The organism is Erwinia magellanica (assembly GCF_039023495.1).
Classification (GTDB): domain Bacteria; phylum Pseudomonadota; class Gammaproteobacteria; order Enterobacterales; family Enterobacteriaceae; genus Erwinia.
The window spans coordinates 1,377,376-1,492,718 of sequence record NZ_JBCHVC010000001.1 but is presented as its reverse complement, the minus strand read 5'-3'; the positions used below and the strand labels follow the sequence as shown (position 1 = coordinate 1,492,718).

Annotated in this window: 107 protein-coding genes and 3 pseudogenes (2 of these 110 only partly in view); 56 read left to right on the top strand and 54 right to left on the bottom strand. The window is 53.0% G+C overall.

The window, feature by feature from the left end:
• From AAH450_RS06815 to umuD, 5 genes are all read right to left on the bottom strand, one after another.
• On the bottom strand, positions 1-203 hold the 5' end (the start) of the coding sequence (locus AAH450_RS06815) for a hypothetical protein (protein ID WP_342909498.1). 349 nt of this gene lie to the left of the window's left edge; 203 of the gene's 552 nt are visible here — the first part of the coding sequence; the start codon lies at positions 201-203; its stop codon lies beyond the left edge, outside the window.
• A 46-nt stretch (positions 204-249) separates the two neighbouring features.
• Complete coding sequence (locus AAH450_RS06810) at positions 250-4,017, bottom strand: FAD-dependent oxidoreductase (RefSeq protein WP_342909497.1); 3,768 nt, start codon at positions 4,015-4,017, stop codon at positions 250-252.
• Positions 4,018-4,720: 703 nt separating this feature from the next.
• Positions 4,721-5,857 (bottom strand): MFS transporter, encoded by a 1,137-nt coding sequence (locus tag AAH450_RS06805; RefSeq protein ID WP_342909496.1) that lies wholly within the window; start codon positions 5,855-5,857, stop codon positions 4,721-4,723.
• On the bottom strand, positions 5,854-6,396 hold the full coding sequence (locus tag AAH450_RS06800; protein ID WP_342909495.1) for a TetR/AcrR family transcriptional regulator: 543 nt from the start codon (positions 6,394-6,396) through the stop codon (positions 5,854-5,856). Before AAH450_RS06800 ends, AAH450_RS06805 begins: the two co-directional genes overlap by 4 nt.
• Before the next feature lie 99 nt (positions 6,397-6,495).
• Positions 6,496-6,915, bottom strand: coding sequence for a translesion error-prone DNA polymerase V autoproteolytic subunit (gene umuD, locus AAH450_RS06795; protein WP_342909494.1), 420 nt, complete (start codon positions 6,913-6,915; stop codon positions 6,496-6,498).
• Positions 6,916-7,222: 307 nt separating this feature from the next.
• Here umuD and AAH450_RS06790 point away from each other — a divergent pair, with 307 nt between their 5' ends.
• The 19 genes from AAH450_RS06790 (at position 7,223) to flhE (ending at position 29,709) form a co-directional block, all read left to right on the top strand.
• Entirely contained in the window at positions 7,223-8,404 is a 1,182-nt protein-coding gene (locus AAH450_RS06790) for an HD-GYP domain-containing protein (protein WP_342909493.1), read from the top strand.
• Positions 8,405-8,815: 411 nt separating this feature from the next.
• The gene (gene otsB, locus AAH450_RS06785) at positions 8,816-9,625 is read left to right on the top strand and encodes a trehalose-phosphatase (protein ID WP_342909492.1); all 810 of its coding nucleotides are present in this window, start codon (positions 8,816-8,818) and stop codon (positions 9,623-9,625) included.
• Complete coding sequence (otsA, locus tag AAH450_RS06780; RefSeq protein WP_342909491.1) at positions 9,600-11,030, top strand: alpha,alpha-trehalose-phosphate synthase; 1,431 nt, start codon at positions 9,600-9,602, stop codon at positions 11,028-11,030. Before otsB ends, otsA begins: the two co-directional genes overlap by 26 nt.
• 1,027 nt (positions 11,031-12,057) lie before the next feature.
• Entirely contained in the window at positions 12,058-12,411 is a 354-nt protein-coding gene (gene flhD, locus AAH450_RS06775; protein ID WP_318790443.1) for a flagellar transcriptional regulator FlhD, read from the top strand.
• Positions 12,411-12,989 carry a flagellar transcriptional regulator FlhC gene (gene flhC, locus AAH450_RS06770; RefSeq protein ID WP_306206050.1) on the top strand — a complete coding sequence of 193 codons (579 nt, stop codon included), beginning with the start codon at positions 12,411-12,413 and terminating at the stop codon, positions 12,987-12,989. Before flhD ends, flhC begins: the two co-directional genes overlap by 1 nt.
• Positions 12,990-13,122: 133 nt before the next feature.
• Positions 13,123-14,010, top strand: coding sequence for a flagellar motor stator protein MotA (gene motA, locus AAH450_RS06765; protein WP_306206048.1), 888 nt, complete (start codon positions 13,123-13,125; stop codon positions 14,008-14,010).
• Positions 14,007-15,044, top strand: a complete 1,038-nt coding sequence (gene motB / locus AAH450_RS06760) for a flagellar motor protein MotB (protein WP_342909490.1) — start codon at positions 14,007-14,009, stop codon at positions 15,042-15,044. The genes motA and motB overlap by 4 nt, the downstream gene beginning before the upstream one ends.
• Positions 15,045-15,048: 4 nt before the next feature.
• The gene (gene cheA / locus AAH450_RS06755; protein WP_342909489.1) at positions 15,049-17,031 is read left to right on the top strand and encodes a chemotaxis protein CheA; all 1,983 of its coding nucleotides are present in this window, start codon (positions 15,049-15,051) and stop codon (positions 17,029-17,031) included.
• A 24-nt stretch (positions 17,032-17,055) separates the two neighbouring features.
• Positions 17,056-17,553, top strand: coding sequence for a chemotaxis protein CheW (gene cheW, locus AAH450_RS06750; RefSeq protein ID WP_342909488.1), 498 nt, complete (start codon positions 17,056-17,058; stop codon positions 17,551-17,553).
• 244 nt (positions 17,554-17,797) lie between these two features.
• Positions 17,798-19,468 (top strand): methyl-accepting chemotaxis protein, encoded by a 1,671-nt coding sequence (locus tag AAH450_RS06745; RefSeq protein WP_342909487.1) that lies wholly within the window; start codon positions 17,798-17,800, stop codon positions 19,466-19,468.
• A 112-nt stretch (positions 19,469-19,580) separates the two neighbouring features.
• Entirely contained in the window at positions 19,581-21,260 is a 1,680-nt protein-coding gene (locus tag AAH450_RS06740) for a methyl-accepting chemotaxis protein (protein ID WP_342909486.1), read from the top strand.
• A 47-nt stretch (positions 21,261-21,307) separates the two neighbouring features.
• Positions 21,308-22,897 (top strand): methyl-accepting chemotaxis protein, encoded by a 1,590-nt coding sequence (locus AAH450_RS06735; RefSeq protein WP_342909485.1) that lies wholly within the window; start codon positions 21,308-21,310, stop codon positions 22,895-22,897.
• Positions 22,898-22,941: 44 nt separating this feature from the next.
• Positions 22,942-23,814, top strand: coding sequence for a protein-glutamate O-methyltransferase CheR (cheR, locus tag AAH450_RS06730; RefSeq protein ID WP_342909484.1), 873 nt, complete (start codon positions 22,942-22,944; stop codon positions 23,812-23,814).
• Entirely contained in the window at positions 23,814-24,863 is a 1,050-nt protein-coding gene (locus AAH450_RS06725) for a protein-glutamate methylesterase/protein-glutamine glutaminase (RefSeq protein ID WP_342909483.1), read from the top strand. Before cheR ends, AAH450_RS06725 begins: the two co-directional genes overlap by 1 nt.
• A 42-nt stretch (positions 24,864-24,905) precedes the next feature.
• Positions 24,906-25,295: a chemotaxis response regulator CheY gene (cheY, locus tag AAH450_RS06720; RefSeq protein WP_306206030.1), complete on the top strand. Its 390-nt coding sequence runs from the start codon at positions 24,906-24,908 to the stop codon at positions 25,293-25,295.
• Positions 25,296-25,304: 9 nt separating this feature from the next.
• Complete coding sequence (gene cheZ / locus AAH450_RS06715) at positions 25,305-25,949, top strand: protein phosphatase CheZ (RefSeq protein ID WP_342909482.1); 645 nt, start codon at positions 25,305-25,307, stop codon at positions 25,947-25,949.
• 150 nt (positions 25,950-26,099) lie between these two features.
• Complete coding sequence (gene flhB, locus AAH450_RS06710) at positions 26,100-27,242, top strand: flagellar biosynthesis protein FlhB (protein ID WP_342909481.1); 1,143 nt, start codon at positions 26,100-26,102, stop codon at positions 27,240-27,242.
• Positions 27,242-29,320 (top strand): flagellar biosynthesis protein FlhA, encoded by a 2,079-nt coding sequence (flhA, locus tag AAH450_RS06705; protein WP_342909480.1) that lies wholly within the window; start codon positions 27,242-27,244, stop codon positions 29,318-29,320. Before flhB ends, flhA begins: the two co-directional genes overlap by 1 nt.
• Entirely contained in the window at positions 29,320-29,709 is a 390-nt protein-coding gene (flhE, locus tag AAH450_RS06700) for a flagellar protein FlhE (RefSeq protein ID WP_342909479.1), read from the top strand. The genes flhA and flhE overlap by 1 nt, the downstream gene beginning before the upstream one ends.
• Before the next feature lie 69 nt (positions 29,710-29,778).
• Here flhE and argS read toward each other — a convergent pair whose 3' ends face one another.
• Positions 29,779-31,509, bottom strand: a complete 1,731-nt coding sequence (gene argS, locus AAH450_RS06695) for an arginine--tRNA ligase (protein ID WP_342909478.1) — start codon at positions 31,507-31,509, stop codon at positions 29,779-29,781.
• A 199-nt stretch (positions 31,510-31,708) separates the two neighbouring features.
• Complete coding sequence (locus AAH450_RS06690; RefSeq protein ID WP_342909477.1) at positions 31,709-31,843, bottom strand: hypothetical protein; 135 nt, start codon at positions 31,841-31,843, stop codon at positions 31,709-31,711.
• 310 nt (positions 31,844-32,153) lie between these two features.
• Between AAH450_RS06690 and AAH450_RS06685 the strand changes: the two genes are divergently transcribed.
• Positions 32,154-32,714: a VOC family protein gene (locus AAH450_RS06685; protein WP_342909589.1), complete on the top strand. Its 561-nt coding sequence runs from the start codon at positions 32,154-32,156 to the stop codon at positions 32,712-32,714.
• Here AAH450_RS06685 and AAH450_RS06680 read toward each other — a convergent pair.
• On the bottom strand, positions 32,709-33,869 hold the full coding sequence (locus tag AAH450_RS06680; protein ID WP_342909476.1) for a MalY/PatB family protein: 1,161 nt from the start codon (positions 33,867-33,869) through the stop codon (positions 32,709-32,711). The two genes, AAH450_RS06685 and AAH450_RS06680, sit on opposite strands and share 6 nt — an antisense overlap.
• 100 nt (positions 33,870-33,969) lie before the next feature.
• On the opposite strand from AAH450_RS06680, the gene cutC reads away from it, so the two are divergent.
• Entirely contained in the window at positions 33,970-34,725 is a 756-nt protein-coding gene (gene cutC / locus AAH450_RS06675) for a copper homeostasis protein CutC (protein ID WP_342909475.1), read from the top strand.
• A 204-nt stretch (positions 34,726-34,929) separates the two neighbouring features.
• Here cutC and AAH450_RS06670 read toward each other — a convergent pair whose 3' ends face one another.
• From AAH450_RS06670 to AAH450_RS06630, 9 genes and pseudogenes are all read right to left on the bottom strand, one after another.
• Positions 34,930-35,199 carry a pyocin activator PrtN family protein gene (locus AAH450_RS06670; RefSeq protein ID WP_342909474.1) on the bottom strand — a complete coding sequence of 90 codons (270 nt, stop codon included), beginning with the start codon at positions 35,197-35,199 and terminating at the stop codon, positions 34,930-34,932.
• Between the two features lie 42 nt (positions 35,200-35,241).
• A complete protein-coding gene (locus AAH450_RS06665) occupies positions 35,242-35,592 on the bottom strand; it encodes a hypothetical protein (protein ID WP_342909473.1) in 351 nt (116 codons plus the stop codon).
• On the bottom strand, positions 35,585-35,884 hold the full coding sequence (locus AAH450_RS06660) for an antitoxin PHD (RefSeq protein WP_342909472.1): 300 nt from the start codon (positions 35,882-35,884) through the stop codon (positions 35,585-35,587). Before AAH450_RS06660 ends, AAH450_RS06665 begins: the two co-directional genes overlap by 8 nt.
• Positions 35,884-36,105 (bottom strand): hypothetical protein, encoded by a 222-nt coding sequence (locus AAH450_RS06655; RefSeq protein ID WP_342909471.1) that lies wholly within the window; start codon positions 36,103-36,105, stop codon positions 35,884-35,886. Before AAH450_RS06655 ends, AAH450_RS06660 begins: the two co-directional genes overlap by 1 nt.
• The gene (locus AAH450_RS06650; protein ID WP_342909592.1) at positions 36,098-36,538 is read right to left on the bottom strand and encodes a hypothetical protein; all 441 of its coding nucleotides are present in this window, start codon (positions 36,536-36,538) and stop codon (positions 36,098-36,100) included. Before AAH450_RS06650 ends, AAH450_RS06655 begins: the two co-directional genes overlap by 8 nt.
• A complete protein-coding gene (locus tag AAH450_RS06645; protein WP_342909470.1) occupies positions 36,531-36,908 on the bottom strand; it encodes a hypothetical protein in 378 nt (125 codons plus the stop codon). The genes AAH450_RS06650 and AAH450_RS06645 overlap by 8 nt, the downstream gene beginning before the upstream one ends.
• Positions 36,909-36,975: 67 nt before the next feature.
• A complete protein-coding gene (locus AAH450_RS06640; RefSeq protein WP_342909469.1) occupies positions 36,976-37,239 on the bottom strand; it encodes a DUF7446 family protein in 264 nt (87 codons plus the stop codon).
• Entirely contained in the window at positions 37,236-37,652 is a 417-nt protein-coding gene (locus AAH450_RS06635; RefSeq protein WP_342909468.1) for a hypothetical protein, read from the bottom strand. The genes AAH450_RS06640 and AAH450_RS06635 overlap by 4 nt, the downstream gene beginning before the upstream one ends.
• Positions 37,653-37,676: 24 nt before the next feature.
• Positions 37,677-38,851, bottom strand: a pseudogene (locus AAH450_RS06630) (IS3 family transposase).
• Positions 38,852-38,898: 47 nt separating this feature from the next.
• On the opposite strand from AAH450_RS06630, the gene AAH450_RS21110 reads away from it, so the two are divergent.
• On the top strand, positions 38,899-39,099 hold the full coding sequence (locus AAH450_RS21110; protein WP_463322700.1) for a gp53-like domain-containing protein: 201 nt from the start codon (positions 38,899-38,901) through the stop codon (positions 39,097-39,099).
• Position 39,100: 1 nt separating this feature from the next.
• Positions 39,101-39,520: a tail fiber assembly protein gene (locus tag AAH450_RS06625; protein ID WP_342909467.1), complete on the top strand. Its 420-nt coding sequence runs from the start codon at positions 39,101-39,103 to the stop codon at positions 39,518-39,520.
• A 576-nt stretch (positions 39,521-40,096) separates the two neighbouring features.
• On the opposite strand, the gene AAH450_RS21105 is transcribed toward AAH450_RS06625, so the two are convergent.
• A complete protein-coding gene (locus AAH450_RS21105) occupies positions 40,097-40,426 on the bottom strand; it encodes an acyltransferase family protein (protein WP_463322713.1) in 330 nt (109 codons plus the stop codon).
• Positions 40,427-41,083: 657 nt separating this feature from the next.
• Here AAH450_RS21105 and AAH450_RS06620 point away from each other — a divergent pair.
• The gene (locus tag AAH450_RS06620; protein ID WP_342909466.1) at positions 41,084-43,645 is read left to right on the top strand and encodes a hypothetical protein; all 2,562 of its coding nucleotides are present in this window, start codon (positions 41,084-41,086) and stop codon (positions 43,643-43,645) included.
• Positions 43,646-44,048: 403 nt separating this feature from the next.
• Here the strand turns inward: AAH450_RS06620 and AAH450_RS06615 are convergent.
• Positions 44,049-45,149: pseudogene (locus AAH450_RS06615) on the bottom strand (tyrosine-type recombinase/integrase).
• Between the two features lie 261 nt (positions 45,150-45,410).
• Between AAH450_RS06615 and AAH450_RS06610 the strand changes: the two are divergent.
• Positions 45,411-46,244, top strand: coding sequence for a hypothetical protein (locus AAH450_RS06610; protein ID WP_342909465.1), 834 nt, complete (start codon positions 45,411-45,413; stop codon positions 46,242-46,244).
• A gap of 145 nt (positions 46,245-46,389) precedes the next feature.
• On the opposite strand, the gene AAH450_RS06605 is transcribed toward AAH450_RS06610, so the two are convergent.
• The gene (locus AAH450_RS06605; protein ID WP_342909464.1) at positions 46,390-47,487 is read right to left on the bottom strand and encodes a glycerol dehydrogenase; all 1,098 of its coding nucleotides are present in this window, start codon (positions 47,485-47,487) and stop codon (positions 46,390-46,392) included.
• A 189-nt stretch (positions 47,488-47,676) separates the two neighbouring features.
• Between AAH450_RS06605 and AAH450_RS06600 the strand changes: the two genes are divergently transcribed.
• Positions 47,677-48,300, top strand: coding sequence for a LysE family translocator (locus AAH450_RS06600; protein WP_342909463.1), 624 nt, complete (start codon positions 47,677-47,679; stop codon positions 48,298-48,300).
• Between the two features lie 222 nt (positions 48,301-48,522).
• Here AAH450_RS06600 and AAH450_RS06595 read toward each other — a convergent pair whose 3' ends face one another.
• The 6 genes from AAH450_RS06595 to AAH450_RS06570 all read right to left on the bottom strand — a co-directional run bounded on the left by AAH450_RS06595 (position 48,523) and on the right by AAH450_RS06570 (position 53,153).
• Positions 48,523-48,705, bottom strand: coding sequence for a hypothetical protein (locus tag AAH450_RS06595; protein WP_342909462.1), 183 nt, complete (start codon positions 48,703-48,705; stop codon positions 48,523-48,525).
• Positions 48,706-49,357: 652 nt separating this feature from the next.
• Entirely contained in the window at positions 49,358-50,326 is a 969-nt protein-coding gene (gene cmoB, locus AAH450_RS06590; RefSeq protein ID WP_342909588.1) for a tRNA 5-methoxyuridine(34)/uridine 5-oxyacetic acid(34) synthase CmoB, read from the bottom strand.
• Positions 50,323-51,063: a carboxy-S-adenosyl-L-methionine synthase CmoA gene (gene cmoA / locus AAH450_RS06585; RefSeq protein WP_342909461.1), complete on the bottom strand. Its 741-nt coding sequence runs from the start codon at positions 51,061-51,063 to the stop codon at positions 50,323-50,325. Before cmoA ends, cmoB begins: the two co-directional genes overlap by 4 nt.
• A 114-nt stretch (positions 51,064-51,177) precedes the next feature.
• The gene (locus AAH450_RS06580) at positions 51,178-51,573 is read right to left on the bottom strand and encodes an MAPEG family protein (RefSeq protein ID WP_342909460.1); all 396 of its coding nucleotides are present in this window, start codon (positions 51,571-51,573) and stop codon (positions 51,178-51,180) included.
• Positions 51,574-51,677: 104 nt separating this feature from the next.
• Entirely contained in the window at positions 51,678-52,499 is an 822-nt protein-coding gene (locus AAH450_RS06575) for a DUF72 domain-containing protein (RefSeq protein ID WP_342909459.1), read from the bottom strand.
• Between the two features lie 90 nt (positions 52,500-52,589).
• Positions 52,590-53,153 (bottom strand): hydrolase, encoded by a 564-nt coding sequence (locus AAH450_RS06570; protein WP_342909458.1) that lies wholly within the window; start codon positions 53,151-53,153, stop codon positions 52,590-52,592.
• Between the two features lie 257 nt (positions 53,154-53,410).
• On the opposite strand from AAH450_RS06570, the gene aspS reads away from it, so the two are divergent.
• The 6 genes from aspS (at position 53,411) to ruvB (ending at position 58,666) form a co-directional block, all read left to right on the top strand.
• Entirely contained in the window at positions 53,411-55,201 is a 1,791-nt protein-coding gene (gene aspS, locus AAH450_RS06565; protein ID WP_342909457.1) for an aspartate--tRNA ligase, read from the top strand.
• Positions 55,201-55,635 (top strand): dihydroneopterin triphosphate diphosphatase, encoded by a 435-nt coding sequence (gene nudB, locus AAH450_RS06560; RefSeq protein ID WP_342909456.1) that lies wholly within the window; start codon positions 55,201-55,203, stop codon positions 55,633-55,635. The genes aspS and nudB overlap by 1 nt, the downstream gene beginning before the upstream one ends.
• A gap of 22 nt (positions 55,636-55,657) precedes the next feature.
• Entirely contained in the window at positions 55,658-56,401 is a 744-nt protein-coding gene (locus AAH450_RS06555; protein WP_342909455.1) for a YebC/PmpR family DNA-binding transcriptional regulator, read from the top strand.
• Positions 56,402-56,441: 40 nt separating this feature from the next.
• Entirely contained in the window at positions 56,442-56,966 is a 525-nt protein-coding gene (gene ruvC / locus AAH450_RS06550; protein WP_342909454.1) for a crossover junction endodeoxyribonuclease RuvC, read from the top strand.
• 70 nt (positions 56,967-57,036) lie between these two features.
• A complete protein-coding gene (gene ruvA / locus AAH450_RS06545; protein WP_342909453.1) occupies positions 57,037-57,654 on the top strand; it encodes a Holliday junction branch migration protein RuvA in 618 nt (205 codons plus the stop codon).
• Between the two features lie 7 nt (positions 57,655-57,661).
• Positions 57,662-58,666: a Holliday junction branch migration DNA helicase RuvB gene (ruvB, locus tag AAH450_RS06540; RefSeq protein ID WP_306205866.1), complete on the top strand. Its 1,005-nt coding sequence runs from the start codon at positions 57,662-57,664 to the stop codon at positions 58,664-58,666.
• A 715-nt stretch (positions 58,667-59,381) separates the two neighbouring features.
• Here ruvB and znuB read toward each other — a convergent pair.
• Complete coding sequence (znuB, locus tag AAH450_RS06535; protein ID WP_318790414.1) at positions 59,382-60,167, bottom strand: zinc ABC transporter permease subunit ZnuB; 786 nt, start codon at positions 60,165-60,167, stop codon at positions 59,382-59,384.
• Complete coding sequence (znuC, locus tag AAH450_RS06530; protein WP_342909452.1) at positions 60,164-60,919, bottom strand: zinc ABC transporter ATP-binding protein ZnuC; 756 nt, start codon at positions 60,917-60,919, stop codon at positions 60,164-60,166. The genes znuB and znuC overlap by 4 nt, the downstream gene beginning before the upstream one ends.
• A gap of 77 nt (positions 60,920-60,996) precedes the next feature.
• Here znuC and znuA point away from each other — a divergent pair, with 77 nt between their 5' ends.
• From znuA to lpxM, 3 genes are all read left to right on the top strand, one after another.
• Positions 60,997-61,944, top strand: coding sequence for a zinc ABC transporter substrate-binding protein ZnuA (gene znuA, locus AAH450_RS06525; protein WP_342909451.1), 948 nt, complete (start codon positions 60,997-60,999; stop codon positions 61,942-61,944).
• Between the two features lie 13 nt (positions 61,945-61,957).
• Positions 61,958-63,286 (top strand): murein DD-endopeptidase MepM, encoded by a 1,329-nt coding sequence (gene mepM / locus AAH450_RS06520; RefSeq protein WP_342909450.1) that lies wholly within the window; start codon positions 61,958-61,960, stop codon positions 63,284-63,286.
• A gap of 132 nt (positions 63,287-63,418) precedes the next feature.
• Positions 63,419-64,390 (top strand): lauroyl-Kdo(2)-lipid IV(A) myristoyltransferase, encoded by a 972-nt coding sequence (gene lpxM, locus AAH450_RS06515; protein WP_342909449.1) that lies wholly within the window; start codon positions 63,419-63,421, stop codon positions 64,388-64,390.
• Between the two features lie 44 nt (positions 64,391-64,434).
• Here the strand turns inward: lpxM and AAH450_RS06510 are convergent, their stop codons facing one another.
• From AAH450_RS06510 to AAH450_RS06485, 6 genes are all read right to left on the bottom strand, one after another.
• A complete protein-coding gene (locus tag AAH450_RS06510) occupies positions 64,435-65,670 on the bottom strand; it encodes an MFS transporter (RefSeq protein ID WP_342909448.1) in 1,236 nt (411 codons plus the stop codon).
• 133 nt (positions 65,671-65,803) lie between these two features.
• On the bottom strand, positions 65,804-68,155 hold the full coding sequence (locus AAH450_RS06505; protein ID WP_342909447.1) for a GNAT family N-acetyltransferase: 2,352 nt from the start codon (positions 68,153-68,155) through the stop codon (positions 65,804-65,806).
• Between the two features lies 1 nt (position 68,156).
• A complete protein-coding gene (locus tag AAH450_RS06500) occupies positions 68,157-69,446 on the bottom strand; it encodes a lysine N(6)-hydroxylase/L-ornithine N(5)-oxygenase family protein (protein WP_342909446.1) in 1,290 nt (429 codons plus the stop codon).
• Positions 69,447-69,452: 6 nt separating this feature from the next.
• Entirely contained in the window at positions 69,453-70,997 is a 1,545-nt protein-coding gene (locus tag AAH450_RS06495) for a pyridoxal phosphate-dependent decarboxylase family protein (protein WP_342909445.1), read from the bottom strand.
• Positions 70,998-71,415: 418 nt separating this feature from the next.
• Complete coding sequence (gene pyk, locus AAH450_RS06490) at positions 71,416-72,858, bottom strand: pyruvate kinase (protein ID WP_342909444.1); 1,443 nt, start codon at positions 72,856-72,858, stop codon at positions 71,416-71,418.
• 93 nt (positions 72,859-72,951) lie between these two features.
• Entirely contained in the window at positions 72,952-73,833 is an 882-nt protein-coding gene (locus tag AAH450_RS06485; protein WP_342909443.1) for a MurR/RpiR family transcriptional regulator, read from the bottom strand.
• A 374-nt stretch (positions 73,834-74,207) separates the two neighbouring features.
• Between AAH450_RS06485 and zwf the strand changes: the two genes are divergently transcribed.
• Both zwf and AAH450_RS06475 read left to right on the top strand, forming a co-directional pair.
• Positions 74,208-75,683 (top strand): glucose-6-phosphate dehydrogenase, encoded by a 1,476-nt coding sequence (zwf, locus tag AAH450_RS06480; RefSeq protein ID WP_342909442.1) that lies wholly within the window; start codon positions 74,208-74,210, stop codon positions 75,681-75,683.
• A gap of 220 nt (positions 75,684-75,903) precedes the next feature.
• Positions 75,904-76,542, top strand: a complete 639-nt coding sequence (locus AAH450_RS06475; RefSeq protein WP_342909441.1) for a bifunctional 4-hydroxy-2-oxoglutarate aldolase/2-dehydro-3-deoxy-phosphogluconate aldolase — start codon at positions 75,904-75,906, stop codon at positions 76,540-76,542.
• 256 nt (positions 76,543-76,798) lie between these two features.
• Here the strand turns inward: AAH450_RS06475 and purT are convergent, their stop codons facing one another.
• On the bottom strand, positions 76,799-77,977 hold the full coding sequence (gene purT / locus AAH450_RS06470; protein WP_342909440.1) for a formate-dependent phosphoribosylglycinamide formyltransferase: 1,179 nt from the start codon (positions 77,975-77,977) through the stop codon (positions 76,799-76,801).
• A gap of 139 nt (positions 77,978-78,116) precedes the next feature.
• Here purT and AAH450_RS06465 point away from each other — a divergent pair, with 139 nt between their 5' ends.
• Positions 78,117-78,515 carry a YebG family protein gene (locus tag AAH450_RS06465; RefSeq protein WP_342909439.1) on the top strand — a complete coding sequence of 133 codons (399 nt, stop codon included), beginning with the start codon at positions 78,117-78,119 and terminating at the stop codon, positions 78,513-78,515.
• Positions 78,516-78,672: 157 nt separating this feature from the next.
• On the opposite strand, the gene AAH450_RS06460 is transcribed toward AAH450_RS06465, so the two are convergent.
• Positions 78,673-79,500, bottom strand: a complete 828-nt coding sequence (locus AAH450_RS06460) for a sugar phosphate isomerase/epimerase family protein (RefSeq protein ID WP_342909438.1) — start codon at positions 79,498-79,500, stop codon at positions 78,673-78,675.
• 229 nt (positions 79,501-79,729) lie between these two features.
• On the opposite strand from AAH450_RS06460, the gene AAH450_RS06455 reads away from it, so the two are divergent.
• Positions 79,730-80,377: a tellurite resistance TerB family protein gene (locus AAH450_RS06455; RefSeq protein ID WP_342909437.1), complete on the top strand. Its 648-nt coding sequence runs from the start codon at positions 79,730-79,732 to the stop codon at positions 80,375-80,377.
• A 147-nt stretch (positions 80,378-80,524) separates the two neighbouring features.
• Positions 80,525-82,591: a S9 family peptidase gene (locus AAH450_RS06450; RefSeq protein WP_342909436.1), complete on the top strand. Its 2,067-nt coding sequence runs from the start codon at positions 80,525-80,527 to the stop codon at positions 82,589-82,591.
• Position 82,592: 1 nt separating this feature from the next.
• Here AAH450_RS06450 and exoX read toward each other — a convergent pair whose 3' ends face one another.
• The 3 genes from exoX to AAH450_RS06435 all read right to left on the bottom strand — a co-directional run bounded on the left by exoX (position 82,593) and on the right by AAH450_RS06435 (position 84,332).
• Positions 82,593-83,255 carry an exodeoxyribonuclease X gene (gene exoX / locus AAH450_RS06445; RefSeq protein ID WP_342909435.1) on the bottom strand — a complete coding sequence of 221 codons (663 nt, stop codon included), beginning with the start codon at positions 83,253-83,255 and terminating at the stop codon, positions 82,593-82,595.
• A gap of 12 nt (positions 83,256-83,267) precedes the next feature.
• Positions 83,268-84,026 carry a carbon-nitrogen hydrolase family protein gene (locus tag AAH450_RS06440; protein ID WP_342909434.1) on the bottom strand — a complete coding sequence of 253 codons (759 nt, stop codon included), beginning with the start codon at positions 84,024-84,026 and terminating at the stop codon, positions 83,268-83,270.
• A gap of 75 nt (positions 84,027-84,101) precedes the next feature.
• Positions 84,102-84,332: a DNA polymerase III subunit theta gene (locus AAH450_RS06435; RefSeq protein WP_342909433.1), complete on the bottom strand. Its 231-nt coding sequence runs from the start codon at positions 84,330-84,332 to the stop codon at positions 84,102-84,104.
• Between the two features lie 164 nt (positions 84,333-84,496).
• Between AAH450_RS06435 and yobA the strand changes: the two genes are divergently transcribed.
• Genes yobA through AAH450_RS06420 form a run of 3 tightly spaced genes read left to right on the top strand, consistent with a single transcriptional unit; the run spans position 84,497 to position 86,134 of the window.
• Positions 84,497-84,856 (top strand): CopC domain-containing protein YobA, encoded by a 360-nt coding sequence (yobA, locus tag AAH450_RS06430; RefSeq protein WP_342909432.1) that lies wholly within the window; start codon positions 84,497-84,499, stop codon positions 84,854-84,856.
• A gap of 1 nt (position 84,857) precedes the next feature.
• Positions 84,858-85,736 (top strand): copper homeostasis membrane protein CopD, encoded by an 879-nt coding sequence (gene copD, locus AAH450_RS06425; RefSeq protein ID WP_342909431.1) that lies wholly within the window; start codon positions 84,858-84,860, stop codon positions 85,734-85,736.
• Positions 85,737-85,795: 59 nt separating this feature from the next.
• Positions 85,796-86,134 carry a YebY family protein gene (locus AAH450_RS06420; protein WP_342909430.1) on the top strand — a complete coding sequence of 113 codons (339 nt, stop codon included), beginning with the start codon at positions 85,796-85,798 and terminating at the stop codon, positions 86,132-86,134.
• A gap of 603 nt (positions 86,135-86,737) precedes the next feature.
• Here the strand turns inward: AAH450_RS06420 and AAH450_RS06415 are convergent.
• Genes AAH450_RS06415 through AAH450_RS06405 form a run of 3 tightly spaced genes read right to left on the bottom strand, consistent with a single transcriptional unit; the run spans position 86,738 to position 88,031 of the window.
• Positions 86,738-87,172, bottom strand: a complete 435-nt coding sequence (locus AAH450_RS06415; RefSeq protein WP_342909429.1) for a hypothetical protein — start codon at positions 87,170-87,172, stop codon at positions 86,738-86,740.
• Positions 87,169-87,537, bottom strand: a complete 369-nt coding sequence (locus AAH450_RS06410; protein ID WP_342909428.1) for a tlde1 domain-containing protein — start codon at positions 87,535-87,537, stop codon at positions 87,169-87,171. Before AAH450_RS06410 ends, AAH450_RS06415 begins: the two co-directional genes overlap by 4 nt.
• Before the next feature lie 14 nt (positions 87,538-87,551).
• A complete protein-coding gene (locus tag AAH450_RS06405; RefSeq protein ID WP_342909427.1) occupies positions 87,552-88,031 on the bottom strand; it encodes an Hcp family type VI secretion system effector in 480 nt (159 codons plus the stop codon).
• Between the two features lie 807 nt (positions 88,032-88,838).
• Between AAH450_RS06405 and AAH450_RS06400 the strand changes: the two genes are divergently transcribed.
• Both AAH450_RS06400 and AAH450_RS06395 read left to right on the top strand, forming a co-directional pair.
• Entirely contained in the window at positions 88,839-89,138 is a 300-nt protein-coding gene (locus AAH450_RS06400; RefSeq protein WP_342909426.1) for a hypothetical protein, read from the top strand.
• Positions 89,139-89,400: 262 nt separating this feature from the next.
• On the top strand, positions 89,401-90,048 hold the full coding sequence (locus tag AAH450_RS06395) for a metallophosphoesterase (protein ID WP_342909425.1): 648 nt from the start codon (positions 89,401-89,403) through the stop codon (positions 90,046-90,048).
• A gap of 6 nt (positions 90,049-90,054) precedes the next feature.
• Here the strand turns inward: AAH450_RS06395 and rsmF are convergent, their stop codons facing one another.
• From rsmF to yebS, 3 genes are all read right to left on the bottom strand, one after another.
• Positions 90,055-91,494: a 16S rRNA (cytosine(1407)-C(5))-methyltransferase RsmF gene (rsmF, locus tag AAH450_RS06390; protein WP_342909424.1), complete on the bottom strand. Its 1,440-nt coding sequence runs from the start codon at positions 91,492-91,494 to the stop codon at positions 90,055-90,057.
• Positions 91,495-91,582: 88 nt separating this feature from the next.
• Positions 91,583-94,219, bottom strand: coding sequence for a PqiB family protein (locus AAH450_RS06385; protein WP_342909423.1), 2,637 nt, complete (start codon positions 94,217-94,219; stop codon positions 91,583-91,585).
• On the bottom strand, positions 94,188-95,432 hold the full coding sequence (yebS, locus tag AAH450_RS06380; protein ID WP_342909422.1) for a membrane integrity lipid transport subunit YebS: 1,245 nt from the start codon (positions 95,430-95,432) through the stop codon (positions 94,188-94,190). The genes AAH450_RS06385 and yebS overlap by 32 nt, the downstream gene beginning before the upstream one ends.
• A gap of 220 nt (positions 95,433-95,652) precedes the next feature.
• Between yebS and AAH450_RS06375 the strand changes: the two genes are divergently transcribed.
• From AAH450_RS06375 to htpX, 4 genes are all read left to right on the top strand, one after another.
• Positions 95,653-96,153, top strand: a complete 501-nt coding sequence (locus AAH450_RS06375) for a GAF domain-containing protein (RefSeq protein WP_342909421.1) — start codon at positions 95,653-95,655, stop codon at positions 96,151-96,153.
• Between the two features lie 96 nt (positions 96,154-96,249).
• Positions 96,250-96,930, top strand: coding sequence for an RNA chaperone ProQ (gene proQ, locus AAH450_RS06370; protein ID WP_318790383.1), 681 nt, complete (start codon positions 96,250-96,252; stop codon positions 96,928-96,930).
• Between the two features lie 19 nt (positions 96,931-96,949).
• Complete coding sequence (gene prc, locus AAH450_RS06365) at positions 96,950-98,989, top strand: carboxy terminal-processing peptidase (RefSeq protein ID WP_342909420.1); 2,040 nt, start codon at positions 96,950-96,952, stop codon at positions 98,987-98,989.
• 233 nt (positions 98,990-99,222) lie between these two features.
• Positions 99,223-100,104 carry a protease HtpX gene (htpX, locus tag AAH450_RS06360; RefSeq protein WP_342909419.1) on the top strand — a complete coding sequence of 294 codons (882 nt, stop codon included), beginning with the start codon at positions 99,223-99,225 and terminating at the stop codon, positions 100,102-100,104.
• 58 nt (positions 100,105-100,162) lie between these two features.
• Here the strand turns inward: htpX and AAH450_RS06355 are convergent, their stop codons facing one another.
• Positions 100,163-101,539 carry an MFS transporter gene (locus AAH450_RS06355; RefSeq protein ID WP_342909418.1) on the bottom strand — a complete coding sequence of 459 codons (1,377 nt, stop codon included), beginning with the start codon at positions 101,537-101,539 and terminating at the stop codon, positions 100,163-100,165.
• 195 nt (positions 101,540-101,734) lie between these two features.
• On the opposite strand from AAH450_RS06355, the gene kdgR reads away from it, so the two are divergent.
• Positions 101,735-102,526: a DNA-binding transcriptional regulator KdgR gene (gene kdgR, locus AAH450_RS06350; RefSeq protein WP_342909417.1), complete on the top strand. Its 792-nt coding sequence runs from the start codon at positions 101,735-101,737 to the stop codon at positions 102,524-102,526.
• A gap of 32 nt (positions 102,527-102,558) precedes the next feature.
• Here the strand turns inward: kdgR and AAH450_RS06345 are convergent, their stop codons facing one another.
• Positions 102,559-102,795 (bottom strand): YobH family protein, encoded by a 237-nt coding sequence (locus AAH450_RS06345; protein ID WP_342909416.1) that lies wholly within the window; start codon positions 102,793-102,795, stop codon positions 102,559-102,561.
• A 240-nt stretch (positions 102,796-103,035) separates the two neighbouring features.
• On the opposite strand from AAH450_RS06345, the gene AAH450_RS06340 reads away from it, so the two are divergent.
• The 5 genes and pseudogenes from AAH450_RS06340 to rlmA all read left to right on the top strand — a co-directional run bounded on the left by AAH450_RS06340 (position 103,036) and on the right by rlmA (position 106,249).
• Positions 103,036-103,308 (top strand): YebO family protein, encoded by a 273-nt coding sequence (locus AAH450_RS06340; protein ID WP_342909415.1) that lies wholly within the window; start codon positions 103,036-103,038, stop codon positions 103,306-103,308.
• A gap of 24 nt (positions 103,309-103,332) precedes the next feature.
• The gene (locus tag AAH450_RS06335; protein ID WP_342909414.1) at positions 103,333-104,343 is read left to right on the top strand and encodes an MBL fold metallo-hydrolase; all 1,011 of its coding nucleotides are present in this window, start codon (positions 103,333-103,335) and stop codon (positions 104,341-104,343) included.
• Between the two features lie 522 nt (positions 104,344-104,865).
• A pseudogene (locus AAH450_RS06330) lies at positions 104,866-104,937 on the top strand (DUF2627 domain-containing protein); the annotation flags it as partial.
• Positions 104,938-105,022: 85 nt separating this feature from the next.
• Entirely contained in the window at positions 105,023-105,232 is a 210-nt protein-coding gene (cspE, locus tag AAH450_RS06325; protein WP_001062678.1) for a transcription antiterminator/RNA stability regulator CspE, read from the top strand.
• 171 nt (positions 105,233-105,403) lie between these two features.
• On the top strand, positions 105,404-106,249 hold the full coding sequence (gene rlmA / locus AAH450_RS06320; RefSeq protein ID WP_342909413.1) for a 23S rRNA (guanine(745)-N(1))-methyltransferase: 846 nt from the start codon (positions 105,404-105,406) through the stop codon (positions 106,247-106,249).
• On the opposite strand, the gene AAH450_RS06315 is transcribed toward rlmA, so the two are convergent.
• The 4 genes from AAH450_RS06315 to manX all read right to left on the bottom strand — a co-directional run bounded on the left by AAH450_RS06315 (position 106,230) and on the right by manX (position 109,492).
• Positions 106,230-106,688 (bottom strand): DUF986 family protein, encoded by a 459-nt coding sequence (locus AAH450_RS06315; protein WP_342909412.1) that lies wholly within the window; start codon positions 106,686-106,688, stop codon positions 106,230-106,232. The genes rlmA and AAH450_RS06315 overlap by 20 nt on opposite strands.
• 87 nt (positions 106,689-106,775) lie before the next feature.
• Positions 106,776-107,633: a PTS mannose transporter subunit IID gene (locus AAH450_RS06310; RefSeq protein WP_342909411.1), complete on the bottom strand. Its 858-nt coding sequence runs from the start codon at positions 107,631-107,633 to the stop codon at positions 106,776-106,778.
• 16 nt (positions 107,634-107,649) lie between these two features.
• On the bottom strand, positions 107,650-108,450 hold the full coding sequence (locus tag AAH450_RS06305; protein WP_318790372.1) for a PTS mannose/fructose/sorbose transporter subunit IIC: 801 nt from the start codon (positions 108,448-108,450) through the stop codon (positions 107,650-107,652).
• Between the two features lie 67 nt (positions 108,451-108,517).
• Positions 108,518-109,492: a PTS mannose transporter subunit IIAB gene (gene manX, locus AAH450_RS06300; RefSeq protein WP_342909410.1), complete on the bottom strand. Its 975-nt coding sequence runs from the start codon at positions 109,490-109,492 to the stop codon at positions 108,518-108,520.
• 528 nt (positions 109,493-110,020) lie between these two features.
• On the opposite strand from manX, the gene AAH450_RS06295 reads away from it, so the two are divergent.
• Positions 110,021-111,580, top strand: coding sequence for a TerC family protein (locus AAH450_RS06295; RefSeq protein ID WP_342909409.1), 1,560 nt, complete (start codon positions 110,021-110,023; stop codon positions 111,578-111,580).
• Between the two features lie 35 nt (positions 111,581-111,615).
• On the opposite strand, the gene AAH450_RS06290 is transcribed toward AAH450_RS06295, so the two are convergent.
• The 3 genes from AAH450_RS06290 to AAH450_RS06280 all read right to left on the bottom strand — a co-directional run.
• Positions 111,616-113,178 (bottom strand): EAL domain-containing protein, encoded by a 1,563-nt coding sequence (locus AAH450_RS06290; protein ID WP_342909408.1) that lies wholly within the window; start codon positions 113,176-113,178, stop codon positions 111,616-111,618.
• A gap of 255 nt (positions 113,179-113,433) precedes the next feature.
• Positions 113,434-114,798 carry an L-serine ammonia-lyase gene (sdaA, locus tag AAH450_RS06285; protein ID WP_342909407.1) on the bottom strand — a complete coding sequence of 455 codons (1,365 nt, stop codon included), beginning with the start codon at positions 114,796-114,798 and terminating at the stop codon, positions 113,434-113,436.
• A 330-nt stretch (positions 114,799-115,128) separates the two neighbouring features.
• Positions 115,129-115,343, bottom strand: partial view of a CoA pyrophosphatase gene (locus tag AAH450_RS06280; RefSeq protein ID WP_342909406.1) — the 3' end only. The gene runs 373 nt beyond the window's last position; the window shows 215 of its 588 coding nt (coding positions 374-588); the start codon falls outside the window, past its right edge; the stop codon is at positions 115,129-115,131.

Sequence of the window (115,343 nt, the reverse complement as noted above, 5' to 3'; positions counted from 1 at the left end):
GCCAGATCCTCTGTCCCCAGCCAGGCCCACAATACCGGTAAAGGTGCCGCATTCACGCAAATTGCTGTCGCCAGCTCTCCTGCCTCACCAATCCGGCAAAACTCAATGGGTAGGGCAGGGCCATCCATCTGCCATTCCCCTTTTACCGGTAACTGTTCCTGTTTCCAGATAAGCGATCCCCACCCCAGGCAAGCAATCTTCATGTTTTCCCTTTCTCTACATCACTAAATGGCGGATAAAACATCCAGTTTAGTAGGGCGTTCCTGTTTTTGTCGATGCGGAGAGCAGCGCTTCTGCCGCTTTTTTACCGGCCAGAAAAGCATGATCGGAATTGTAATATTCCCATTCGCTGTATCGTCCGGAAAGGGTGATACCGTACTGGCTGAGCCATTGTCGAATTTTCGTTACGTTTGCCTGACGCTGATGGTCGTAAATCACATAGGCGCAGGGAATATCGGTCTGGGAGGCGGTAAGCACCTCATCATCCGCGGTAAAAAGCCCCACCCGGATGCAATCCTCAATGCAGCGCTGGTTCAGCGCCTCCCCGGTTAAAGGCAACGGAGAATCTTCGGTATAGGTCATCTCGCAAGTAAGCCCAAACCCATTTTCCGGATTGCAAAATGGGCTGGCATTGCCCTGCATAAAGACGCGGTGGAAGAGCGTATCCCCCGGATAGTAAACCCAGTGCTTATCAGTAATATTCGCCCGTCCGATCCCCAGGTTCACGCAGCGTACGGAAGTGAACTTAAGTCCTGCCGCCGCCTCCCTGATCTCCTGTGGCGCAGATGTTCCCATCATCCTGATTAATTCCGGTAAAGGTAAAGTGCTGATTAACGACTCATACTGGTAGCGCTGCCCGTCGGAGAGGATCACTCTGCGTTGTGCCGGATGGATGCGTACAATTTCCGCGCCTGTTTTCAGCGTCCCTTTTAATAGCGGCAGGAAACCTGACATCAAAGCCTGGAAACCGCCCTGGAGAGGATAGGCGAAGCGGGCATTCGGCCCCACCGGCTTGGCAGAAGGTTCCAGCGCACCCTCAATAATCTGCGCCAGGTCGGGCAAGGGCACACGTCCTCCCAGCCAGGAGGTTTCCATTTCATTAAGCGGCACTTTCCAGATCTTTTTGTTGTAGGGAATGGCGAAATGTTTGGCGATGCCGGCGCCCCAGGTACGATAAATAAACGACTCGAAATCAGGGCACTCTTTATCTTCAGGCGTAAGTGTGCAGTCGCCCGCTGCTGAAACAGTGCCATCGGCACAACAATCTTTATCTGCCAGGTCACGAACCGCTTTCAGATCCGTTCTTCCGTAACGAGCCTCAATGGCTCCCAGCAGGCACTCTTTAATCACTGAAGCTGGCAAGCCATGTAACGCGCCCTGGAAAGGGTAACGGGTATAGACGCCATCGATCCAGACCCAGGCTTCACGGTTTTGCCAGTGCAGATTTTCACCTAATAAAAGGGTGTACATCTCCAGCACATAGGGATCGGCAGAAAACATAATATGGCCAGCGTAATCAAAGACAAATCCCCGATCGTTTACCGATCGGCACCAGCCTCCCACGGCATCGTTGCGCTCAAGGATTACCGCCTCTTCGCCAAGATGATAAGCGGCGCTAAGGCCGGTAGGACCCGCACCCAGAATCAGATACTTTGCGGAGAGCGGGCGCTCTTCATGGGCTGAAAAGAGATTAACAACCGAATTATCCTCAGCAGCGAGGTAATTTGCCTGCTTATGCTGTAGGCGTTTTCTTGCCGCTTCATCAATCAGATCTTTCATTTGTGCGGCGGTTTTTAACCAGGAACTTCTGCCGACAATATCCCGCATTCTCTGCCGCATGCTGCGGATCTCTTTCCCCGTCATCATTAAAGCCTGCTCACAGCCAGAGATAAAACTGGCGGTATCAGTAGCGATAAAAATAAGATCGCCATAGAGCATATCCACATCTTTTATCGCCGTGCTGACGACCGGCAGTTCCGCAGCCATATATTCCAGCACTTTTGTCGGGCTGATAAATTGAGTGGACTCATTAAGGGCAAAGGGCATCAGACAGACATCCCAGTCCGCCAGAAACTGGGGCAGTGCCTGATAAGGCTGCTGGCCGAAATAGTGAATATTGCTGGCTTGCGGCAGGGAAGAGGGATCTATTTTGACCACCGGGCCGACATAAATAAATTCCCACTCAGGATGCGCCGTCGCTAAAGCGGCTATCAGCGTGAGATCCAGACGTTCATCTATAACGCCGTAATAGCCCAGTCGGGGATGGCGCATCTCCTGTTGCAGAGGATGGCCATTCCCTCTGTCCAGCGCCTGCTCGAAATGAATGGCATCCACGCTGCTGGGAAAACAGTGAATATTGCTATGCAGCGATTTTTTGGCTGCAAAAAGGCTTGGCCCGCCGGTAAAAACAATATCGGCACGGCTGAAAAGCTCTTTTTCCCGACTCAGTAAATCGAGTGGAGCATCTTTAAAAGCGGAGAGCTGATCCATGCAGTCGAAGACAATTAAACCCGGTTCCACCGCTTCCATCAGCGGCAACGCCAGCGGCGTATAAAACCAGACGTATGGGGCCTCTTCATCCGCACAATATTCGCCGATCAGGGGGCGCATCTCCGCTATCTGCTCGTCGCTGAAACCGGGCGAAGAGAGCGCTGTGTGAGGGCGTGCCACGGTAATATTGGGTGCAGGCTGGGAAAGGTGTAGCCCGGACGGCCCCTGTTCATACACAGGCTCTTCAACATACAGAATGCGAAAGTGGGGGGCCAGCAAGGTTAAAAGATGCTGTGGACGCTGATAAACAAAATCCCAACGCAGGTGGCTGAACACTATCATTAAAGGGGGCGTCATTTTTCTCTCCTCACTTTTTCGGCTTATGCGGTAATGATGTTCCTGAAAATGCTGAAGAAAATTTCTGGCATTAAGAATGGCATCTGCATAAGGTTGATTTAAGGTTCTTGTAAACAGGCCGGTAGTAAAAGGGGCGACATCCCATATGCCGCTGTGATGCCAGATATCGCTGTTTTCCCAGTCATGGCGGTCAATCGCCGGATAGAGGCATATTCCCAGTAACTCTGTTCCCTGTAGCAGAGCGTGCGCGACTTCGGCGGTAATATGATTCAGCCAGGCACCTCTGCCGCTGCCGGGGTGACTGGTTTCTGCCAGCAGGATCGGGCGCTGATAGCGTTGGTAAAGTGCGCCGAGCAGGCGATGCAGCGGTTCGCGGCGGGGATCGCCCAGATGCCACCAGAGGCGGCGATGCGTGGGGAGTTCCCACTGGTTATTGTGATAATAGTTGGCGCCGATAAGGTCCAGATACCGGGGCGCGCCGCCTAATTCAGGTTCAAGACGCCCGCACAACATATCCCATGCCTGGTACTGAGCATCGCTTTCGGAACGGGCCAATTCCTGTAGCGCGTCGTCGGGAGCCACGATATGAATAACAGGGTCGCAGTGCAGGATGCGGGCGCGCGGGTCCGCGAGCCAGATAGCATCGCAGGCGGCGATGGCAGCCCTGACCAGTAAGCGCTTAATAACCATCCCTTCAGGCAGCGATTCAGCCTCAGAGAAGGGGAAAAAGCCTACCGAGAGCGCCCAACTGGTAAAAGAGATCTCGTTTATCGGAGAATAGATGGGGGCATCGTCATAAAACGGGGCCAGAAAACGGGCCAACGCACCTGAAAACTCAGCAAAGCGCTGAATAAAAACCGCCTCAGAAACCAGCGCTTCCGCCGGAAAACCATAATGGCAGATCGACCAGGTTATCTGGATGCCAGCTTTTCTGGCCGCCCTTATACAGCGCTCAACGGCAGAAAAATCATAACCTGAACGGGTAACACACTGTCGCCAGCCAGCGCTCTCCCGCACGGTGGTAATGCCTAACTCAGCCAGTGAAAAATAATCTTCCTCTACTTTACTCTGGTGCCCATTGGTAAAAGTCATCGATAAGGGTATTCCCTGCCGCGTTATATGATCTGCTCCCTCAAAGCCCGCCTGCCAAAAGGATGAAAATGGTGTCATATTTTATTCCAGCTAAAAATAAACTTGCCCACGAAAATCCCGGTCAGGACCTTTTTTATTTTAAGTCCTTTACGCTTTAAAATGAGGCGCAGAGTCCTCATGTTCAGGAGGGGATTTTTAATAACGTCAGGAAATCGATTCTTTGAGTATTAGTCTGAGGTTTGAAAATTACAAATGCAGCAGCAGAAATAAGTTAAATTTTCAGAACTTAATAAATCGGCTGGTTATTAATATTATTGTTTACAACAGGATAGGAGCGGGGTGGTAGCGGGGTTTATTCTGACGCTTTAAAGCGTGACCCTGGACACGGTTTAAAATTATCTCCAGCAAAATCAGGCGGCGTAATAGCTTTTTTTATTATAAATCAAAGGTAAGCTTTAAATATCTCTGAAGAGCACGCATTACATTAAAATAGTTAATGCATTCGACTTTTTGTCGTCCCATTTATAATTAAATAGCAGCCTTATCAGTTAACTTTAACAAGTGAGAGTGCGTTATTTTATGGCCCTGGAATGGCGGAATAATGCCTGACTTAAACAGCTAAAAATAAGTTTGTTTACAGCTCAACAGGGTAAAGTGCGTAACCCGTAACCCGTAACCCGTAACCCGTAACCCGTAACCCGTAACCCGTAACCCGTAACCCGTAACCCGTAACCCGTAACCCGTAACCCGAAAGCGACAACCCTGCTGACAGAGACATCTGCTATTTTCTTTGCGTAGCAGGACGTAAGAACATCATTGACAGGGAAAGCATGGAAAAGATCACCAGCGCGACAGTAGCGCTGCTTTGCGCAGAGATCAGGCCAAACAGCGTGGCGCCAACAACCTGACCCGCGGCCAGCATAAAAAAGACCACGCTGGCACCGGTCGCCGGGGCCTTCTCCAGGGCGGAGACGCCACAAACCAGCAGGACGCCAGTCAGGGTGATATAGCCCAAGCCACAGAGAGCAACCGCAGGAAAAAACCACCCTGACAGCTGGTGGCTGAACGCCAGCAAAAGCAGGGGAGCAGCCATACAGAGCTGAGAAGCACGGTAAACCTGGTGCAGACCAATGGAAGAGGCAACCGGGCCGGTCAGCACGCCCAGGATCCCCGCTGCACCGCTAACCAGCCAGAGCAGATTTGCGGTACGGGCATCGACGCCAACGTGATGACGCAGGATCTCGGGGCCAAAACTCCACCAGGCGGCGCTGGCCATTCCACTTACAAAGGCAATAATCATCAGGCGTACCAGCGCCCGGCAAAAAAGGGTTTCCCGCCAGCTTCCCTTCTCTTCACCCAGACTCACGCTTTCACGCGGCAGCCAGCGCAGGGCGGGAATGGCACAGAACGCCGCCAGCAGGGCAAAAATCCAGCAGGCCATGCGCCAGCCACCCGGCACAAAAAAGAGTACCGGCACGGAGAGAATGATGCCGGCGCTGGTTCCGGCATTAATCAGGGTATTCATCCCCGGCTGCTGTTTTTCGCTAACCACCCGACTTACCGCGTCGGCAAGGGAAGGCGAGGCGAGGCCGGGGCTTAAACCGGCAATAAAAATTCCGGCAGCAAGCCCTGCGGGAGCGGACGAGAGTGCCAGCACAATCAGACCGACTGCGGCAAACCCTGCGGCTGCGACCGCCATCAGACGGGGGCCTGCGCGCCTGGCCAGAAGCGGTGAAAAGAGGATGGTCAGGCAATAAGCAATAAAGCTACAGGCAGAAAGCAGGCCTGCTACCCGTGGCGTGAAGGGAATATCGCGTACCACATCCGGCATCATCAGCCCCCAGGAGAAGCGGGCCATACCGTAGCTGACGGCAATCAGCGAAAAGCCGGTAATGCCAAGCGTCAGGACGCTTTTCATCGCTTCACCTCTGGCCTTGCAATCAACCGACTGGCCGCGTCTCCGGCATGGCGGGCGGCGTCTGTGCCTACCACCAGCGCAGTGGTAACAGCCCCTTCAAACAGCATCCAGAGCGCATCAGAAAGCGCATCGTTTTCCTCTCCCTGCGCGTGGCTGACGCAGGCCGCGATGTACTTTCTTAGCGTGTAGCGATAGTCGAGGGCGAGCGCTGCCAGGATAAGATCCTCTTCAGCATACTCGCCCCAGGCTTTCATAAAGAAGCATCCCAGCGCGCCCTGTTCCTGCATCCATTTACCCAGCACGATAAACAGCTGGCTTACTGCCTCCGGATGCGTGGGGTGAAAGAGATCGGCAAAGAATCTTTCACTTCTTGCCGTCATAACCGCACTGGTGAGCACCTCCCGTGAGGGAAAATAGCGGTACAGCGTCCTGGTGGAGACCCCCGCTTCGCGGCAGATCCGGTCCGTGCTGGTGGCATGGAAGCCGTTGAGATAGAACAACCGCTCGGCGGCCTCGAGGATATCTTGTTTTTTATTCATCCTTAAAAAGTAAACCGATCGTTTTACTTTTGCAACCTGCACCGGTAAAAAGCGGCTCAGCTCCTGCCTGCCGCATTTCCTTATGGCAGCCCTGGCCCGCTACCGCGCTGCATAAATAATGTAAGTAATCACGCCAAAGATGTTCAGGCCCTGTTCATCATCAATATCGATAGAGGGATAGCTGGGGTTCATGGAGAGCAGCCTGACGCAGGGGGTAAGCTGTAGCTGTTTCAGGGTAAATTCGCCATCAATGGCCGCAATCACCCGGTCGCCATGCTGCGGCTTCAGCGAGCTGTCCACCACCAGCAGATCGCCGTCGTGAATATTGCCCTCGATCATCGAATTCCCGGCAGCGCGAAGAAAGTAAGTGGCGCTGGGATGAGTGACCAGCAGCTCATTCAAATCAATTCTGGACTCAACATAGTCTGCTGCCGGGCTGGGAAAGCCACAGGCCACGCGCTCGACATACAAGGGCAGCGTCAGGGAAAGCGGGGCCTCAGCCAGCTGATAGATATTCATTATTATTACTCAATGTTACTGTGTATATGTACAGTATTATCAATTACGCCACCTGATCAAGTGCTTAGTAAGGAGAAATTTCTACTCTTCTGTTCCCTGAGAAAATTTAGCGATTGCTGGCAGCCGTTTTCAGCCCTTCTGCCAGGAGAACAGCAGCCAGAACTTTTAGTGGCAGGCTACAAAGTGAACAGCAGGTTAATTTGTAAAATTCCAGTAAAAAGTGCCTTCGGTGACTGCATCTACTGAAGGTTTTATCGGCAAAGCCGATACCAGTGCTGAAGGGAGGAACAGGAGGAACAGACAGAGGATGATAAAGCGAATTCAGGTACAGCAACTGCGGCTCGGAATGTATGTGCATAAGCTGGAGGTTTTCTGGCTGAAGCACCCGTTGGTGCATAACGATATGCTACTCACCACCGATATGCAGATTCAGATCATTGCAGAAAACGACATCAAAGAGGTCTGGATAGATCTCGCTAAAGGGCGCGGCCCTGATAAAGCTGAAGCCGGGGACGGATCGGATCAGCACATTGCTTCGTGTACTCGGGGCGGTATGTATGAAGAGATCGGCCAGGCGCAGGCGATCTGCCTGAATGCCAAAGGGCAGGTGATGGGGATGTTCAGCGATGCCCGGCTCGGAAGAACCATAGACACGGGCAGCACGTTACCGCTGGTGGATGAGATTGGCGGATCGATCAGTCGCCATCCGGCCGCGCTACTGAGCGTGGTGCGGCTTAAAACCCATGATGACTATACCTATCTGCATTCAGTGGCGGTCTGCGCATTGATGGTTTCGCTGGCGCGCCAGCTGGAGCTGAATGAAGAACAGGTGCGGCGGGCGGGCATGGCCGGGCTGTTGCATGATGTCGGTAAAGCGGGCATCCCTCTGGAGATCCTCAACAAGCCGGGTAAGCTGACCGATACAGAATTCGCCCTTATGAAGCAACATCCGGTCATCGGTGAAGCCTTGCTGCGTAAAAGTGGCGGGGGAGAGGATTTGCTGGATGTGGCGTTACATCATCATGAGAAGGTAAACGGCTGCGGTTACCCGCACGGACTGAAGGGCAACGAAATTTCGCTGCTGGCCCGGATGGCTGCCGTTTGCGATGTTTATGATGCTGTTACCTCAAACCGGCCCTACAAGTCCGGCTGGAACCCCGCCAGCGCCATGCATCAGATGGCGAGCTGGGAAGGGCATTTCGATCGGAAAGTGTTTTATGCCTTTGTGAAGGCGGTAGGTATCTATCCGGTAGGGTCAGTTGTTCGCCTGGCTTCCGGGCGCATTGCGGTGGTGGCAGAACCCGGTGACGCTTCCCTGCTACAGCCGAAAGTCTGCGCGTTCTATTCGCTGGTCACTAACCAGACCATCTCGCCAGAAAAGGTCGATCTTTCGGATCGATTTTGTTGGGACAGCATTACCGGCCCGGAAGAGTCCAATTACTGGCAGGGAATGGATCTTAATGCACTCTGGATGGCACCGGTTGCCTGATCTGCGGCTAAACTGCGCATTGCCTTATCGTCCGGTGGCCAGCAAGGTCTTCTATCGTTAACCCCTCTCTGCACATTCTCTTTACCTCACTTCACTTCACTTCACCTTATCCCGTTATCAGCGTTATCTGACCTTGCCCAGCTCTACTTTTCCCGATCCATACAGAGAAACATTTCGCCTTTATCCTATGTATTTTTCTCCAGTGATTTGCCAGTCTGTGTAACCAGAATCAGGCTGGTCGCCCCGTTTCGCCTGGCAAAGTCGGGATCAGTCACTATACTGAATACTGATAATGTTGCGTTTTCCTCGTGCGTTGGGGTCATACAGATTTTTCTGTCCCAGCCCGTTTATCAGGCGGATTCACTGCCTGCTTAACGTAGCGCCGTAACATACTCAATCAGGAGGAATACTTTGAACACCCAGAATGAGTCCGGTCCCCGGTTAGCCGTGGGCGGACAGTATGCTTTCTTCTTTGATGTTGACGGGACACTGGCTGCAATCCAGTCCCGACCAGATGAAGTGTTTATCCCGGAACAGGTTATTGCGCATCTCGCCCGGCTCGCCCGGATATCAGGGGGCGCGCTGGCACTGGTCTCAGGCCGTCCGATTGCAGAACTGGATGTGCTCGCTTCTCCTCTCCATCTTCCTCTGGCAGGCGTCCACGGCGCTGAACGCCGGGATGCTCAAAACCGCGTTGATCGTCTCTCCCTGCCGGATGAGGTTGCCAGCTCGCTCTCACTGCTGCTGAGCGATGCAATAGCAAAGATGCCCGATACCCAACTTGAAGCCAAAGGCATGGCCTTCGCGCTGCATTATCGCCGCGCGGAGCACTATCAGCAGGAGATCCTCGCCCTGGCCGAAGCAATGTGCGAGCGTTTCCCTATGATGACGCTGCAACCAGGCAAATGCGTGGTGGAGCTGAAGCCGAAAGGCGTAAATAAAGGCGCTGCTATTAAAGATTTTATGCAGCAGCCTCCTTTTGCTGGCAGAACGCCCGTCTTTATTGGCGATGATCTGACAGATGAAGCCGGTTTTACCGTGATTAATGCCCTGGACGGCATCACCATTAAAGTGGGCGAGGGTCCGACAGAAGCAACTTCGCGGCTGGCGGACGTTAACGCCGTTTATCACTGGCTGGAACAAACACTATTACAATTAGATGAAGACGATACAACGTCGGTAAGGAGTCAAGGTTATGAGTCGCTTAGTAGTCGTATCTAACCGCATCGCTGTACCCGATGGGTCAAAAGCCAGCGCTGGCGGTCTGACCGTGGGAATTATGGATGCCCTGAAAACCACCGGTGGGCTGTGGTTTGGCTGGAACGGCGAAATCAATGAAATCGGTGAAGATGACGAGGAGATGAGCCTGTTTGAACAGGATAACGTCACCTACGCCTCGTTTGGGTTGAATCAGAATGATTACGACCTCTATTACCTGCAATTTTCTAACGCTGTGATCTGGCCCGCCTTCCACTACCGTCTGGATTTAGTTAATTTCCAGCGTGAAGCGTGGGAAGGGTATTGCAACGTCAACACCATGCTGGCAAAACGCCTGCTGCCTTTCCTGAAGCCAGACGACATTCTCTGGATCCACGATTATCACCTGCTGCCTTTTGCTGCTGCGCTGCGTAAGTTGGGGGTAACCAACCGGATTGGCTTCTTCCTGCATATTCCTTTCCCAACGCCGGAAATTTTCAACGCGCTGCCGCCGCATAATGAGCTGCTGGAGATGCTGTGCGATTACGATCTGCTGGGCTTCCAGACGGAAAGTGACCGTACCGCGTTCCTGGAGTGTCTGTCACTGATGACGCAGTTGCAGACCACTGGCAAGCAGCATCGCGCCTTTGGCAACACTTTTGCCACCGAGGTTTATCCTATCGGGATTGAGCCGGACAGCATTAAAGAGATGGCTGAAGGGCCGCTGCCACCGAAAATGGCCGCGATGAAAAGAGATTTGGGTGATGCCAAAAATATCATCGCCTGTGAACGTCTCGACTACTCCAAAGGGTTGCCTGAACGTTTCCTGGCCTATGAAGCGCTGCTGGAAAATTACCCGGAACACCGCGGTAAGGTTCGTTATTCACAGATTGCCCCTACCTCGCGCGGTGATGTGCAGGCCTATCAGGACATTCGTCATCAGCTTGAAACGGAAGCAGGGCGCATTAATGGTAAGTACGGCACGCTGGGATGGACACCGCTCTACTACCTTAACCAGCACTTTGACCGTCGCCTGCTGATGAAAATATTCCGTCTGACGGATATTGGTCTGGTGACGCCGTTGCGTGACGGGATGAACCTGGTGGCGAAAGAATATGTCGCCGCACAGGATCCGGAGGATCCGGGTGTTCTGGTTCTCTCTCGCTTTGCCGGTGCCGCCAATGAGCTGACCTCGGCGCTGATTGTAAACCCTTACGATCGTGACGAAGTGGCTGCTGCCCTGAATCAGGCGGCTACAATGCCCCTGAATGAGCGTATCTCCCGCTACAACGATATGATGGCGGTATTACGCAGAAACGATATTACGCACTGGCGTAAAAGTTATCTTAAGGATTTAGAGGCAGTGGCGCCCCGCAACCCGGAGCATGGAGAGGCCAGTAAGGTCGCTGCATTTCCACGCCTGGCATAAATAGCCAGCCGCAGCAGGGGAGGATGCTCTTTTTCTGGCACAGGTTGTGCCAGGTACAATAAAGGGGGAATTCTCTGCTGCTAGCATAAGTTGTGCCAGACTTGATAAGGGCGATCTCAGATCGCCCTTTTTTTTATGCAAAAAACCGCTAAAAATCGAGACACCTGTCTTAAATTTGTCATAAAAAGTGCCATTAATAAGAAAAATAACGAAAAAAGGGGAGGGAAGCTAAAGAATGAGCGAAAACTGCCGATACTACTGTGAAAAGTAAAATTCCTTCTAAAACATTCACATCCCTTATGTTACTCCCCGTTACATCCCTTTTCACAGCCTGAACACAAGCCTGGCAAGGCTTACGGAACGTTATCGCTTCCTGTTAAAAACCTGTGTCAGGTCACAATTCAATCATCATATACAGAACTGACAGTCACCTGATGTGACTATTCTGTATGCATGACTAATGCTCCTTAACCAGCATAAAATTCTTTTTATTTTTGTAAAGTCAGAAATTTGAACTGATATTGATCTGAATCACATCGCCGTTCCCTTTAATACTCGTAAACGGAATCATTTTCATTTGGAAACGGAGCGTCAGAGAGGAAATTTAACAAAAAAGGGGAGAATTGATTAGTTAGTGAACTAACCAACAGCAATGCTGAAGGGTTATTTTAGTTAAATTACCCCAAAAGTGTGACCTGCGTCACACTTTATCTAAAATTTCGGTTGGCTCTCGTTGTATGTCGAAATCAGAGGGGATAGAGTTGCCTTGTTTTCAGAATAGTCCTAAAAGGCAGCAGGAAAAATCCTAAATCCAGGACAGGGAATGAGAGTGAAGACCAGGAGCAGTACTGGCAAAATGAGTTAATGATAACTTTCTGTACGGCAGCAATTAAAGCAGCTGGCAGCTTCGCAAAACGTTTGGCTTGTGCCACAAAATTATTTGCCATTTTAGCATTACCCAGCAGTAACAAAGGTAGCGGCGCAATCCGCAAACGTTTAAGTAGCGTCAGTCAGGATGGAAAGAAAAATGGGTACATCAGAATTACTCAAACATATTTACGACATCAACTTGTCTTATTTATTGCTTGCGCAACGCCTTATTAATCAGGAAAAAGCCTCTGCAATGTTTCGTCTGGGCATTGATGAGCCAATGGCTGATGCTCTTTCGCAGCTGACGCTGCCAGAAATGGTAAAACTGGCTGAAACGAATCAGTTAGTGTGCCAGTTCCGTTTTAATGACCATAATACGATTACTCGCTTAACTAAAGAGTCTCGCGTGGATGATTTACAACAAATCCATACCGGCATTCTGTTATCCAGCCGTTTATTACGCAACGTGTCGGGGAAAGCGGACGAATTGCCGAAAAAGAGGGCGAGTTAATGAGTGAGAAAAGTATTGTTCAGGAAGCGCGTGATATTCAGCTGGCGATGGAATTAATTTCGTTGGGCGCGCGTCTGCAAATGTTAGAAAGCGAAACGCAATTAAGCCGTGGCCGCTTAATTAAGCTTTATAAAGAACTGCGCGGCAGTCCGCCCCCGAAAGGTATGCTGCCTTTCTCGACTGACTGGTTTATGACCTGGGAGCAGAACATCCACTCTACGATGTTCTGTAACGCCTGGCAGTTTTTACTCAAAAGCGGGTTGAGCAAGGGTGTGGATGCCGTCATCAAGGCGTACCGACTCTATCTCGAGCAATGCCCGCAACAGGACGAAGGCCCGCTGTTGGCGCTGACTCGCGCCTGGACCTTAGTCCGGTTTGTTGAGAGCGGAATGCTTGAATTGTCCGACTGCAAATGCTGCGGCGGCAGCTTTATTAATCATGCACATCAGCCAGTCGGCAGCTTTGTCTGTAGCCTGTGCCAGCCGCCATCTCGTGCGGTAAAAAGACGTAAACTTATCGTAGAATCTGCCGATAACATTTCACAACTGCTGGATGAACAGGTTAAACAAGCCGTTTAATAGTGTTCACCACGTGGAATGAATCCAGCAGCGGTTAATAACCGCTGCTTTTTTTTTGCCCACGCCCGGTGAAACAGCCTGACTCCCTCTGGTTCATTTTTAACCCACACGTCACCAGACGTAAGGATCGCTTGTGTTAATTATTTTAGGGTATGTCCTGGTTCTCGGGTCGGTGTTGGGGGGCTATGCAATGGTAGGGGGGCACATGGGTGCGCTCTATCAACCTTCAGAACTTTTGATTATCGGCGGTGCGGGCATCGGTGCCTTTATTGTTGGAAATAATGGCAAGGCGATTAAAGCCACCGTGAAATCCCTGCCGTTATTAATGCGCGGCGCAAAATATAACAAAGCCGTCTACATGGATTTGATGGCCTTACTCTATCGCCTGATGGCCAAATCCCGTCAGCAGGGGATGCTTTCGCTGGAAGGGGATATTGAAAGTCCGCAGGAAAGTGAAATTTTTGCTAATTACCCGCGCATTCTTGCCGATAAAAGATTAGTGGACTTCATTACCGACTATTTGCGACTGATGGTCAGCGGCAATATGAATGCCTTTGAGATTGAAGCGCTGATGGATGAAGAGATTGAAACCTACGAACACGAATGCGAAGTTCCGGCGACGGCACTGCAAACGGTAGGCGATTCACTGCCAGCCTTCGGGATCGTGGCGGCGGTAATGGGGGTGGTGCATACGCTGGCTGCCGCCGACCGTCCCGCTGCTGAGCTGGGGGCGTCAGTGGCCCATGCGATGGTGGGAACCTTCCTGGGGATTTTACTGGCCTATGGATTTATCTCTCCCCTGGCTGGCGTGTTGCGGCAGAAGTGTGCTGAAACCACCAAGATGATGCAGTGCATAAAAGTGACGTTGCTCTCAAGCCTGAATGGGTATGCGCCGCAAATTGCCGTTGAGTTTGGCCGTAAAACGCTCTACTCAACCGACAGGCCGTCGTTTACCGAGCTGGAGGAGCACGTCCGTAACGCGAAATCACCCGCGAAACAGACTTCGGATCAAGACGCATGAAGCATAACAATCACCCCATTATTGTGGTTAAGAAAAAGAAGCACAAAGGCCATGAGGGTGGGCACGGGTCATGGAAGATTGCTTATGCCGACTTCATGACCGCACTGATGGCGTTCTTTATGGTGATGTGGCTGATTTCCATCTCCTCGCCCTCAGAGCGAGAGAGCATAGCGGAATATTTTCAAACGCCGTTGAAGGTTGCCATCACCGGCGGGACACGCAGCAGTGAAAGCGTCAGCGTAATCCCTGGCGGCGGAGAAGATCCGACGCAGAAAAAGGGAGAAGTACAGAAGGTCATGGATATGGATGCGCAGAAACGCAAGCTGGATGACATTCGTCTGAACCGTCTGCGTGAAAAGCTTGACCAGCTGATAGAAGCGGATCCAAGACTAAAAGCGCTGCGTCCCCATTTGATCATCAATATGGTGGAACAGGGCCTGCGGATCCAGATTATCGACAGCCAGAACCGGCCAATGTTTAAAACCGGCAGCGCCGAAGTGGAGACGTACATGCGCGATATTTTACGGGGAATCGCGCCGATCCTTAATGATATTCCGAACAAAATCAGCCTGGCCGGCCACACCGATGACTTTCAGTATGCTAAGGGTGACCGTGGGTACAGTAACTGGGAACTGTCAGCCGATCGTGCTAACGCCTCGCGGCGTGAGCTGGTGATTGGCGGGCTGGATAGCGGCAAGATGCTGCGCGTGGTCGGCATGGCCGATACCATGAGATTAAAAAACCGCGGCGCGAATGATGCTGTAAACCGTCGAATCAGTCTGCTGGTGTTGAACCATGACACCGAAGTGGAGATTCAAAAAGAAAACGCGGAAAGTGACGCGACGCAAATCGGCAACGATCCTGGCGCGCTTAAAGAAATCGTTGCCCCGGCCATACCGTCCGGAGCAACAAAAAACCCTGACCCTCAACCTTCAGAGGCTGGGCCAGCAGGTGAAAAAGCGACGTCGGGAGCAGTAGCCCCGGTTAAGCCAACACCAGCGGTTCAGACCGATCGCGACTCACAGCAGAGGTGATACCGTGAGCATGGATATCAGCGATTTTTATCAAACGTTTTTCGATGAAGCCGACGAACTGTTGGCCGACATGGAACAACACCTGTTGGGGTTAGACCCGCAGGAACCCGACTCGGAACAGCTTAACGCTATCTTCCGTGCGGCCCACTCAATTAAAGGCGGAGCGGGGACCTTTGGTTTTACTGTATTACAGGAAACCACGCACATTCTGGAAAACATTCTCGACGGTGCTCGTCGCGGCGAAATGCAGCTGAGCACCGATATCATCAACCTGTTTTTGGAAACTAAAGATATTATGCAGGAACAGTTGGATGCCTATAAAACCGCCACGGAACCCAATGCCGAGACGTTTGAATACATCTGTCAGATGCTGCGTCAGCTGGCCCTGGAAGCCAAGGGTGAAGTGATTGAGCCGCCAAAAGTCCTGGCGACTGCGGCAGCTCCGGCAGCAGCCGCCGGTCTGAGACTGGCGCTGGTCGATCTCAAGCCGAACGAAATCCCGCTGATGCTGGAAGAGTTAGGTAATCTGGGCACGGTTTCTGATGTGGTTAAGGGTGAAACCTCCGTTGAACTCACCCTGGACTCCTCTGTAGGTCAGGATGACATCGTGGCTGTGCTTTGCTTTGTGATTGAAGAGTCGCAGATCAAATTCCCCGCCGCCGGTGCCACTGCGCCGGTAGCAGAAGTGGTGGTCGAAGAGCTGGTTGAAGAACCCGCTGCGCCGTTGGCGACAGTCAGCGACATCACGCCTGCGGTGAAACGCGAAGCGCCGAAAAAAGCGGCCTCGCCGAAAGTCAGCGAATCGACCAGCATCCGCGTTGCGGTGGAAAAAGTGGATCAGCTGATTAACCTGGTAGGTGAACTGGTGATCACCCAGTCTATGCTGGCGCAGCGTTCAGGCGAGCTGGATCCGGTGGCGCATGGCGACCTGCTGAACAGCATGGGGCAGTTAGAGCGTAACGCCCGTGACTTGCAGGAATCGGTGATGTCCATCCGTATGATGCCGATGGAATATGTCTTCAGCCGCTTCCCGCGTCTGGTTCGCGACCTGGCGAGCAAGCTCGGCAAAGAGGTGGAGCTGACCCTGCTGGGGAGTTCTACCGAACTGGATAAGAGCCTGATCGAACGCATTATTGACCCGTTAACCCATCTGGTGCGTAACAGCCTGGATCACGGTATCGAGTCACCGGAGAAACGTCTGGCTGCGGGCAAAGACGCGGTAGGTAACCTGACGCTCTCCGCCGAGCACCAGGGTGGCAACATCTGCATTGAAGTGGTGGATGATGGCGCGGGCCTGAACCGTGAACGTATTCTCGCCAAAGCGCTCTCTTCCGGCCTGCCGGTCAGCGAGTCGATGAGCGATGAAGAAGTTGGCATGCTGATCTTCGCCCCTGGCTTCTCAACGGCGGAGCAGGTGACCGACGTCTCTGGCCGCGGTGTGGGCATGGACGTGGTGAAGCGAAATATTCAGGAGATGGGCGGCCATGTCGAGATCTCCTCTAAGCAGGGCAAAGGCACCACCATCCGTATCCTGCTGCCGCTGACGCTCGCCATCCTCGACGGCATGTCCGTACGTGTGGCGAACGAAGTCTTTATCCTGCCGCTGAACGCGGTGATGGAGTCGCTGCAACCGCTGGCTGATGACCTGCATCCGCTGGCCGGAGGCGAGCGTGTGCTGGAAGTGCGTGGCGAATACCTGCCGCTGGTGGAGCTGTGGAACGTGTTCGACGTGCAGGGTGCAAAAACTGAAGCGACTCAGGGCATCGTGGTGATCCTGCAAAGCGCCGGAAAGCGCTATGCGATGCTGGTAGATCAGCTGATTGGTCAGCACCAGGTCGTGGTAAAAAATCTGGAAAGCAACTATCGCAAAGTGCCGGGTATCTCTGCGGCCACCATCCTGGGCGATGGCAGCGTGGCGCTGATTGTCGATGTTTCGGCACTACAGTCTCTCAACCGTGAAAAGCGTGTGGCGGGAGCCGCGGCCTGACTTTAACCGATTAAGGGTAGAACTATGACTGGAATGGCAACTGTCACTAAACTTGCTGGCGAAACCGTAGGCCAGGAGTTCCTGGTGTTTACGCTGGGAGACGAAGAGTATGGTATTGATATTTTGAAGGTGCAGGAGATCCGCGGTTACGACCAGGTGACCCGTATTGCCAACACCCCTTCATTTATCAAAGGTGTGACTAACCTGCGCGGCGTTATCGTGCCTATCATCGACCTGCGCCTTAAGTTTGCGCAGCCGGATGTGGAATATAACGAAAACACCGTGGTGATCGTACTCAATCTGGTACAGCGCGTGGTGGGTATTGTGGTGGATGGCGTCTCTGACGTGCTCTCCCTGACTACCGATCAAATTCGTCCTTCTCCGGAATTTGCGGTCACCATGTCTACCGAATACCTGACCGGCCTTGGCGCACTGGGCGACCGTATGCTGATCCTGGTGGATATCGAGAAGCTGCTGAACAGCGAAGAGATGGCCCTGGTGGACATACTGCGCAGCGCCTGATAGCCGGGCATGACGCTAACAGAGGGCTGTACGTAACGCGTACAGCCCTTTTTTTCAGGTGCAGACAGAGAAAATACCGCGCCTGAGGCAGCTTTAATTAACTACAAAAGTCTAAAGTAATGTTTGCTCTTTGATTTAAATAGCAAAATATATCTCTTACAGAACCCCTCTTCACCACATAAAGTTTCAATATCCCGCGCCGATAAATCTGATGTTGTTCCATTTAATACATCAAGGGTTCCCTATGTTTACACGCATCAAAGTGGTCACCAGCCTGCTGTTAGTGTTGCTGATCTTCGGCTCTATGCAGCTGATCTCCGGCGGTCTGTTTATTCGCGCACTGACCAGCGATAAAGAAAGCTTTTCCATTGCACAGAACTCCAGTGACAACGTAGCGGCGTTTACCGACGCGTGGATTGCGCTGAACCAGACCCGTATCGCCCTGAACCGCGGCATGCTGCGCCTGCAAAGTGAAACGGCCAACAGCATCAACAGCGCCTCTCTGACTGCTATCAGCGATCAGGGGAAAAGTTTACTGGCGGATGCGGATAAAAGTTATACCAAATATAAAAGTACCCCCAACACTAAAGGGCTGGATCCGCAGGTGATTTCCAATCTGGAAAGCAACTACGATCTCTACTCAAAAGCGCTGTCGCAGATGCTGGATCTGATGAGCAGCAAACAGCTTCCTGAGATGTTCAAACTGAACATCGAGCAGAAGCAGAACGAGATGCAGGCGGCCTATACTGCCTGGCGTAACGCGCAAAGCGTGATCACCGTGCAGGGCGTGGCGGCTAACGAAGCAGCCTACACCAACATGCTGTGGGTGATTGGCACGGTGATGGTGCTGATAGTCGCGCTGATTGCGCTCTGCTGGGTAGGGTTGCGCAAGGTGCTGATCACCCCGCTGCAAACCAGCATTACGCATATCAGTCATATCGCAGGCGGCGACCTGACCCATACGATTGAAGTTACAGGCCGTAATGAGATGGCCCAGCTGGCAGCCAGCCTGCTGGAGATGCAGCAGGCGCTGGTGCGTACCGTCAGCGACGTGCGTGACGGTTCCGATGCGATTTATACCGGTGCCAGCGAAATTGCCGCAGGAAATAACGATCTCTCTGCCCGTACTGAACAGCAGGCCGCTTCGCTGGAAGAGACGGCTGCCAGCATGGAGCAGCTGACTGCCACCGTGAAACAGAATGCGGAAAACGCCCGTCAGGCGTCCCAGCTGGCGCTCAGCGCCTCTGAAACGGCGATGAAAGGCGGCAAAGTGGTGGACGGCGTGGTGAAAACCATGAGCGATATTGCCGGAAGTTCCAAGAAAATTGCTGATATTACCAGCGTGATCGACGGCATTGCTTTCCAGACCAACATCCTGGCACTGAACGCGGCAGTAGAAGCTGCCCGTGCCGGTGAGCAGGGACGTGGCTTTGCGGTGGTGGCAGGCGAAGTGCGTAACCTTGCCCAGCGCAGTGCCCAGGCCGCGAAAGAGATTAAAAGCCTGATCGAAGACTCGGTAACCCGCGTAGACAGCGGTACCGCCCTGGTAGGCACGGCAGGTGAAACGATGTCGGATATCGTTAATGCGGTCACCCGCGTCACGGACATCATGGGCGAAATCGCCTCTGCGTCAGATGAGCAGAGCAAAGGCATTGATCAGGTTGGCACCGCCGTCACCGAGATGGATCGCGTGACGCAGCAGAACGCCTCGCTGGTTGAAGAGTCCGCTACTGCCGCTGCCGCGCTGGAAGACCAGGCCAGCCGTCTGACCCAGGCCGTGGCGGTATTCCGCGTACGCAAAGAGCAGGGCATCAAGCCAGCGCAGCGTGCATCCTCTCTCAGCCGTCCGGCTCAGCCCGTGGCGCGTAAAGCCGCTGCGCCTGTTGCCTCCGAAGGCAACTGGGAAACCTTTTAATTTCTGAAATCCTGTAAGAGGTCTGTCCGCTGAGCAATCGGCGGACAACTGCATAAAGTTCCCCTCCATCGTGCCGATAACAGTGCCAATTGTTGTTCATTCAGAGGTAATCATGTTCAAGCGTATAAAGGTTGTTACGGGCCTCGTCAGCGTGCTGGTGCTGTTTGCACTGCTGCAACTGGGTACGGGCGGGTTGTTTTTCAGTACGGTCAAAAATGACAAAGACAATTTTGCTTTCAGCCAGCAGTTGCGCACCTTGCAGCAGGCGATGGGCACATCCTGGGTTTCACTGGTGCAGGCACGCAATACGGTGAACCGTGCGGGGATACGTTATTTGCAGGATGCAAACCAGACGGGTGCGGGCGCCACAGTGGCAGAACTGATGACGCAGGCGAAGGAAGATCTCGAGACGGCTGATAAATCGCTGGCAGTGTTCAATGCTAATTTGTCAGAAAAGGGCAAATCAGCAGAAAACGTCAAAACGCTGCTGGCAAATTATCAACAGCTGCATGATGCATTAGGTGAGCTGATAGTGGCGATGCAGGCGGGGCGCTTTGCCGAATTTGTCGCCCAGCCGACACAGAGTTATCAGGACCAGTTCGAAAAAACCTATAACGAGTGGCTGGAGACCAATAACCAGCTTACGGCCAATGGCGTTAAAGCAAACGAAACAGCATATCAGCAGACGCTGTGGCTGCTGCTGGCCGTGCTGCTAATCACCCTGACGGTTATTACGCTCGCCTGGAGCGGCATCTACAAAATTCTGCTGAGTCCGTTAAAAAGCAATATCGATCATATCCGTCATATCGCCAGCGGCGATCTGACGCAGTCTATTGAATCGCATGGCCGCAACGAGATGACGCAGCTTGCCGACAGCCTGCGTGATATGCAGCAGGCGCTGGTGCGCACGGTAAGCGATGTGCGTGATGGTTCTGACGCGATCTACACCGGCGCCAGTGAAATCTCCGCAGGAAATAACGATCTCTCATCCCGTACCGAACAGCAGGCTGCCTCGCTGGAGCAGACGGCGGCCAGCATGGAGCAGCTCACCGCTACCGTGAAGCAGAACGCCGAAAACGCCCGTCAGGCTTCACAGCTGGCGCTGAGCGCCTCTGAGACAGCGCAAAAAGGGGGCAAGGTGGTGGATGGCGTGGTGAAAACCATGAATGAGATAGCCGGAAGTTCCAAAAAGATCGCCGATATTACCAGCGTGATCGACGGTATTGCCTTCCAGACCAATATCCTGGCACTGAACGCCGCTGTTGAAGCCGCCCGTGCGGGTGAGCAGGGACGTGGCTTTGCGGTGGTGGCAGGCGAAGTGCGTAACCTTGCCCAGCGCAGTGCCCAGGCAGCGAAAGAAATTAAAGGACTGATTGAGGATTCCGTAGCCCGCGTGGATACCGGTTCTGTGCTGGTAGAGAGCGCCGGTGAGACCATGGCGGATATCGTCAGTGCGGTCACCCGCGTCACGGACATCATGGGCGAAATCGCCTCTGCGTCTGATGAGCAGAGCAAAGGTATTGACCAGGTCGGTACTGCGGTGACAGAGATGGACCGGGTAACGCAGCAGAACGCCTCGCTGGTGGAAGAGTCCGCTACCGCCGCAGCCGCGCTGGAACAGCAGGCCAGCCGACTCACTCAGGCGGTCGCGGTGTTCAGAATTCGTAAAGAAAATGTCATCCAGGCCGTTAATAGCAGTAAGGCAAATAAAAACCCACTTTTGAAGCCGGCAGCAGCCTTACCGAAAGCGCTTGCCGCGACGACTTCAAATGATAATTGGGAAACGTTCTGACGCACTTGCTCGCCGCTCAGATTGGGCGGCAACACCCGGAGGTTTTGATGGTTAGTCGTATTCGTATCTCTACCGCAATCTTCTTTTTGCTGGGGCTGTTTTGTCTGATGCAAATTGTGGGCAGCGGGCTGTCGTTTAACTCGTTTCGCCTGGATGCCCGCAATTTAAGTGAAGTGGAAGCCAGCAGTAACCAGCGTGAAGCGCTGGGAGAAACCTGGGCTGCCCTGCTGAGCGCGCGCGTTACGCTGAGCCGTGCGGGAACCCGTGCAGCGCTGAGCTTACCGCGCGATCAGGTCACAAGTTTGATGAGTAAGGCTCAGGAAGATCTGAATACTGCCGATAAAGCTTTTAAGCAATTTGATGCCATCCCGGTAATCACCCCGGAAGAGATCGAATTGAAGAAAGCGATGACTGCTGTTTATAACGATTACGCTCACGAACTTTCGCAACTGATCGCTTATTTGCAGAACTATCAGCTACAGGATTTCCTGGATTCGCCAACGCAGGGCGTTCAGAACAAGTTTCAGGTGCAGTACAACAGCTGGATGAAGCATATCGATGTTCTGCGTGAACATGCCAACCAGGCGGGTAAAGGTTTTTATAACCAGTCAAAAGTGATCTTTTTCGTGGCGGTGCTGCTCTCGCTGCTGGTCACGCTCGTAGGGGTCTGGTGGGTTCGTAAGGCGGTGGTTGCGCCTCTCTCCAGGATGCGCGGTCATTTTGAACGCATCGCCTCTGGTAACCTGGGCGGCACCATTGATACCCAGGGACGCAACGAACTGAGCCAGTTATTTATGAGCTTACAGGCGATGCAGCACTCGCTGGCAGAAACGGTAAGCAGCGTGCGGGAAGGGACGAATGCGATGCAAACCGGCATCCGTGAGATCGCTTCTGGCAACAACGATTTGTCTTCCCGTACCGAGCAGCAGGCGGCGTCACTGGCAGAAACAGCAGCCAGCATGGAGCAGCTGACGGCGACGGTAACCGGTAACGCCGAAAACGCCCGTCAGGCTTCTCAGCTGGCGAAAGAGGCTTCCACTACCGCACACAAAGGCGGCACGCTGACCAGCAAAGTGGTGACCACCATGAGCGAGATTGCCAGCAGCTCGAAGAAAATTGGCGATATCACCGGCGTGATTGATGGCATTGCATTTCAGACCAATATCCTGGCGCTGAATGCGGCGGTGGAAGCGGCCCGCGCGGGTGAGCAGGGCAGAGGCTTTGCCGTGGTCGCAGGCGAAGTTCGCAACCTGGCGCAGCGCAGTGCGCAGGCGGCAAAAGAGATTAAAGCGCTGATTGAAGCCTCGGTTAGTCGCGTTGATCAGGGTGCAGAGCTGGTGGCTTCGGCAGGCGAAACGATGGAAGAGATAGTGCAGTCCGTCACCCGCGTTAACGACATTATGGGTGAGATTGCTTCGGCATCGGACGAGCAGCGCAGGGGCATTGAGCAGGTCGCTCAGGCGGTCAGCCAGATGGACCAGGTGACACAACAGAACGCCGCGCTGGTAGAGGAAGCGGCAGCAGCCACAGAAGCCCTTGAAGCACAAGCCGAACACCTGTCGAACGCAGTGACGAGATTTTCACTGGACGCGGGGGACGCGCTCACAGGTCATCAGATCGGCATACAGGGAATATAGCTGTGTTTTAACCCCTTAATCAGCACTTTGCAGGGTAGCCTTACATGAAAAAATCGACGTTGTTAGCACCGCAGGAGAATGCCACGCTGCTGTCCCAGATGGTTCAGCGCCTGCCGTTATCCGATACGCACTTTAAGCGTATCAGTCAGTTGATCTACCAGCGCGCTGGCATCGTTCTCGCCGATCATAAGCGAGAAATGGTTTATAACCGCCTGGTTCGTCGGTTGCGGATGTTAGGCATAGACGATTTTGGTCGTTACCTTGCGCTGCTGGAGAGCGATTCCAACAGCCCGGAGTGGCAGGCTTTTATTAACTCGCTGACCACCAACCTGACGGCATTTTTCCGCGAGGCGCACCACTTCCCGATTCTGGCAGAACATGCCAAACGGCGCAGCGGCAGCTTTAACGTCTGGTGTGCGGCGGCGTCTACTGGCGAGGAGCCTTATTCCATCGCCATGACGCTGAGCGAGACGCTGGGAGCAGGGCCGGGCAAGTTTCAGGTACATGCCAGCGACATTGATACGCAGGTGCTGGAGAAGGCGCTGGCGGGCGTTTATCGCCAGGAAGAGCTACGCACGCTCTCGCCTCAGCAGCTGCAAAAGTTCTTTTTCCGTGGCACCGGCCCGCATTCAGGCATGGTCAGAGTCCGGCCTGAGCTGGCGAACAGCATTACTTTTGCGCAGCTCAATTTGCTGGGCAATGAGTGGGCGCTGCCGGGGCAGTTTGACGCCATATTTTGTCGTAATGTCATGATCTATTTTGATAAAGAGACGCAGGAAAAGATTTTAAGGCGCTTTGTCCCCATGCTGAAACCCGGCGGGATCCTGTTTGCCGGACATTCAGAGAACTTCAGCCAGATCAGTAAAGAATTTTATCTGCGCGGTCAGACAGTCTACGGACTGACTAAGGAAAGATAATGGGAAAAATCAGAGTGTTATGCGTAGATGATTCTGCGTTGATGCGTCAGTTGATGACAGAAATCATAAACAGCCATGCGGATATGGAGATGGTGGCTTCGGCACCAGACCCGCTGGTGGCAAGGGATTTGATCAAAGAGTTTAATCCGGACGTGCTGACGCTGGATGTGGAAATGCCGCGTATGGACGGACTCGATTTCCTGGAAAAGCTGATGCGCCTGCGGCCTATGCCGGTGGTGATGGTCTCTTCCCTGACCGGTAAAGGTTCTGAAGTCACGCTTCGTGCGCTGGAGTTAGGGGCGGTGGATTTTGTCACTAAACCTTCGCTGGGCATCCGTGAAGGGATGCTGGCTTACAGCCAGATGATAGCGGACAAAGTTCGCGCCGCCTCCCGAGCCAAACTGCATCTGCGCGGGCCACAGGGCACGCCGGTGATGCTGAAAGCGGGGCCGCTGCTGAGCAGTGAAAAGCTGATAGCGATAGGCGCCTCGACGGGGGGGACGGAAGCGATCAGACATGTGCTGCAACCCTTGCCCGCCACCAGCCCGGCACTGCTGATTACCCAGCACATGCCGCCAGGTTTTACCCGCTCTTTTGCCGAGCGGCTGAACAAGCTCTGCCAGATCACGGTGAAAGAGGCAGAAGATGGCGAGCGTATTCTGCCGGGCCACGCCTACATTGCGCCGGGTGCCATGCATCTGGAGCTGGCAAGAAGCGGTGCCAACTATCAGGTCAAGCTGAATGAAGGGCCGCCGGTCAACCGCCATAAACCGTCGGTGGACGTACTGTTTAAATCAGTGGCTCAGCACGCAGGACGAAACGCCGTTGGCGTCATTCTCACGGGCATGGGCAACGACGGTGCCGCCGGTCTGCTGGCCATGAACAAAGCGGGCGCCTGGACGATTGCCCAGAATGAAGCAAGTTGTGTCGTATTTGGCATGCCTCGAGAGGCAATTGCCCTCGGGGGAGCCAGTGAAGTGGTGGATCTTCACCAAATCAGTCAGCACATGCTGACCAAAATTAGCGCCGGACAGGCATTACGTATTTAACGCAGCGCCCGTCCAGCGGGCTACAAAATAACGGGAGTGAGTATGGTTGATAAAAATATGCGTTTTCTGGTGGTCGACGATTTCAATACGATGCGTCGTATTGTTCGTAATCTCCTGAAAGAGCTTGGCTTCAATAACGTTGATGAAGCGGAAGATGGTGTGGATGCCCTGAACAAACTGCGAGCTGGCGGCTTTGATTTTGTGGTATCCGACTGGAATATGCCCAACATGGATGGTCTGGAACTGCTGAAGACCATTCGTGCTGATGCGGCGATGAGCAAGTTACCGGTGCTGATGGTCACGGCGGAAGCCAAGAAAGAGAACATTATTGCGGCTGCTCAGGCTGGTGCCAGCGGCTATGTCGTTAAACCTTTTACTGCAGCGACCCTTGAAGAGAAGTTAGGCAAGATCTTCGAAAAGCTGGGTATGTAAGGAGCCGAGATGAGCACACTTCCGACACCAAATGTTGATGCGGCTTCCGCCAACGACATAATCTCCCGAATTGGTTCGCTGACGCGGATGCTGCGCGACAGCCTGCGTGAATTGGGACTGGATCAAGCTATTGCTGACGCGGCGGAAGCGATTCCTGATGCCCGCGACCGCCTGGATTACGTAGTGCAAATGACCGCTCAGGCGGCAGAACGTGCGCTTAACTGCGTGGAGGCTTCACAGCCACGTCAGACGCTGATGGAAGATGGCGCGAAAGCGCTGAAAGGTCGTTGGGATGCGTGGTTTGAAAACCCTGTTGAACTGGCAGATGCCCGCTCACTGGTTTCGGATACCCGTGGTTATCTGGACTCCGTGCCTGAACACACCGCTTTCACCAACGCGCAGCTGATGGAAATCATGATGGCGCAGGATTTCCAGGACCTGACCGGTCAGGTTATCAAGCGCATGATGGATGTGATCCAGGAGATTGAGCGCCAGCTGTTAATGGTGCTGCTGGATAACATTCCAGACCAGGCTTCCCGTCCGAAGAAGGATGTGGACAGTTTGCTGAATGGTCCCCAGATCAACGGTACTGCGCCTGGCGTGGTAGCGAATCAGGATCAGGTGGACGATCTGCTGGACAGCCTCGGGTTTTAAGCTTGTCTGTGACAGGAGCTGGCGCCCGCCAGCTCCTGCTATTTTTACTATCCCGCAAATAACCCCCTTTTTACGCGTTTACTCGCGGCATCATCCCTGCGCCAATTTGGCATGCTGGCACCTGAAATTCCCTATTGAGGAAAGGCTGCCGTGGCCGGAGACAGTGAAGAGGAAAAGACCGAATCCGCAACCCCCCACCGAATAGAAAAAGCACGAGAAGAGGGACAGATACCGCGTTCGCGCGAGCTGACTTCCGTGCTGATGCTGGTGGCGGGGCTGTCTATTTTGTGGATGACCGGGGCCTCTATGGCGCGAAAAATCGGTGCGCTGCTGGCCGACGGGCTTAAATTCAATCACTCCGTGGTCAGCGATACCAGCCAGATGTTCCATCTGATGGGAAACCTTGTGACTCAGGGCGTGTTTGCGCTGATCCCAATGATGGGCGGTCTGGTACTGGTCGCTATCGCCGCGCCGATGCTGCTGGGCGGCCTCGTTTTCAGCAAGGCGCTTAAGTTCGATCTGGGAAAAATGAACCCGATAAAAGGGTTAGGGCGGCTCTTTTCCGCGCAGTCTGCCGCTGAATTACTGAAGTCCATATTGAAAGCGCTGCTGGTAGGCTGCGTGACCTGGCTTTATATCAGCAGCCACTGGCCGGATATGCTGCGGCTGATCAGCGAAAACCCCTACAGCGCACTGGGAAACGCGCTGAATATGATTGCGATGTGCAGCATCCTGATCGTTCTGGGGCTGTCGCCGATGGTGGGCTTCGACGTGTTCTGGCAGCTCTACAGCTACTTCAAGGGGCTGCGCATGACCCGTCAGGATATCCGCGATGAGTACAAGCAGCAGGAAGGTGACCCGCATGTTAAAGGGCGCATAAGGCAGCAAATGCGTGCCGCAGCCCGCAGACGCATGATGGCCGATGTGCCGAAAGCGGATGTTATCGTCACCAACCCGACGCACTACTCTGTCGCCTTACAGTATGACGAACGCAAGATGAGCGCCCCGAAAGTCGTAGCGAAAGGGGCAGGGGAAATTGCCCTGCGCATTCGTGAATTAGGTAAAGAGCACCGTATTCCTGTTTTAGAAGCACCGCCGCTGGCGCGTGCGTTGTACCGACACAGTGAGATTGGCCAGCATATTCCGGGAACGTTATATGCGGCCGTAGCAGAAGTGTTAGCCTGGGTATGGCAACTCCGTCGCTGGAAGCTGGAGGGTGGCCTGGCCCCGAAAAAACCTGACAATTTACCGGTGCCGGAAGCGCTGGACTTTGCCACAAGAGAAGATGACTGATGGCGAATCTGGCCGCTTTATTACGGTTACCGAATGTTAAAGATACCCAATGGCAGGTAATGGCCGGGCCGGTATTGATTCTGATGATCCTCTCGATGATGGTGCTGCCGCTGCCGCCTTTCATCCTGGATCTGCTGTTCACCTTTAATATCGCGCTGTCGATCATGGTGCTTCTGGTGGCGATGTTCACGCAGAAGACGCTGGAGTTCGCTGCCTTCCCGACCATTCTTCTCTTTTCAACGCTGTTGCGCCTGGCGCTGAACGTTGCTTCCACCCGTATCATTCTGATGGAAGGCCATACCGGAGCGTCTGCCGCAGGTCAGGTTGTTGAAGCCTTTGGTCACTTCCTGGTGGGCGGTAACTTCGCCATCGGTATCGTGGTGTTTATCATCCTCGTTATCATCAACTTCATGGTTATCACCAAAGGTGCGGGGCGTATCGCCGAAGTGGGCGCGCGCTTTGTGCTGGACGGAATGCCCGGTAAGCAGATGGCTATCGATGCCGACCTGAATGCCGGTTTGATTGGGGAAGATGAAGCTAAGCAGCGCCGCTCTGATGTGACGCAGGAAGCAGACTTCTACGGATCGATGGACGGTGCGAGTAAGTTTGTCCGTGGGGATGCCATCGCCGGGATCATGATCATGGTGATCAACGTGGTGGGCGGGCTGCTGGTCGGCGTCATCCAGCACGGGATGGATGTGGGGCACGCTGCCGAAAGCTATACGCTGCTGACCATTGGTGATGGTCTGGTGGCGCAGATCCCTGCTCTGGTTATCTCAACCGCTGCCGGTGTGATCGTGACCCGCGTGGGCACCGATCAGGACGTGGGCGAGCAGATGGTCACCCAGCTGTTCAAAAATCCGCGCGTGATGATGCTGAGTGCTGGCGTACTGGGCCTGCTGGGCCTGGTGCCGGGCATGCCAAACCTGGTATTCCTGATGTTTACCGCGGCGCTGCTTGGTCTTGCCTGGTATCTTCGCGGCAAGGAAAGTAAGCCTAAAGCTGAACCCAAAATACAGCCGAAACAGATTGAAACCGCCTCCAACACCGAAGCCTCCTGGACCGACGTCCAGCTGGAAGATTCGCTGGGAATGGAAGTGGGTTACCGCCTGATCCCGATGGTTGACCATCAGCAGGATGGTGAACTGTTGGGACGTATCCGCAGCATCCGTAAAAAATTCGCTCAGGAGATGGGCTTCCTGCCGCCGGTTGTGCATATTCGCGACAATATGGATCTGCCGCCTGCACGTTACCGCATTCTGATGAAAGGGGTGGAAATAGGCAGCGGGGATGCCTATCCTGGTCGCTGGATGGCGATAAACCCCGGCACCGCAGCAGGCAGCCTGCCGGGTGAAGCAACAGTAGATCCCGCTTTTGGCCTTGCGGCCACCTGGATTGACAGTGCGCTGAAAGAGCAGGCGCAGATCCAGGGCTTTACCGTGGTGGAAGCAAGTACCGTGGTGGCAACCCATATGAACCATCTGATTGGTCAGTATGCCAGCGAGCTGTTTGGCCGCCAGGAAGCGCAGCAGCTGCTTGACCGCGTCACGCAGGAGATGCCGAAGCTGACGGAAGATTTAATTCCCGGCGTTATCACCCTGACCACGCTGCATAAAGTGTTGCAGAACCTGCTGGCTGAACGCGTCTCTATTCGTGATATGCGCACCATTATCGAGACGCTGGCGGAACACGCTGCCGTGCAGAGCGATCCGCACGAGCTGACCTCCGTGGTGCGCGTCGCGCTGGGCCGTGCTATTACGCAACAGTGGTTCCCTGGAAATGGCGAGGTGCAGGTTATTGGATTAGATACCACGCTGGAACGTCTGCTGTTGCAGGCATTGCAGGGCGGTGGTGGACTGGAGCCAGGGCTGGCTGACCGTCTGATGGCGCAGGCGCAGGGCGCGCTGGATCATCAGGAGTCGCTGGGCGCACCGCCAGTGCTGCTGGTTAACCATCCGCTGCGTGCCCTGCTGGCCCGCTTCCTGCGCCGCAACATGCCGCAGATGATGGTGATCTCCAATCTGGAGCTGACCGATAATCGTCAGATCCGCATGACCTCTACCATTGGGGGCCACTGATGAAACAACTGCTGTGCCTGCTGGCGTTTCTGCCGGGACTCGCCTGCGCCAGCGGCGCCTGGCAGGCCAGTTCTCCTGGGCCAGGGTTGCAGAACCGTGGCATGCAGGCTTCATCGCCGGCGTTGACGGCCAGAGAACCCGTTAGCGGAGCGATTACCGAGGTCTCCTGGCGCTATGTGCTGACCGGGCCTGCACCCTCCGGCCTGGTGGTTCATCTCTGTGCGGAAAAGCGCTGCGTTCCGCTTGACGGTGCCAGTGGGACAACGCGTGGGTTAAGTAACCTGACAGCTTATCAGGGGCTTTACTTTGTTTATGGTGTTCAGGGTAAGGGCAGGCTGCACAGGGATTTGCGGGTGCTGAGTAATCAGGTCATGGTCAATTACCATTAGATGCCGGGCCGCTCTGAAACGCAAAAAGGGGACGAATCGCTTCGTCCCCTTTTTTGATCTGCAAAAAAATTACATTCTCTCTACAGTCTCGATTCCCAGCGTATCCAGCCCCTGCTTCAGGGTTCTGGCGGTTAACAGCGCCAGTTTCAGCCGGCTCTGCTTTGTCGCTTCGTCACTGGCCGTCAGGATTGGGCAGTGCTCATAGAAGCCAGAGAAGAGACCGGCCAGCTCATAGAGGTAAGCGCACATCACATGAGGCGTACCGTCACGGGCGACCTGAGTGATCGTCTCTTCAAACTGCAACAGCCGAACCGCTAATGCCGCTTCACGATCTTCAGTGATCTGCACCTTGCCCGTAACCCCGGACTCATCAATCCCCGCTTTACGGAACACCGACAGCACACGGGTATAAGCATACTGCATATATGGCGCGGTATTCCCTTCAAAGGCCAGCATGTTGTCCCAGTCGAAGATGTAATCTGTGGTGCGACTCTTGGACAGGTCAGCATATTTAACCGCGCCGATGCCGACGGTGTTAGCCAGCGCTTTCAGCTCGTCTGCTGGCATATCCGGGTTTTTCTCTGCCACCAGCTTAGTGGCGCGCTCTACCGCTTCATCCAGCAGATCGGAGAGCTTGATGGTACCGCCCGCGCGGGTTTTAAACGGCTTGCCATCTTTTCCAAGCATCATGCCAAACGCATGGTGCTCCAGCGGCACGGACTCCGGCACATAGCCAGCTTTACGCACGATAGTCCAGGCCTGCATCAGATGCTGGTGCTGGCGCGAATCGATGTAATAGAGCACGCGGTCGGCATGCAGCGTCTCGTAACGGTATTTGGCACAGGCAATATCCGTTGTGGTGTAGAGATAACCGCCATCCTTTTTACGGATGATGACGCCCATCGGGTCGCCATCTTTGTTTTTATACTCGTCAAGAAACACCACCGTGGCGCCTTCACTCTCTACCGCCAGACCTTTGGCTTTCAGGTCTTCGACAATGCCCGGCAGCATGGCGTTGTAAAGACTTTCGCCCATCACATCTTTGCGGGTCAGCGTGACGTTCATGCGGTCATAAATCAGCTGATTCTGCGTCATGGTGATATCCACCAGCTTCTTCCACATGGCACGGCAATATTCATCGCCTCCCTGGAGCTTCACCACATAGCCACGCGCCCGCTCGGCAAACTCCGGGTCTTCGTCATAGGTGCGCTTTGCTTCGCGGTAGAAGTTTTCCAGGTCGGAGAGCGCAATCTCTTCGTGATGCTCATTCTGCTGCTTCTCCAGGAAGGCGATCAGCATACCGAACTGGGTGCCCCAGTCGCCCACGTGGTTGGCGCGAATAATATTGTGGCCGAGGAATTCCAGCGTGCGCACGGCGGCATCACCGATGATGGTGGAGCGCACATGACCCACATGCATCTCTTTCGCCACATTGGGTGCAGAGTAATCAATGACGATGGTTTGCGGCGTGACGGGCGCAACACCCAGACGAGGCGCGGCCGCTACCTGGTCAACCTGAGCAGAGAGCCAGGCTTTATCCAGAAACAGGTTAATGAAACCAGGACCGGCGATCTCGACTTTGCTGGCTATGCCGGTCAACGCCAGGTGCTTCAGAACCTCTTCTGCCAGTTGTCGGGGTGCCATACCGAGCTGTTTGGCTACGGCCATGATGCCGTTCGCCTGGTAATCACCAAACTGGATCCTGGCAGACTGCCGCACCTGCGGTTCACAATCGGCCGGAGCGCCGGCCGCGATCATCGCCTGACTGACTTTTTCTGAGAGAAGCGCCTGAATATTCACAAGTTACCTTATATGCTAAAAAAGCCTGCTTTTATGCAGACCGTCACCCTGAGCGAGGCCAGCCAACAAGGTTCTGTTGTACACTGGTACCGCTAAAAAAGAAGGGGAAAAGTATACTGCATTTCAGGCAGAGTTATCCAGGAACCTGAGAACGTCTGGCGAGGGCGGCGGGAAACGGCTCTGTTTCCCGCCAGAGTCTTTAACGGCGACGGGCTGCACGATGGGGGCGATGGGGACTAGCAACGGTGGTTTTATCGTTAATTACCTTCCAGTGGCGGACCAGCGCAAACCCCATCATTGCAATCAGCACTGCAACTAAAATTAACATAAGCATTTTGCTTTTCCTTGATGTGAGGGTCAGAACAAATCTATAAGGATGCAGAATAACCTACAACGGGTTGTAGAGGATTTAAGAATAGTCGCATTGTATAAATTTAACTAAATTAAAACAGAAGCTTAAATGGCACTTTCTAAATATTAGCCTGGCTCTGAACCAGCTTAAACTGGAAATTTGATTTAAATATCGTCTCAAAAGAGCAGGTTCTTAATGAATTGTGGCGTAATCATCAATTACGCTGGCCCGGTAATCAGGGGTGGCAGAAAATGAATGTTAAGAAAAACTACAGTAAGGTAAGCAAATGACGCTGTTTGCAGGCAAAAATGCAGAAGAATTAAACGATCTGGCTAATGATTTACCCCGTTTTTTACACGCTCTTGACAATTTAGCGGATCGACTGGGGCTGGTGCTGGCGCAGCTGGAGGTCGATCATATTGCGGTGCGTTGTCATCAGAACAGCACGGCAGAGCGCTGGAAAACGGGCTTTTTGCAGCATGGCGTCCTGTTTTCTGAAAAAGAGATCAATGGCCGTCCTGTGTGCCTTTTTGAACTGGAGTCGCCGTTAAGCGTGGGGCCGTGGGAGATAAGCGTAGTTGAACTGCCCTGGCCAGGTAACCGCCTCTATCGCCACGAAGGTTGGGAACATGTAGAAGTGGTTTTACGGGGAGATGTGGAGCAATTAGGCAGCCGGGCACTGGCGCTTTGCTCAGACAGCGGGCTGACTCAGCAGGGGATCTCCATTAAAAGCAGCGCCCCAAAGGGCGCAGGAGAGCGGTTGCCTAATCCTACCCTGGCGATTACCGACGGCACCGTGACCATCAAGTTCCATCCCTGGAGCCTGAAAGAGATTGTCGAAAGCGAATCATAGGGTGTTCTGACGAGGGAGCGCTCTTATAGCGTTCTCCATCCGCTTTAATGCTTCCTCCACCAGCGCGCGTGGACAACCAAAATTGAAGCGGACAAACCCGTCATCGCCAAAGTCACGCCCTGGCGAGAAACCCAGTCCATGCTGTTCAAAGAACTGCGCGGGGCTGGCGACCTTAAGCTGGCTGGCATCAATCCACGCGAGATAGGTGGCCTCTGGCGCAACCAGCGACAGGCCGGGCATTGCATTGACGCGGCGGGTGATAAGGTCACGGTTTTCACGGAGGTAAGCCAGTTTTTCCTCCAGCCACGGCTGACCGTCCCGCCAGGCTGCCGTGGCGGCAACAAAGGCAAGAATATCAACGTCAGGAACGATCCCCCGGCGCTGTTGGGTAAAGCGTTTGCGCAGTTCAGGATTGGGAATAATCGCCAGAGAAGCGCCCAGCCCGGCAATATTGAACGCCTTAGAAGGTGACATCAGAGTCACTGAGCGCTGCGCGGCGTCCTCGCTCAGGCTGGCAAAAGGAATATGTCTGACGCCAGGCTCCAGCAGCAGATCGCAGTGGATCTCATCGGAACAGACGATCAAATTATGCCGTTTAGCAAAGCGCAGCTGTGCTTCAAGCTCATCCCGACGATAGACCGTTCCACCCGGATTGTGCGGGTTACACAGCATCAACAGCTTTTCGTTTCCACTCATTTGTGGCCCGAGCGCCGCGAGATCCATCACCCAGCGATTTTCCTCTAATCGCATCTGCGCATTCAGCTGCGTGCGTTTAGCAAGGGCGGACGCGGAACGGAAAGGGGGATAAATGGGTGTAGGGGCAAGGGTACCCTGATGCGATTCAGTAAAAGCGCGCACGGCCAGGTTGAGTCCGCTGACGATGCCGGGTAAAAATACCAGCCACTCAGGTTGCACCGCCCACTGATACCGTTCAGCAAGACGGGCAATAATCACTTCCATTAATTCTGTCGGGGGTTTTCCGTAGCCAAAAACCCCATGCTCCACACGCTGCTTAAGTGCATCAATAACACAGTCCGGTGAACGAAAATCCGTGTCAGCTACCCAGAGCGGCAGGATGTCCTGATCACCATATTTTTGCCATTTCAGGCTATCGCTGTGACGGCGATCGATCCGTTCATTAAAATTGCATGCCATGTTAGTGATTCCCGTTACTATTAATCTCAGGTTCCGGAGTCAGACTAAACATCCGGAAAGATTTACACAACCAGCCAGCAGTCATTAACAGGAGGATGGGATGCTAAAACTGGAAGTATGCTGCTATGGAGTCGATTGTGCACTGGCTGCCGAAAAAGCAGGCGCGGATCGGGTAGAGTTATGTGCTGCCCCTGCCGAAGGCGGGTTAACCCCCTCAGCTGGTAGCCTGAAACAGGCCAGGGCGGAACTCACCTTGCCCGTTCATCCTATTGTTCGCCCACGCGGTGGCGACTTTTGCTTCACGAACAGTGAATTTAATGAGATAAAATCAGATATCGCCCTGATCCGTGAACTCGGTTTTCCCGGCGTGGTGGTGGGCATACTCGATGTGGATGGTCATATTGATCTGCCGAGAATGAAGCAGATCATGCCACTGTGTGAAGGTATGGCGGTAACCTTTCACCGCGCTTTCGATCTTTGCCACAGTCCATTAATGGCGCTGCAACAGCTGACCGACCTGGGTGTGGCGAGGATCCTCACTTCTGGTCAGCAGCAAAGTGCGGAAAGCGGATTAGCGCTGCTTAAGGAACTAAACCGGATGACCCGGGGTCCTATCATTATGGCTGGGGCCGGCGTGCGCCTCAGCAATTTGCAGAAGTTTATTGATGCTGGTTTAAGTGAAGTTCACAGCTCAGCCAGTCAGCGGGTTGCCTCACCCATGCGTTACCGCAAAGCCGGTGTCTCTATGAGTTCCGTAGCAGAAACCGACGAGTTCAGCCGCACCTGCGTGGATACCGATATGGTTGAAGCGATGAAGGTGGCGCTGTCGCTCAGTTCGCCGGTGAGAGTCGCCTGACGCCGATTTTGCCGCGCAGCACGCCAGTAAAAGACGTGATGTTTGCAAGTACCAGGCCCCATCATTTTGGTGGGGCTTTTTTTCGTCATTTCAGTAACTTAAATTCTAGTGGGGTGTTCTAGGGGTGCAATGATAGTGAAATATGCGCGGAAATGACAGCGAAAAAACGAGAATATAAAGGGGCTTATTAAGCCCCATGCGGATTCACTTTTGCAGGGACTGGTGAAGTTCAATTCCCTCGGTCCTTTGTTGATCGATGTAATCAGCCAGGTCTTTGATGTGAACCATCCTGGGTGCCTTCTGAGTACTTCCTGCACGGAAGGTCACAACAGGCAGTTTGCAGGTTGCTGCTCTTCTTTCAGCATGCTCTGGCTTCATGCGAAAATACTTTTCGCTGACCTGCGAAAGTGGGATCACCGCAGTGTTGTATTCTGCCATCAGTAAAAACATCGTGTTCATAATCTCATCTCCCATCTTTATTACCCGCTGCAACGGGAATAAAACTACCGTGACATGTCACGCCTGTAATTTCAGGTCATGCCAACCAAAAGTTTGCCAACATTCCGAATTTCCGATAGAGAGGAAGTAACAACCATTCGGATCGCCAGGCAGTTTGTCTTTGCACTTTTCACAATGCCTTTGCTTCAGGGCGTTTATGGCCTGCTGCAGTTCTGCATTGTCTTTGCGAATGAGCATAGAGATGTACTCGTTCAGTTCATAAGGCTCGCGGAACGGGCGACGTGCGGCGCAGTTCTGCGCCAGCATCTCCAGTTCCTGCTTATCAAGCTGCAACTCAAGCTTGCCAAGTCCGGCGCCAGCCTGCCGCGCACGCTGCGCGGCTTTACGTTCTGCGGGGGATTTAGGCATCGCTTTTGACCTCTCTACAAACAGGGCATGAGTTGTCAGTCATTGAATACGGGAAGCTGCTATCCAACTCATCACACCACTGAAGATGTTCGTAACACCAGAATGGCTCCCAAGGCATCCGGTAGTACTTCATCTGGCACGTGATGAGGTAAGGCACCGGCAATGGCGGCAGTTCCTCAGGGAGAAGTTTGTCTGTCAGCTCGCGTTCTGCACGTGAAAGCAGGCTCTTAAGCACCTCATTGTCCTTCTCTAGCAGGTCAACTTTGCTCTGCAACTCAGCTTTAGTTGGCATCACTCCCCTCCCTTACGCGCTGGCTGGCCTGCCGCTTCAAACTCTGCATCAACGATATAATCGTGAGCCTCGCGGGCCAGCATGCCCATTGAGTGGATGGTGTCCTGTGCCTGTGCAAGCGTCAGATTCTGCTTGTTGCTGAGGTTGACGATAGCCAGTACCTGATTGCGGACGACTTTCAGCAATGGCGGTTCAATGAGCAGTTGGGTTACGTTAGACATCATCACCTCCCGGCGCTGGGGCTGCTGCCATGCGGCGGATGATGTTTTTCACCTCTTCAATGCGGCAGTCATCATCAGAATCAATCGTGTCGATCCGGTCAAGCATCACCAATGCTGCATTAGCGTCACCACTTGCAGTCCATCCATCCGGCGCGTTGGGTGCTGGTGGGTTGGATACGTCATGGGTTTTAACGCCAAACAATTCAGCCAACGCCTTATAGTTCAGTTCCGCATGATATCGGCCTTTGCATTTAACCAGCTTTTGCGCAGCATCATAAACTGGCATCACCTCCAACAGTGCGCGGACCATCTTGCCTATTTCACCCACTGTCACCCCCTCTAGAATTGGGTCGGCATCGCATGGTTCGGCGCTCAAGGCGTATACAATTTCCTGCAACCGTTCCCGGCTGAGGGTTGTGATTGGGTTAGTCATCGCTATCGTCCTCCACGGTGAAGCCCTGTGCCAGTTTGCGAAACGCGGCCCATATCTTGGCTGCATCTGCCGTGCAATCCACGAACCCGCCGCACTCGTCATACAGAACCTTGTAAAATGCTGCGGGTATCTCCTTTGGCAGCGCTGCGGGCTGAGGGGCGGTGTAAACGATGCGACATTCTTCCCCGCGTTCTTTCGCCTCATGGTAAAGATATGCTTTGCAGTCATACCATTTACTGTCATCAATTAACTGGTAAATAGGCTCGCCAGCTGCGGCGTTGTGCCGGGCCATTTCTCTTGATTCGATTCTCAGGCGGTGAAGCTCCAGTAAAAGGCAAAGCAATTCAGGGTCGCCATCCTCTCCAACCATCTCATACCATTGGATTAATTCTGCAAGCCCGCCATCAGGCTGCGCTCTTTCAGCTTATCCAGGTCGCTCATGGCTTCACCTTAGATGCGCGGTCGGCATCGAATTGTTCTTTTGTCATAGACACACAGGAAAGGCGGTAGTAACCATCACCAACCTGCACTGACATTTCCGCGCCTTTAGCCATCCCATGCATCATGTGGTGCGTGAAGGCAGACACTACTTCCGTAGTAGCGGGGCATTTATCAAGCGCTGACCCTGCTTTACTGGTCCTCGCCAGATATATTTCGCCGGTAAGTGCAGAGACAAAAACTGTGTGATTGTGAATGCTCATGGCTGCTCCCCCGCGCGGATTGCTTTTGAAAGCCATTGCAGCGTCATAATTTGAACGCCGATATTTGAGAATTTTTTGGATAAGTGACTCTCTGCAATATCAACGCCCTGCGCACGAATCTCGCGGATAGCTGCGTCAGTGGCTGGGGTTTTCAGGTCAACCAGTAGGCGAACGCTTTCTTCGTTTTCCGGGTCAACTGATTCCATCCAGCCGATAGTTTGATCAATAGCTTTTCGCATGTTTGAATTCTCAGCCGCCTGTTTATGCACCTGCTCTTGCAGCGCGTCACGCTCGACATAAACGGCCTTCACAGCTTCAGCATCTTCACGAAAGCGCAGATCAACGATGCCCTGGCTCAGTCCTTTTCCGTCCCTTTCGTAGAACATCCAGAATTGTGCGTACTCGTCCAGCACGCGCCCGCATTCGCTATGTAGTGGTCAACAAAAATTGGCCACGGTTTTAGAGTTTTTCCAGAACAATCGCTCTGATTCATTTGGCGTCAAACCACCATTATATTGATGAGGTCTGAGCTGGCTGTAATATCCCGTTATGTAATTCGTTATCGCTGTCCTGGCTTCGCTAAAATTAGCGTATCCATTATCCGGCACCCACTCCGTTTTCAGACTTCTAAAAAAACGTTCCATTGGGCTGTTATCCCAGTAACTCCCTCTGCGACTCAGGCTTTACTTTATCTGATACCGCCACAGTAACTGACTGAAATTCCTGCTGGTATAGTGGCTGCCTTGATCCGAGTGATACAGTAAATTAGCGGGCTTTCCTCGCGTTTCCCAGGCCATGGACAGCGCTTTACCTGTCAGTGCAGAGTCCGGTAAAAAAGACATCGCCCAGCCAACAGGTTTACGGGAAAACAGATCAAGCACAACGGCTAAATAAGCCCAGCGTTTACCCGCCCAGATATACGTCACATCACCGCACCAGACCTGATTAGGCTCTGTTACTGCAAACTGGCGTTCCAGATAATTGGGGATTTCAACGTGTTCCTTAGATGCCTTCTTATATCGATGACCAGGCTGCTGACAGCTGATGAGATTAAGTTCTTTCATTAGCTTTGTTGCCCGCCAGCGGCTCAGTTTTACGCCTTTGGTGGTGACCATCGCGGCAATATTACGTGCACCTGCGGAGCCATTACTTTCGCGATAGCTTTCACGAACAAGACTGAGTAATGCCACGCGTGTGGCATCGGGCTTCTTTGGCTGCCGCCAGTATTTATAGCTGCTGCGATGAACCTCAAACACATTGCACACAACGGCAACGGGAAACCGCGCTCTGAGTTTCTCAACTAATGAGAACTGTTCAGGGAGTCTGACATCAAGAGCGCGGTAGCCTTTTTTAATATATCTCTTTCCATTTCAACGCGTTGAATTCTCTTCTTCAGTTCGCGTATTTCAATCTGCTCAGGTGTCATGGGTGAAGCTATGGGTGATTTCCCCGCTCGTTCTTCTTTCAACTGCCGAACCCACTTATCCATCGTTGATTTGCCGACATTCATTGCCGTGGCAGCGGCGGCAACGGTGTAATGCTGATCGAGTACAAGCTGGGCAACTTCGAGGCGAAACTCGGGGCTAAAATTGCGTCTGTTACGTCCGGTCATAATGTCACCTGTTTTGACTATGAGGTGATGATATCACCTCTATTCAGGTGGCCAAATTCAGTGTGCCACTACATATCAATTTCCCTAATGCGGTTCTTGGCGCGGTATGCTCGCTTGGAAACGTAACGTCTTACGATACAACCAAGCAAGGTTTTGTTTCATCTTTAACTACTACATCCGGTTTTACTATTGGCACCGGCTACACTGCATCCAACTCAACTGTAACAATTTTTGCGGTAGGATATTAATATGAACTATGTTTATAGCCCTTCAACGGATGGAATGTACCCGTTAAGCATGAAAGATGATTACATAGCTGCTAGCTCATGGCCGGAAGATGGGGTAGAGATCACCGAGGGTATATATAAAACTTTTAACGCCAATCCGCCTGAAGGTAAAAAACGTGCGTGGGTTGAAGGGAAACTGTTTTGGGTCGGCCTCCCACCCAAATCCAATGAAGAAATCAATACTGAGTCAGAAGCCACTAAGAGCACCCTTATAGCTGATGCATCCCAGAAGATTGTCATATGGCAAACTAAATTACTGATGGGGCGCAAGCTGACTGATACGGAGACAAATCAGTTAAATGCCTGGATGGACTATATTGACAAACTTACTGCTGTCGACACCGGAACCGGTAAGGAAATCGACTGGCCTACGCTGCCATAAGATGCAGAGAAAGCCCGCCAGGGCTTTCTCATAAAAGGATATTCAATGTATTTGAATGTGAAAGATGTCAGCAACGTAACCAATAAACAGTAACTGGATACTATTAATAACACAACAGATCCAGTTACAGGAGCGCCATGAAGGAAATTAGTTACTATATCGTTGAATATATATTATCGCCAAGTGAAATAAATAAATGCCTTAGCTTACTTCACCCGCATATACCAAACCCTTAAGCTTCAAAATTCCCGGCTTGCATAAGGTAATACTAATGAAAAGCAGGGTTGTTGTAACCGCTCTAAATACCCCATACTTGTCTATTTCGTGTGAAAATAAACTTAAAATAATTAAAATTGCCAGTAAATAAAAAACAGGTCTCATCCAAAGAGATAGCTTATGTGAATTATATCTCTCCAAAAATGCAGCTAAACCGCCGGAAAGAAAAAATATCCATATATTAAAATTATCAGAAGCACTTAGTGACACGTAAAGGATCGCGGTTAAGCTTATAAAAATTAATGAGGATTTCTTAGTTGATATAAATGCGGCAATCATAGGAATTGCAATATAGAATTTTCACTCGTAAGGCAGGGTCCACAGAATTGGTGTTATATAACCCGAATTATAGCTACCTATGCTAAATGTTGTACCCATAAAACCAAATGTCAGGAGCTTTGCAGCTGAGGTGATAGCCTGAGAGTTAACAGAGTTAATCCCGCTTACGAGCATTCCTATAACAAAAACGCAAATGCAAAAAGAAAAATAAAGAGGCGCGAGTCTTCTTATTCTAGATAAGTAGAAAGACTGCCAGTCTATTGCTAAGCCATCTTTTAATATTTTCTTAAAAAACAGAAATCCAGTAATGCAAAAAAATAATTGCACTCCTAAAGCCCCAAAGTTTCCTATATAAAAATAATCCGCCTTGGTATTTCATCGTTTATGAAACCAATATCTCGGAATCTCCAGGAGTGGCTACAAACCACCAAAATAGCAGCCACCCCTCTCAACCCATCAATATAATCATATCGATTATTTTTTTTGATAAGTGAGGCAGAATGTTTGCTTTATGCAAGATGCTGGAATATAGGCAAATTGAACAAAAAATCATTGGAGATATTAGATAAGAGAAATCCATTGTGTTTATCAAAATCCTGTCGTATTGATGACTGAATCTTAACATTAAGTAAGCTAAAGACAAGTAAACTGTGTGATACAAAAAAGCCCCGGAGACGGGGCAGGCTTCGGACACCGCACCTCTTCAGGCGTTTATGCATGAGGCTTTAGTTTAGTAGTTGAGACATACCTGCAGAATTCCCGCCTGTACCAAAATCCAGTTGCCAGAAACGCGCTGGAAAACTACTGTATATAAAAACAGTAATATTGATGGTGGCTCATGGGTGGCAAGGACAGTAACTACAGCGTCGTGTATCGCGCCTCGGCTCTTAACCCCGGGCCATCTGATTTTTCACTTATAAATTCAAGGGTTATTGTAATAAGATACTGAAGGTTAATTTGCCAGCTCTACCCCGCCTCAATCGTATTCCCCCATACTGGAGAAGAACAATGATGGATTCCCCGAAGTCGGTTAGCGAAATCCGCGAAACGACAGAACAACTGCTTGATGAATCGGACCGCTCGCTAAAGGTTCGCCCGGGCGAGAAGCTGCGCTCATATATACCTGCGCTCGATGCTCGTGCGGGCAAGCTCCTGGGCTTCAATAGCGAAGGTGATCCGATAGCCATATCTCTTTCGTCGGGCGGCAGCCAGGCTGACATTGACATGATTAAAGAGTTAGAAGGCCAGGCTGTTGCTGCCCGTGCAGCCCTGAGCGTTCCCACCGTGGACGCGGCGGCGGCACAGGACAACGTGGACGCACTGGAGTACAGCGTGAACCTGTTTGAGGATCTGCGTACCCTCAAGCCGCGCTTTGAAGGCGAACGTGTCTTCCTTCGTGCCCACACCGCGCCTGCGCTGTCCGTCCTGCAGCCTGCCGGTACGGGCTGGTTCATTGGACACAACACCAGTCAGGCTGATGATGGCGGCTTCGTCGCGTCGAATGGGGGCAACTGGCACTGGGTGCGTGAAAAGCCTATCGCAGCCCTCGACATCGGCGATTTCGGCGGCGTGGCGGACGGTATCACCGACACCCAGCCCGCTTTCAAGCGGTTGGCCGACTTTCTCTTCAGTAATTACGCTCGCCTGCGGACTGGCGGCACGCAAAACGGCAGTACCGTCAGTGGCGGATACTCTCCTTACCTGGCTATCCGGTACGGCTCGGGCACCTACTATCAGTCGCCAGGGGAATATGTAGCTTACGGCACTAAGGTAGCTAGTGGGGCTGCCGATGCCCCGTTCAACCCGTCAGGCTGGTACGCTGCTGCGGGCTTGCGTGTCGAGGGTGTCGCCGCTGGATCTGGCCGCCTCATCGCGACCCGGATCATTTCCGATAAGACCGATGCCCCGGTCTTCCTTATCAACCACCGCCGTATTGCGTTCAAAAATATCCTCTGGGACGGTCAGCAGACGACTCAAGTTGACCAGTATAATGCGACCAGTAATCCAACTGGTACGAACCTGCTGATCGGCGCGACGCAGGGTGTATTCAACGAAACGGCCAGCAACAAGCAGCCATTCGTTACTAACCAGTGCCCCGGTGGCTGCTACGCGTACATCGCTAACGTCCAGGCGAACAATACGGGTTCCCACACCTTCTATCTGTTGGATACCCTCGATTCCATCGTTGAGCAGGTGTACAGCTCGAAAACCGCTGGCCCGGTAATTCAGACGGGCTGGTCTGGTCAGACCGCGGGTGTGTGGGATCACTCTACTTCACTGGAAATCCGCAACTGTAACTTCGGCACGCCGGTAGCCCCTGCGATCTGGGCGCCACGCTGCGGCCAGTCCATCATGCGCAACTGCTGGTTCGAACATGGCAACTGCCCGTTCGACATCAACAACGGTCAGTGGGACCTGTCGATGATCTGCGTTGAGGATTGCAGGAAGAACCCGTCGATCTACAACAGCAAGGTATCTTGCATCACGCTGTCCGTACCGACCGGTAACGACTTAAATATCGCTGCGCCTGGGACTGCTGACTGGCCGAGCTACCTGACTAATCCGGATGGCTCTGCCATCACCTCGTGGGCCAACGGCTACGATCAGGGCCGCTGGTTGCTGCAGAACTATGGCGCGTACTTCGACTGCCCGGTAGTTTCCCAGTGGGACCGCGGCATAATCCGTGGCACCAACAACACGGACGCGACCTTGTGGGTGAATGTTGGCTCGTTCCGCAACCCTACCAACGGTGGATCGTGGCGCATCCGCGTCGTGGGTGGCTCTTACTACAATACGTCAGCGTCGCAGAATATGCTTAGCGACCGACTGGAAGGGCAGGCAGTTATTAGTCTCGGCCGCGGCACGGGCAGCACGCCAAAGGCATCGTACTTTAACGAAGGTGGCGGACCGCTGGCAGCAGCACCGCAGTACCAGAGTCAGCAGTTCAACGACATTATCCCCGCGCTGTGGGTACCGATTCGGGGACGTTGCGGCGAGTACACGATCTATGTCGAAGGTACGGGGCTGACCCGTCGTGAAGCTGGCATCCCAGCTCAGTTCACGCCGAATGGAACGACGCAGACCGCGGCACCAGGCCTGAATGTTATCGCTGGCCGTTTCAGCTTCAATACAGGCAAAGCGGGCTTTGGTGCGAACGAAGACGTTGTGGAGATCACCAGCCGCAAGGCGACAGTGAGCGCGCAGCCGGTTGATACCACTGCGCCAGTCCAGTACATGCGCGTGTCGGTGAATGGTCAGGAACTGGCATTGCAGCTCTTCGCCTACATTCCGCAGGTCACCACACCGCTGCCAGCGACAACAGCTGTGGCTTTGGGTAACACGCTGACCCTTTCGCCGGTTGTTACGGATGCCGTGTCCTACCAGTGGCAGAAGTCGGCTGACGGCACCACGTGGACCAGTATCAATGGTGCAACCAGCATGAGCTTCACGAAAGCCAGCGTAACGGCGAACGATGCGGGGCAGTACCGTCTGGCCTATCGCCAGAATAACGGTGCGGGCGGCAATGGCACGACGCTGTTCAGCACGCCAACCGCTGTATCCATCACCTAACTTTCGGCCTACTCATTCCACCGTCAGTAGAATATTATACTAACGGTGGAATGCCTTCAGCGCCCTATACATAATAAGCAGATTCTTATAATAGCCAGATAGGGAAGCACTCATACCAGTTTCAAGTACCACCGTCACCGGCTCTGCAGTGCAGCAACCTGATGGTGGGCAAGTCTGGATGCCGGTGTCGTTATATTAGGTGCTTTTGCAAGAGCTGTATTTTTTGTGATTTCGTTGACAGAACTTAAACTTCCGGCGCTTGTCGTAAAGCAGTTGGACGAACATTTTTCACGCCTGAAAATACTGGTTACATGCACAGTAAAATTCCAGGGAAGACATTTAATGTAAACTTGAAACGAGCCAATGACGCGAAGATCCACGCTTAGTTTATCATTACAATGATTCAACTATTCGCCGCATCATCTTGCTTCGCTTTAAAGGCGCCAAACTTGTCGTGGAGCGAGCGAGGGAAAAGCTCTGTATACACCTTCCACAATAATTTCAGCGATCGATGCCCGCTTACCTGAGCCACATCTTCTATAGCAAATCCTGCTTCAAAAAGCCGACTGACTCCTTCCCTGCGTAAGTCATGATATCGAAGATCAACAATGTTAAGCCTGTCCCGCTCCAGGCGGTATGCTTGTGAAATAGTTTTGCTCTTATAGGGGGAATATTAAATCCCCTGTGCGGGGCTGGCGCTGAACGATATGCCAGGCTTCACCCAGCAGAGCCACAGTCATGTGGTTACCGATTTTTTTCCGAGGGTCTTTTCTCTCACGCACCGTCACCGCTCTTTGTTTTTCATCCAAATCTTCCCACCTAAGCCGGGTAACTTCGCCAACCCGCATACAAGTAAGAATTGAGAACATAAATATCTGTGAAAAAGGGATCGAGAGGTAAGAAGACCTTTCTTTGGCTTTTAGCGCATCAATCAACCGAGCACATTCCTCCCTTGTTGGCCTCCAGCTCCTGATCCCGCCGGGCGCTATCATTCCAGATTTCGCCATGATGTACCTGGCATTCATAAAATTTTGTATATCGACATCGATATCAAACAAGGTTTTTGCTGATTTAAGGACAGCCCCAATAAATGAGATATCTTGCCATCGCGTTGAAGGTCCTGCCCCAGAAGCAGCACGGTATTCACAATGGTCAATGAATGACTTTTGTGTAAGCTGGGATACTGTCAATTCACTAATTTCACTACGACGAATCAACCGAAGAGAATCTTTCTTTGAGCGACCAAATCTGATGTGTGGATGGTCTATGTACTTATCTATAAGATGACCAATCGTAATGATTTTTTCAGGCGTGGCCGCTGATGGGATGCCGTTGCTATCGAGTTCTGCAACTCGCTGCACCCCCACGCTTTAGCCAGACCCATTTTTTTAAAGGTTTTGTTCTGCCGGTAGGCATATCCACCATTGGCTCTCACCGCGACGGTGCACCGGTATCGGTGATCTCCAGTAGACGTTGTCCTTTTTTCTATAGTGTAGAAAGCCATTTATATAGAGTCCTTCCAAGGGGTGCTGTGAGGGGTGCTGGTGAATAAAAAAATATAAAAGAACACTTCATAAATGACAATAATTACCTGTAAAAATAAACAGTATTTTTATGTATATCATTGAATATATTGGGTTGTTATTATGAGTTTTGATTAGGGGTTCCATCATTTTGGTGGGGCTTTTTTTCATCTTATTCTGCCGCAAGGCAGCGATTCCTCGTACACTTACCTTAATTCCTTTTCTCTTTGACGAGATTGTTCATGAAAATCATCATGCTGGCTGTGGGGAGTTTTGCTTTTTGGGCGCTACAATCGGGCCATGCTGGCGCGGCGGAATGCCCGGCACAGGCTCAGCAGATTAATGACAGCAACAGCCTGGTGCTGCTGGGCGGCACGGCAAAGGGAAAAATCAAACAGGTGGTGGTGGGGGAGTTTGGCAAAGATGTAAACCAGCAGAAGCGCATTCTTGGGCAGTTTGATCGTTGCGGTGCGCTGCTGAGGGCCGACATCAGCTATGACAAAAACGAAGGCAATATGATGCTGCGGATGGTGCAGAGCGTCGCCCGCGTGACCACGGGCTGGCAGGCAGTGTATGACATGTCGGTGTTTGTGATCAAAGAAGGAAAGCCTGTTGAAGTGAACCGTAAGCAGGGAACTATTGATTATCTCATCAATAAAAAGGGCATCATCACCACTTCAACCGACGCTTTTTTGCTGAAGGGCGAAAAAGGCTTTACCGAAACCACCAACAGTTTTGATTCCCGCCTGCGGCTGGTGAAAAGCGTGGCGCGCGGATCGGATGTGCAGGCTAACGGCGAATATCGCTATCAGTGGAACAGTAAGGATCAGCTGCTGACTTCCAGCTCTGCTAACAGCAAAATGAGCTGGACTTATGATAAGCAGAATCGCGAGCAGCGTTTACTGACTGTTACCCATACCGACAACAGTGACCTGACCTCGGTTGATGAATGCCAGCTGTGGGACGATCAGGGCAACTGCACCTTAAGCTACTCAAAGGAGACGGAAGTTTTCAGCAAAGGTGAGATCACTCGCCATATCAGCGCCGCCTACAAGTTTGAGTACTGGGAGCGTTAACAGGCGCTAACCGTTTTAAGCAGGGGTGAAATGACGTTACCGTATCTCATCAGCTGAGAACAAGGGCGAACGGGGCTGACGCACTGAAAGTAAAAAGGGGCAGCCGGATCTTCCGGCTGCCCCCAGTTTTAAGACATCAGCTAAATCATTTCACCGTCTGGCTGAAGGCATCCACCGCCAGAATGGCGCTGGCGATATCCTCCGCGCTGAGGTTAGGGTTCAGGTTTTTCAACGTATCTCCTTCGCTGTTTGCCAGCGCACCCACTTTGACCAGGTTTTCCCAGCTTTCATTTTCCAGATGCAGCTCTTGTAAGGTGGTCGGCATCTTGATGGAGCGGTAAAAACGAATATAGCGGGCGATCTCATCATCGGGGCGCTGCTCCAGAACCATCTGAGTCAGTGTACCGTAGGCGACTTTCTCGCCGTGTGTCAGATGGTGAATATCGCCATCAATCGCTGTGAAGCCGTTATGAATGGCGTGCGCAGCGGCCAGCCCGGCATTTTCAAATCCCAGCCCTGATAACAGCGTGTTCGCTTCCACCACCGCTTCAACGGCTGGCGTGACAAGTTTTTTCTCAACAGCCTGATAAGCGCTGAAGCTGTAAGTAAGCAGCGTTTTTTCGCAGGCTTCAGCAATTGCCATTCCGGCTATGGTCGGGTCGCCATTGACCATCGATTTACTGTGCGAGCGTTTCACCGCCTGCGCTTCCACAAAGGTTGCCAGGCCATCGGCAATGCCGGAAGCGAACAGACGTACCGGTGCGCGGGCGCAAACCTGAGTATCTACCAGCACCAGATCGGGGTTTTTGCTGTAGAAGCGATAGGTTTCAAAGACGCCGGTATCGGAATAGATCACCGAAAGTGCGCTACAAGGCGCATCGGTCGAGGCGATGGTAGGCACAATCACTACCGGCTGTTTCAGCTCGTCGGCGACAGCTTTAACGGTATCCAGCGTTTTACCGCCACCCAGGCCAATCACCAGACTGGCGCCGCCCTCTCTGGCTAAACCGGCGAGACGGGTAATTTCGTTGCTGGAAGCTTCACCGTTAAACTGCTGGTAATGGAACGCAATATTTTTCTGCTTCAGCGAGGCTTCAACATCTTTGCCAATCAGCCCCCAGACAATTTCATCAGCCACAACAAAGGCGTTGTTACCCAGTTCTGCCACATACTCGCCCAGCTGGGCCATCACACCTGCACCCTGGACATATTTACGTGGTGACGAGAAGACAAACTTACTCATGTGGGACTCCTTTCAGTTAAATGAAACAGATGTCGTACTGCATTAAGAGTGGACCCTAAAACCAGAAAACGTTTGTTTAAATAAGGGATTTTGTAAAAAAGGCTCCAGTATTCAGATCGCAGGGTGAAGCACGGATTGAATATCTTCACAATGTCGTTAGAATGTAAATTTCATGTTACGGAGTCACCTGTGACCACTTCATTAATCACTTTTCTTTGCGCCATCATCGTGTTAACACTCACTCCGGGATTCGATACAGCGTTAATTCTGCGTACTTCCGCCGCGCATGGTTGGAAAAAAGCGTTAATGACTGAAATGGGTATTAATACGGGTTGCCTTGCATGGGGGGCCGCGGTAGGGCTGGGGCTGGGCGCACTGCTACTGGCTTCTGAAGTGGCTTATAACATTATCAAACTGGCAGGGGCAGCTTATCTGCTGTGGCTGGGCATTGGATTGTTGATTAAACCTCGTAGTCACTTTGAGGATAAGGTCAATGTTGCTCTGGAGAGAACCACCTATGCCCGCATGTTTACGCGGGGATTCATGGGTAATTTATTGAATCCAAAAGTGGGCGTGTTTTACGTTTCTTTCCTGCCGCAGTTTATTCCTGCGGGCAGTTCGGTTGCTCTGTGGAGCGTGGGACTGGCGTTTATTCACGTAATCGTAGGAACGCTGTGGAGCGGCATATTAATCGTCTCCACCCGCTATTTTGCCGAACAGCTACGCCGTCCAGCGGTGATGAAAGTCATGGATCGTTTGACTGGCTGCGTATTTATCGGCTTCGCAGCAAAGCTGGCGTTTTCACGCCGCTAAAATAAGTTCAAAGGTAGTGAGTGGTATAGGGATTTTGCAGCCTGGTCAGGGAGAGCCAGGCTTCAATACTGAACATAAGGAAAGGGCAAGTTGCCTGAGGGTGCAGTACTCCGGTCAGGGAGAGCGAGCTGAACACAAAGACGCCGTGAACCCATCCGTGGGGGCTGCGAAGCGGCGTCCATGCCGCTTAGCCTTTGCTTATCAGCCCGTTCTCCCTTCCCGTTAGCTTCGGCGTTGCCTGTTAGTATTAAGCTCCCTGCCAAAGCCAAAGCCAAAGCCAAAGCCAAAGCCAAAGCCAAAGCCAAAGCCAAAGCCAAAGCCAAAGCCAAAGCCAAAGCCAAAGCCAAAGCCAAAGCCAAAGCCAACAATTACACTTGGTTTTTGACTTGTATGACCACTAAACATACTGACAAAGCTGAACCTGAAGGGGGGCACCATAGAGCACGTTAGCCGAGTGTATGCCGCAGGGATGCGGCATACAGGTCTCCAGGGATGGATTCACGACGTCCCGGATAACGTGCTCTATGGTGACGCCATGCCACCGCACCCGGTTTTGACCTGTATAAGCACTAACCCCCCATATGTCTGATGCTATGGGGCACACTGTGAGTTTCGTTATAAGTTGTGCAGAAAAGTCATGTCGTCTGTGAGTTTAGCAATCCGGTCAGGGAGAACGGGCTGAACACAAAGACGCCGTGAACCCATCCGTGGGGGCTGCGAAGCGGCGTCCATGCCGCTTAGCTTTTGCTTATCAGCCCGTTCTCCCTTCCCACAAGCTTCTGTGTGGTCTTTAATAAACCCAAACACAAACCCAGTAATGAGTTTGATTTTGACCTGTGCGAGCACTGTACTCACCGGTAACACCGAACATTTTGGGTGGCGCCATAGAGCACGTTAGCCGAGTGTATGCCGCAGGGATGCGGCATCCAGGTCTCCAGGGATGGATTCACGATGTCCCGGATAACGTGCTCTATGGTGACGCCTTGCCACCGCATCCGGTTCTAACCTTCGTGCTACGTGGTAACGCCTTGCCACCCGCCCAGGTTTTGCCCCTTAATTACGGCTTACGCGCGACCAGCACCGCCCGCAGTGGGGCAGGATAGCCTTCAACGGTTTTGCCAGGGTCGTTGGGATCCAGGAACTCTGCCAGCGACTCGCTGGTCATCCAGTCGGTACGACGCTGCTCTTCCGTGCTGGTAATGGAGTAATCTGCGATGCGAACATCTTCAAACCCACACTTCTCCAGCCAGCTTTTAAGCGCACCGGTGGAAGGAATAAAATAGACGTTACGCATCTGTGCATAGCGCTCACCCGGCACCAGCACTTCCCGATCGCCACCCTCAATCACCAGCGTCTCCAGCACCAGCTCACCGCCGCTGACCAGCTGATTTTTCAACTGCAACAAGTGGTCGAGCGGAGAGCGGCGATGGTACAACACCCCCATCGAGAAGACGGTATCGAACGCCTTCAGCTCAGGCAACTGCTCAATGCCGAGCGGCAGAAGGTGAGCACGCTGATCGTTACCCAACAATTTCCGCACCGCCTCAAACTGGCAGAGGAAAAGCTGCATCGGGTCGATACCCACCACCAGATGCGCTCCGGCACCAATCATCCGCCACATGTGATAACCGCTGCCGCAGCCAACATCCAGTACCGTCCTGCCTGCCAGCGGAGAAATGTGCGGCAAAACCCGCTCCCATTTCCAGTCTGAACGCCATTCGGTATCGATGTTAACGCCATAAAGCGAATAGGGGCCTTTGCGCCACGGCATCAGATTGCGCAACAGCTTTTCAATGCCGCCACGCTGACGATCGGTCAGATTGGTGGCATCGGCGGTGACGCTGTGCAATAAATCCAGCGATTCAGGCGTTAACGCGGGAAGATACTCAACTGCCCGGTCCCAGTTTTTAAAGTGACCATGAAGCTGCTCGCGCTGCCAGGTCGCTATTTGCGCGGGCAGCGTCTCAAGCCAGTGGGAAAGGGGGCTTTTTGCAATAAGCTGGTAAAAATTACCGAAATCCATCAGAGCGAACCTGCTTTCAGGGCTATCAGTGAGCCAAAATTAAAACACTGGAACCACAGCTCAGCGTGCTCAAAACCCGCCCTACGCAGACGCGCCTTGTGCGTCTCCACGCTGTCAGTCAACATCACATTCTCCAGCATGCTGCGCTTCTGGCTGATCTCTAACTCGCTGTAGCCGTTTGCCCGCTTGAAATCGTGGTGCATGTTAAACAGCAGTTCACCCACGTCAGCATCGGCAAAACTGAATTTCTCAGAGAGCACCAGCGCGCCGCCCGGCAGCAACCCCTGCCAGATGGTGTTCAGCAACTGCTGACGCTCTTCCGGATCGAGAAATTGCAGCGTGAAGTTCAGTACAACCATTGAGGCATTTTCAATGGTGATATTGCGAATATCCGCCTCAATAACCTCAACCGGCGTATCGGCACGGAAGGCATCTATGTGGCGACGGCAACGCTCAACCATCGCCGGGGAGTTATCCACGGAGATGATCTTACAGCCGCCAACTTTAATATTGCGCCGCACGGAGAGCGTGGCGGCCCCTAATGAACAGCCAAGGTCATAAACCTGGGTATTGGGCTGCACAAAACGCTCTGCCAGCATGCCAATCATTGAAATGATATTGGAATAGCCCGGCACAGAGCGCTGGATCATATCGGGAAAAACTTCAGCAACGCGCTCGTCAAACGTCCAGTCACCCAGTTTGGCAATTGGCGCGGAGAACAACGTATCGCGGTTAGACATAGTGGTAAGTCCGGAAGAAAACGGAAAGGCAGTATTTTGGCAGAAAGCAGCGCAGGCTGCACCCTTTCTGCCAGAGTTGCTGAACGGACGAGGGAAAAAGCCTTCAGCCGGCGATCAGTGCAGAGTCAGAACCAGATCCCAGGGCAGATAGATCAGATTAAAGATAATCATTCCCAGCAGCGACAGCAGCGTGATAATCATTCCGTTTTTACGCCATAACTGCGTGCTGGTTCGCATACCATAGAAATGCAGAGCACGGCCCAGGAAGAAAAAAAGCCCGACCAGATGCAGCATCCAGATATCAGCACCGTTCATCTCCATCACCACCAGCAGCAACGCTGCCAGCGGAATATATTCTACCGCATTGCCGTGAATGCGGATGGCCATTTGCAGCTCATAAAAGCCGCCATCCCCGTGAGAAACGCGATAGAGGCGACGCAGGCGAACGACGTCGAGAGAAAACTTAATGATAAAAATGGCTCCAAGCACAACATACAGGGCGCTGACCATCCCAACTCCATTAGTACAGTAATACCAGGGCGCCATCATAACGAGCAAACAGCTGACTGTCAGTGCGTTAGCCCTACAGATAAAGAATATTCTCAGGTCCACCCTTAAAAAAGGGTCTCCTGCTGCGGCCAGTCCGGCGCTTCGCCCACCTGCGGAACGGCCTGTTGCAGGGCGCTCCAGAGATGCTGTACCAGAGCAGGCGCAAAGGCGATATCGGGCGTGTGAATAAACAGCCAGGGCTGGCCCTGTTCACACCACTGCGGCAGCTTTGTCAGCCAGGCCTGAAACCATTTCAGATTGGCATCGGCATCGTCACCGCCGATAAACCGGATCATTGGCTGGTCGGCCGTCATCACGGCATGCACGGGCAAATGCGGTTTTTTTCGCTGCGCTTCAATAATCGCTTCATTACTGGGCGTGGCGGAATGTACGCCACGAACATCCAAAATCACCCGGTTCACACCGCGCTGGTGCAGGCCACGATTCAGCGCCTGCTCCGCTTCCCCTTTGGTAAAGAAATCGGGATGGCGGACTTCTACCCCGTAGCTGAACTCACGGGGTAAACCATCAAGAAACGCCCAAAGCGCGGGTAGATCCGCCGGACCGAAGGTATGCGGAAGCTGAAGCCAGTACTGCCCCAGACGGTCTGCCAGCGGGGCCAGCAGAGTGAAAAATTCAGCCGTGAGATCGCCGCAGTTGCGCAGCGCGGTGTGATGGCTGATGGTGGCGGGAAATTTAAAGCAGAAACGAAAATCGTCATGCGTCATATCGCGCCAGCGTTGCACAATTTCCGGGCGCGGAAGCGCATAAAGTGTGGTGTTGCCTTCAACGCAGTTGAAGTGCTGCGCATAGTCAGCAAGCGTGGTCATGCCCAGTTTTTTCCACTGAGGATGCTGCCACTGCGGTAAGCCAAGATAAAAAGGCATCCAGCGTTTCCTGTTAAGTTCACTGGCCTGAAAGGTAGCAAATTGCGGGGGGAGTGCAACCCGGCAGGGGAACCGCCGGGCTGAAAAGGCTTACAGGGCGGAGATAACCTCAGCAGACTGGCGAACACGGCCCAGACGCGGGAAAATGTGACTGAAGCTGCCGTTATGCTCTTCGGTGCTACCCGCGCTGCAAATATCTTCCACAACCACCAGATTGAAGCCCAGCTCCCAGGCGTTGCGCGCTGTAGATTCCACGCCAATATTGGTAGAGATGCCGCCCAGAACGATGGTATCAATGCCGCGACGACGCAGCTGTAATTCCAGGTCTGTGCCATAGAAAGCGCCCCACTGGTGCTTGATCACCTCGATATCGCTCTCTTGCTTGCCCAGCGCCTGCGGGTATACCCACCAGTTTTCGGGTAAGGGGCCGCTGTGGCTGGCATCCACTTCCTGCTTAGGCGCATCGCCAAAATCTTTTGCCCAGCCTACCCGAACCAGCACCACAGGCGCCTTTACGGCGCGAAACTTTTCGGCCAGCAGCGCGGCGCGTTCCACCACATCGGAGGCTGTATTCGGGCCGCCAGCAAAAGGCAGAATCCCCTCCTGCAAATCAATTAATACCAACGCCGTTTTGGCAGCATTTAATTCCAACATACTCTCTCCGGGGAAAAGGGGGGAAAGTGTGATATTACGAAGGACGAAGTGCGACAACAATCCAGGATTGGGGTGTAATTTGTTAACTTTTGTGAGAAGTGGGCGAATTGTGAGGAAATTTGCCGCTAAACCAGGTGCCAGATGCGGTTACAACACTTATCGCGCCGGGCTTTTTCCATTATAATGGCCGCCTTTTTTCGCGGCAGCATACAGAGAGATCGTGCTGCGCGTGACGGCGAAGTTTAAAGGATATCGTTATGCGTACTGAGTATTGCGGACAGATCAACCTGTCTCACGTAGGCCAACAAGTGACACTGTGTGGTTGGGTCAACCGCCGCCGCGACCTGGGTAGCCTGATCTTTATTGATATGCGTGACCGTGAAGGTATCGTGCAGGTCTTTTTCGATCCGGACCGTCAGGATGCCTTTAAGCTGGCCTCTGAACTGCGTAACGAATTTTGCATTCAGCTCACCGGCACCGTGCGTGCGCGTGACGACAAAAATAAAAACAGCGATATGGCCACCGGTGAAGTGGAAATTTTCGCCACCGATTTGACCATTATCAACCGCTCCGAGCCACTGCCGCTGGATTCCAACCAGGTCAACAGCGAGGAAGCGCGTCTGAAGTACCGCTATCTCGACCTGCGTCGTCCCGATATGGCGCAGCGCCTGAAAACGCGCGCCAGGATCACCAGCCTGGTTCGCCGCTTTATGGACGATAATGGCTTCCTGGACATTGAAACGCCGATGCTGACCAAAGCCACGCCGGAAGGGGCGCGTGACTATCTGGTGCCAAGCCGCGTGCACAAAGGCAAATTCTATGCGCTGCCGCAGTCTCCTCAGCTCTTTAAACAGCTGCTGATGATGTCCGGCTTCGACCGTTACTATCAGATCGTTAAATGTTTCCGTGACGAAGACCTGCGTGCGGATCGTCAGCCTGAATTTACCCAGATCGACGTGGAAACCTCCTTTATGACCGCCCCTCAGGTGCGTGAAATCATGGAGAAGCTGGCTCGCGAGCTGTGGCAGGAGGTGAAGGGCGTCGATCTCGGCGACTTCCCAACCATGACGTTTGCAGAGGCGATGCGCCGTTACGGCTCTGACAAACCAGACCTGCGTAACCCGATGGAGCTGGTGGACGTTGCAGACCTGCTGAAAGATGTTGAGTTCAAGGTCTTCTCTGGTCCCGCCAACGATGCCAAAGGCCGCGTTGCCGCGCTGCGCGTGCCGGGTGGTGCTCAGCTCAGCCGTAAACAGATTGATGAGTACGGCAAATTCGTTGAGATTTACGGCGCCAAAGGGCTGGCGTGGATGAAGGTCAACGAGCGTGCGAAAGGTCTGGAAGGCGTGACCAGTCCGGTCGCCAAGTTCCTGACGGCAGAGATTGTGGAAGCGATCCTGACCCGCACCAATGCCGCCGATGGCGACAGCATCTTCTTCGGCGCGGACAATGCCAAAGTGGTAGCGGATGCGCTGGGTGCACTGCGCCTGAAGCTGGGACGGGATCTGGATATCACTAACGGCAACGCGTGGGCGCCGCTGTGGGTGGTGGACTTCCCGATGTTTGAAGAGGATGGTGAAGGCGGCCTGACCGCTATGCACCACCCGTTCACCGCACCAAAAGATATGACGCCAGAGCAGCTGAACTCTGCGCCGGAAACGGCGATTGCCAATGCTTACGATATGGTGATCAACGGTTACGAAGTGGGCGGCGGTTCCGTGCGTATTCACAATGGTCAGATGCAGCAGACGGTATTTGGCATTCTGGGCATCACCGAACAGGAGCAGCGTGAGAAGTTTGGCTTCCTGCTGGACGCGCTGAAGTTTGGCACGCCTCCGCACGCGGGCCTTGCCTTTGGCCTGGATCGTCTGGTGATGCTGCTGACCGGCACCGATAACATCCGTGATGTTATCGCGTTCCCGAAAACCACGGCGGCTGCCTGCCTGATGACCGAAGCGCCAAACTTTGCTAACCCAACTTCACTGAGCGAGTTGGGCATTGAAGTCATGCAAAAGTACCGGGCCGACGCGCAGTCTGAGAGCGAGTAATGGCTTTCAAGCATCCCGTTTCGGTGCTGGTGGTGATTTACGCCCGCGATACCGGGCGGGTGCTGATGCTCCAGCGCCGGGACGACCCCAGCTTCTGGCAGTCGGTCACCGGCAGCCAGGAGCCTGGCGAAACGCTGGCAGAGACCGCGGTGCGGGAAGTCCGCGAAGAACTGGGAATTGACGTCAACGCCAGGCAGCTCACAGTAGTGGACTGCCAGCGTCAGATACAATTCGAGATCTTTGCCCACTTCCGCCATCGCTATGCGCCGGACGTCACGCACAACAGCGAGCACTGGTTCAGCCTGACGCTGCCCTCGGAGTGGGAGATGACGCTTAGCGAGCATCTTGCGTTGCAATGGCTGCCGCCGGTTGATGCGGCCAGGCTCACCAAGTCCTGGAGTAATCGCCAGGCAATTGAAGAATTTGTTATTTAGTCTTTTCTGGAGAATTGAATTTATGGCAGGCCACAGTAAATGGGCTAACACCAAACACCGTAAAGCGGCACAGGATGCCAAACGCGGTAAGATCTTCACCAAAATTATCCGCGAGCTGGTCACAGCAGCCAAGCTGGGCGGCGGGGATGCGGCTTCCAACCCACGTCTGCGTGCGGCAATGGATAAAGCGCTCTCTAACAACATGACGCGCGACACCATGAACCGTGCGATTGCACGTGGCGTGGGCGGTGATGATGACAGCAACATGGAAACCATCATCTATGAAGGCTACGGCCCGGGCGGCACGGCTGTAATGGTGGAGTGCCTGAGTGATAACCGTAACCGTACCGTTTCTGAAGTGCGTCATGCTTTCACCAAAACCGGCGGTAATCTGGGTACGGATGGCTCCGTAGCCTACCTGTTTACCCGTAAAGGTGTGGTGACTTTCGCACCAGGCCTGAACGAGGATGAGGTGATGGACGCGGCGCTGGAAGCTGGCGCAGATGATATCGTGACCTATGACGACGGCACCATTGACGTTTTCACTGCCTGGGAATCTCTGGGTCAGGTGAAGGATGCGCTGGAAGCGGCTGGCCTGAAGGCAGAATCTGCTGAAGTCACCATGATCCCTTCCACCAAAGCTGATATGGATGAAGAGACCGCGCCTAAGCTGCTGCGTCTGATCGATATGCTGGAAGATTGCGATGACGTGCAGGAAGTCTACCATAACGGTGAGATCTCCGACGAGGTGGCGGCAACCCTGTAATGGCGTTGTCTCCTCAATATCTGCTGGCCGGTGAGGCGTAATGGCGATCATATTAGGTATCGATCCTGGTTCACGCATCACCGGCTACGGCGTTATTCGTCAGGTTGGCCGCCAGCTGACCTATCTTGGCAGCGGCTGTATCCGCACTAACGTGACCGATCTTCCCACCCGGCTGAAGCTGATTTACGCTGGCGTCAGCGAAATCATTACCCAGTTTCAGCCGGAGTTTTTCGCCATTGAGCAAGTCTTTATGGCGAAGAATGCAGATTCGGCATTAAAACTGGGGCAGGCGAGGGGCGCGGCCATTGTCGCAGCGGTAAACCAGGATCTGCCGGTTTTTGAATATGCGGCGCGTCAGGTAAAACAAACCGTGGTGGGCATCGGCAGCGCAGAAAAAAGCCAGGTGCAGCACATGGTGCGAACCCTGCTGAAACTCTCTGCTAACCCGCAGGCGGATGCGGCCGATGCGCTGGCCATTGCCATCACGCATTGCCACGTCAGCCAGAATGCCAACCGCATGGGGGAAGGGCAGTTAAACCTTGCGCGGGGTCGTCTGCGCTCCTGACAAGCTGGATATTCATCCAGCTTTTTTTATGGTATAAATCCCCCCTCTACTTTTTGTGAAGGAAGCGAATGTGATTGGTCGTCTTAGAGGCATTATTCTTGAGAAACAGCCGCCGCTGGTGTTACTGGAAGCTAACGGCGTAGGCTACGAAGTGCATATGCCGATGACCTGTTTTTATGAGCTTCCTGACCTGAATCATGAAGCTATTATCTTCACCCAGTTTGTGGTGCGTGAAGATGCGCAGCTGCTGTTTGGTTTTAACAGCAAGCAGGAACGTGCGCTGTTTCGTGAGCTGATTAAAGTCAACGGCGTGGGGCCTAAGCTGGCGCTGGCGATTCTTTCCGGCATGTCTGCCCAGCAGTTTGTCACCGCCGTTGAGCGTGAAGAGATCGCTTCCCTGGTGAAGCTGCCCGGCGTTGGCAAGAAAACGGCTGAACGTCTGGTGGTCGAAATGAAGGATCGCTTCAAAGGCATGCACGGCGACCTGTTTGCGGTTGATACGCCGTTCGCCCTGACCAGTGAAGTGCAGTCTGGTGAGGCAGGAAATGATGCGGAAAGCGAAGCCGTTGCTGCCCTCGTCTCGCTGGGATATAAACCTCAGGAAGCCAGCCGGATGATCAGCAAAGTGGGTCGCCCGGATGCCGACTGTGAAACGCTGATCCGCGAAGCGCTCCGCGCCGCCATTTGAGGTAAGCATGATAGAAGCCGATCGCCTGGTCTCACCAGGCACCATCACGGAAGAAGAGGTCATTGACCGCGCCATTCGCCCTAAGCTTCTGACGGAGTATGTCGGTCAGCCGGTGGTGCGGGAGCAGATGGAGATCTTCATTGAGGCGGCTAAAATGCGCGGAGATGCTCTCGACCATCTGCTGATTTTCGGCCCGCCTGGGCTGGGGAAAACCACGCTCGCTAATATTGTGGCAAACGAGATGGGCGTCAATCTGCGTACCACTTCGGGTCCGGTCCTTGAGAAAGCGGGCGACCTGGCAGCAATGCTGACCAACCTTGAGCCGCACGATGTGCTGTTTATCGATGAGATCCATCGTCTGTCACCGGTGGTGGAAGAGGTGCTCTATCCGGCAATGGAAGATTATCAGCTGGATATCATGATTGGTGAAGGCCCCGCCGCCCGCTCCATTAAACTCGATCTGCCGCCTTTTACGTTGATTGGCGCAACTACCCGCGCCGGCTCGCTGACGTCGCCCCTGCGTGACCGTTTCGGCATCGTGCAGCGTCTGGAGTTTTATCGGGTGGAAGATTTGCAGCATATCGTTTCGCGCAGCGCCGCCTGTCTGGGGTTGCCGTTGAGCGAAGAGGGCGCGCTGGAAATTGCTCGTCGCGCTCGCGGTACGCCGCGTATTGCTAACCGTCTGCTGCGCCGCGTGCGTGACTTCTCTGAAGTGAAAGCCGCCGGGAGCCTGAGTGGCGAGGTCGCCTCGCGGGCGCTGGATATGCTCAGCGTCGACACCGAAGGCTTTGACTACATGGACCGTAAGCTGCTGCTGGCTATCATCGACAAGTTCACCGGCGGGCCGGTAGGGCTGGATAACCTGGCAGCGGCTATTGGTGAAGAGCGGGAAACCATTGAAGACGTGCTGGAACCTTATCTTATTCAGCAGGGCTTTATTCAGCGCACGCCGCGTGGCCGCATGGCAACTAACCACGCTTACAAACACTTTGGCATCGCGCGCGAAGAGTAGCCGTGGCCTGATACCAGCCTGCTGGCAACGCCAGTAGTGAAGTTAAGAAAGTTACGCTCAGGCTATCTGAAACACACTGACTGGCAAGGCCAGTAGTGAAGTTAAGGGAGTTACGCTCAGGCTTTCTGAAACACGCTAACCGGCAACGTCGATAGTGAAGCGAAGAGATTACGCTCAGGCTTTCTGAAACATACCTACTGGCAATGCCAACAGTGAAGTTAAGGGAGTTATGCGCAGACTCTCTGAAACACACTAACCGGCAACGCCAGTAGTGAAGTTAAGGGAGTTATGCGCAGACTCTCTGAAACACACTAACCGGCAACGCCAACAGTGAAGCTAAGGGAGTTACGCTCAGGCTTTCTGAAACATACTGACTGGCAACGCCAATAGTGAAGCGAAGAGATTACGCTCAGGCTTTCTGAAACACGCTAACCGGCAACGCCGATAGTGAAGCGAAGGGAACGCGGGCTGTGAATAAAGCGTCTCGCGCCATGGACGGCGCGAGCCGAGCTATCAGGGATGATGTTTTTTGCGTCTTTATGAACAGCCCGCATTCCCTGAGCAGATCGCAGTACCCCCAGCGGCCAATACACAAAACTCATCCGCGTTCCCTGAGCCGATCGCAGAACCCCCAGCGGTCAGTACACAAAACTCATCCGCGTTCCCTGAGCCGAGCGCTTAACTTACAGCGGTCTCTCTTCAGTACCAGCTAAACTCAAACCGCCGGGCGCTTCATCATACTCAGCATAAACATCACCGAAGCGCCAAGCACCACGGATGGCCCCGCTGGCGTATCGTACCAGGCTGAAAAGCTCAGGCCAGCCGTTACCGCCAGGATCCCGACCAGCACCGCCATTCCCGCCATCTGCTCCGGGGAGCGGGCAAAACGACGGGCGGTAGCGGCGGGAATAATCAACAGCGAGGTGATGATCAGCGCGCCAACAAACTTCATCGCCACGCCAATGGTCAGCGCCGTTACCAGCATCAGAACCAGCTTGGTACGCTGAATATTAACGCCATCAACCTGCGCCAGCTCCGGGCTGATAGTCATCGACAGCAGCGAACGCCAGTTTATCGCCAGCACCACCAGCACAATAGCCACGCCCGCAGCAATGGTATAGAGATCGGCTGGCGTGACCGAAAGCAGGTCGCCAAAGAGATAGGCCATTAAATCGACCCGCACGTTGGACATCAGGCTCACCACAACCAACCCCAGCGACAACGCGCTGTGTGCCAGGATTCCCAGCAGCGTATCGATAGCGAGATGTGGCCTGCGTTCCAGCCAGACCAGCAGCAGAGAGAGCAGCAGCGTCACGGTAATCACCGCATAAAACGGGCTGACGTTAAGCAGCAGCCCAAACGCCACGCCCAGCAGGGAGGCGTGGGCAAGGGTATCGCCAAAATAGGACATCCGCCGCCAGACCACGAATGAGCCAAGCGGGCCTGCCGCCAGGGCCAGTAAAAAGCCAGCAAACCAGCCGGGTAATAACAGTTCAATCATGACGGACCCTGTCCTCTGCGTAAAACAATACGTCCCTGAAGATCGTGACGATGATTATGGTGATGACGATAGATAGCCAGCTGTTCAGCTCCGCGAGGGCCAAACATAGAGATGAATTCGGGGTGCCTGGAAACGACTTCTGGCGTACCGGAACAGCAGATATGTTGATTCAGACACAGCACTTCGTCGGTTTTGGCCATTACCAGATGCAGATCGTGAGAAACCATCAGCACCCCGCAGTTCAGCTCGTTACGAAGCTGATCGATCAGATCGTACAGTGCCACCTGCCCGTTGACATCCACCCCCTGGGTTGGCTCATCCAGCACCAGCAACTGCGGCTGATTCAGCAACGCACGGGCCAGCAGCACGCGCTGCATTTCCCCGCCAGACAACTTTTGCAGAGGATAGTTAAGCAGCTGGGCGGCCTGCACACGCTTCAGCGCGTGCAGCACATCTTCACGCTTTAAACCGCCGCGCAGCAGCATAAACCGTTCAACGGTCAGAGGGAGGGTGGCATCCAGATGAATTTTCTGCGGGACATAGCCAATCTTAAGCTGGGCAGGGCGTACCATTTTTCCCGCATCGGGCTGGATCAAGCCCAGCACCACGCGCACAAGGGTCGATTTCCCTGCGCCATTAGGGCCAAGCAGCGTGAGAATTTTGCCGGGTTGTAGCGTCAGCGACACGTCGGAAAGCACACGACGTTGTCCAAAGCTCACGGAAATTTTTTCAAGACTAATCAACGAAGACATAATCATTTCAGCTTGCAGAAGATTTAGAATGTTATAATATCACACTCCATCAACTTCTCACGATGGATCGACGCATTATGTTACATAATAAAAAGCCTCTTTTTACCCTTCTTGCCATGCTGGGTTTAAGCGCTTCGCTTACTGCCCCTGGCCACGCTGCCGTTGTCGCCTCCGTTAAACCTTTGGGATTCATTGCCGCCGCTATCGCGGATGGCGTCACGCCGGTAGAAGTCCTGCTGCCTGATGGCGCTTCGGAACATGACTACTCGCTGCGCCCCTCCGACATCAAACGCTTGCAGGGCGCGGATTTAGTGGTCTGGGTTGGCCCCGAAATGGAAGCCTTTATGCCCAAAGCCGTCGCGCAACTTCCGGCGCAAAAATCAGTGGAATTATCCGAATTAGCCACGGTTAAACCACTGCTGATCCGGGGTGTGGAAGAAGATGAAGAGGATCATGATCAGGCCAGCGAAACCCATAATGAACATCAACATGCTCACCACCACGGTGAGTACAATATGCACTTATGGATGTCCCCAGAGATAGCAAGGCAATCGGCGGTTGCAATCCACGCAAAATTATTGGAACTTATGCCGCAAAGCAGAGACAAACTAGACGCGAACCTGCGGCATTTTGAAGCAGAATTGGCGACAGCCGATACGCAAATCGGGTCTCAGCTTGCGCCAGTGAAGGGGAAGGGGTATTTCGTTTTTCACGATGCTTACAGCTACTTTGAGAAACACTTCGGTTTGACCCCGACAGGTCATTTTACCGTTAACCCAGAGATCCAACCCGGCGCCCAGCGACTACATCAAATTCGAACAGAGTTGGTTGAGCAGAAGGCCGTTTGCGTCTTTGCTGAGCCACAGTTCAGGCCGGCCGTCATAGATGCTGTTGCCAGAGGAACAAAAGTGCGTTCAGGCACATTGGATCCGTTGGGAATAGATATCACTGTTGCAAAAGACAGCTATGTGAAATTCCTTTCACAGCTGTCGAGCCAGTATGCGAGCTGCCTGAAAGGAGCCTAGAGGAACTTAATAAGTGCAGCAGATTTCCCGCGCTGTCAGCATGGCATTTAACACATTGCCACGGACCCATCGCATCATGCTGGGTTCGCTCACCGTCATCACTCTGGCCGTCTCCGTCTGGCGGCCCTACGTTTACCATCCCGGTGGTGAAACGAATCCCATCGTAAAAAGTATTGAGCTGGATAAAAGTCAGCTGCGCACCTTGCTGCCAGAAGCCAGTGAACCCATCGATCAGGACACGCCTGCCCCGGAAGACGATCTGCCAAAAGATGAGATAGACACGGATGTACCGAATGAGATCGGTACTCATGACTATGTGGTCTCATCAGGTGATACCTTAAGCAGCGTACTGAATCAGTATGGCATCGAGATGGGAGATATCAATCAGCTGGCCAGGGTGGACAAAGATCTGCGTAACCTACAGGTGGGCCAGCAGTTGAGCTGGACGCTCACTGACGATGGTCAGTTACAGCGCCTTACCTGGGAAGCCTCCCGCCGTGAAACCCGCACCTACGATCGTTCTGGCGACACGTTCAAACGCTCCTCTGAAGTGCAAAAAGGGGAATGGAAAGATACCGTGCTTTCCGGCACTGTTAACGGCAGCTTCGTGAACAGCGCGAAACAGGCGGGACTGAGCAGTGGCGAAATCAGCGCCGTTATTAAAGCGCTACAGTGGCAGATGGATTTCCGTAAATTACGCAATGGCGATAAATTTTCCGTATTGATGTCCCGCGAGATGCTGGAAGGGAAGAGCGAGCAGAGCCAGCTCTCGGGCGTACGCCTACAGTCGGGTGGCAAAGATTATTACGCTATCCGTGCCGAAGACGGCAAGTTCTATGACCGTACCGGTGCAGGACTGGCGCAGGGCTTTATGCGCTTCCCAACGGTGAAACAGTACCGCGTGTCGTCGAACTTCAACCCACGTCGTCTGAATCCGGTCACCGGGCGCATTGCACCGCATAAAGGGGTGGATTTCGCGCTGCCGGTTGGTACGCCAGTGCTGGCGGTCGGCGACGGCGAAGTGATTGTCTCTAAACGCAGCGGCGGCGCCGGCAACTACGTGGCTATCCGCCACGGTCGTCAGTACATGACCCGCTATATGCATATGAAAAAGCTGCTGGTAAAACCAGGCGAGAAGGTGAAACGTGGCGAGCGCATTGGTTTGTCGGGCAGCACCGGCCGCTCCACAGGCCCGCATCTGCACTTTGAAATCTGGATCAATAACCAGGCGGTCAATCCTCTGACGGCAAAACTGCCGCGTATGGAAGGGCTGAGCGGGAAAGATCGCAGTGCCTATCTGGCTAAAGTTCGTGAAGTGATGCCGCAGTTGCGCTTCAAATAACGCGGATGCAGCATCAAGTTTAAAGCCGACGGGATCTCCCGCCGGCTTTTTCATTTTTAACCAGAGATAATTCGGCATTGCAATCCTGCCCGGCAACACTATCATTAGCCGGTTATTGTCTGAGGCGAGTGCATGGAAACCAGTAAAAAAAGCAACAATGAGTTTATTCCAACCTTTCAGAAGTCTTTCCTGTTACCTAAGTACTGGGGAAACTGGCTGGCGATAGGTGCCTGCGCCGGTCTGGCCTGGGTGCCGGCTGCTATCCGTGACCCGCTGCTGGGCGCGCTGGGGCGCTTTGCCGGAAAGTTTGCCAAAAGCGCCAGAAGGCGCGCGCAGATCAATCTCTTTTACTGCATGCCGGAAGTGCCGGAAGCAGAACGCGAAAAAATCATCGATGAGATGTTCGCCACTGCGCCACAGTCGATGGTGATGATGGCTGAACTGGCGATGCGCCCTGAGCATACCCGTCGCCGTATTATCTGGCACAACAAGGCGATCATCGACACCATCAGGGAGCAGGGGCAGAACGTCATCTTCCTGGTGCCGCATGGCTGGGCCGTGGATATTCCGGCCATGGTGCTGGCCTCAGAAGGCCAGAAAATGGCGGCGATGTTTCATAACCAGCGCAACCCGCTGATGGACTATATCTGGAATGCTATTCGTCGCCGTTTTGGCGGCCGGATGCATGCCCGTAATGACGGCATCAAGCCCTTTATCAGCTCGGTGCGACAGGGCTACTGGGGTTACTATTTGCCGGATCAGGATCACGGCGCAGAGCACAGCGAATTTGTCGATTTCTTTGCTACCTATAAAGCAACACTGCCCGCCGTGGGGCGCCTGATGAAAGTTTGCCGCGCGCGCGTGGTGCCGCTGTTCCCCGTCTATAACAGCAAAACTCACCAGCTTGATGTCTATCTGCGGGAACCGATGGATGATTTGCTGGAAGCCGACGATCACACGCTGGCGCGCCGGATGAATGAAGAGGTGGAGATCCTGGTCCGGCCAAATCCGGAACAGTACACCTGGATCCTGAAACTGCTGAAAACCCGCAAAGAAGGCGATATCGAGCCTTATAAGCGTAAAGATATCTACCGGAAAAAGTAGGTATCATGAACAGGGGCAGAGAACGCTGCCCCTGACTTCAGAACTTATCGCGCGGCTGTTATTGTTGACCTGCGCTTACGTTCCCGCAGGAATGCCCGCACCAGTCCGAACCACACCAGTCCACACGCCAGATTAACCACGCTGAACCAGAAGCTGCCGCCGCTGAAATAGGCGCTTTTCGCCAGTTCAATGCCCAGCGCAAATACCACGATGCTGACCATACCCAACATGGCGGCCACGCTGCCTTTTCCCGCCTGGCTGGAGAAGAGCGTCAGACGGTAAAGCCCGGCATTCACCAGCCCGGTACCAAAGCCGTAGAGACTCAGCCCGGCAGTGAGCCACAGGTAGCTGTGCGGATTGATGGCGGTGCAGAGCGTGGCCAGCAGCAGTCCTGCCAGGATCGGCCAGGCACCCAGCTTCAGCGGCTGCTCAATTGGCATCCGGCCAGAAAGTTTCCCCAACGTCAGATTACCGGCAATCATCGCAATAAATACCGGCAGCTGTAGCAGGGCGTAATCCATGCGGGTCAAACCTTCATCATGGATCAGGATCACCGGCGAGAGGGCCACCCAGGCCAGGCAGGGGATGGTGACCAGTCCGATAGCCAGCGAGCCGCTCATCACCTGACGATCCCGGAACAGAGAGTAATATCCTTTGCCTAACGACTTCAGCGAAAGAGAGGTGGAACGGTCTCCAGAGGTTTCAGGCATCGTGCGCCACAGCCCCAACAGCGCTATCGCCGTTATGCCGCCAAACAGCCAGAACATGGTTCGCCACTCACCAACAGAGAGAAACGCGGCGCCTGCCAGCGGGCCGGCAAGCGGAGCCAGCAGCGCGACGTTAGCCATCAGCGCCATGATTTTTACGCTCAGCGATTCATCAAACGCCTCCTGAATGGCGGCGTAGCCAACCGCACCGATAAAGCAGAGGCTGATCCCCTGTAAAAATCGCAGCAGGATAAACTGTTCAATGCTCTGCACCCAGTGGGTGGCGAAGCAGGTCAGCATGAAAAAGGCCACGCCAGCCAGCATTACCGGCCGCCTTCCCAGCTTGTCTGAAAGCGGGCCAAGCAGCCATTGCAGCACAATGCCGCCAATCAGATAGGCCGTCAGCGAAGCTGAAACCCATTCCGGGCCAACGTTAAACTCACTGGTAACCAGCAGCATACCGGGCTGGATCATGTCATGCGCGATATAGGTCGCGAACTCAAACAGCACCAGCGAGAGGGGGAAAATCAGGTGGCGGCGGGTCAGGCTCGACACCGGAACAAATGAGGCCATTCTGGCTCCTTCCAGCAGGAAAAAAATAAAAAACGCGGCCGCCTGAGCGACCGCGTCAACATACACCAGTTTTCTGCTTAATTGATGAATTATCTGACGCAATGCGGCTCTGCGGCGTCGTTGCTGTCAGGGCTTAGCGGTAAGCCGCTATAGGGTTAACCAGCGTACCGGCAAATTTCAGGTTTTCTGCCGGATCGGCCAGGTTAATCATCTGCTGATTATTGGCCAGTTGCAGGCGGTTCAGACAGGAGCGGGTAAACTCCGGCGTGAACATATCGTAACGGGCAAATTTATTCGCCATCTGCGGGTGCATCTGCTGATACTCCTTCACGCAGCGGGCGACGGCTTGCCAGAACTTCTCTTCAGGCAGCGTGCCGGATTCGTCCAGAATGGCGCTGATAAACCGGAAGATACAGTCGAAGACATCGGTGAAGATCGACAGCAGCTTGAGATCTTCCGGAACCTCTACCGCCAGACGTTGCACTTTCTCTGGCAGAACCGCATCCGGGTTCATCACCGCTATCTCTTCACCAATATCCTTCATGTAAGCGCTGACCGGCACATTATTCTCAAGCAGCATGATCAGGTTCTCGCCGTGCGGCATAAAGACCAGATCGTGCTGATAGAAGCAGTGCAGCAGCGGGCTGAGGTAGCAGGTCAGATAGCGAGAAATCCACTCTTCAGCAGGCAGACCTGAATCGGCAATCAGCGCCGGAAGCAGCGCGTTCTGATGCCTGTCGACGTGCAGGAAGGAGGCCATGGTCATCAGCCGCTGATTTGCCCGCAGGCTGGCGACCGGATTATCACGCCACAGCGCGGCAAACATTTTTTTGTAGGCAGAGTCACCGGTAATGGCCTTTTCATAGTAGCGATTGTGGTATCCCACCGCCGCCACTTCCCGCAGGATGCGGAAATCGCAGCGCTGCAACCACGCATCTTTCGCCACCAGCTCTTCCAGCCACTCGTTTATCGCCGGTGTGGTCGCCATATAATAGGGCGAAAGGCCGCGCATAAAGCCCATGTTTAATACCGAGAGCGCAGTTTTAACGTAGCGTTTAGTGGGCTGGCTACGGTTGAAGAAGGTGCGGATAGACTGCTGCGCCTGATAGCTGTCGTCGCCGGTGCCCAGCCAGACAATATCGTGACTGGCAATATCCGCAGCAAATACCGTCAGCAGCTTGTTTTGCCATTGCCACGGATGCACCGGCATAAACAGGTAGTCATCCGGTGCCAGTTTTTTCTCCCGCAGTTGTTGGTTAAAACCATCAACTACCGCCTGGCCCAGCTCCTCACGCATCAGCTGGTCATAATCCAGAGTGCTCAGGCTGGAGAAGTGCGCATTGCGCAGGTGAACGGCCACCCAGACCAGCTTCACTGGCGCGGCGGCTTCCGGCGCATAGGCCAGATAATCACGGGCATCAAAACCAATGCGGCCATTGTTAGCCACAAAGCAGGGGTGGCCTTCAGTCATGGAAGCTTCAACCGTCTGGAAATCGGCGCTTACCAACGCGGCGCTATCGGGGTTGTCTTTTTGCAGTTTATAAACGCTGCTGCAAAGCGTGCTGGTGATCTCTTCCATGTAGGTCGCCAGCATGCTGGCAGGTATGCCGATCTGCTGGTTGAACTCGACGATGAACTGTAAGGCGTCCAGCGTCAGCACTTGCCCGTTCTCCTGCTTAATCAGCGAAGCGGGTTCAATCTCCCACTGATCCAGCGCCAGTCGGCGGGCTTTAAACTGGTAATCAGCTTCACCACCCGGTACCGCCAGGGAGAAGCGATCGTTACCCAGTGAAGCAGGGGAGATGATTTTTTCGTGGGCAAATTCAGCAATCGCTTTGCGGATCAGCAGACGGTTCGCCTGCGCCCAGTTATCGCCAGACAAATGAGAGCCGGAAAGAAGGGGGTTTGGGTTGGTCATTGTTAGCGTTTCCTGCTGTAAGGCTTGTTGATAGTTGTCGCGGTGGCAGAAAGCCAGCCAGGCGGTTTTGTGGCCCATATCGATTGTGTGCTGATAGCGGAACCCTGCACGTTTGTTCAGCGGATGGATTTTCTCGTTACGGATATCTGGCTCCACTACCACGCGCAGTACTTCCGGCTGGCTGAACATGTAGTCCATCACCACGCTGAACACCTGCCAGCTGAACTGCCGCACCGGACGGTTCGCTGGCGCGATCAGTATGTGCATACCGTAGTCGCCCGGCTGGGCCGGGTAGAATTTGCCCACTTCATCCTCGCTGGCCTGATAAAACTCCATCAGAAAAACGGGTTTATCATCACAGCAGCCAATCATCGCGGCGCGGGGATCGCGGGCAATCAGGCCGCGATAGAAGGTTGCCACCTGGGCAAGCGTATCGCTCTGCATTCCCCAGAAGCGGGCGTAATCTCGCGTGACCCAGCTGTGGATCAAGGCGGCGTCCTCTTCCCGCATCGGGCGGAGGGTAAAACGTCCCGCAGGACGTGAAGCAGTAAAGAGTATATTTGACATATTAACGTTCCGATTGCGCCGGGAAGGTCTGGAAAGCGATCTGGCGTTCCACAGGATAGACTTCCCTGCCTGCCAGCTCGCGCAGTAACACGGAGTTCCGGTAACACGCCATACCCAGATCCGGAGTAACAAACCCGTGGGTATGCAGCTCGGCATTCTGCACAAAGACCTTGTTTTCATAGTCGATGCTGTAGTTGCGCTGCACGTCGTAGCGCCCTTTTTCATCCCAGCGCAGGCGTGCGGAGATGCCTTCGATAAACATCGGCGGGCGATAGTGATAGCCGGTTGCCATCACCAGCCCTTCAGTACGACGGGTAAAGTCGCGCTCCTGCTCCTGTTGATGCAGCGAAAGCTCAAACTCACCCGAAGAGAGCCAGCGCATATCCTTCAGCTCTGAATGGGTAAACAGGTTGACGTTCAGCTCGCCATCCAGCTGTTTGACGTACATCAGATCGTAGATGTCGTTAATCAGGCTGCTGTTGATGCCTTTATAGAGATTCTTGTGACGGGCATTAAGCGCGTCGCGTTTGGCTGGCGGCAAATCGTGGAAATAATCGATCCACTCTGGGGAGGTCATCTCCAGCGTCAGCTTGGTGTACTCCAGCGGGTAGAAGCGCGGGGCGCGCGTTACCCAGTTGAGCTGATAGCCGTGGCTGTCGATATCACTCAGCAGATCGTAATAGATTTCCGCTGCGCTCTGGCCGCTGCCCAGCACGGTGATGGAGCTTTTCTGCTGCAATTCGGCTTTGTTGACCAGATATTCGCTGGAGTGGGTGAAGCGGTCACGCCAGGGACGGCTGCACTCCGGCATCCAGGCCACAGGCCCGGTGCCCAGCACCAGGTGATGGGCCAGCCACTCCTGCGCCTGACCGGTTTGCGTATCCACAGATTTAATGCGATAGCACTGCTGTTGGTCGTCATAGCTGACATATTCCACCCTGGTGTTCCAGCGCAGATTGCTGAGCTGGGCACAAGCCCACTGGCAATACTGGTTGTATTCTTTACGCATCAGAAAAAAATCTTCTCTGATATAAAAAGAGTAGAGCTTACCCTTTTGCTTCATGTAGTTAAGCAGGCTATAGGGGCTGGTAGGATCGGCCAGCGTCACCAAATCTGCCATAAAAGGCGTTTGCAGATGGGCGCTCTCCAGCATCATCCCGGTATGCCAGTCGAAGCCAGGATTCTGATCCAGAAATACGCCATTCAGCCCTGCCACAGGTTCGCTCAGGCAGGCCAGCCCGAGGTTAAAGGGGCCAATACCGATACCAACAAAATCATAAACAGTAGTCATAAGTCCTCACTGATTAGCTGCATTCAGCACTGAATGGCGAACCTGTTCCCGACCGTAATGCACGATCAGGGCGATAACATCTTCCAGGTCTGTCGCCGTAGTGGTTGGGTTGAGCAGGGTGAACTTGAGATAGTGACGGCCACCCACTTTGGTGCCGGCAATCACCGCATTACCGGATCGGAACAGCGCTTTACGAATGCTGGCGTTGATCTCATCCAGAGCGGCATCGCTCATGCCTGGGCGCGGCACGTAGCGGAAGATTTGTGTGGTCAGTTCTGGCGCATGCAGCACCTCAATCGCCGGATGGGCGCTCAGCAGGGTATGGGCGGTCTGGGTCAGGCCGATAATCGTATCGAAAGCTTGCCCCAGCGCGGCTGGCCCCATAATGCGCAGCGTCAGCCACATTTTCAGCGCGTCAAAGCGGCGCGTAGTCTGGATGCTCTTGTTGACCAGGTTTGGCGTGCCTTCCTGCTGCGCGCTTAACGGATTCAGGTAATCCGCATGATGGGTAACATGGCTGAGGTGTTTTTTGTCGCGAACAAAGAACGCGCCGCAGCTGACGCTCTGGAAGAAGGATTTATGGTAATCCACGGTAACAGAGTCAGCTTTCTCAATGCCTTTCAGGCGCTGACGATGCTTTTCTGATACCAGCAGGCCACAGCCATAGGCGGCATCAACATGCATCCACAGCCCGTAATGCTGGCAGAGATGGGAAATAGTCTGTAGCGGATCGATACTGCCAAAATCGGTGGTACCGCTGGTGGCAACGACCGCAATTGGGATCAGCCCCTGCTGATGGCAGCGCTGTATTTCCTGCTCCAGCTTCATGGCATCCATACGATAGTGGTCATCATAATCCACCGGGATCACCGCATCGTAGCCCAGCCCGAGAATAGCCATCGATTTCTGAATGCTGAAATGGCTGAGCTTAGAGGTAAATACGCGCCATTTACTGGCATCGTGCGGTAAACCTTGCTGTTTGATCAGGTGGCCGGGATGGTGAGCGGCACACCAGCTGTCGCGAGCCAGCAGCATCGCCATCAGGTTGGACTGCGTGCCGCCGCTGGTAAAGATGCCGTCAGAGGGCTGGGGAAGGCCAATACGGCTCAGCGTCCAGTCAATCACCTTTTGTTCAATCAGGGTGCCGCCCGCGCTTTGATCCCAGGTATCAACGGAACTGTTCACCGCCGCCATGATCTGCTCTGCCAGCACAGAGGGGAGCACAACCGGGCAGTTGAGGTGGGCAACATATTTGGGATGGTGGAACCAGACTGCATCGCGCAAGTAGAGCTGGCTGAGTTCTTCCAGAGCCGCTTCGTTACTGCCTAATGGAGAGTCGAGGTCAACACTGACGAACTCAGGGGCAAGCTCATGCGGAAGAATCCCGCTGAACGGTTTCTCAACAGCAGTGAACGTTGCGGTCAGCAGGGACAACACCTGCTGCGTCTGCTGATTCCACGCGTCCAGCTGCTGGTCATTGAAAATATATTCCTGGTGCCCGGCAGCTTCTGGCTGGTGAGGCACGGGCTGAGTTTGTGAACGTAAGACCATAGCATTTCCTTAAAAAAGACGTAGTAAGCCCTGCCGCCCTGAAAAAAGGGCAGAGAAGGTTGCCTGACGGGATGGCGTCAGTTCAGCGTTATTAACGTTTTGGTGGGGGGTTAAAATCCCCAATAGCACAACAATCCAGTGGTTTTAGCTGTTCTTAACTAAAATAACTCCAGTTTGTGTGGGTTTGTGGCGCTTTGGCACCGTTTGTAATTGAGGATGAGATTATAAATAGTAATCATTATCATTCAATAGGATTATTGTGACTGAGGTGTTATAAGTGTTGTTAATGTTAAAAGTGTGATCTGAATCACGTTATGAGGGTTGAGGCGTGCAAAAGGAAAGCTCAGAGGCTATGAGTTACGGACGGGGAGGAGGGAAAAAGTTATTGAGCCTTGCAGCTCAATAACTTGAGGCGGAATTACTCTACACGCAGAACGCGGCTGGTATTGGTGGTGCCGGTGGTGCTCATCACGTCACCCTGGGTCACAATGACCAGATCGCCAGACATCAGGAAGCCCTTGTCGCGCAGCAGGTTAATGGCATCGTGTGCGGCAACGACACCATCGTTATTGCTGTCAAAGAATACCGGCGTCACGCCACGATAAAGCGCGGTAAGATTCAGGGTGCGCTCATGGCGGGACATAGCAAAAATCGGCAGGCCGGAAGTGATGCGGGATGTCATCAGCGCGGTGCGGCCCGACTCGGTCATGGTGATAATAGCCGTCACGCCTTGCAAGTGGTTGGCGGCATACATCGCGGACATCGCAATCGCTTCTTCGATATTATCGAACTGCACATCAAGGCGGTGCTTGGAGACGTTGATGCTGGGGATTTTTTCAGCGCCGAGGCAGACTTTTGCCATAGCGGTCACGGTTTCAGCGGGGTACTGGCCAGCGGCGGTTTCGGCAGAGAGCATAACGGCGTCGGTACCGTCCAGCACGGCGTTAGCTACGTCCATCACTTCTGCACGCGTTGGCATTGGGTTGGTGATCATCGACTCCATCATCTGGGTGGCGGTGATCACCGAGCGGTTAAGCTGACGCGCACGGCGGATCAGCGCTTTCTGAATACCCACCAGCTCCGGGTCGCCAATTTCCACGCCCAGGTCACCCCTGGCGACCATCACCACGTCAGAGGCAAGGATAATATCATCCATCGCTTCCTGGCTGGCTACCGCTTCAGCACGTTCTACTTTAGAGACAATCTTCGCCTCGCAACCTGCATCACGGGCCAGACGACGGGCATAGTTGAGGTCTTCACCACAGCGCGGGAAGGAGACAGCAAGATAGTCACAGTTGATTTTGGCGGCGATAAGAATATCCGCTTTATCTTTCTCGGTCAGCGCTTCCGCAGAGAGTCCGCCGCCCAGCTTATTGATGCCCTTGTTATTCGACAAAGGCCCGCCGACGGTGACTTCGGTGTAGACTTTCATGCCCTGAACTTCCAGCACCTTGAGCTGAACACGGCCATCATCCAGCAGCAGAATATCGCCCGGCACCACATCCGCAGGCAGCCCTTTATAGTCAATGCCGACTTTATCTTTGTCGCCTTCGCCTTTACCCAGGCTGGCATCAAGCAGGAAGCGGTCGCCGATGCTCAGGAAGACTTTGCCCTCTTTGAAGGTGGAAACACGGATCTTTGGACCCTGCAAATCGCCGAGGATAGCGACATGACGGCCCAGTTTGGCCGCAATTTCACGCACTTTATTCGCCCGCAGCATATGATCTTCCGCCGTGCCATGGGAGAAGTTAAGACGAACAACGTTGGCACCCGCAGCGATGATTTTTTCGAGGTTGTTATCGCGATCGGTAGCTGGCCCAAGGGTGGTTACAATCTTGGTTCTTCTGAGACGTCTTGACATGTATGACTCCATTGACTTTGAAAGGGATGTTGCCGTAGCAACCCCTGAAAAGGTTCACTCATTGTAAGGTTAGGGGCCGCGTAGTGCAGCCCTCTATGAACGGGCCAGCGACGGGAGCGCCACCAGCGGGTCCTCTTTCTCAAATCTCGACTCTTTCAACGCTGCTTTAACCCGCCTGAGGTTATCGCGAAATTTGGGACCACGACGCAGCGTAAAGCCGGTAGCCAGCACGTCTATCAGCGTAAGCTGTGCCAGACGGGAGACCATCGGCATATAGATATCCGTGTCTTCAGGCACCTCGAGCGTCAGGGCCAGCGTGGCTTCACGCGCCAGCGGGGAGTCCGGGGAAGTGATAGCCAGCACGGTGGCATCATTCTCACGTGCAAGCTGCGCCAGCTCAACTAAATATTTAGTGCGGCCAGTGTGGGAAATCAGCACCACAACATCACCTTCTGTGCTGTTGATGCAGCACATCCGTTGCATCACAATATCATCGGAACAGACCACAGGCACATTGAAGCGAAAAAATTTATTCATCGCATCATGCGCTACGGCAGCGGAGGCGCCCAGCCCGAAAAAGGCAATTTTGTTCGACTGGGTAAGCAAATCTACGGCACGGTTAATGGCGGTGGCATCCAGACGCTGGCGAACGCGATCAAGACCGGCCATGGCGGACTCAAAAATTTTAGCTGAATAAGCCTCCACACTATCATGTTCTTCAATGTTGCGGCTGACATAGGGCGTGCCGTTTGCCAGACTTTGCGCCAGCAACAGTTTGAAATCAGGGAAGCCTTTGGTTTGCAGGCGGTGGCAAAAACGGTTGACTGTAGGTTCGCTGACTTCCGCCTCGCGCGCCAGCAGCGCAATGCTGGCATGAATAGCAGTATCCGGCGAGGCGAGAATTACCTCCGCCACTTTTCGCTCGGATTTGCTAAGGTGTTCCAGGTGAGCCTGGATTTTTTCCAGCATATTCATAACGGCTTCCACTCATACATTCTGACGATTTCAATCAAAGGAGAAATCGATGTCAATTTGTAGAGAATATACAGTGCGCTGATAAGGCACGGGCAGAGGCATGACGCGGTTACCCGGCCTTTTTTACCAGACTTTGAGCTGTGTCTGATTTTCACAGATGTAAATACAGTAACAAAAAAGTCGAAAAATTACGCACGAACTGTCTGCTAAATGCGCGGTAAAGTTCAGACAATTACTTACTCTGTGCTGGCGGAACGCTGTCTGGTTTACGTGGACCCGGCAAACGCAGTACATTGTATTGAAATAAAATTACAAAGAGCCTGACTGCTTACGGATTAATCCGGTCAGGCTTATCCTGCAACGAGGAGAATAAAATGGCGGTTACACAAACGGCTCAGGCATGCGATCTGGTGATTTTCGGTGCCAAAGGCGATCTCGCGCGCCGGAAACTGTTGCCCTCCCTTTATCAGTTAGAAAAAGCCGGCCAGATCCATGAAGAATCCCGCATCATCGGGGTGGGACGTGCCGACTGGGATAAAGCAGCCTATACCAAGGTAGTACGCGAAGCGCTTGAAACCTTCATGAAGGAGAAAATCGACGAAGCGTTGTGGGACAAGCTAAGCAATCGTCTCGACTTCTGTAATCTCGACGTGAATGATGTGGCGCATTTCAGCAAATTAGGCAAAATGCTCGACCAGAAAAAACGCGTGACCATTAACTACTTCGCCATGCCGCCGGGAACTTTCGGTGCCATCTGTAAAGGGCTTGGCTCAGCAAAACTGAATGCCCAACCCGCCCGCGTTGTGATGGAAAAACCGCTGGGTACCTCACTGGATACCTCGCGCGAAATTAACGATCAGGTTGCTGAATTCTTTGAAGAGAACCAGGTTTTCCGTATCGACCACTATCTGGGTAAAGAAACGGTACTGAACCTGCTTGCGTTGCGCTTTGCGAACTCGCTGTTTGCCTCCAACTGGGATAACCGCACTATCGATCACGTGCAGATTACCGTGGCTGAAGAGGTGGGTATTGAAGGGCGCTGGGGCTACTTTGATAAAGCGGGCCAGATGCGCGACATGATCCAGAACCACTTACTACAGGTTCTGACCTTTATTGCCATGTCTCCCCCTTCCGATCTCTCCGCAGACCGCATCCGTGATGAAAAGGTAAAAGTGCTGCGTTCGCTGCGCCGTATCGACCACACCAACGTGCGTGAAAAAACCGTGCGCGGCCAGTACACTTCCGGTTTCGTTCAGGGCAAAAAAGTGCCTGGCTACCTGGAAGAAGAGGATGCCAATAAACAAAGTAGCACCGAAACCTTTGTTTCTATCCGCGTCGACATTGATGACTGGCGCTGGGCTGGCGTACCTTTCTATCTGCGTACCGGGAAGCGTCTGCCAACTAAGTGTTCAGAAGTGGTTGTCTACTTCAAGAACCCGGCGATGAACCTGTTCAAAGAGTCCTGGCAGGAATTACCGCAGAACAAACTCACCATTCGTTTGCAGCCGGATGAAGGTGTGGATATCCAGATCCTGAACAAAGTGCCAGGCCTGGATCACAAACACAATCTGCAAACCACCAAACTGGATCTGAGCTTCTCTGAAACCTTTAATCAGTCGCACCTGGCAGATGCCTATGAGCGTTTGTTACTGGAAACCATGCGCGGTATTCAAGCCCTGTTTGTGCGCCGTGATGAAGTAGAAGAAGCCTGGAAATGGGTCGACTCCATTATGGATGCCTGGTCTGCTGATAATGAAGCGCCGAAGCCCTATCAGGCCGGCACATGGGGGCCAGTTGCCTCTGTTGCCATGATTACCCGCGATGGCCGTTCCTGGAACGAGTTTGAGTAATACCTCAGGGCGATTCTGAGCTGTTACCGTTATTACTCTTCTTAAAAGCCCTGCCGCTCTGGCAGGGTTTTTTTTTGCACAGCCTGAGAGGGGTTTCGCAAAAATGAACCGCAGTTTTAAAAAAATGGGCAACTACCTGGACGTCGCGAAGGGCGATCCTGTATGGTAGTGACTGAACCCTTTCCTGACGCCGCGCGCGTCGCTTTGGAGAAGCAGAGAGATGATTAACTGGAAGACCAGTGCAGAGCAGATCCTGACCACAGGCCCGGTTGTACCGGTGATTGTTGTGAATAAGCTTGAGCATGCCGTACCCATGGCGAAAGCTCTGGTTGCGGGGGGCGTAAAAGTGCTGGAAGTGACGCTTCGCACTGCCTGCGCAATGGATGCGCTTAAAGCGATGATTAAAGAGGTACCGGAAGCCATTGTCGGTGCCGGTACGGTTCTTAATGTTCAGCAGCTGAAAGAAGTAACCGATGCAGGCGCGCAGTTTGTCATAAGCCCCGGTGTTACGGAGTCGCTGCTTGAGGCCGCCGTGAAAGGATCGGTGCCGCTGATCCCCGGTATCAGCACCGTTTCGGAACTGATGACGGGTCTGGATTACGGGCTGCGAGAGTTCAAATTCTTCCCGGCTGAAGCCAACGGTGGAGTAAAAGCGCTACAGGCGATTGGCGGTCCATTCCCTCAGGTACGTTTTTGCCCGACCGGTGGTATCTCTCCGGCCAATTACCGCGACTATCTCGCCCTGAAAAGCGTGTTGTGTATCGGCGGCTCGTGGCTGGTACCGGCGGATGCGTTGGAAGCAGGGGACTACGATCGTATCACCCAGCTGGCGAAAGAAGCCTTGGCGGGCGCACGTTAAATCCGGTTGATGTTGCCGGTGAAGGGGCGCTGAGCCAGGCCCCGGGAAATAAACCTGCGAAGAACTGGGGCGGATAAAACGGTTTAAAGCAGGCGCGAACGCTAAGAAGAGATCAGGCGTCCCGTTACTGGCTGGCGTCCCGAACAGGCTCGGCAGAGACCGAAAGAAAAGAGAGCGTGACGGGTGAAGCCCGTTCCGGGCCTCTCCGGTACGCTCTCTTTTGCATAACTGGCTGAATGCAGCTGGCGCGCCAGCGTCAGCCGCTGACTTTCACCCCGGCGGCACAGGCAATAGCGCGCTGAACGGCATCCTCAATGTTTTCACCTGTTGCCAGCGCCACGCCCAAACGGCGTTTGCCGCGGATCTCTGGTTTGCCAAACAGGCGAACCTGCAAACCGGCACCCAGCACGCTGCCTACATTGCTGAATTGCACGTTGTCGCTTTCCAGCTCCGGCAAAATAACGGCAGAAGCGGCAGGGCCGTACTGGCGGATACCGCCAATCGGCAAGCCCAGGAAAGCGCGAACGTGCAGGGCGAACTCGGAGAGATCCTGGGAAATCAGCGTGACCATACCGGTATCGTGCGGGCGGGGGGAGACTTCGCTAAATACCACCTCATCACCACAGACAAACAGCTCAACGCCAAACAGGCCATAACCTCCCAGCGCTTTGACTACCTGCTCTGCGATCTGCTCTGCGCGTTGCCGGGCAAGTTCGCTCATCTGCTGCGGCTGCCAGGATTCACGATAATCGCCATCTTCCTGACGATGTCCCACAGGCGCGCAAAAATGTATGCCGTCTGTGGCGCTGATAGTCAGCAGGGTGATTTCAAAATCAAACTTCACCACGCCCTCAACAATGACCCGGCCAGCTCCGGCACGACCCCCTTGCTGCGCATATTCCCAGGCGGCATCAAGCTGGGAGGCTTCACGGATAAAGCTTTGCCCTTTGCCGGAAGAACTCATTACTGGCTTAACGATACAGGGGAAACCAATCTCCTCCGCAGCCTGAGTAAAGGCTTCATGGCTGTCGGCAAAACGGTAGCTGGAAGTTGGTAGCGCCAGCTCTTCCGCTGCCAGACGTCGGATACCTTCACGGTTCATGGTCAGACGCGCCGCACGTGCTGTCGGTACGACATTCTGGCCCGCTTTTTCCAGCTCAATCAGCATATCGGTGGCGATGGCCTCTATCTCCGGCACGATATAATCCGGGCGTTCCAGCGCCACCAGGGCTTTCAGCGCTTCACCGTCAAGCATATTGATGACATGGCTACGGTGAGCAACGTGCATGGCGGGGGCATCGGCGTAGCGGTCAACCGCAATCACTTCAACGCCCAGACGCTGACATTCCAGCGCCACTTCTTTGCCCAGTTCCCCAGACCCTAACAGCATTACACGCGTTGCGGCGGGGCGCAGCGCAGTACCAAGAGTGGTCATAATCTTCTTACCTGATTGGATGGAAAAAACGCGCGCAGTATAAACGAAAACGATTGCGTACACATCTGCTTTCCAGGCTTGAGCAAAATTTACCAGGCTGTTATACTGTATAAAAATACAGTTAAACGAGGTGTGCACTATGGCTGTTGAAATCAAATATGTTGTCGTCAGAAAAGGTGAGGAAAAGATGACATTCGCCAGTAAAAAAGAAGCCGACGCGTACGATAAAATGCTCGATATGGCTGAAGCATTTTCAGACTGGCTGAGTGCATCACCGCTGACCATGGAAGAAGATCAGCGTGAAGCGCTGGGAATGTTCCTGGCAGAAAATAAAGAGGCCGTTCAGCATATTCTTCGTACCAGCAAAATGCCGGAAGCGGATGATTCTGCAAGTGTTGAAGGCGCAGCTAAAGCGAAAACAGTGTCGGATGCACAGCAAGCAGCGGAAGATGAAGAGCACGGCGAAGAGGATGCTGAAACCGCTTCCGCTAAGCCTGCTAAAAACCGCGCAGCGGTACGCGGCGTCAAAGCGGCCTGAGTTCCCAGCGGGTCGGTTACTGTTTCTTGCGCGCGGGCCTGAAAGCCTGCGCGTCTTTCTGTGTAATACTTCCCGCTGTAAGCCTTCACCACTTCACCACTTCAAAACTTCACCACGTCACAACTTTACCACGTCACTACTTCGCCACTTCAACTGCTCAACTCGTTGCGGCGCACACTCTTTTCAGCGCGTGGAGCGCTTCTCCTGCCACGTCCACAGGCGGCTGCTGATGGTAGAGATCGTTAAATACTTCCAGTCCTAAAGGCCCCTGATAGCCCTGCGTGTGTAACGCGTTTAACAGCGTATAGAGGGGAAAGTTACCCTGTCCGGGTAATAAGCGCTGATGACGGGCAATATCCACAAGCTGATCCTGAGAAGGAAGCGTGGCGAGATCGGAAAGCTGTACCAGAAAGATTTTCTCCACTGGGATCCCGGCAAGATCAGCTACAGTGCGGTTGCGCACAAATATATGGAAAGCATCCACCACCAGACCAAGATTGGGTTCATCTATCTTCTGCACCAGCTGCCAGGCGGCTGGTAGAGTATTGATGTGCGTACTCCAGGCCATCGCCTCAAACGCGATTCTCACACCCCTTTTTCCTGCCTCCCTGCTCAGCCAGCGTAAATCCTCCTCTTCCCGTCCGGCAACAGAGTCCGGATCGGTCGATGCTGGCGCCAGTAACGTGCTGGCCCCTAAAAGTACCGCCGTATCCAGCATTTGCAGCGCTTCCTTGCGCCTGGCATCACGCCGGTTATCTGGCGCGCCCGTAAAATCCAGCAGCACCTGATAATCTGTCAGGCCTGTTTGCTGATTGTCGAGCAGCGCAGCCAGGTTTCTGGCATCGCCAGCATGTGCCTCCACATCCTGACGCCACAGTTCGATCTGATCAAACCCCGCCTGTGCCGCAGCCATCACTTTTTGCTGGGGTGTGCCGCCAAGCAGAACCGTATTAATAAATAGTGGGTTGTTGATAAATCTGGCCATAATAATTCCCTTCAGTTGTGCAAGTGCTTACTGCTGGAAGAGTCTTTACGCTCCCGCTTAAAAAAATGCAGCAAGGACTGAAAAAGCTCAGTCAGAAGGTAAGTATAGCGGCCAGAGAGCCGTTATCAGACCAGTGTGAAAGTTAAGGTTTTCCAGGCTTTTCTTCGCTTTACGCTTCTTGACACCTTCCCCTCTATGCTGGTTTTTTCATTTCAGAGCGGGAAAGGTTATGAGTAACTGGCTGCAACAAATTCAGACCGTATTAGGAAGCAGTAAATCAGGCGGCGGTGAAGGCCTGAGTAAAATGCTGGCACCAGGCGCTTTGGGTGGCCTGGCAGGGTTACTGATTGCCAGTAAATCGTCACGCAACCTTCTGGTTAAATATGGCAAAAACGCGCTGATTATTGGCGGCAGCGCTGCTGCGGGCGCGGTGTTATGGAAGAAGTATAAAGAGCGCGTTGTGCAGACACATCAGGATGAGCCGCAATATGGGCAACAACAGACTCCGGTGGATCGGCGGGCCGAAAGGCTGGTGCAGGCGCTGGTGTTTGCTGCTAAAAGCGACGGCCATATCGATGCGCAGGAACGAAAAGCGCTTGATGAACATATCCATCAGGCCGGTTTAGGGACAAACGGCGAAAAGCTGATCCAGCAAGCCATTGATATGCCGCTCGATCCGCATAAGCTCGCGCAGGATGTCAAAAATGAGGAAGAGGCGCTGGAACTCTACTTCCTCAGCAATCTGGTGATTGATGTGGACCATTTTATGGAACGTAGTTATCTCCAGGCGCTTGGCGACGAACTGAAAATCCCGCAGGATGTGCGCGACAGCATGGCGCAGGATATCCAGGCGGAAAAGCAGAAGCTAACCGCCTGAACTGACGAAACGGGGTGAAGCCTTCATCACCCCTTCAACAATAATTTTTTGGCCCTCCTTCGCTCTGGCGCTTGGCATTCGTGCGGACAACTGCCACCCTTAGCCTATGTACTTGATCCGATGTACTTGATCCAGCGGGGCTGAACGATGCAAAAACCACCTATTGCCAAAAAAATTCCCTTCGAGATGACCCTTCATGGGGAAACTCGCACCGACAATTATTACTGGCTGCGGGATGACCAGCGCGAAGATCCGGCGGTTCTGGATTATCTGCATGCGGAAAATGATTACGGCAGAGCGATTATGCAGTCGCAAAAGGCGCTACAGGAAGGCCTGCTTAAAGAGATCATCGATCGTATTCCCGCGCGGGACCACTCGGTGCCCTATGTCAGGAAAGGCTATCGCTACCAGAGTCGCTATGAGGAGGGTAACGAATACGCGATATATACCCGCCAGCCGGAAAACACCACGACGCCCGATCAATGGGATGTTTTGCTGGACAGCAACCAGCGCGCGGCAAAAAGCGAATTTTATACCCTGGGCGGCGTCAGTATAACGACGGATAATAAGGTGATGGCCGTAGCTGAAGACTTCTTATCGAGAAGGCTGTACGGCATCCGTTTTTGTGATCTTGAAACCGGCCACTGGTATCCGGAAGTGCTGGAAAACGTTTCATCCAGCTTTACCTGGGCTAATGACGGCTGCACGCTCTACTACGTGCTGAAAGATAAGCAGACCCTGCTGCCCTGGCAGGTCTGGCGACATACGCTGGGAACTACTCAGGAGCAGGATCAGCTGGTTTATGAAGAGAAAGATGACACTTTTTACGTCGGCGTACAGAAAACGACATCGGAAGAGTTTATTCAGATAACGCTGCACAGCAGCACCACCAGCGAAATTCTGCTGCTTGATGCCACGCGTTCAGATGCGGAACCGCAGCTGTTCTGCCCGCGACGTAAAGATCATGAATATTTTCTTGATCACTACCAGCAACATTTTTATATCCGCTCCAACCGCGAAGGGAAAAATTTTGCTCTCTATCGCACCACTGATTTTGCTGAAACAAGTTGGGAAACGGTGATCCCAGCCAGAGAAGAAGTGGTGCTGGAAGAGTTCACGCTTTTCCGCGACTGGCTGGTGGTGGAAGAGCGGGAAGGGGGCTTGACCGGGCTGCGGCAAATTAGCTGGGAAACGGGGAAAGAGGCCGCCATCCTTTATGACGATCCCGCTTATGTGACCTGGCTGTCGATCAATCCTTCGCCGGAGACCAGTAAATTACGCTATGGCTACTCTTCCATGACTACGCCGGACACGCTTTATGAACTGGATTTGGATACCGGAGAGCGGAAGACGCTTAAACAGTCAGAAGTGAAAGGCTTCGACCCCAGCCATTACCGCAGCGAACGTCTCTGGATAACCGCCCGCGACGGCGTACAGGTGCCTGTCTCTCTGGTTTATCATCGCGACCATTTCCGTCAGGGGAAGAACCCGCTGCTGGTCTATGGCTATGGTTCTTACGGTAGCAGCATGGACGCTGATTTCAGCGCCAGCCGCCTGAGCCTGCTCGACCGCGGATTTGTGTTCGCTCTGACCCACATTCGTGGCGGTGGAGAGCTTGGCCAGCAGTGGTATGATGATGGCCGGTTGTTAAACAAAATGAACACCTTTACCGATTTTATCGATACCACTCAAGCCCTGGTCGATAAAGGGTATGGCGCAGCGGACAAGCTCTATGCGATGGGCGGCAGCGCTGGCGGTCTGTTGATGGGGGGCGTGATTAACATGGCGCCAGACCTGTTTAGCGGCGTGGTGGCTCAGGTGCCGTTTGTGGATGTCTTAACCACCATGCTGGATGAATCTATTCCTTTAACCACCGGCGAATATGATGAGTGGGGAAACCCGGCTGATGAGACGTTCTATCGTTATATCAGCCAGTACAGCCCCTACGACCGCGTAACGGCTCAGGCCTATCCCCATTTGCTGATCACCACCGGACTGCATGATTCCCAGGTGCAATATTGGGAACCGGCAAAGTGGGCGGCAAAGTTAAGAGCGCTGAAGACGGATGATAACCTGTTGCTGCTTTGTACCGATATGGATTCAGGGCATGGCGGTAAATCGGGACGCTTCAAGTCTTATGAAGGGGTAGTGCTGGAGTATGCTTTCCTGATAGCGCTGGCGCAGGAAACGCTCAGCGCCGCTAACGCTAATTAAGTTACTCCACGGATAAAGCCCGCTCCATCGCACTTCGCAGGTCGGGCTTTAAATCCGGGATATTTTTCAGCATCCATTTCAGGTATCCCGGATCTCTTTTTGCCACATCGTCTATTTTGCTGCCGCGATACTTGCCGAACGGAAAGGTAGTGCTTGAGCCTTTTACCAGCATCCGGCGTACCATTTCGGGCGCATCCCACCCTGAGTAGCTCATAATCCGGATCAGCAGTGCCGCCGTGACGTAGCAGTCATACAGCGCGCGGTGGGCATGCAGGTCAGCGGGAGGTGTGACCTCCAGCTGTAGCGTTTCACGCAGTGCCTGATTACTGTATTTGATGCCCGGCCACAAACCGCGTGCCAGCGTCATGGTACAGATCCATTCACCCGGCATTTCTGGCAGCATCCGGCGGTCAAAACTGGCGTTGTGAGCCACATAATAGGGGCTGCCGTGATAGCGACCAATCACATGCTCTATTGGCGGCTTATCCGCGACCATCGCTTCCGTAATACGATGGATAGCCATCGCCTGAGGGCTGATAGGGCGATCCGGGCAGATAAGATCGCTCATCGGATTGACAATCGCGCCATCAATCACATCAACTGACGCCACCTCTACAATGCCACCCTGCAAGCCGCAGGTCTCGGTATCTATCACGCGTAACATAATGCGTCCCTTTTAAATAACTGGCGGATAGCGTAACGAATGGACCTCTCCTTGCCAATCTTTACCGGTTCTTCTGGCAATCACCAGCTGCTCACCTTCACCGCCAGTGACCACCTGTCTGCCGCTTTCATCCCACAGCACGCTTTTACCCGCACTCTGATAGCCGCCGGTTGGCAGGGCATGGTTCGCCATTAACACCGCCATTTTATAGTCTCGTGACCAGCGAGCCAGATATTCGCAGTCCTGATGATAGCCATTTTCAGAAACCAGTACGCCGGTGGCATAGAGGTTCGCGCCCCGTCTTGCGGCGTCCCTGGCATACTCCTCCACGCTGATATCTGCGCAGATAGCCATTGCCACATGATGCTGATCATAGCCAAACAGCGGGACGCTCTCGCCCACGGAGAACAGCTTTTTCTCATCACCAAAGAGATTGCGCTTGCCGTAAGCCATCCTTGTGCCGTCCGGCAGAAAAGCGATGGCGCTGAGCAGGATGCCGTCTGCTGTTAACAGCGGAAGCCCGACAATAATCGACATTTTATGTTCAGTCGCGGCCACGGCAAACCCTTCCAGGCGGGGATCGTCCATGGGCATTGCCAGTTCGGTAACGCGGTCCAGCTCGTAACCCGTAAGGGAAAGTTCAGGGAAGATCAGCAGATCGACGTGATGAACAGCAGCCTGACGAATAAAGTCGAGGTGACGGGAAATATTCCAGGCGAGGTCGCCAGGACGGGAGCCCGATTGGGCAGCAGCTATACTCCAGACAGACATAAGCACTCCAGCATGGCCTGTAACAGGTTATTATCTCAACCGAAGCGATAAGGAAAAACAAGCGAAACTGACGCGCTATTTTTGCTTCGGTTCATAAGGCAGGCGGGACAAGCTTAATGAGGCCTGGCGATACTGCGTCAGGCGCTGGCGAAACCAGTCACGCAACGCTTCCGGCTGCTCACGCTCAACCATTTCAGCAATCACCGGCATGTTATAACGCTCTTTGAACGCTACGCCAGCCGCAGCCAAGTCTACATTGACCTTATCTTTTTCTTCCTGGGGTAGTTCAGCCAGATTGTGATTCATCAGGTTTCTCCTCTGTCGGCGGCAAAAATATAGCAGTTAGTGCACTTTCGCAAGTCCGGGCCGCAGTGAGAGCCGTTATCGTCTCGACACCGTATTTCAGGCGGAGTATCCTTTCGGCCACATCACAGCTTTCGGGCTGCAAAGCACAGGATACTATGATTATTATGCGTAAGTTCTCTCTGGTTTTTGCTCTGGCGCTCGCCGTCTTTTCACAGCAGGTTTCTGCGCACGCTCATCTGAAAAATCAGTACCCCGCGGCGAACGCCAATGTAGAAGCTTCTCCTCAGGCGCTGACGTTGACCTTCTCCGAAGATATTGAGCCTGCTTTCAGCGGCGTTGAAATTATCGACGGTAATCAGAAAGCGATTCCGCTGGCGGAAGCAGAGCGCGCCCCCCGGCAGCATAACCAGCTGATTGCGCCGCTGAAACAGCCTTTGGTTAGCGGTCACTATCAGGTTAACTGGCATGTGCTCTCGGTTGACGGCCATAAAACCCAGGGGAATTACTCCTTCAGCGTGAAGTGATATGTCCCTCAGCATTTTCTATATCCTTTGCCGCTGGCTGCATTTTGCCGCGCTGATCTCCCTTGCGGGCGGCAGCCTCTATACCGCACTCATGGCCCCGGCTCGCTTCAGGCGTTATCTTGCGGAGCGTTTTAAACGGCTGCTGGCAGTCAGTGCCGTGCTCTCTCTCTGTACGGCAACCCTGTTACTGGCAGCCCAAACCGGACTGATGGGGAATGGCTGGCAGGATATCACTGACGTGCATGTGTGGCAGGCTGTGTTGCGGACCCGCTTTGGTCAGGCCTGGCAGTGGCAACTGCTGCTCGCCCTGGCAGGCGTACTTGCACTGTTGCTGAAAGGAAGAGGGCGGCAACAGCTGCTATTGCTCAGCAGTATTGGGCAGTTAACAGGCTTGGCCTTTGTGGGGCATGCGGCAATGTTGGATGGCGGTACAGGCGTTTTACAGCGCACCAATCAGGCTGTTCATCTTATTTCCGCCGCCTTCTGGGCAGGCGGGCTGTTGCCGGTAGCCATGCTGATGAGAGAGGCCCGGCAGCAGAGCACCCGCTATGACGCTATCAGCACGCTGATGCGTTTCTCCCGCTATGGCCATCTTGCCGTAGCGCTGGTAGTAGTGAGTGGCGTAATCAATGCGCTGTTGCTGTTGGGCTGGCCTCCTGCAAGTTTCCAGCTTTACAGCCAGCTGCTGCTGTTAAAAACGCTGCTGGTGATGCTGATGTGTGTAGTGGCGCTGGCAAACCGCTACTGGCTGGTGCCACGTTTCCAGCGTTGTGGGGAAAGCGCGCAACGTCTGTTCCTGCGCACCACGCTGGCAGAGCTGCTGCTTTCTGCGCTGGTGCTGCTGTTAGTCAGCATATTTGCCACGCTGGAACCAGCCTGACACCCACTATTTCTGCTGCCTGCAACGGCAGGCATTATTTAAAGAGGTATTGTAACACCATGAAAAAAATGGCTTGTCTGCTGTTAGCAATGAGTTTTTGTTCAGGCGCCCTGGCGGCGCAGATTGTCACCGTCAGCCGCTTTGAGGTGGGTAAGGATAACTGGCCATTTAACCGTGAAGAAGTGATGCTGACCTGTGCTAAAGGCGGCGCGCTGTTTGTTATCAACCCCGCCACGCTGATGCAGTATCCGATTAATGATGTTGCTGCTGACCTGGTGAAGAAGGGTCAGGCCAAAGGGCAGGATATCAGCGTGATTCAGAGCGACGATGCCGGGCATCCCGGAGAGAAGAAAAGCCTGACGCCGATAGTAGAACGTACGCAGAAGCTGTGTGACTGACAGATAACGTGATGCCTGGCTGGCCGGGTAGGGCGTTTTGAAGCAGAAGAAGTCACCTTTCCGTGGTGATTTATGTTTCGCTGAGGGGATTGGGCTGTTCAGTTACCGATCCCTGTCACTGCTTTGCCGTCTGGCAAGGCAGAGTAACCATATTTGCCGCCATGATCACAGAGCTAACATCTTTCCCCCAGGCCCCCTCCCGATGGCTGGTAAAACCCCTCACCTGAACTATCTTTTAAAGGGCAAGGCGACATAGCCTGCATAAATGCCAACTTTTAGCGCACGGCTCTCATAAGGAGCCATTTCCCTGGACCGAAGATAGGAATCGTCTTCGGTCTTTTTTTTATTTGGTGTTATAAATCAATTAATTACATCGTAAACAACGAGTTATAACCTCTCCAGTTCTACCGTCTTACCTCCTGTAAAACCCTCTGTAGACACTTTGTAGTCATTTTTTCCAGCCATTCGAGCCAGTGGATTGCTGTATTATAATTAAATTGACGCTCGATTTAAGCACTTCCTCAAATGGAAATTTATTATATTACAATCAGTATTAACATATCAGTAGAACCCCCTTTGCCCTTGCATCAGGGGTTATTATATTCAGAACTCACGTTTGACTATAATATAACCATTATACCTGACGCTGCATTCATAATCGTTTACCAAAGCTGAGACTAAAAAAATATCTCTCTTTCCATTTTTAAAAAATGTAAACTTTATAATCAGGTTTCGTGGATTATAGCTGAAGAAAATATCGAAATAATCCTTTGCAGTAGTCCCTTTGTTAGGGCTTGCCCTGTAATCTTGAATTGCATATTGATGTGCCAAATTCTCATCCACAGGTTCATTAAATATTAATTCGGTTGTGGTCTTTTTTTTGTCTATACTGTCAGTATCAATTCTCATGGAATTGTACATATCGTTCATTAATGATGATGAAATACCAGATATAGGTGATTTGCAATTATCATCTTTTACTGAAGTAGCATAAGAGCTAACGCAAAAAAATAATAAAGGAAAAGTTAATAACTTCATTGTATAATGACCTCTTTATCCAAACTGTCCCAGATCACTCTTCGAAAATGAGGGGCAAGAATTATGCAACCATTTGATGCAGTGCCGGGATGCCGGCTGCTATCACCATGTATTAGGAACCCTGCTCGCCCACACATATTATTACCCGGAAGTGGCTCAAGCCTTAATGTAAAAGGGCCTGCTTTTTTATGTTTGAACGGAACGCCTACAATCCTGTACCTTCCTCGCGGCAGTGGTCCTTTATCTCTGACACATTCATATTTTGTGTTATTTTCATACCCTGGAGCACCAGCATATAATCCATAAAATTCAAAATTCCCATTGTGATAAAACGCATTTTTATTCACGTCATAAATCCAGGTCATTTAACCCCTCCTTGTTATGCCCGCTCTTTCCATGAGTCAGAAAAATGAACATTGCCATCGCAATATTTCCAGGTGATCCTTTCGTAACGGACAGTTACGGACTCCAGGTGATTCATTACTGGATTGGTTTTGATGTTGTGCATAATTGGGCAAACTGAGACGACTTTCACACCCTCAAGGAACATATTAAAATATTCTTCTTCCTGGCCGGCATGATTGATTCGATACCATTTTATTTCAGCGCTCTTCAGTGTCTGACCGGTAGCCACTGCTCTGTAAAGGTAGGGGCTGGAAGAATCAAATTCTTTCTCAAATTCCAGAGCGCTGTGTATACGTGTTCCGGTAAGTTTTCCGCTGTGATCGTCGGTAGGGATGCTAAGACCATGAGCAAAGCTGATAATCTCGATGCTGCCCTCTCTGCGCTGTACGTCTACAGAGCCTTTGATATCGGCGCCGCCATCATCTTTAAGCCAAAGGTAAGCTGGAATAGCCATCTGTTATATCCTTATGGTGTTTACTGGTTAAAAATCCCTTTAAAAATAGACATAACAAAACAGATTTCCTTTTTCCAGAGTCGGACAAAGTCACTTCAATAAAACTTAACTTACATCAAACAAAAGTAGATTGCGTCGGGAGTTGGCATATTATTTGACACAGAGTTTAATCTCCGTGCATGTATTAAAGGAGATATTCAATTTCGACTTAATGGGGTTATATTTTTATAAAGAATTCTTTGGCTACGAACAAATAAAATTATCTCTGTTACGACCGTGATATTTAAAAGGCACTATAAATCATAGGGATGTAAGGTGGTGGCTGGTATCATCTTGACTGCGGCGCTATCAATCTAAAGGCGTGTTGACTAAGAAACGGAGCGCCTCAAAAGGAACTGGAAAGGAATTTTAAATTCGATATCGACTCCACCAGCATCAGGCGACAATCTCTTCATTAGATGTTCACATAATTAGCGGGCTTTACTTCGATAAGTTACGAACCAAAATCTTAGTGGTCGCTGAGTAACCTTCAGATCAAGTTAGCGTTTTTCATTATCTTTTATTTAGGCGTTTACAGGATCTCAAAGCAACCTTATGCCAGGTCTGATATGCCCGTTTTCAGTATCACTACCGAAAGATCGCTTTTTTGTGAGGTTTTAAGAAATCTACCTGCCGTTTAGCGTAAAAATGCAGCCAAACCCACAGGTTTTTAGCGAATACTTGTTTATCTGCCTTCAACCCTTTAGGCTCATGGGGCCACAACGTCACGCAAAATCCGCGTCCGAACGTTCAGGCAGGAGCAGAGAGATGAAAAGCGATAAAGAGATTTCAATCGACCAGTTTACGGAAGCTGAAAAAGAGCTGGTTGCCGCAAAGGTAAAAAGCCTGACTTTAAAATTAAGTCATGTTGCGAGCAAAAAAGAGGAAAAGGAGATTCTGAAAGAGGCCAAAAGGCTGGTAATGAAGGATCGTGTGGTGAAGGAGAGCACCAAGGCCGTGATTGCCAAAAAACCGCGCAAAGCCTCATCAGCCAAAGAGAGTGAAGTAAAAGAGTTTAACTGGTCCGCTTCACTGAGAAAGAATCCACGGGCGTTAAAAGCTAAATAATCCCGCAGCGACAGCGTCAGCAGGTTGCCAGACCTGGAGGTTTGGCGCTGTCAGCCTCAGCCCACGATAATCAGATGCACCAGTCGGGCTAACACTTCAATAATCAACAGACTTCCTGCCGTAATCAAAGCCAGCACAAGATAAAATTGTTTGCGGCTACTCATATGCCCTCAATCTCCGGATCCCTGAACAGACTATACTTTAGACCGGAATACTTAAACCGACCGTCAATATTTTCCGTTAAATTGGACCAGGGTGAGTCATGCTGTATCAACATCTTAATAGTGAAAACTGGCGACATATCTATATCGTAGGTGACCTGCACGGATGCAGGGAAAAACTGGATGAGGCACTACTGGCCCGGCACTTCTCTGAAGATGAAGATCTGTTGATATCCGTTGGCGATCTGATTGACCGCGGACCAGACAGTCCGGGTTGTCTGGCGTTGCTTAAGGAACCCTGGTTCCGCAGCGTGCGGGGAAATCATGAAGAGATGGCCATTAATGCGCTGAAGAAGGGGAATCATCATCAGTGGATCTCAAACGGTGGGGAGTGGTTTTACCACCTTGAGGGTATGGCGATGATGGAGGCGAAACATGCTATCAGTCGCTGCCATAATCTGCCGTTGATCCTGCATCTTCAGCTTCAGGAGCGCCTCGTGGTAGTGGCACATGCCGACTATCCTTTACCCCATTATGCCTGGGGGAGCGCAGTGGATGAAGAGAAGGTTGTCTGGAACCGCTCTCGTATAGAGCGGCTCCAGCAAGGGAAAGGGCAGGTAATTACCGGGGCAGATGCGTTTTATTTTGGGCACACTCCGCTGTCAGCCCCGCTGGAGGCTTATAACCAGCACTATATTGATACGGGTGCGGTGTTTGGCAATCAGCTCACTCTGGTGCAGGTGCAGTAAATCTGGTTAAAAAGAGAAGAGTTTGCCATCCCTCACCAGTTCCCGCGGATAGCTATTCTTGATCCTGTTGCCTACTCGCTTTGCCAGACCTAACGGCTGATGCTGGCAGGTCACAATCAGCTCATCCGCCGGCAGGTCACGTTCCGGATAGATATCTCTACCGCGATACCACTCTTCCGCCTCAGCAGGGGTGAGTTCGAAACGGTTCTTAGCCTCGGGCTGGGCGAGTGCGATAACTGCCCCATGCTGCCAGCGATATCCTTTAGTAAACGTTTCCGCCAGCTTCAGGCCAATACGCGAAAAGCGCACCTTGCCCAGCAACGGTTCAATGGCGACCGGAAACAGCCAGATTTCCTTATCCCGCTCCCATAACGTATGCGTCTGCTGGTTCCAGCTCAGCCCCGACTTTGCTGCGGCCTCGGCAATATCCTTCTGAACCGCACGTTTAACCGGGAAGAAGGGCAGCTTACCCACTTTATAGCCCGGCACCGGTAACCGCTCAAGACTCTGTAACTTGCGCAAGCGTGCGACAAAAAAGCCTTCGCTGTCGAATATCTGCGGGAATACGTGCAGGAATCCTTCGGGCGTGATGGCCTGCTCCGCGCCGGGGAAGAGATCGTTCAGCGGTTCGATCTCCACGCAGTCGGGATAAGCCTGTTGCAGCCAGGCAATCACCTGCTGATTTTCGCTGCGGTTCAGGGTACAGGTAGAATAGACCAGCGTGCCGCCGGGTTTGAGCGCATGAAAAGCACTTTCAATCAGATCATGCTGTGTGGCGGCAATCTCTTCGGTGCTGGCAAGCGACCAGTTACGCAGCGCATCAGCATCCTTACGGATAACGCCTTCGCCGGAGCAGGGGGCATCCAGCAGAATGGCGTCGAAACTTTCTGGTAACGCGGCGCCAAACACTCTGCCGTCGAAATGGGTCATGGCCGTATTGCTGACGCCGCAGCGGCTCAGGTTGGCATGCAGCACTTTTACCCGGCTGGCGGAGTATTCATTGGCAAGGATGGCGCCGCTGTTGCCCATCCGCGCCGCAATTTGCGTGGTTTTAGAACCGGGCGCCGCGGCGACGTCCATCACTGTTTCAGGTTGCGGGCAGCCAGCAAAGAGTGCGCTCACAGGCAGCATCGAGCTGGCTTCCTGAATATAGAACAGGCCTGCGAGGTGCTCCGCAGTACTGCCAAGCGGCAGCGTCTCTGCGTCATCACGCACTATCCAGAACCCTTCTTCACACCATGGGATTGGCGTCAGTGCCCACTGATAAGGCGCAACCAGCGTCAGAAAATCCGCCACGCTGATTTTCAACGTATTCACGCGCAGGCTGCGGCGCAGGGGTTGCTGGCTGATAGCGATAAAACGGTCAAAGTCTGCTGCATCGGGCAACAGCTCGCGCATCTGCGCTAAGAAAGGCTCGGGAAAGGTCACGCGTGAGGAAAGGGACACTGATAAATTCCACTGGAAATAAGTGGGCTGAGTTTATCACATTCGGCAGGGGGAAAAAAAACGGGCAGCGCCAGGCTGCCCGTTCTGCTTAGTTTCCGGGGAGTGCGGTTCCCCATTTACGCCACTCTTTTGGCTCTTCATCCTCCAGCAGATAGTGCTTGCCGGAGGTGGCCTGAGGAGCCAGCGGAATGGTCGGCGGCGTGGCAAAGGCGATGCCACCCTGAATAAATTGCTGGAAGGTGCCGGTTTTCACCACGCCACCAATCAGACCGAATTTCAGGTTATAGCCGGAGGCGAGCCAGAATACCGAGTTGTTACGCACCAGGTGCTGGTATTTCTTGCTGATCCGCAGCGTAATTTGCACGCGGTCTGCCATTGCCCCCAGCGAGGTTCCGGTGACGGTACCCACTTCAATTCCACGGAACAGAACCGGCGTTCCCACAGAGAGCGATCCCCCTTCCGGCGCATCCATTATCACGTTAAGGCCATCAAGATAACGGGCGTCGGTGATGGTGGATTCCTGAAGCTCAAAGGTGCGCCGGGCGCCGCCTTTACCGGGATCGACGTTGATATAGGGTTGCAGCAGGGTATCCAGATGGTTAACACCGGCTGCGGATATTTCCGGAGAAACCACAGAGAAGCGGGTGCCCAGCCGGGCGAAGTCATCCACATATTCGGGATAGAGCACCGCTTTAGCAATAACCTGATTTTTATCTTTATTCAGCGCCAAATCTTCCACCTGGCCAATAGTAATGCCGAGGTAACGGATAGGCATTCCGGCAGCCAGTTTGGTGGCATCATAGGTATGCAGCGTAATCTGGCTTCCGACAGCTCGCGCTGCGGTTTCAGAGTCATAAAGCACGCGTTTGTCTTTGCTGGTCAGGCCTGCGCCGGCTCCGGTCAGGTTATCGAAGCTGATAGCGCCTCTGAGCGCACGATTCAGCGGGGAGGCCTGAACCGTGAGGCCGCTGCCGTTCAACTGGACGCGTGCGCCGCCTTCTGCCCAGAAGACGCTGTTTTGCGTCAGCAGCTTGCGGTACTCCTGTTTGATATGTACCCGCACATCAAACTCGTTAGCGCGAGGGATAACGTCAACAATTTCACCCACCTGGAATTTACGGTAAAGCACCACGGAGCCACCCTGGACATCCGGCAGGCTTTTAGCGGTGAGCGTTAACGTCGTCGGGAGCTGATCGGTAGTGATCCCTTCCGCTGCTTTTTCCGCGTTGGAGTAGAGCGGGTAGCTCTCTTTCACTTTGCCTTTACTGCCGGGATCAAGGCGAATGCCGCCATCCACCCATTCACTGGCGCTGGCACCAAGCACTTCCATCCCGTTCAAGCCAAACTTCACGTCGAGCCGGCTGTTGATGATGAATTTACTGTCGCCATGTACCAGATGTCGGTAGTCCGGCGCAATGGCAATGGCGAAGGTTACACCCTGTTCAACCAACGTCCGGCTGACAACCTGGCCAATCTGCATACCATGCAAAATGATGGGCTGACCGGCATCAATGCCGTAGCTTTCCGGCGCGGTGAGCTTCAGCTCAATGGCGTTGGGCTGTTGCAGCAGCGACTCATTGCTCTCCAGCACGGTAAAGTGATCCTGCGGCTCTCCCTCGCCTGGCACCAGCTCCAGGGTATTGCCGGTTAACAGGTTGCTCAGGCTGGTATCGTTCAGGCTGATTTTCGGGCTACGCATCTCAATTCTGGTACCGGTACGCATCAGGCCGGTCACTGAGGGATCGATGGTTAACTCGCCGGTGACTTTGCCGCCAGCTTGCAGGGTCAGAGCGGTAAGGGTGCCCACTTCAAGGCCCTGATACATCAATGGCGTGCTGTTAGCTTTAAGGTTTTTTCCACCCGGCAAATCGAGCGAAATGATCACGCCGCGGTGGCTGTGCGCCAGATCCGGATAGAGAGTGAAGTCATCTTCAGACTGTGCCTGCCCGGACGCTTCCGGCGAATCGAATGCCACAGCGCCATTCACCAGCGCGGCCAGGCTCTCTAACTGCACTTTTGCGCCGCTAAGCCCGACATCCGCTTTCACGCCAGAAACGTTCCAGAAACGGCTCTCTTTCTTCACCAGATTGGTAAAACGACGCTCGATCAATACGTCAACGGTTACGCCTTTATTGCCAGGGTTGATGCTGTAATCATAGACGCGACCCACCGGTATTTTCCGGTAATAGACCAGCGAACCAGTATTCAGGGAACCGAGATCCGGCGTATGCAGATGGATCAACATTTCACCGGTATTAACCCGATATTTCGGCTGAGTATCCTGCGCGACAAAGTTTTCCTGAGGTTTACCTTTTCCTGGCATCATGCCGATATAATTACCGCCTACCAGCGCATCCAGCCCCGACACGCCCGCCAGCGAAGCTTTCGGTGTAACCAGCCAGAACTGCGTATCGTCACGCAGCGCATCTTTCATATCGCTTTTGATACTGGCTTTTATTTTGATGGTACGCAGATCGTCCGTCATGCTGATGCCCTGCACCAGACCGACTTCCACCCCCTGATAGCGTATCGGCGTTCTGCCCGGCACGATGCCCTCCGCCGTGGCGAAATCGATAGTGATGGTGGTGCCGCGCTCCTGATAGTTGGTCCAGATGAGCCAGCCTGCGATCAGCAGCGCAATAAACGGTAGCAGCCAGAAGGGCGAAATTTTCCGCCGGCTTTTGATATGCGCGTTAATCGGTGTAGTCGGCGTTTCCTGTTGCATGAGCATCCCAAAGTAAACGGCTATCCAGCCACTCAACGGCAAGGATAGTGAGTATGACTGACGAGCCGAAATAGAAGGCTGCCGGTCCCATGGTAAAAGCCAGAAGCTGATCGCGATTGACCAGCGACATGGTTAACGAAATAACAAACAGGTCCAGCATAGACCAGCGTCCAACCCAGGTGACAACCCTGAGCAGGCGAACGCGGGTTTTCAGGCCCTGCTCACATTTAAAATGGATACTGACCAGCAACGTCAGCAAGACAATCACCTTGGTGAAAGGCACCAGAATACTGGCGACAAAGACCACCACGGCAACAGGAATATTGCCGGAAGCCAGCGACATAATACCGGAAAGGATGGTGTCTTCCTGTCGTGAACCGGTCAAATAAATAATGGAGATCGGCAGTAAATTGGCCGGAATGAGCAGCACAATGGCGGAAATTAATGCCGCCCAGGACTTCTGGAGGCTGAAGTGACGACGAAAGTAGAGAGGCGTATGGCAGCGCGGACAGCGACCGCGCTCATCCGGTAAGCCCGTATGGTGGCAGCTCAGGCAGACCCGAAGCTTTTCCAGCGCGACATTTGGCTGCGGCTGCGGATAGAAGCGGTGCCACAGCTGCTCTACATTCAGATGGATCAGGGTAATCACACTCAACAGCGTCAGAGAAATAAAAGCGATAAGCCCAACGCCAGGCGTAATATCCGCATAATCCTTTACTTTAATCGAGGCGACGGCGACCCCCACCAGGTAGATATCCAGCATTACCCACTCTTTCAGCCTGTCCAGCATCAGCAGCACCGGGCGCAGATTCATGCCCAGACGATGACCGAAATAGAGATAGGCAATAGAACCCACCAGGGTAGCGGGCGCGCCGATAGTGCAAAAGGCTACCATGGAGGCGGTTACCACATCGCCCTGCTGCGCCATCTGGGTAATTCCTTCCAGCAAACTGGCCCGGATAGTGGTGCCGATCAGACGAATGCTCATCAGCGATTCACTAAAAGCAAAGGGCATTAACAGCAGCATAGTAATGGCCATGGCGCAGAGTCGCGTCATCGACCAGTCACGACCATTCATTATTCGGGCATTGCAGCGAGGGCAGTGCGCAGACTGAGTGGATTTAACATCTGGTAAGGAAAAAAGGGTATCGCATTGGGGGCAACGCTGATAACGTGCCTGAGGCAGAACATGGCTAATGGCGTGTATTTTCATAATCCTGAGGTTTTCAGGCCCAGGCAGCACAGGTGCAGGGCGGGGTTAAATTATATCGCCCTAAAAGGGTAATGACACGTCCTGGTCATGCTTAAGGCTCCAGACAGACTAAGGGTATATTAACTAACGCAATGATTCACTTGTCCGTCTGGACAATTAATGCTTATTTTAGCAAGGGGCCATCATGGGCCTCATGACACGTTTCCACAATGGTTAAAAAATGACAAAAGCAGAGTTTTATTCGGACCTGAACCGTGATTTGCGCGCGCTTATCGCTGGCGAAACCAGTTTTCTGGCGGCGATGGGCAACTGTAGTGCGCTGCTCTTTGAGCGCCTTGAAGGCGTTAACTGGGCAGGTTTTTATCTGCTGACCGAAGCTGACACGCTGGTACTGGGGCCGTTTCAGGGAAAAATTGCCTGTGTGCGTATTCCCGTGGGTCGCGGCGTGTGCGGAACAGCAGTGGCAGAAAGCCAGATTCAACGCGTAGATGATGTGCACGCTTTCCCCGGACACATCGCCTGCGATGCGGCCAGTAATGCAGAAATTGTGCTGCCGCTGGTGGTAAATGGCCAGACAATTGGCGTACTCGATATCGACAGCGTGGAATATAACCGCTTCGACAGTGAAGACGAAGCGGGGCTGAAAACCCTCACTGACGGGCTGTGTGAGGTGCTTGCCGGGTCTGATGTGGAAAAATTTATTCACATGAAACGCAGCTAAAGCGCTGGATCACGTAGCATTTGCTGAAGGTGTCATTATAATGACGCCTGTTCATGCCTGCGCTGATTGGCAAACCCGTTGTAATCAGGAAATTTCATGGAAAATCAACCCAAGTTGAATAGCAGCAAAGAAGTCATCGCCTTTCTGGCCGAGCGTTTCCCAAAATGCTTTAGCGCTGAAGGCGAAGCACGCCCCCTTAAGATCGGCATCTTTCAGGATTTAGTCGACCGCGTGCAGGGCGAAATGGGCCTGAGTAAAACTCAGCTTCGCTCTGCGCTGCGTCTGTACACGTCCAGCTGGCGCTATCTGTACGGCATTAAAGCCGGTGCGATTCGCGTCGATCTGGATGGTGAAGACTGTGGCGTTCTCGAAGAGCAGCACGTTGAACATGCGCGTAAGCAACTCGAAGAAGCAAAAGCGCGTGTTCAGGCCCAGCGCGAAAAGCAGCAGGCCAAAAAACGCGAAGCTGGCGAAGAGAGCGCACCACGTCGTCCTCGTAAACCAGCCCGCAAACCTTCTGCCGAAGGTGAGCAGCCACGCCAGGTTCGCAGCAAACCGCAGCGTAGCGCAGAGAGCGCGCCTTCCGCAGAGCGTCAGCCAGCACAAACCAAACCCGTTACCGATACCGCAGCGCTGCAAGTTGGCCAGAACATCAAAGTCACCGCGGGCAAAAGTGCGATGGACGCAACCATTCTTGAAATTACCAAAGATGGCGTCCGGGTACAGTTGGCTTCCGGCCTGGCAATGATAGTACGCGCAGAACACTTGCAGTTCTGATACGGAGGCCAGTCAGGGCATGAACAATTTTTTCAGAACCACCGTTATTGCAGGTCTGCTGCTGGCAGGGAACGTTTTCGCCGCCGATAATATTACGCGTGCCGATCAAATTCCTCAGCTTCATCAGGAACCGCAGCATGCGACAGTAAGTGAACGTGTTACTTCACGGTTTACCCGTTCGCACTATCGCCAGTTCGATCTTGATAAGGATTTTTCAGTCAAGATTTTTGAGCGCTATCTCAATCTGCTGGACTACAGCCATAACCTGCTGCTGACCTCAGATATCGAGCAGTACGCCAGTAAAAAAACGACCTTAAGCGATGAGCTAAAGTCCGGAAAGCTGGATGTATTTTACGATTTATACAATCTGGCGCAGAAGCGCCGGTTTGAGCGCTACCAGTACGCGTTGTCCGTACTGAATAAGCCAATGAATTTCACCGGTCACGATACTATCGACATCGACCGGAGCAAATCACCGTGGCCAAAAACCACGGCAGAGCTGAATCAGCTTTGGGATGCCAAAGTCAAATATGACGAGCTGAGCCTGAAGCTGACCGGCAAAGAAGAGAAAGAGATCCGCGAAGTGCTTACCAAGCGCTATCAGTTTGCTATCCGTCGTCTGGCGCAGAGCAACAGCGAAGATGTCTTCCAGCTGGCGATGACTGCCTTTGCGCATGAAATCGACCCGCACACCAATTACCTCTCTCCTCGCAACACCGAGCAGTTTAATACGGAAATGAGCCTGTCTCTGGAAGGTATCGGTGCTGTGTTGCAGATGGACGATGACTACACGGTCATCAACTCCATGGTCGCAGGCGGCCCGGCAGCCAAGAGCAAATCGATTACCGTGGGCGATCGTATTGTGGGCGTCGGCCAGCCAGGTAAGCCAGTCGTGGATGTGATCGGCTGGCGTCTTGATGACGTTGTTGCCCAAATCAAAGGTCCCAAAGGCAGTAAAGTGCGTCTGGAAGTGCTGCCAGCCGGAAAGGGAACGAAAACCCGCTTTGTTACGCTGACGCGTGAGAAGATCCGTCTGGAAGATCGTGCAGTTAAAATGACGGTTCATAACGTTGGCAGCAAAAAAGTCGGCGTGCTGGATATCCCTGGCTTCTATGTTGGCCTGACGGATGATGTGAAGGTGCAGCTGCAAAAATTGCAGAAGCAGAATGTCGACAGCGTGGTAATTGACCTGAGAACCAACGGCGGCGGTGCACTTACCGAAGCGGTTTCCCTCTCTGGCCTCTTTATCCCAAGCGGCCCGGTGGTTCAGGTTCGTGATAACAATGGCAAAGTGCGCGAAGACAGCGACAACGATGGCATTGTCTATTACAAAGGCCCGCTGGTGGTGCTGGTGGACCGCTTCAGCGCGTCAGCTTCCGAGATCTTTGCCGCCGCGATGCAGGATTATGGCCGTGCGCTGATTGTTGGTGAACCGACCTTTGGTAAAGGTACTGTTCAGCAGTACCGTTCACTGAATCGCATCTACGATCAAATGCTGCGCCCTGAATGGCCTGCGCTTGGCTCTGTTCAGTACACTATCCAGAAGTTCTACCGCATTAACGGCGGCAGTACTCAGCGTAAGGGGGTAACGCCCGATCTGCTGATGCCAACCGGTGTGGAAGCGGTAGAGACCGGCGAGAAGTTTGAAGACAACGCGCTGCCGTGGGACAGTATCAACGCCGCCAGCTATACCAAATCGGGCGACCTGGCCTCCCTTGAGCCGCAGTTGATTAAAGAGCATCAGGAGCGCATCGCTAAAGATCGCGAGTTCCAGTACATCATTAAAGATATCGCGCGCTTTAACGCGATGAAGGACAAACGCAATATCATCTCTCTGAACCTTGCCGAGCGTGAGAAAGAGAACCATGAAGATGATGCGTTACGCCTTGAGCGGATCAATGCCCGTCTTCAGCAGGAAGGCAAAAAGCCGTTGGCTAAGCTGGACGACCTGCCAAAAGATTATAAAGAGCCGGATCCCTATCTTGATGAAACGGTAAGTATTGCTAACGACCTGGCGCAGCTTGAAAAAGCGCAGACGCCGCCAGCGGCAGCAAAATAGACCCGAAGGGCACAGCACAGTCTGTGCCCTTTTTTTATTGTCCACCGGTTAACACACCTTTCCTGAACCCTGAAATGAGATGAACATCTCTTACCGCTGAGAATCCCGTTCAATTGTGTAAAGTTATGTCTTTTTAGACACTTAAAGATTAAGAGTGCTTGAAATGTTTTCGCCAGCCCATAGGATAGTTATCCGCTACAGGCGAATCTGTTAACTGAGGAAGAAGAAATTTTATGATGCGTATTGCGCTTTTCCTGCTGACCAACCTTGGAGTCATGTTGGTCTTTGGGCTGATCCTCAGCCTGACAGGGATCCAGTCAAGCAGTGTACAGGGCCTGATGATCATGGCAGGTCTGTTTGGCTTCGGCGGTGCGTTTGTTTCACTGCTGATGTCGAAGTGGATGGCATTGCGTTCCGTCGGCGGTGAAGTCATTGAACAACCCCGCAATGAGACCGAACGCTGGCTGATGCAGACCATTGGTCAGCAGGCTCAGCAGGCGGGTATTGCGATGCCACAGGTCGCTATCTACCATGCGCCTGATATCAACGCCTTTGCTACCGGAGCACGTCGTGATGCGTCGCTGGTGGCGGTTTCCACCGGGTTGCTACAGAACATGAGCCGTGATGAGGCGGAAGCGGTACTGGCCCATGAGATCAGCCACATCGCCAATGGTGATATGGTGACCATGACTCTGATTCAGGGGGTTGTGAACACCTTTGTGATCTTTATCTCGCGCATTCTGGCGCAGGTGGCCTCCGGCTTCCTCTCCGGAAACCGTGATGAAGGTGAAGGCAACAACGGTAACCCTATGGTTTACTTCGCCGTGTCGATGGTGCTTGAGCTGGTGTTTGGTATCGTGGCAAGCATCATCACTATGTGGTTCTCACGTCATCGTGAATTCCATGCCGATGCAGGCTCTGCCAGGTTGGTTGGACGTGAGAAAATGATCGCGGCCCTTCAGCGACTCAAGACCAGCTACGAGCCGCAGGAAGCCAGCACCATGATGGCCTTCTGCATCAACGGCAAGTCAAAATCGCTGAGCGAGCTGTTTATGTCGCATCCTCCTTTGGATAAGCGTATTGAGGCATTGCGCAGCGGTCAGTATCTGAAGTAACGCTTTTACTGAATGAAAAAAACCGGGCTTTGCCCGGTTTTTTTATGCCCGTTGATATTCAGGCACTGGCTCGTGGCTGGGTAATACGCAGGGCGCTTACCACCGCCGCTAAGCTGGAGAAGCTTCCGGCCAGCAACAGAGAGGCGTGCGTGCCGTGGACGCCAAACAGATTAAACATCAAGGCAACCAGCGCCGCACCGCTGGTTTGCCCCAGCAGACGAGCCGTACCCAGCATGCCACTGGCGCCCCCGCTGCGATGACGCGGGGCAGAAGAGATAATGGTGTGATTGTTAGGCGACTGAAAGAGGCCAAAGCCGGCACCACAGAGCGCCATTCGCCAGATGATATTCAGATCGGAAGGTGAATCAGGCAGCAGGGCGAGTGCAAACAGTCCGGTGGCGAACATCGCCAGACCCACAGCACCGAGCAGGCCGGCATGATACCGATCCGTCAGGCGGCCAGCAATGGGAGCCATCACCATCGTAGCCAGTGGCCAGGGGGTGAGCAGCAGGCCGGTGGCGACTTCTCCCCGTTGCAGAACGGTTTGCAGGAAAAATGGCAGCGACACCATTGCCAGCATCTGGGCGCAGAAGGAGCAGACGGAGGTGCCAATCGACAGGGAAAAAATCGGGATACGCAGCAGGTCGACCGGCAGCAAAGGGAAGGGCATTTTGAGCTGACGGCGGATAAACAAAGAGCCGACAATCACCAGCGCCACCAGCTCGCTAAGCACCAGTATACCGCTCTGACCCTGAGCGAAGCCGCTTAAGGCTGAAATCAGCAGGCCAAAGGTCAGCGCATTCATGATGGCGCTGGGCACGTCAAACCGCTGCTCTTTTACCTTCTGAATGTTGTCCGGCAGGAAACGAAACGCCAGATAAAGGGCAGCCAGGCCAACAGGCACATTAATCAGAAACAGCCATTGCCACGAAGCCACCGAGAGCACAGCTGCCGCCACGGTTGGGCCGGCTGCGGTTGAAACCGCAACGATCAGCGAGTTAATGCCCATTCCCCGGCCCAGAAAACGCTGGGGATAAATAATCCGGATCAACGCTGTGTTGACGCTCATCAGGGCCGCGCCGCCAAAACCTTGCAGCACACGGGCAAAAGTTAACATCTCCAGCGAACCGGAAAGGGCACAAAACAGCGAAGTACAGGTGAATACCACCAGCCCTGCCTGATAAATGCGGCGGTAACCAAGGATATCCCCCAGAAAAGATAGCGAGAGCAGGGAGATGATGATTGCCAGCTGATAGGCATTGACGATCCAGACAGACTCAGCCGGGCTTGCCTGTAGCTCTCTGGCAATGGTAGGCAGGGCAACGTTGGCGATAGCACCGTCAAGAACGGCAACGGTTATACCCAGGGCAATAGCCATGATTGCGCCGTAGCGCTGCGGAACCGGTAATCCATCTGCTGGGGAGGTTATGGGCATAGGGTTAAGTAGTCAGGAGTGTGAATATCACTATGCTAATGATTTTTCGTAAGCTATTCCATGTTGTTTCACGGCGAAAACTATCAGAAGTTGTGTCCAGGGTTAATTTCCTGCCAGGATTGCACCGCCCATCCTGCAAATCGTATACTGGAAATAGTGTTCCATTTTTTATAAAACAAAATTAAGGTCTCGGTAATGGCAACTGGCGACATGGATAAACAACCGGATGCAGTCTCTTCCGTGATGAAAGTTTTTGGTATTCTTCAGGCGCTGGGAGAAGAGCGCGAACATGGCATTACCGAGCTTTCACAGCGGGTAATGATGTCCAAAAGCACGGTGTATCGCTTCCTGCAAACCATGAAAACCCTGGGCTATGTCGATCAGGAAGGGGACTCTGAGAAGTACACGCTGACCCTGAAGCTGTTCGAACTAGGGGCGAAAGCGCTACAGAATGTCGATCTGATCCGCAGCGCCGATATTCAGATGCGCGAAATTTCCCGCCAGACCAAAGAAACCATCCATCTTGGCGCGCTGGAAGATGACAGCATCGTCTATATTCACAAAATTGACTCCCTCTACAACCTGCGCATGTATTCACGCATCGGGCGCCGGAATCCTCTTTACAGCACGGCTATCGGTAAGGTTTTGCTGGCCTGGCGTGACAGGGCCGAGGTTGAGGATATTATGGCGGAGGTAAGCTACACCCGCAGCACGCCAAGAACGGTTGGCAGCACGGAAGAGTTGTTACCGGTACTGGATAAAGTCAGATCGCAGGGTTTTGGTGAGGACAACGAAGAGCAGGAAGAGGGGCTGCGCTGTATTGCCGTTCCCATTTTTGACCGTTTTGGGGTGGTAATTGCCGGGCTAAGTATCTCGTTCCCTACTATCCGCTTCTCTGAAGAGGAGAAAAGTGGCTACGTTAAGTTACTGCATCAGGCGGCGAAAGTGCTTTCTGCACAGATGGGTTATCATCACTATCCTTTCTGAAAACAGGGCCAGAATCACTCTGGCCCTGACTTTTAATTATCGACAACCTCAGTGCTTTTTTTCAGCAGCGGACAATCCGTCACACCCACCACACCGCTGTCAGTGTGCAGATACTGCGCGGTAGTCATGCCGCGTGCCGTCAGATACTGGCACTGTAAACCCAGGCCAGCCGCGTTTTTTGTACTTCCTGCCAGTACCCCATAACCCGTTACCAGCAGGGCCAGCCAGACAATGACCAACAGCGCAACAATGCGTACTAAAAATCTCATATGTTTCCCTTATAATTTATCAGACAGCAATCCTGGCGTTTCCACCTCGCCGCCAGGCTCCATCATAGCAGTAAGGTGTGGGACAGGTCGCAATTTGCTTTGAGGATACATAAACCGCGGGCGTTCTCCTGCGCGAAGGTTCTGAAATTTATAAGAGCTGGCTATCAATTCGCGGCTGAGCGGGTAGAATCTTCGCAGGTCTGCACGCTGTGCAGTGGAAGTCAGTAGGTTGAGACAGATATGAACGATTTAGCAAATGGCGCAGTGGGTTTGGCATCAATGGGGTTTACGGCAGCGTTGGTCATAGTGGGGCTGATTGCCTGGTTCTTTATCAACCGGGCCAGCGTCAGGGCGAGCCAGCAGGTGCAGTTACTGGAAGCCCTGCTGGAAGAGCAGAAGCGGCAGAACGTGCTGCTACGCCGCCTCACCGATTCCGTAGCGGGTAAAGAGAAGGCCGCAGGCCAGAGCGAGCCTGACAACAAAGATTTCACCCGTTTGATCCCGGAACGTTAATTTTTCTGTTAAGGACGCATGGCAATGGCGTGGCAAAACCCCTGGTACGATCCCAACAAAGCTCATCATACGCCTGAAGGTTTCCGCAATCCCGAACCCGATTTGCGTCAAAATGGCGATCTCAAACGCTGGCGGAAAGAGCGTAAGGCCGAAGGGCTGCCTTTTCCTCCTGCACAGGGCTATGAGCGCTTTACCGCTGAATGGTGGCAGAGAGCCGATCTGAGTGGGGGTGAGGATGCGGTCTGGTGGCTGGGCCATGCATGCATATTACTGCGTGTCGACAATCGTTACACGCTTATCGATCCTGCCCTGTCGAAACGGGTCTCGCCACTGCGTTTTTATGGCCCTGTGCGCAAAACGCCTGCCGCCTTAAAGATTGAGGATTTGCCCTCGCTGAGTTGTGTGTTGATTTCTCATAACCACTACGATCATCTGGACAAGCCCACCATCAAAGCTATTCTCCGGCGCTTTCCTGAAGTTGAATTTGTTGTGCCGCTGGGACTGGAAGCCTGGTTCCGTAAAATGGGGGCGAAAAATGTTACCCAGCTTGACTGGTGGGGCAGCACAAGCCTTGCTGCCATGACGATCCATGCGGTTCCTGCCAGGCACTGGAGCATGAGAACGCCCTACGATCGTAATCGTTCACTTTGGTGCGGCTGGGTGGTCAAAGTGAAAGCACTGAGCTTTTGGTTTACGGGCGACAGCGGCTATAGCGAAAATTTACTGGAAATCCCTCGTCGGCTTGGGCCTTTTAATCTGGCCGCATTACCCGTAGGCGCTTATGCACCGAAATGGTTCATGCGCGGACAGCATATGGATCCTGAACAGGCTGTATCGCTGCATCAGGCGCTGGACGAACCGGTCAGCATCCCCATCCATTGGGGGGTGTTTGAACTGGCGGATGAATCACTGGACGCGCCGCCCGATATCCTGTCGCAATCTATGCAGGCTGCGGGATTAGATGAAAGCCGGTTCCATGCCTGGAGAATAGGCGCTAAAAAACACCTAATTAACATCATCCAGGATAAATCCTAAAGTGATTAATTTAGCAGCGTCTGAAATGAGAACTTCGTCTAATAAAAACGTGCCTGTTCTCAGGGCCGGAGATAATTAGATAACATCTGTGCCATTTATTGGGGCAGTGAGATAATAATTTCCTGATTTTGGTGCAATTTAAATTACTTTCAGGTCCATGTACAACTTCAGCGCCAAAAGTATCTGGCAAAGTTTTTCTCTAAGCCAAACTTTTTAATGAATTTTTTTGATAACGAATGCCATAATTGTGCAATATATGCGGCATATAGTTCTCATTTTGAAAAGATAGGGAATAGACTAAAGCCCGCCGCAGCGCTATGATGTTCCCCTTGTTTTGAGGTAAAACGAGGCTGGCATGCCCGTTTTCAAGGTTAAGGTTTCAGTAATCCCTGCATAAGGTGTAATATGTGCCTGACATGTTTCAAATGTGTGCGACATCTCTATCACTGTTTAAAAATGACTTGCCATTAATAAACGAATATGTGATAACGCATTTGGGTAAAACGAGGTACAGTTCTGTTTATGCATGGCATCTTCAGTAAAGAAGTTCTGAGTAAAGACGTTGACGTTGAATACCGCTTCCTTGCCGAGCCTTAATATCGTGCCTCATGCAGTAATGTCTCTGGTTTTTCTGTACGTAAAGCCCACGGGCGAATAAACACTCTAAGGAATTTGCAAAATGGCAAAGATTAAAGGTCAGGTTAAGTGGTTCAACGAGTCTAAAGGTTTTGGTTTCATTACTCCTGCAGACGGCAGCAAAGATGTATTCGTACACTTCTCTGCAATCCAGGGCAATGGCTTCAAAACTCTGGCTGAAGGCCAGAACGTTGAGTTCGAAATTCAGGACGGCCAGAAAGGCCCTGCTGCTGTGAACGTCACCGCTATCTAATTTTCGATCTGAGCCTGCTATTGCCCGCGTGGCGTGTAATCCAGGCAAGAATCTGAATGCTAAAGCCCTGCCAGAAATGGCAGGGCTTTTTCTTTTCCGGGTGTAATAAGGTCTGCCGCTAGCCCTGGCTTTCCGGTAAACTGCCGCCCGGATCGTTTCTGGAGAGTTGTTATGTCTTACCTTTGCCCCCTTTGTCATCAGCCCCTGCTTCAGGAAGCGTCGGTCTGGCGCTGCGAAAACAGGCATCAATTTGACCGGGCCAAAGAGGGCTATGTGAATCTTCTTCCGGTGCAGCACAAGCGCTCAAAGCTGCCCGGCGACAGCGCAGATATGATGCTGGCACGCCGTGAGTTTCTGGATGCCGGACACTATTTACCGCTGCAACAAAAAGTCTGTGAGATCCTGCAACGCGTGCTGCCCGCCACGGCGACGGCGGTACTGGATATAGGCTGCGGAGAGGGCTATTACACGCATGCTGTTGCAGAGGCTTTGCAAAGCAGAGGAGAGGCGGAGGTTCATGGCCTTGACGTGTCGAAAGTGGCGGTACGCTTTGGCGCTAAACGGTACCACAACGTCCACTTCTGCGTGGCATCAAGTCACCGTTTACCTTTTGCTACAGGGCAGTTTGATGCCGTATTACGTATCTATGCGCCCTGTAAGGCACAAGAGCTGCAAAGAGTGGTGAAAGAGCAGGGCTATGTTCTTACCGTGACGCCAGGCCCACGGCATCTGATTCAGTTTAAGGCGCTTATTTACCAGGAAGTGAAACTGCATGATGAGACGCCAGAGGCAATGCCTGGCTTTGAGCTGGTAGAGCAACACTCGCTGAATTATCCCATGCAGCTCAGCAGCGAAGAGTCGGCAGCTCTGTTGCAGATGACGCCGTTTGCCTGGCGAGCCAGACCGGAAGTGTGGGGCGTGCTGGCTACCACCAGCCAGTTTGATTGTGAAACGGACTTTACGCTACGCCTCTGGCAGCGCAGCCCGGAGCAAGAGGCTACTGCTGCTGCACCATAAACTGGTAGATAGTTTCCAGGTCGTCCAGTTTTCTCACATGGATCAGCAGACGACGGGATTCAAGTTCAATCACCAGAATGCCATCTTCAGAGAGGTTCATCGTTTTGATGCGGCTGTAGTCGATAAAGACGTTGGCATACCAGAAACCCTGAGGTTTAAAAAGCAGCTTGGGCAGACGGATCCAGAAGAGATAAACAGAAAGGGAAGCCAGCACCATCAACAGGGTGGTGGTCACTCTGGGTCCCTGATTAATGACGTTTTGGTAGATCAGGATGGCTACCAGACCAACAAAAATAAGGCTGTCCAGTTTATTGCGCCGCTGTAAGAAGACCTTTAACAGGGTTGGGCCTTTCAGCCGCGTCATAATCAGCTCATCAAAGATGGCATAAGCCATGAACAGCACAATAAACAGGATGATGAGGTAATCGGTGAGGGACATCTTTACTTCTCCTGAAAAAACAGCCGGCATCGTTAAGCGATGCCGGCTGGTTTCTGAAAAACCGGGGTTGCCCCCGGCTGATAATGCTTACAGACCTAACAGGCCAATCCAGTAGCCAAAGATCCCAATCACGAAGAAGCCCATAATAATCCACAGAGCGTTAACCTTGCGGCGCAGCAGCCACATACAGCCGAAGGTGAGCAGCAGCGGGATTAAGCCGGGCATTAACTGATCCAGGATAGACTGAACGGTAGTCACGGTAGTTTTGCCGGTCTGGTCGGTGATTCTGGAAACCACCAGCGGCACGTTAACGTGCGTCCACTTGTTGACCAGCGCCCCCATCACAAAGAGGCCAAGTATTGACGCCCCCTCGGTCAGTTTTTGCAGGAAGCCGCCGCCCATATCACTAACGATGTCCACCCCTTTACGGTAGCCATAAGCCACACCGTAATAGCGCACCAGTAAACGGACCAGGTTGAACAGCACAAAAAACAACAGCGGCCCCAGCAGACTGCCGCTCATGGCAATACCGGCGCCCAGGGCAGCGAAGACGGGACGAACGGTACCCCAGAAAATAGGGTCACCCACGCCTGCCAGCGGCCCCATCAGGCCCACCTTGATGCCGTTGATGGCGGCATCGTCAATAGGTGCACCGTTAGCACGCTGTTCTTCCATCGCCATTGTTACGCCCAGAACCGGGGCGGCAACATAAGGATGGGTGTTAAAGAACTCGAGGTGGCGTTTAATCGCCTGTTTACGCTCGTCGTTGTTTTCAGGATAAAGGCGACGAATTACCGGCACCATGGAGTAGCAAAAGCCCAGCGCCTGCATACGTTCGAAGTTCCACGAACCCTGGAACAGATTTGAGCGCATAAAGACGCCACGCACGTCACCCGGCGTCAGTTTTTTCTGCACGGCGGGGGTAGCTGTAGAGGTATCAACCATTTTTATCACCCTTTCCCTAATCTAATTCGTTATCAAGGTCGTTGGTCGCCGGGCCAGAAGCCTGGGCGCCCGCTACACGGTTATATTTTGGTGCGAGCTGGATATAGAGCACCGCCATCACCACACCAATCACACCTAAAGCTACCAGGTTGAAATTGGTAAAGGCCGCCGTAACGAAACCGAGATAGAAGAAAGGCATCAAATAGCCTGCACGCATCATGTTAATAACCATGGCGTAACCGACTACCACGATCATCCCACCAGCAATATTCAGACCGTTGGTCACCACATCCGGGATAGATTCAAGCAGACCCTGCACAACGCTGGTGCCCACAGAAACGGCTACGATAACCGCCGGAATCGCAATACGCATCGCCTGAAGCACCAGGGCAGACACGTGGATCCAGGAGATGGCCGTCAGATTGCCTTTTTCAGCGGCCTTATCTGCCGCGTGCTGGAAGGCTACGGTAATGGTACGAACGATAATGGTCAGAACCTGACCTGCGGCTGCCAGCGGAATGGCCAGCGCGATACCGGCACCCACGCTTTGCCCACCGGCTATAACCAGAATGGTGGAAATAATAGAGGCGAGGGCGGCATCAGGGGCGACAGCCGCACCGATGTTCATCCAGCCAAGCGCAATCATCTCCAGCGTACCCCCGATAATAATACCGGTTTTCATGTCGCCCAAAACGACGCCAATTAAGGTACAGGCCACCAGCGGACGGTGGAACTGAAACTCATCAAGAATAGATCCCATACCTGCAATACAGGCAATGATAAAAATGAGCACAATCTGAAGAGTGGTAATCTCCATTGTACTTCTCCTCTGACATACGTGAACGGAGTTAAACCTGACGGATCAGGCAATAAACAAGCAAAACTTACTGTGCTATTTTGGCGATCAGATCCATCATTTTCAGACGCTGATCGCTGGAGACTTTACGCACTTCCAGTTCAATTCCGCGCTCATTGAGTTTTTTGAAGGCAATAATATCCTTCTCATCGACAGAAACGGCATTGTTGACCTGTGTTTTACCCTGACGGAATGCCATGCCGCCAATATTAACGCTGGGGATTTTTACGCCAGCTTCCACTAACCGTTCCACATCGGTAGGATTAGTGAAAAGAAGCATTACGCGCTCTCCGGCATATTTGGGGTTATTCCAGACGCGGATCATTTTGGCGACATCCACCACATGGGCGGTGACGCCAGGAGGAGCAACCTGGGTCAGGAGCGTTTTACGAACGTGATCGGCTGCCACTTCATCACTGACGACGATAATGCGCGTTACGTTGGTTTCTTTGGTCCAGCGCGTGGCGACCTGTCCATGGATCAGACGGTCATCAATCCTCGCCAGAGCGATTTTCATGTAGTCATTCGGCCCCATCGCTTTGGCGGCAACAGGGGCAGCTTTAGGTGCTGAAACAGCCGGAGCAGCCTGAGGGGCGGGTTCGGGTTCCTTCGCCTTTAATGCCCTGACACCTTCACGACCGGTTTCAACGGCGATGGCGACCAGTTCGTCAAAGCTTGGGTCGTCATCACGCGCCATCAGCGTTTCAACCAGCATCGGTATATTGACCCCGGCGATAACTTCATGATTTTCTTTGTCAACAACGATACGGCTGGCGGCATTAAACGGGCTGCCTCCCCAGGTATCCACAAGGAAAAGTACCCCTTTACTGGTCTCTAAATCGGCCAGTCGTGCCTGATATTTATCGATCAGCGTTTCTGCATTTTCACCGGGCACAAAATCTATCCACCCGATGTTTTGCTGATCGCCAAGGAGCATTTCAGCTGTCTTTAAAAGCTGCTCCGCAGCCCAGCCGTGCGTGCCGATCATAATAGCAATGGTCACTTGCTACTCTCCTTATCCAATATTCTGCGGCCCGACAAAAATGCTGAGCCGCGCGAGAACCCCCACCAGATCTTTTCCCCGGCGTGGAGCGAACGTGCTGTTATTCTGATAAGACTTACCGCCTGACGGCAAAAAAGGTTACTGCTGTTCCAAGCCGAGATTTATTTTAGTACGCGAAAAAATAAATTATGTGACCGCGCTCAGTAATTTAGACGCTCGTCACGCACTCAGGCGCTATCGTACAAAAGAGCAGCAAGAAAACAGGCCGATCTGTGTAAATGTAATTAAATATTTTGACGGAATGTCGGGGGCTGTTTACAGTAGGGATCCTTATTTAACACAGGAGTAACGGGCCTCAGCCCTCCCTATGGACTGTCACCGACGTCGCTTAATCATGCCACCGGGTCATCCGGCTTTTACCGTCTTGTCCTTTGACGAAAACAACTCTTCCCCTTGTGATATCAGCCGCACAGCGTCATTGCGCTCGCCTGCTGCTGCGCTTTCCTTGTCCTTTTTCCGGAGTCTGTAATGGAATTTCTTTTAGACCCCTCAATCTGGGCCGGACTGCTGACGCTGGTCGTGCTCGAAATCGTTCTGGGCATTGATAACCTGGTCTTTATCGCCATTCTTGCGGATAAGCTGCCGCCCAAACAGCGTGATAAAGCCAGGCTGATCGGTCTGTCGCTGGCGATGGTAATGCGGCTCGGCCTGCTTTCCCTGATCTCCTGGATGGTGACATTAACCCGTCCGTTGTTCAGTGTAGGTGAGTTCAGCTTCTCCGGGCGTGATTTGATCCTTCTTATCGGCGGTGTGTTCCTGCTGTTTAAGGCCACGATGGAGCTGCATGAACGGCTCGAAAACCGTGAGCATGAGGGGGAGGGCAGTAAAGGGTATGCCAGTTTCTGGGCAGTGGTGGTGCAGATCGTTATTCTTGATGCCGTCTTCTCGCTGGATGCGGTGATCACGGCCGTCGGCATGGTAAACAATCTGGCAATAATGATGACCGCAGTGGTGATTGCCATGGGCGTCATGCTGCTGGCCTCTAAACCGCTGACTAATTTTGTCAACGCGCATCCAACGGTAGTGGTGCTGTGCCTGAGCTTCCTGCTGATGATTGGTCTGAGCCTGGTTGCTGAAGGCTTTGGATTCCATATCCCTAAAGGCTATCTCTACGCCGCGATTGGTTTCTCGATACTGATAGAACTTTTCAACCAGATTGCCAGGGTGAACTTCATGCGTCACCAGGCCAGAAAGCCGATGCGTGAGCGCACCGCTGAGGCTATTCTGCGGCTGATGGGCGGCCGTCGGGAGATGAGCAGCAGTGAAGGCAGTGAAGTGGCTGCTATCATGCCGCAGGAGGCCTTTAAAGATGAAGAGCGCTATATGATCAACGGTGTGCTGACGCTGGCTTCACGATCGGTACGCAGCATCATGACGCCTCGTGGCGAAATCTCCTGGGTGGATGCCCTGCGTCCGGTGGATGAAGTTCGGACTCAGCTACTGGATACGCCACACAGCCTTTTCCCGGTCTGTCGCGGAGAGCTGGATGAGATTATTGGCGTGGTACGGGCGAAAGATCTGTTAGTGGCGCTGGATCAGGGCATTGACGTGGCGACATTTGCCGCCGCCACGCCACCCATCATCGTGCCGGATAGTCTGGACCCGATTAATCTGCTTGGCGTCCTGCGCAGAGCGAAAGGGAGTTTTGTGGTGGTCACCAGCGAATTCGGTGTGGTGCAGGGCCTGATAACGCCGCTGGATGTGCTGGAAGCCATTGCAGGCGAATTCCCTGACGAAGACGAGACGCCAGATATCATCGCCGATGGCGAGGGCTGGCTGGTGAAAGGCGGAACGGATCTCCACTCGTTGCAGCAGCTGCTTGATACGCAGGTACTGGTCAATCCGGAAGACGATCACGCTTCGCTTGCTGGCCTGCTGATTGCGCAGAAAGGACAACTGCCGCTGCCGGGTGAAATTATTGAGCTGCCACCGGTCAGCTTCCAGATAATAGAAGCAACAGACTATCGGGTTGATCTGGTTCGGGTAACGCGAGCGCGTGAACGGCATGAGGAAGAGGAAGAAGAGTAACGGAACAGGGGGAAAGGATTCCCCCTTTGCAGATGTCAGGCAGTCAGCGAAAGTTTATGATCGCTCAACCAGGTTTCGAAATCCCCCAGCGGCATGGGGCGTGCATAGTAATACCCCTGTAAAACATCCACCCCTTTTTCTCTCAGGTAGGTCGCCTGTTCAGCGGTTTCCACCCCCTCGGCCACCAGACTGATATTCAGCCGCTGTGCCAGCGAGATCACCATATCTGTTACCGTAGCGTTGATGGCATCTGTGCCAATGGCGGCGGTGAAAACTTTATCAATTTTCAACACGTCCGGACTCAGCGTTTTGAGATAGGAGAGGGAACTGTGCCCGGTGCCGAAATCATCTATTGCCAGCTTAACGCCAATCTTATGCAGATGAGAGACCACGCGCTGGTCCACTTCCGGCAGCGAATCCCGCTCGGTCAGCTCAACAATCAGCTGAGGCACCGGATTAGCAGGCCACCAGAGTTTCTGGAGATCATCGATAATTTCGCGATCGTGAAAATGGCTGGCCGCCACGTTTATTGCTATATGGAACGACGGGCAGGCTGGCATTTGCGGTAAATGCCGCACCATTTCCCGCAGTACAAAGCGGGTAAGGGGCGCTATCAGGTTCTGCCGCTCTGCCAGCGGAATAAACACATCTGGCGGGATCCAGCCCTGACGCGGATTATGCCAGCGCAGCAGCAGCTCGATACCATCACAGTCGCCGCTTTTAGCACTGATCAGCGGCTGGCAGTAAACCATAAATTCGCGCGCGGTGATGCCATAGCTGATCTGCCAGGAGAGGCTCATCCTGTTCGCCGTTGCCAGCCAGACGGTATAGCCTATCAGCAGGCTGAGCAATAACGCCAGCGGCAGCTGTGACGGTAAAGTGGAAATGGCCAGCCGGGCGGGAGAAGGCCCAAACAGCGTTATGGTGAACGGGTAACGTAAAGAGGCTTTTTCATAACTGACTTCATCTTCAGAAGGCAAAGCCGTTTCTATCAACGGATTGCCATACTCAAGACTCTTTCCGGCCACGTTAAAAATGGCACGTTCAACCCAGGGTAAAGTCGGTTCCAGCAGATAATTACTCATCATCTCGATATTAATAATTTGCAGGATCCCAGAGCGGTTTTCGTTATCGTGCGGTGTCCACAGTAACAGGATGGGCGAGCCTTTCAGCAGATGCTCATCGCTACTCAACATCATGCGCTGATTATTCACCGCCAGTTCCGGATAGAGCTGACTGAACACGCTGTTACCTTCCCCAAACGTGCTGGAGCAGTACATATTGTCATTATCAACCAGAACGATGGAGCGAACGGTCTGTAAGGTTGCCAGCTTCTCAATCAGCGGAAAGCGAACCTGATTGCAGGGCAGGCCTACCAGCCCCAGGGTGTTGCTGGCAGCCACATCAAGTGGGGAGAAGAGGCGATCAAAACGCTGAATAGCGTCCTCGGCAAATGTTTGCGACTGCTGCTCAATCCGGCTTTTTTCTTCCATATAGCGGAAGGTTAACGTAAGAATGAGCACCAACGCGGCAACCACCACAGCGATTAACAATCGCTTGCGGCGAAACTGTCCTAAAACTTCCGGGGACATTTGCATCAGTAACCACCCTTAGATCAAGACGCACACACAGAGACCGAACAGGAGTTATCGGCAAAAGAGAAATTAAGTTTAGTCATACTGAAGAGAAAAACGGAATTAATTAAAACAGTCACTTATCCTGCTTTAATTGCTACAGCACTTTAGCCCTTTATCAGGAAAGGGGATAGTCAGGCAGCGGAATTTTTTACCTCTACGTGTAAAACGCCGCCACTGGGGCGGCGCAAGGTTCAGCAGTGCACAGGCAGAGCAGAATCAGTCACACTGTACTTTGATGGCAAGACCGCCACGTGAGGTTTCGCGATATTTTGCATTCATATCCTTGCCCGTCTCATACATGGTTTCAATGACTTTATCTAATGAAACACGGGCTTCACTGGTGCGGCGCATCGCCATTCTGGCGGAGTTTATCGCTTTTACTGAGGCAATGGCGTTACGTTCAATACAGGGAACCTGTACCTGACCGGCCACCGGATCGCAGGTCAGCCCCAGATTATGTTCCATACCTATTTCAGCCGCCACGCAAACCTGCTCGGGACTGGCACCCAGAAGTTCAGCCAGACCGGCAGCAGCCATTGAACAGGCCACGCCCACTTCTCCCTGACATCCCACTTCCGCTCCCGAAATCGAGGCGTTCATTTTGTAGAGAATACCCACGGCACCGGAAGCCAGGAAATAGCGAATGAAGATATCGGGGCTGACCGATTCAATAAAGTGGTCGTAGTAAGCCAGCACAGCAGGCACGATGCCGCAGGCCCCGTTTGTGGGAGCAGTGACTACGCGTCCACCAGCAGCATTCTCTTCATTTACTGCCAGGGCAAACATGTTGACCCAGTCAATAACGTTCATCGGGTCGCTGGAAAGCTTGTCCGAAGAGACCAGCAGGCGGCGTAACGCAGAAGCACGACGAGGAACGCGAAGTGGGCCAGGCAGCACGCCTTCAGTATTTAACCCGCGATCGATGCAGTCGCGCATGCTTTGCCAGACGTCGCCAAAATAGCGTTCAATTTCCGCACGGCTGTGCAACGCCAGCTCATTTTTCATAATCAGGCCGGACAGGGAAAGTCCGGTTTCATGGCAATGGGCCAGCATCTCCTGGGCAGAATTAAAGGAGTAGGGCACGCTGACTTCATCCAGCGCCGTCTGGCCGAAGTGCTCCTCATCAACGATAAAGCCGCCGCCAACGGAGTAGTAAGTTTTGCTGTAGATGAGTGTCTCACCGGCAAAGGCGTGGATGCGCATACCATTTTCATGCAGCGAGAGGTTATCGCTGCGGAAAACCATGCCCCCTTCACGAGGGAAATCGACTTCCTGTTGACCATTGGCCAGCAGCAGACGCTGACGCTCCTCAACATCACGGATAAACGCCGGGATGCCATCGATATCCACACTTTCCGGCGAGGCGCCAGAAAGGCCCATAATAATAGCGATATCAGTGTGGTGGCCCTTACCGGTTAACGAGAGCGAACCATACACGTCAACGGCGATGCGCGTTACGCTCTCCAGCTTACCGTTATCCAGCAGATCGTCGACAAACTGTTTGCCGGCTTTCATGGGGCCTACCGTATGCGAACTGGAAGGGCCAATGCCAATTTTGAACATGTCAAAAACGCTAATCACACTCTGTTCCTTTACTGAGCCACTGAGGCTTGCCAGACTTTACTGCTGTCATAGTAACCATCCTGAGACGGATGATCGCATGAAATTATCTCATCACTGTAAGACAAGAAAGTTATGGCTGTAAGCCTGTTCTCTGACGCTTTATCCGTTAAGTAGCCATAATTCAATTAGGGCAAACAGCATAAACCGTGATCTCAGAGAGTTCTTGTTACCATGGGGGGCAATATATACGAAGAGAGCCAGTTATGAAGTGATTTGATGAGCATTTTTGCTGAATAAATGGTGTAAAAGACTGTCAGTAATTCATTACGCAGAGGTTTTGTCGATAAGTTAATCAGGATCGGACGAATTCGTCACTTGCAGACTGAGCTGCCGGATGATGCCAGCGGTCATGCCCCAGATAAAATAGTCATCAAACCAGGAGAGCCAGACGCGATGGGAGATATTCTGCCGGTGAATATCCAGCGGAAAGTAACGGCCCAGGCGCAGCGCTTCCTGAAGGGGCATTTCAAAAACCGATTCCACTTCACCTTCGTTAGGATGCC

Coding starts and splice junctions, on each gene's coding strand:
- AAH450_RS06810 (WP_342909497.1), bottom strand. CDS start 4,017: ATGACACCATTTTCATCCTTTTGGCAGGCGGGCTTTGAGGGAGCAGAT.
- AAH450_RS06805 (WP_342909496.1), bottom strand. CDS start 5,857: ATGAAAAGCGTCCTGACGCTTGGCATTACCGGCTTTTCGCTGATTGCC.
- AAH450_RS06800 (WP_342909495.1), bottom strand. CDS start 6,396: ATGAATAAAAAACAAGATATCCTCGAGGCCGCCGAGCGGTTGTTCTAT.
- umuD (WP_342909494.1), bottom strand. CDS start 6,915: ATGAATATCTATCAGCTGGCTGAGGCCCCGCTTTCCCTGACGCTGCCC.
- AAH450_RS06790 (WP_342909493.1), top strand. CDS start 7,223: ATGATAAAGCGAATTCAGGTACAGCAACTGCGGCTCGGAATGTATGTG.
- otsA (WP_342909491.1), top strand. CDS start 9,600: ATGAGTCGCTTAGTAGTCGTATCTAACCGCATCGCTGTACCCGATGGG.
- flhD (WP_318790443.1), top strand. CDS start 12,058: ATGGGTACATCAGAATTACTCAAACATATTTACGACATCAACTTGTCT.
- flhC (WP_306206050.1), top strand. CDS start 12,411: ATGAGTGAGAAAAGTATTGTTCAGGAAGCGCGTGATATTCAGCTGGCG.
- motB (WP_342909490.1), top strand. CDS start 14,007: ATGAAGCATAACAATCACCCCATTATTGTGGTTAAGAAAAAGAAGCAC.
- cheW (WP_342909488.1), top strand. CDS start 17,056: ATGACTGGAATGGCAACTGTCACTAAACTTGCTGGCGAAACCGTAGGC.
- AAH450_RS06745 (WP_342909487.1), top strand. CDS start 17,798: ATGTTTACACGCATCAAAGTGGTCACCAGCCTGCTGTTAGTGTTGCTG.
- AAH450_RS06740 (WP_342909486.1), top strand. CDS start 19,581: ATGTTCAAGCGTATAAAGGTTGTTACGGGCCTCGTCAGCGTGCTGGTG.
- AAH450_RS06735 (WP_342909485.1), top strand. CDS start 21,308: ATGGTTAGTCGTATTCGTATCTCTACCGCAATCTTCTTTTTGCTGGGG.
- cheR (WP_342909484.1), top strand. CDS start 22,942: ATGAAAAAATCGACGTTGTTAGCACCGCAGGAGAATGCCACGCTGCTG.
- AAH450_RS06725 (WP_342909483.1), top strand. CDS start 23,814: ATGGGAAAAATCAGAGTGTTATGCGTAGATGATTCTGCGTTGATGCGT.
- cheY (WP_306206030.1), top strand. CDS start 24,906: ATGGTTGATAAAAATATGCGTTTTCTGGTGGTCGACGATTTCAATACG.
- cheZ (WP_342909482.1), top strand. CDS start 25,305: ATGAGCACACTTCCGACACCAAATGTTGATGCGGCTTCCGCCAACGAC.
- flhA (WP_342909480.1), top strand. CDS start 27,242: ATGGCGAATCTGGCCGCTTTATTACGGTTACCGAATGTTAAAGATACC.
- flhE (WP_342909479.1), top strand. CDS start 29,320: ATGAAACAACTGCTGTGCCTGCTGGCGTTTCTGCCGGGACTCGCCTGC.
- AAH450_RS06690 (WP_342909477.1), bottom strand. CDS start 31,843: ATGCTTATGTTAATTTTAGTTGCAGTGCTGATTGCAATGATGGGGTTT.
- AAH450_RS06680 (WP_342909476.1), bottom strand. CDS start 33,869: ATGGCATGCAATTTTAATGAACGGATCGATCGCCGTCACAGCGATAGC.
- cutC (WP_342909475.1), top strand. CDS start 33,970: ATGCTAAAACTGGAAGTATGCTGCTATGGAGTCGATTGTGCACTGGCT.
- AAH450_RS06670 (WP_342909474.1), bottom strand. CDS start 35,199: ATGGGAGATGAGATTATGAACACGATGTTTTTACTGATGGCAGAATAC.
- AAH450_RS06665 (WP_342909473.1), bottom strand. CDS start 35,592: ATGCCTAAATCCCCCGCAGAACGTAAAGCCGCGCAGCGTGCGCGGCAG.
- AAH450_RS06660 (WP_342909472.1), bottom strand. CDS start 35,884: ATGCCAACTAAAGCTGAGTTGCAGAGCAAAGTTGACCTGCTAGAGAAG.
- AAH450_RS06655 (WP_342909471.1), bottom strand. CDS start 36,105: ATGTCTAACGTAACCCAACTGCTCATTGAACCGCCATTGCTGAAAGTC.
- AAH450_RS06650 (WP_342909592.1), bottom strand. CDS start 36,538: ATGACTAACCCAATCACAACCCTCAGCCGGGAACGGTTGCAGGAAATT.
- AAH450_RS06645 (WP_342909470.1), bottom strand. CDS start 36,908: ATGGTTGGAGAGGATGGCGACCCTGAATTGCTTTGCCTTTTACTGGAG.
- AAH450_RS06640 (WP_342909469.1), bottom strand. CDS start 37,239: ATGAGCATTCACAATCACACAGTTTTTGTCTCTGCACTTACCGGCGAA.
- AAH450_RS06625 (WP_342909467.1), top strand. CDS start 39,101: ATGAACTATGTTTATAGCCCTTCAACGGATGGAATGTACCCGTTAAGC.
- AAH450_RS06620 (WP_342909466.1), top strand. CDS start 41,084: ATGATGGATTCCCCGAAGTCGGTTAGCGAAATCCGCGAAACGACAGAA.
- AAH450_RS06610 (WP_342909465.1), top strand. CDS start 45,411: ATGAAAATCATCATGCTGGCTGTGGGGAGTTTTGCTTTTTGGGCGCTA.
- AAH450_RS06605 (WP_342909464.1), bottom strand. CDS start 47,487: ATGAGTAAGTTTGTCTTCTCGTCACCACGTAAATATGTCCAGGGTGCA.
- AAH450_RS06595 (WP_342909462.1), bottom strand. CDS start 48,705: ATGTTTAGTGGTCATACAAGTCAAAAACCAAGTGTAATTGTTGGCTTT.
- cmoA (WP_342909461.1), bottom strand. CDS start 51,063: ATGTCTAACCGCGATACGTTGTTCTCCGCGCCAATTGCCAAACTGGGT.
- AAH450_RS06580 (WP_342909460.1), bottom strand. CDS start 51,573: ATGGTCAGCGCCCTGTATGTTGTGCTTGGAGCCATTTTTATCATTAAG.
- AAH450_RS06575 (WP_342909459.1), bottom strand. CDS start 52,499: ATGCCTTTTTATCTTGGCTTACCGCAGTGGCAGCATCCTCAGTGGAAA.
- AAH450_RS06570 (WP_342909458.1), bottom strand. CDS start 53,153: ATGTTGGAATTAAATGCTGCCAAAACGGCGTTGGTATTAATTGATTTG.
- aspS (WP_342909457.1), top strand. CDS start 53,411: ATGCGTACTGAGTATTGCGGACAGATCAACCTGTCTCACGTAGGCCAA.
- nudB (WP_342909456.1), top strand. CDS start 55,201: ATGGCTTTCAAGCATCCCGTTTCGGTGCTGGTGGTGATTTACGCCCGC.
- AAH450_RS06555 (WP_342909455.1), top strand. CDS start 55,658: ATGGCAGGCCACAGTAAATGGGCTAACACCAAACACCGTAAAGCGGCA.
- ruvC (WP_342909454.1), top strand. CDS start 56,442: ATGGCGATCATATTAGGTATCGATCCTGGTTCACGCATCACCGGCTAC.
- ruvB (WP_306205866.1), top strand. CDS start 57,662: ATGATAGAAGCCGATCGCCTGGTCTCACCAGGCACCATCACGGAAGAA.
- znuB (WP_318790414.1), bottom strand. CDS start 60,167: ATGATTGAACTGTTATTACCCGGCTGGTTTGCTGGCTTTTTACTGGCC.
- znuC (WP_342909452.1), bottom strand. CDS start 60,919: ATGTCTTCGTTGATTAGTCTTGAAAAAATTTCCGTGAGCTTTGGACAA.
- znuA (WP_342909451.1), top strand. CDS start 60,997: ATGTTACATAATAAAAAGCCTCTTTTTACCCTTCTTGCCATGCTGGGT.
- lpxM (WP_342909449.1), top strand. CDS start 63,419: ATGGAAACCAGTAAAAAAAGCAACAATGAGTTTATTCCAACCTTTCAG.
- AAH450_RS06510 (WP_342909448.1), bottom strand. CDS start 65,670: ATGGCCTCATTTGTTCCGGTGTCGAGCCTGACCCGCCGCCACCTGATT.
- AAH450_RS06505 (WP_342909447.1), bottom strand. CDS start 68,155: ATGTCAAATATACTCTTTACTGCTTCACGTCCTGCGGGACGTTTTACC.
- AAH450_RS06500 (WP_342909446.1), bottom strand. CDS start 69,446: ATGACTACTGTTTATGATTTTGTTGGTATCGGTATTGGCCCCTTTAAC.
- AAH450_RS06495 (WP_342909445.1), bottom strand. CDS start 70,997: ATGGTCTTACGTTCACAAACTCAGCCCGTGCCTCACCAGCCAGAAGCT.
- pyk (WP_342909444.1), bottom strand. CDS start 72,858: ATGTCAAGACGTCTCAGAAGAACCAAGATTGTAACCACCCTTGGGCCA.
- AAH450_RS06485 (WP_342909443.1), bottom strand. CDS start 73,833: ATGAATATGCTGGAAAAAATCCAGGCTCACCTGGAACACCTTAGCAAA.
- zwf (WP_342909442.1), top strand. CDS start 74,208: ATGGCGGTTACACAAACGGCTCAGGCATGCGATCTGGTGATTTTCGGT.
- AAH450_RS06475 (WP_342909441.1), top strand. CDS start 75,904: ATGATTAACTGGAAGACCAGTGCAGAGCAGATCCTGACCACAGGCCCG.
- purT (WP_342909440.1), bottom strand. CDS start 77,977: ATGACCACTCTTGGTACTGCGCTGCGCCCCGCCGCAACGCGTGTAATG.
- AAH450_RS06465 (WP_342909439.1), top strand. CDS start 78,117: ATGGCTGTTGAAATCAAATATGTTGTCGTCAGAAAAGGTGAGGAAAAG.
- AAH450_RS06460 (WP_342909438.1), bottom strand. CDS start 79,500: ATGGCCAGATTTATCAACAACCCACTATTTATTAATACGGTTCTGCTT.
- AAH450_RS06455 (WP_342909437.1), top strand. CDS start 79,730: ATGAGTAACTGGCTGCAACAAATTCAGACCGTATTAGGAAGCAGTAAA.
- AAH450_RS06450 (WP_342909436.1), top strand. CDS start 80,525: ATGCAAAAACCACCTATTGCCAAAAAAATTCCCTTCGAGATGACCCTT.
- exoX (WP_342909435.1), bottom strand. CDS start 83,255: ATGTTACGCGTGATAGATACCGAGACCTGCGGCTTGCAGGGTGGCATT.
- AAH450_RS06440 (WP_342909434.1), bottom strand. CDS start 84,026: ATGTCTGTCTGGAGTATAGCTGCTGCCCAATCGGGCTCCCGTCCTGGC.
- AAH450_RS06435 (WP_342909433.1), bottom strand. CDS start 84,332: ATGAATCACAATCTGGCTGAACTACCCCAGGAAGAAAAAGATAAGGTC.
- yobA (WP_342909432.1), top strand. CDS start 84,497: ATGCGTAAGTTCTCTCTGGTTTTTGCTCTGGCGCTCGCCGTCTTTTCA.
- copD (WP_342909431.1), top strand. CDS start 84,858: ATGTCCCTCAGCATTTTCTATATCCTTTGCCGCTGGCTGCATTTTGCC.
- AAH450_RS06420 (WP_342909430.1), top strand. CDS start 85,796: ATGAAAAAAATGGCTTGTCTGCTGTTAGCAATGAGTTTTTGTTCAGGC.
- AAH450_RS06415 (WP_342909429.1), bottom strand. CDS start 87,172: ATGAAGTTATTAACTTTTCCTTTATTATTTTTTTGCGTTAGCTCTTAT.
- AAH450_RS06410 (WP_342909428.1), bottom strand. CDS start 87,537: ATGACCTGGATTTATGACGTGAATAAAAATGCGTTTTATCACAATGGG.
- AAH450_RS06405 (WP_342909427.1), bottom strand. CDS start 88,031: ATGGCTATTCCAGCTTACCTTTGGCTTAAAGATGATGGCGGCGCCGAT.
- AAH450_RS06400 (WP_342909426.1), top strand. CDS start 88,839: ATGAAAAGCGATAAAGAGATTTCAATCGACCAGTTTACGGAAGCTGAA.
- AAH450_RS06395 (WP_342909425.1), top strand. CDS start 89,401: ATGCTGTATCAACATCTTAATAGTGAAAACTGGCGACATATCTATATC.
- AAH450_RS06385 (WP_342909423.1), bottom strand. CDS start 94,219: ATGCAACAGGAAACGCCGACTACACCGATTAACGCGCATATCAAAAGC.
- yebS (WP_342909422.1), bottom strand. CDS start 95,432: ATGAAAATACACGCCATTAGCCATGTTCTGCCTCAGGCACGTTATCAG.
- AAH450_RS06375 (WP_342909421.1), top strand. CDS start 95,653: ATGACAAAAGCAGAGTTTTATTCGGACCTGAACCGTGATTTGCGCGCG.
- proQ (WP_318790383.1), top strand. CDS start 96,250: ATGGAAAATCAACCCAAGTTGAATAGCAGCAAAGAAGTCATCGCCTTT.
- prc (WP_342909420.1), top strand. CDS start 96,950: ATGAACAATTTTTTCAGAACCACCGTTATTGCAGGTCTGCTGCTGGCA.
- htpX (WP_342909419.1), top strand. CDS start 99,223: ATGATGCGTATTGCGCTTTTCCTGCTGACCAACCTTGGAGTCATGTTG.
- AAH450_RS06355 (WP_342909418.1), bottom strand. CDS start 101,539: ATGCCCATAACCTCCCCAGCAGATGGATTACCGGTTCCGCAGCGCTAC.
- kdgR (WP_342909417.1), top strand. CDS start 101,735: ATGGCAACTGGCGACATGGATAAACAACCGGATGCAGTCTCTTCCGTG.
- AAH450_RS06345 (WP_342909416.1), bottom strand. CDS start 102,795: ATGAGATTTTTAGTACGCATTGTTGCGCTGTTGGTCATTGTCTGGCTG.
- AAH450_RS06340 (WP_342909415.1), top strand. CDS start 103,036: ATGAACGATTTAGCAAATGGCGCAGTGGGTTTGGCATCAATGGGGTTT.
- AAH450_RS06335 (WP_342909414.1), top strand. CDS start 103,333: ATGGCGTGGCAAAACCCCTGGTACGATCCCAACAAAGCTCATCATACG.
- cspE (WP_001062678.1), top strand. CDS start 105,023: ATGGCAAAGATTAAAGGTCAGGTTAAGTGGTTCAACGAGTCTAAAGGT.
- rlmA (WP_342909413.1), top strand. CDS start 105,404: ATGTCTTACCTTTGCCCCCTTTGTCATCAGCCCCTGCTTCAGGAAGCG.
- AAH450_RS06315 (WP_342909412.1), bottom strand. CDS start 106,688: ATGTCCCTCACCGATTACCTCATCATCCTGTTTATTGTGCTGTTCATG.
- AAH450_RS06310 (WP_342909411.1), bottom strand. CDS start 107,633: ATGGTTGATACCTCTACAGCTACCCCCGCCGTGCAGAAAAAACTGACG.
- AAH450_RS06305 (WP_318790372.1), bottom strand. CDS start 108,450: ATGGAGATTACCACTCTTCAGATTGTGCTCATTTTTATCATTGCCTGT.
- AAH450_RS06295 (WP_342909409.1), top strand. CDS start 110,021: ATGGAATTTCTTTTAGACCCCTCAATCTGGGCCGGACTGCTGACGCTG.
- AAH450_RS06290 (WP_342909408.1), bottom strand. CDS start 113,178: ATGCAAATGTCCCCGGAAGTTTTAGGACAGTTTCGCCGCAAGCGATTG.